The following is a 110,729-nucleotide window of genomic DNA, read 5'->3' as shown; positions in this document are numbered from 1 at the left end:
GCGCTCACCAGGGTGTAGGTCTTGGCCGTGGCTCCGGTGATCGCAACACCGGAGCGGTACCACTGGTACGCCAGCGTGGTTCCGGAAGTCCAGGTACCCGGGTTGGCCGTCAGGGTGGAGCCAACACTTAAGGTTCCGCTGATGGTGGGAGTGGGTGCCACCAGGGTTCCAGCGACCACTGTGGCCGTTTGCGCTGATTCCTTGGTGGTTGTTGCGTAACCGGTTTTGGTGCCGGTCACCCTGACGGTCAACTTGGCGCCTTGGTCGGCTGCAGCGAGCACCCTCGTGGCAGCCGTCGCTCCGGAGATCGCGGATCCATTCCTGTACCACTGATACGTCAGGGCAGTCCCGGTGGTCCACGTTCCGGGGTTGGCTGTGAGGGTTGAACCAACAGCCGCCGTACCTGTCACCGTAGGTGTTGGAGCCGTCAACGGAATCCCCGGGACAAAGGAGAAGTCACGGATGGTGACCGTTTCAGGAGCGACATGGGCTGCATCCCCGCCGCCGCCACCGGTGACCCACAGGTTGAAATGGATTTGTTCGTTGGCCGGAAGTGGAACCGTGGATCCCTGCAGGATGGTCCTTTTCAACAGCGTTCCGCCATAGCCTTCCCCAGCGAAGGTTTCAAAGGTCAACTTGCCTGGTTCCCAGACCATCCTGTGGGTGAGGATGGGAGCGTTCGTGACATCGAAGGTGACCGTGTTGTTGCCCTGGCCCGGAGGCTTCGTAGCATCGAACCAGTACCCGTGGCCCTGGGTGACCGGCCAGTCTTCACCGTAAGCAGCCCCACCGCCCCAGGCGGATGCTTCGCAGAGGTCGATCTCCGTGTATCCCGGCTCGGCTGCGGGATCGTAGGTAAAGAGGCAGCCCCACACCACTTCCTTCTGCAGCGCGCTGACGTCCTTCTCCACCGTGGTGCTGTACGTTCCGTAGCCGAAACCTTCGCGTGTGGACTGGAATTCTGCACCCTTCGGAGCGGATCCGGTGGGGTTGGTGATGGAGAGTTTCACATAACCATCGGCATCAGGATTGCTGACATTGTTGGCGTCCCAGCTTGCGTTGTACATGGGCGCTCCACCCCAAAAACGCTTTTGCCAGTTGAACCCTTTCCACGCAAAACTGCCCACCGGTCCGGGATCCTCAGCCATGGGCGTGGTGTCCGCGGCGTGTGAGGGGCTGATGCCCGTGAACAGTGATAAACCAACCGCCATGACGACGGCCAAACCCATTACTTTTCTTCCCCCGTTTGGAAGGAGCCTCATTGACGATGCCATAGCTGTGTCCTCCTGCTGATGCGCCCAGAAACGCCTCCGGCAATTGCCGAAAGCCGCAGTCACGTTCCACCCCCGAGGAACGTGCAACTCCTCGATTATCAATTAGCCGCGACGCTGCCGGAAGGGAAATAGGCATGGAATAGGACTGTTTCAACATCAATTGGATAACGGTGGCCCGGCCCCGCAGTACTCTGGACAGAGCCGTACCTCATAAGAAAGCCCGTTACTCAGCACGTCCTCCAGGAAGATACATGCCCATCCGCAGCGCCGGAATTCTCCTTCACCGAACCGTGAGCAGCGGCGAATTGCAGCTGTGGATCGCTCATATGGGCGGCCCTTTTTGGGCGCGGAAGGATCTCCACGCGTGGTCCATTCCCAAAGGCGAATTCCCTGAGGATGAGGATCCTTTGGCAGCAGCGAAACGTGAATTCACAGAGGAAATAGGCTCACCCCCGCCGGCTGCCACCTACGAACTGTTGGGCGTTTTCCGGCAGCCCTCAGGAAAGCTCATCACGGCCTTCACAGCACAGGCCCATGACTTCCAGCCGGAGCAGATCATCAGCAACACCTTTCCCATGGAGTGGCCCAAAGGTTCAGGTGTCATCAAGGATTTCCCGGAGATCGACGATGCCCGCTGGTTCGAAGAATCCGAGGCGCGGACCAAGCTCGTCAAAGGGCAACTGCCCATTGTGGACGCGCTGGTCCGGCACCTTGGCGGGAAATCCCTATAGAGCCGACCACCCGCCGTCGGACGCCAGAATGGCGCCATTGACGTTGGTGCCATCGTCACTCAGCAGGAACGTGATGGATGCAGCCAGTTGAGCTGCGGTGGCCGGGGTTGGAACCGTGGCCTGCATCAGGGGGCCGAGCCGTTCGGCTGCGAGTTGCGAGCCCCAATTGGCCACAATGTTGGTCATGGTGGGCCCGGGAGCCACTGCGTTGAAGCGCAGTCCCTTGGGTCCGTACATCACTGCCGAGTTCTTGGTGAGGCCAACCACCGCGTGCTTGGAGGCCGTGTAGGCTGCGCCGGCAGCAGACCCACGCAGGCCTGCCTCCGACGCCACGTTCACTACCGATCCCGTTCCGGCGTCCAGCATGAGCGGCACCACTGCGCGGGTCAGACGCATGAGGGAGGTGACGTTGATGCGGAAGACTCGCTCCCAGAGCTCGTCATCCACCTCATGGATGGGGGCGAAGTTGTCCATGATGCCGGCAACGTTGGCCAAGGCATGTACGCGGCCGCCGGCGGCTGCCAGGACCGCGGCCACGGTCTCCTCCGTGGAGATGTCCCCGGCTACCGGCACCAGATCAAGCCCCGCATTCTCCTCCACCAAAGCATCCAGTCGGTCCTTGCTGATATCGGCCGCAATGACCTTGCCGCCTTCTTTGGCGATGCGCAGGGCCGTGGCTTGGCCGATACCCGAGGCCGCGCCCGTGACGATGATGGTCTTGCCGGCAAAACGGCCGGAGGTGATGGTCTCCTGCCATGAAGCGTCGTTGCCCATGATGTCCTTCCGATGGTTGCTGAGTGGTTCACCCACCTTATGACACTCTGTGTCATTATGTAAGAGTGAATACTGGAGGGATGACTTTGGAAGATGCCAAACCTGCGCGCGCCAGCGGTCGCCCCGCCACCATCGATGCCGATGCCGTGGCAGGACTCGCGTTGGACCTGTTCGCCGAGCACGGGTATGAGAACACCTCCATGGAAGACATCGCCCGCGCCGCCGGCATCGGCCGCAAGAGCCTCTACCGTTACTTCGCCAGCAAGGCGGACCTGGTGTGGGGTGGCACCGAACCCGTGGTCGAAGCGTCAACGCTCGCGTTTGGCTCGTTCCACAAACACGGAAAGTCCGACGGCGATGTGCTGGGCGGGCTGCGTGAGGCAGCGGCCGCTGGAGTCGCCGTCATTCCCGATCTCTCCGTGACCCGCGGACGACTCCGGTTGATCGCCGAGCATGCCGAACTGACCAGCCGCGGCTACGAGTCCCTGGCACCACAGCGCGAAAAGACCCTCACCTTCCTTGTGGAGAACGGCCTTTCCGACTCTGCGGCGCGCTACTTGAGCGCCGCGTACCTCGCCACCACCTTCGAGGCGTGGATGCAATGGGCCGCAGGGTCAGATCCGGATCCGATCCCGTACTTGATGGCTGCGCTCGAAGTATTGAGGGTTCCTGCGCGTTAGCTGCTCTTTCGGGTGATGAATTGCCGGATCCACTCGACGGTCTCAGGGTGGTCCAGGTGCAATCCATGCCCCGCACCGGGTACGCGCACCAGCACCGAGCCACGAATGTGCTCGCGAAGGAGCAACGCGTTGGGCAAAGGAGTCAACACATCTTCGGTGCCGTGAAGGATCAGGGTGGGGGCTTGGATGGCCTTAAGTTCACTCCATGCGTCGTGCTCCCGGCTGGCCCTGAAGTGCCGTACTTTGGCCCACGCCGACGCGCTGGAGTTGAAGAACGTATGTGTCGCTTCGGGATGTGCACGGACCCACGCAACGTCGAAGAAAAGCTCTTCCAGTCGGGACATGTCACCGCTGACCAAGGCTTCCAAGGCAGCTTTATCCGGCTGGGCGCTGGCATTCGGCCACCTGCCGCCGCTCGTAGCTGCGAGGATCAGCGTGCGGACTTTCTGCGGATGATCTATGGCCAACCATTGGCCAATACGCCCGCCCATCGAGTGGCCATACACGTGTGCTAAATCCGCGCCGGCGGCTTTGAGGACCACAGCAGCGTCTTCCGCAAGCAACCTCGTGGTGTACCGCTCAGCGTCGCCCTTCCCACTTTGCCCAATCCCCCGGTGATCGAAGCGGATGACGCGGTAATAGCGGGACAGAAGCTCCGCCGTCGGGCCCCAACCATCCATGGATGTGGCCTGTCCGGCGATCAGCAGCATTGGCTCGCCTTCGCCTTCCGACGCCCAGGCGAGTTCAGTGCCGTCGGGAGCCTCAGCAAAGTTCACCGTGCCACAGTATCCGCGCGGGCGCCCAGAGCGCTGCGGCGCAGGACACAGCCACGTCAATCAACGGTGAAAATGTCCTCGATGGCGCAGTCGAAGGTTCTTGCGATCAGGAAGGCCAAGGGCAGCGATGGGTCAAACTTTTCCCGCTCGATGGAAATGACCGTCTGCCTGGACACACCCAGGGCAGCAGCGAGGTCGGCTTGTGTCCATCGTCGCCCGGCCCGGCGCTCGGCGATGTTGTTCTTCACTTCAGCGCACGGTGCCGAATGGCCAGGTATCGCAGGCCGGCATCCAAGGCACTAAGCCCCACAAGCCCCAGCAGGACCGGGAGTGCTTCGATCTGAAACCGGCCAACCGCCAGCACCACGGCAGCAACGAAGGTGGCAACCAGCACGTCGAGGAACGCTCCGGCACCAGCTTGGCGCATCCACTGGAGCTCTACGCTCTGCTCACCATGCTGATCACGGGTGACGGTGTGGCGTGAAACGAAGACCCTGATGCCGAGCGACATCGCGGGGTAGGCAGCACAGAGGGCGCCAATGCCGGCCGCGAGCCAGAAATCGCCCGGGTTTGATGCTCCCACCAACAGTGCGACCGCGAAGGTCAGGATAGCGCCGAGGATGACAGCAAGGACGTAATGATGGACTGGCGCGCGCCTCGATGTAAAGGAAACTTTACTCATGGTTGAAGTAAAGCACCCTTTACATTCAGAGGCAATGCTTGCGTTCGAGGTCTAGCGTTGAGGAATGACCACCGAGTACAGGTACGACGTCGAGCTGCTGCACCTTTTGGTGTCGCCGGCCCACGCCTACTTTGGCCGCGCCCGGGAGGGCGCCGCCGATGTCCCCACCACTGACGCGGACCAAGTGGAACTGGTCACTGGCAAAGGAATTGTTGGCGACAGGTTCTTTGGCAAGGCCGCACACATGGACGCTGCCGTGACACTCTTTGCCGAAGAGGCATTGGAAGCGATCGCCGCTGAACTCGGGGCCGGGCCCTTCGATCCGCTCCTGACCCGGCGGAACGTGGTGATCAGGGGTGCGGAGTTGGCTCCATTGCTTGGACACGAGTTCACGCTTGAGTCCGGCGGGAATGTGGTGCGGTTGAAGGCCGGACGCCCGGCCCACCCCTGCGCATGGATGGATGAAATGCTGGCTCCGGGTGCCCACAAAGCCATGCGCGGGCGAGGGGGCGTCCGATGCCAGGTGATTGCGGGCGGCCTGCTGCATCGGGGACCGGCAGTACTGGTCAGTCCGGTGCCGCTCGACCCCGCCAAGGCCGGGGATGCCAACGTGCTGCGGCCGTCCAGATTGCCGTGATGCCCGTAGCTTCCTGACCCTCTTTGCTGCATAGGGAGCGGCTATTCAACCCTTCCCGGTTGGAAACCAGCGTTTCGACCGGCAAACAAGGTCAGGAAGCCACACCCTTTGCTTTCTTCCCCTCCGCCGCGGCCTGGAACTCGGCCAAGCGCCGCCCTGCCTCGGCCACGACAGTGTCCCTGTTGGCGAACAACCAGGCCGCCGCACCTTCTTCGTCGCTGAACAAGCCATCGTCCTGAACGTCGCGGCTCTGCTCTATAACGAACTGCCACAACCGCCCACGCGGAATATCCGCCGCAGCCAAACTGGCGCCCTTGAGCAAAGTAGTGCCCACAACAGGCTCCTTGGCCAGCCGCTCAGCCTTCGCGAGCCAGGTAGGAAGATGATTGACACCCTGACGTGCGCCCGGCCCGCGCCCCTCTTTGTCGGCTTCCACGAGCCGGGCCCAGTCCTCCATGGATGGTCCGCTGTTCGCTTGATCCAGTCGCCTCATCAGCCTGCGGACCGCCGAGTCACTGATGGTTCCCTGCGGGCCTTCCGGTGTGTGGCACATGTGTTCCCGGATGAGCGGCAGGATCTTGTCTTCGTATCGCCCCGGCGCTCCGATCCGGCGCAGGAAGCTCCGCGCCGGTTCAACCCCCGTGACGTTGTGACCGTTGGAAGTGATCCTGCCGGTCACATCGATGGTGGTGGACACTGCCTTGCCGAAATCGTGGGTGATGGCGGCCAGCACCAAGGTTGCGGTTTCGCCGGCACCCAAGTGGTCGCGCCGGGCGATCCGGGCTGCTTGGTCGCCGGCCAAGCCCAGATGGATGTTCACATCGCCTTCCGGATGCCATTCGAGGTCTTGCGGAACGCCCCTTGTCGCAGCCAATTCCGGGAAGTGCTCTTCCCAACCGGACACGAACAGGGTGTCCAAAGCCGTGGAGATGAAGGTCCCTTTCGAGGCGAGTTTGTAGAACTCCCCCCAAATCCGCGCCTTGGGCAGATCCACGAAAGCAGGTGCCAGGCTGCGGCACAGTTCCGCCGTTTCAGGAACCAGCTCGAATCCGAACCGGCCACTGAACTGCATGGCCCGCAGCACCCTCAGCGGGTCGTCACCAAACGCAGCGCTCGTGTGCCGAAGGATTCCCGCCGCCAGGTCAGCCTGTCCCCCGAACGGGTCCACAATGGTCCCGCTCAGGTCGTCCCATCCCATCGCGTTGATGGTGAAGTCCCGGCGGGCGAAGGCTTCGGTCTCGGACTCCTGACGGGGCAGTGAAACATCGAAGACCTGGCCGCCCACGGTCGCGGAGACAATCCCGAAGTGCTGCCCCACTTCCATGACGTGGCCCGGGAGCGCCGCAGTTACTTGGGCCGTGGTCAATCCATGAACCTCAATGTCGATGTCCTTCGAATCCACTGCGGCACCGCTGGCACGGGAGAGCAACGCGTCCCGGACTGAGCCCCCAACAATGAGCGGACGGCCACCGGCAGCGCGCAGGCAATCGAGGACCTGCCGGGCTTCCGGGGTGAGCTGAAGGAGATCGGGAATGGTTGTGATGGGTCTCAAGTCCTAACAACTCACAGTGGCGGACACGAGATTGTGCCCACAACAAATCTAGGGCTCAAAGGCAGCCGGAGCCGCGAACTGTGCCTCGTACAGCCGCGAGTATGCCCCACCTGAGGCCAGCAGCTCCGAGTGGGTTCCCTGCTCCACGATCTGCCCGGCTTCCATCACGAGGATGAGGTCGGCGTCCCGGATGGTGGAGAGCCGGTGGGCGATCACGAAGCTGGTCCGGTCAGAGCGCAGGGCATTCATGGCCTTCTGCACCAGAACCTCGGTGCGGGTATCCACGGAGCTGGTGGCCTCGTCCAGGATCAGCACCGATGGGCGGGACAGGAAGGCCCGGGCTATGGTGAGCAGCTGTTTTTCGCCGGCCGACACGTTTCCGCCTTCGTCATCCAGCAAGGTGTCGTAGCCTTCGGGCAGGGATCGCACAAAGCGGTCCACATAGGTGGCTTGGGCAGCCTCCATGATCTCGGCCTCGGAAGCCGTTGGCCGGCCGTAAGCAATGTTGTCGCGGATGGTCCCGCCGAACAGCCACGTGTCCTGGAGGACCATGCCCATCCGCGAGCGCAACTCGTGCCGCGGGATCGAGGCGACGTCCACGCCGTCGAGCGTTATCCGTCCTGAGTCCAGCTCGTAGAAGCGCATCATCAGGTTCACCAGGGTGGTCTTGCCCGCGCCTGTAGGTCCAACAATCGCGATGCTTTGCCCAGGTTCGGCAACGAGGCTGAGGTCAGTGATCAGCGGCTTGTCCGGCGAGTAGCGGAAAGACACGTTCTCGAACACGAGCCGCCCTCGCGCCGGACCGGATCGCGGCACGGGGCTGGGTTCGGCCGACTCTTCCTCCTCATCCAGCAGATCGAAAACGCGCTCCGCAGAGGCAACACCGGATTGCAGCATGTTTGCCATGGATCCGAGCTGTGCCAGGGGCATGGTGAACTGCCGGGAATACTGGATGAAGGCTTGGACGTCGCCCAATTGCATGGAACCGGACGCGACCTGCAGGCCACCCACCACAGCAATGCCTACATAGACCAGGTTGCCGATGAACGTCATGGCCGGCATGATCAGCCCGCTCACGAACTGCGCACCGAAGCTCGCCTGGTACAGCTCGCCGTTCTTGGCCCGGAACTTCTCCTGCACCTCATTCTGCCGACCGAAGACCTTCACCAGAGCATGCCCCGTGTACGTTTCCTCGATCTGTCCGTTGAGTTCGCCGGTGTTTTTCCACTGCGCCACAAACAGTTTTTGGGACCGTTTGGCGATCAGCAGCGTGGTCCCCAGAGTCAGCGGGATGGTCACCAGCGCTATCAGCGCCAGCAGCGGCGAGAGCAGGAACATCATGATCAGCACACCCAGCACCGTCAGCAGGGAGGAGACCACCTGGCTGATGGATTGCTGCAGGCTTTGGGAGATGTTGTCCACGTCATTGGTCACCCGGCTCAATAGCTCACCGCGCTGGATGGAATCGAAATACCGGAGGGGCAGCCTGTGGATTTTCGCTTCGATCCGCTCGCGGAGGCGGTAGACGGTCCGCTGTACGACGCCGTTGAGCACGTAAGCCTGCATCCACCCGAACGCTGAGGCCAGGACATAGAGCGCCAGCGCCCACAGCAGCACCGAGGCCAGCGCACCGAAGTCGATTCCGACGCCGGGTGTGAGGGTCATGGCGCCCAGCATGTCCGCCTTGCTGTCGTCACCTGAGGCGCGCAACCCTGCGATGACATCGGCTTTGGAAACCCCTGCGGGCAGCTGTTGGGAGACGACGCCAGCGAAGATCAGGTTGGTGCCTTCGCCGAGGAGCCTGGGCCCGATCACGGACAAAGCCACACTGACCACGGCAAATACCAGCACCAGGATCAGCCATAGCCGTTCCGGCCGCAGCGTCCCCAATAAACGCCGGGCAGAGGCACTGAAATTGGATGCCTTCTCGGCAGGAATGTTCATCCCGGCAAACGGGCCACCGCGGCCTGGACCCATCGCTGGCCTTTGGGGACCGCGCGGCCCGGCTGATACAGCGCTCATGCCGCCTCCTCCGCCGCGAGTTGGGAGGACACGATTTCCCTGTACGTTTCGGACGTCTCCAATAGTTCCTCGTGCGTTCCGCGCCCAACGATTCTGCCGTCGTCGAGCACCAGTATCTGGTCCGCGTCGGCAATGCTGGAGACCCGCTGGGCGACGATCAGCAGCGTGGCGGCGTTGGTGTGGCGCTTGAGGGCCTGCCGGAGCCGGGCGTCGGTGGCGGTGTCCAGTGAGGAGAAGGAATCGTCAAAGATGTAGAGCTCTGGCTGTTTCACCAAGGCGCGGGCGATTGCGAGCCGTTGCCGCTGCCCGCCGGACACATTGGTGCCGCCCTGCGAGATGGGAGCATCCAGGCCGCCCTCCATTTCTTCAACAAAGTCCCGGGCCTGGGCGACGGAGAGCGCCTGCCACAGCTCCTCCTCGGTGGCATCGGGCTTGCCGTACTGGAGGTTGCTGCGGACTGTGCCGGAGAACAGGTAAGGCCGCTGCGGCACCAACCCGATGTGGCCCCACAGCAGGTCAGGATGGAGTTCACGGACGTCCACACCGTCCATCAGAACGGACCCGCTGGTGGCGTCGAAGAGGCGTGGCATCAAGTTCACCAGCGTGGTTTTCCCAGCACCCGTGCTGCCGATGATCGCCGTGGTCTCCCCCGCACGGGCGGTGAAAGAAAGCCCGCTCAGCACCGGCTGCTCGGCACCCGGGTAGGCGAATCCGACGTCGCGCATTTCCAGTTCGCCGCGGCGGATGCCACCCGTGACAGGGTTCGACGGCGGCTGGACACTGGAGTCGGTCTCCAGCACCTCGCCGATGCGGTCGGCGGAAACGGACGCACGCGGGATCATCACGGCCATGAACGTGGCCATCATGACGGACATGAGGATCTGCATCAGGTAGCTCAGGAACGCAATCAGCGTGCCCACCTGCATGGAACCGTCCTCGATCCTGAAGGACCCGAACCAGATCACCGCCACGGACGAAACATTCATGACCAACATGACCACCGGAAACATGAGCGCCATCAAACGGCCGGCCCGCAGCGCAACGTCGGTGACGTCGTCGTTCGCTTTGCCGAACCTGGCGGCCTCCATATCCTCGCGCACGAAGGCCCGCACCACGCGAATGCCGGTGAGCTGCTCGCGGAGGACACGGTTCACGGCGTCGATCCGGACCTGCATTTTGCGGAACAGCGGAACCATCCGGGTCACAATCAACCCAACCGCCACCAGCAGCACCGGCACGCACACCGCGATCAGCCAGGACAATTGGGCGTCCTGCCGCACGGCCATGATCACGCCGCCGATGCTCAACATGGGAGCCGCGACCATGAGCGTGCAGGACATGAGCACCAGTTGCTGCACCTGTTGGACGTCGTTGGTGGACCGCGTGATCAGCGACGGTGCACCAAATCTGGTGACCTCCTGCTCTGAGAACTCGCCCACCCGGCTGAAGATGGCGTCGCGGAGGTCGCGGCCCATCCCCATGGCAGCCTTCGCGCCGAAGTACACCGCAACCACGGCACACGCGATCTGCAGCAGGGTAATCAGCAGCATGAGCCCGCCCATGCGCAGGATGTAGTCCGTATCCCCGGTGGCCACGCCGTTGTCGATGATGTCCGCGTTCAGCGTGGGCAGGTACAGCGAGGCGATGGATTGCGCCAGCTGGAAGACGACGACGGCGATCAACAGCCGCTGATGCGGCCTCAGGAAGCGAACAAGTACCTTCCACAGCATGGGGACTCCGAACCAAAGGGTTGTGAACCGAAGGCCAGTTTACGTCTGGTTGCTGCGGGCAACTAGAGATAAGTGAGGGGTAATGTCAGGGACTCCCTCAGTCCGGTCTGGCCCCATAACGTCGAAGTAGCAATCAGTCCCAACAGCACAGGAGACCCACTATGGAAAAGCGCACACTTGGCACCGGCGGCCTGGAGGTTTCCGCGATTGGCATGGGATGCATGAGCATGACCGGCGGCTACAGCGAACGGCCGGATCGCGACGAAATGATCTCCCTCATCCGCACAGGCGTGGAGCACGGAGTGACCTTCTTCGATACCGCCGAGATCTACGGCCCCTATGCCAACGAAGAACTCGTCGGCGAAGCATTGGCACCGTTCAAGGATCAGGTGGTCATCGCCACCAAGTTCGGTTGGGACATCGACCCCGCTGAGCGGAAGCCCAGCGGCAAGGTCACCAGCCGTCCCGAGGTCATCAAGGAAGTAGTGGAAGGGTCGCTGCGCCGTCTCGGAGTAGATGCCCTGGACCTCTATTACCAGCACCGCGTTGACCCTGACGTTCCCATCGAGGACGTGGCAGGTGCCGTCAAGGAACTGGTGGCCGCCGGAAAGGTCAAGCACTTCGGCATGTCCGAAGCCGCCGCCGGCACCATCCGTCGTGCCCATGCCGTTCTTCCCGTGGCTGCCGTCCAAAGCGAGTACTCGTTGTGGTGGCGCCGCCCCGAGGAGGATGTCCTGGACGTTTGCGAAGAACTGGGCATTGGATTTGTCCCGTTCAGCCCGCTGGGCAAGGGATTCCTGACCGGCACCATCAACACCTCCACCACCTTCGAATCCGGTAACGACATCCGCAGCACCATCCCGCGGTTCACGCCGGAAGCCATGCAAAACAACCAGGCCGTGGTAGACCTGCTGGCCGGAATCGCTGATCGAAAAGGCGCGACGCCGGGCCAGATCGCCTTGGCCTGGCTGCTGGCGCAGAAGCCGTGGATCGTGCCGATTCCCGGCACGCGGAAACTGCACCGCCTGGAAGAAAACCTGGCCGCGGCCGACGTCGAGCTTTCACCTGCTGAACTGGACGAAATCGAAGCAGCCGCGGCGAAGATCACCGTGGAAGGCGGCCGGTACAACGAGGCCGGCGAGCGGATGACCAACCTGTAGCGGGCATCAGTCCCTGAGTAACTCAAGCGCGCCGAGCTTGCCCGCGAACAGGAGCGCGGCGTCGCCGAGTTCATTCTCGGCAGTACGGCGTGTGCCCTCGACGTCCGCATTGAGGACTGTCGGGGCAAAACGAATGTGCGTGGCATCCTGGATGCCAACAAAGTTCAACCAGTCGGCAAAGTAGGTGCTGCCGAAGTCGGAGCCGAAGGCCGGCGAAACTCCGGGAGAGTAAACTCCGCTGCTGTGAATGGCCAGCGCGTGCTTACCCTTCATGAGTCCGCTGTAGCCCTTCTCGGCGTCGAACCCAAAGCTCCAGCCCGGCTGGGTTACGATGTCGATCCATTGCTTCAGGGCATAAGGAACGCCGGAGTTCCACAGGGGAATGTTGAAAACGTAGGCGTCTGCGGCTGCAAACTGGTCGAAGACTGCGCGGGCTGATTCCCAGGCCGCAATCTGATCCGGAGTCTGGTCCTGTCCGGTGAAGACAGCCATCTTGGCAGCCGCAGCTGTGCGACCGAAAGCCGGCAGCGCGCCGTCGTCGAACACGTTCAAAGTTTCCAGTTCGAACGTCGCCGAAGCCGCAGCCTGAACTGAGTCAATGAAGTGCCGGGCCAACCGCAGAGAATCGCTTGTGGCATAGCGGGGTGAGGCGTTGATGTGGAGGATGGAGGGCATTGTTTCCTTTCAGGCGGGGGACGCTGTGACCCCTCATCGATCCTCACCCGGGTAGTTCACACAGCGTAAGAACGCACTTTGTTGTGCCCAGGGCACCTCGACGTTCCTGCAATGATGAGGTCATGACACTCACGGCTGAACAGAACCGTCGGAAAGCGCAGCATCACTACAACGCTTCCTTGGAACTCTGCCCGGCACGCCAATTGTTGGAAGCCATCAGCAGCAAGTGGGTGACGCTTGTACTGCTCGCCTTGGAGGATGGACCGCAGCGCCACAGTGAGCTGCGGCGACTCATCCCGGGGGCCAGCCAGAAGATGCTCACGTCCACGCTTCGCTCCTTGGAACGCGACGGCCTGATTGACCGGGAGGTCACTGCCTCAGTTCCGGTCCGGACAGACTATGAACTCACGCGCCGAGGCCGGTCGCTCCTCCCCATCATCTTCGACATGAAGGAATGGGCGGAGGACAACATGGACGCGGTGGCTGCGGCCCGTCAACACCACGACAGGGCCGGCGCCGCAGCAGGACAGTAGGCTGGAAACGTTCGTGTTGAACCGCATCGAAGGGACTTGAGTTTTGGCTTACATCACCGTCGGAAACGAAAACAGCACTGAGATTGAGCTTTACTACGAGGATCACGGAACGGGCCAGGCGGTTGTCCTGATCCACGGCTACCCGTTGGACGGTTCGTCCTGGGAGAAGCAGACCGCTGCCTTGCTCGACGCCGGTTACCGCGTCATTACCTACGATCGCCGCGGTTTCGGGAAATCCAGCCAGCCCACTGTGGGCTATGACTACGACACCTTTGCCGCAGACCTCAAGACCGTCCTGGACACGTTGGATCTGAACGACGCCGTCCTGGTGGGCTTCTCCATGGGCACCGGCGAGGTGGCGCGCTACATCAGCACGTATGGCTCCGCCCGGGTCGCCAAAGCCGTCTTCCTCGGTTCGCTGGAACCCTTCCTTTTGAAGACCGATGACAACCCCGACGGCGTGCCGCAGGACGTGTTCGACGGCCTTGCCTCCGCAGTCACAGCAGACCGCTACGCGTTCTTCACCGACTTCTTTAAGAACTTCTACAACAGCGACACCTTCCTGGGCACTGACCGCCTCAGCCAGGAAGCCGTGGACGCCAGCTGGAACCTGGCCAGCAAGTCCGGAGCCTTCGCCTCGGTTGCCGCGCAGCCAACGTGGCTCACGGATTTCCGGGCCGACATCCCCACAATCGACGTGCCGGCCTTGATCGTCCACGGCACGGCTGACAATATCCTGCCCATCGACGTCACCGGACGGCGTTTCAAAGACGCCCTGCCCAGCGCCGAGTACCTGGAAATCGAGGGCGCACCGCACGGTCTGCTCTGGACGCACGGCGCGGAGATCAACGAGGCCCTGCTGGCGTTCCTCCGGAAGTAGACTCCTATTTCTTGAGCCGGAGCTTCAGCGCCTTCTTGCTGTGGCGGAGGTATTCCTTTTCCGTGGCGTCGGCGGCGCTGCGTTCCATGGCGTGCAGCACGCCGTAGGTAAACGCAGCGCTGCTGACTCCCGGGGCTGAGCCCAGTTTGAGCAGCTCTGCACGAGACATCACACTGTCCTGATGGTCGCCCAGGATCGATTGGATTTTGTGGGCCGCGCCCTCCACCTTTGCGGCTCGTTTGCCATGGACACTCTCTACCGCCGCGGCCGCGAAACGCAGCTTCTTGGCGGACTTTCGGACCTCGTGAAACGCGGTGTCGCGTTGAGGCCCGACGGCGGCAGCCTGCGCTGCGTCATGGCGTTTGCCGAGCCGTTTGGCGGCTTTGTTGACGAGCTTCACCGTTGTTTTCCGAGCCGTTTCCTGCCCTTGCGGTGTGACCGGTGGGGCTTCGATCAAGGCCTCGAGTTCGTCCAACAGCCGGAAGTACCGGGGGCTGTTCAGCCGGTTCCTGACAGCTCCCATTGCCGTGTCCGCCCTGACAGCCATGCGCTGATCCAACTCGTCGTGCAGCGGGCCCAGGACAAGGTTCGCCGGCAGTTCATCAAGGTGCTTCCTCATCCGTGCGTGCAGGACCTCCGTGTCCCGGTACCGGCCCAAGGTCTTGGCCAACGATTTCAGCTCGCGCCCAAGTTCCTTCACCGGGGCCGGCTCAAAGAGCTTGCGGTAGGAATGCAGCACCGATCGGATACGGCGGATCACTGACCGCATTTGATGGACCGAGTCATCCCGACCCAACCTCACATGGGCGTCCTGAAGCAGGAGATCGGTTATCTGGTCCTGGAGATACGTGAGTATCGGGACAACTGCCGCACCTTCATCGAAGGAATCCGTGCGGCCGTTTCCTTTGAGATCCGGCCATAAATCACCCACGGCAGTAGCCAGTTTGGATGTTCTGTTACTGGGCTTCGCTCCAGCACCTGAGAGCTGTTCGGCGAGGTTTTCCAGGAGGGCGTCGTCCGTGCCGTCCTGCGCTGCCAATTCGACTTCCCATTCCCGCCACTCCGCCTCGCGGGGCTCACCAACGGACACGTGGGCTCGTACGTAATCGTCGACGAAGTCGGCCAGGCGTTCGCCGCCATGGCCGTACAGCGCGTAGCTGGTGCGTTCTGTGGTGAGTGTGGCCACTGCCGCCACTGCATGGCCGCGCGTATAAGCGAGCACCCGGTCCATGAGTTCCACCGGGACCGTTTCCACGGTGCCCAGCGGTGCGTGAATCTCCGTCCGCTTTCCGGGGCCAAGGGGCAATTTGAGGTGCCAGCCGGCGTCGGGTCCACCGGTCCGGCGCCGCAAGGTTATTCCGCGGGCGGCCAGGGAAAGGTGACGGGTGTCGAAGTAATTGGCCTCCAAGCGGCAACTTGTCGGTTCACCCACCGCGCCCACCCCGTCAATAGTGTGCAGCTCGGGAAGCGGAGTGGACGGGTCGGCGTCGAATTTCCGCTCGGCCTCCACGGTGCTGGACGTTGCCATGGCTGTCAGGACTCCCTTCCGGGTAAGCCGGAGGGCCGGCCCGTGATAGTGGCCGGCCCTCGTTGGAGCTATCTATTGGTGCTGTATCCAGTGTGAGCCAGTCCCAAGCTTCGCGCTAGGGAAGGCTTCCGAACGTCTGGCCCGTGTCATCAACGTCGCCGCCGGATACCGTGCCGCGCCATGCCCCGGTTTCATGCCCCTGGGCTTCAATGAACTTCTTGAACTTGTCCAAGTCGGCACCTACGCGCAGTTCATCGACGTGCAGCGCCGATCCCGCCTTTTCAGCAAGGCTTTCGGGCTCCCAATCGATCGCCACGGTCACGCGGGTGCGGGCGTCTGCAAGTGGTTCGAAGCTGACCGTGCCAGCATTGCGTGGTCCATCGACGCTTGCCCAACTGACAAGCGCGTCCGGGACTTGCTCAATGATCTGGGCGTTGTACTCGCGTTTCACGCCACCGACGTTCGTAGCGAAATGCAGTGCTGTGTCATCGATTTGTTGCACCGACTCCACACCGTTCATGAATTCCGGGAAGGTCTCGAACTGCGTCCACTGGTTGTAGGCGACAGAGACAGGGACATCTACATCGATTGATTTGTTGACCGTAGCCATAGGGTTGCTCCTTCGATCGCGTCTCGGGTGCTCGTGCTGTACTGCTTGTGGCGCGCCAGCCAGCTGGCTGCTTAACCAGTGGCGCGCCTGTCTGGAGCGCGCCAGCCAAAGCTCTTAGCCGGCGTCGAAACTTTCTTCGTCATCGTCGTTGGGCGACTCTTCCTCGGGAAGATCGTTGCCGCTGCCATCCGGCAAACTGTCATCGTTGCCGTCCGGCACGGTGGACTGCTCGGCGTGGGCTTGCTCTTCGGTTCCGCCGAAACGGCCGGCACCGGGCTCGCCCGCACTGTCCGAATCCTCCGGATCCAGGTGGCTGAGGTTCGGCGCGCCGGTGCCTTCGCCGAGGCCGGCCTCCTCGATGTCCTCTTCCACACGGGGCTGCGCCTGGCCTCCGCCGGCTTCCTGCTCTGCCGTAGGAGTGCCGTAGCCTCCCACTTCCTCTTCCGGTGTGGCATTCTGCTTGTCCATGTGACCTGTCCTTTCCCTGAGCGGTGGAACGTGTTAATGGAACACTTCGAACCTATAAGGGTACTTAGTGCCATGTCCATGCCGAGGCCAAAATAATCAGTAATCTTAGCAATTCACTGGCAAACGTTGTATCGTCCGGCCTCGCGTCATGAGCCTCGCGTCATGTCAGGACGGCTGCGGAACCTCACATCCGCCCTGCGGGTCCAGTCCCGTGTAATTCAGGGGGCCGGCAACAATATTCAAGGCTATGGTTGCAAACTGCGAGCACTGCGCAGGTGGGGCGCTGAAATAACCCCGCTGGCCGGCCGCAATTGCGCCGATGACGAGCCAAACTACAACAATCAGCCCGATGATTGAACCGATGCGCATTTTCTTCCCCATCCGTGAAACTTTCCGGAATTAGCGGGCGAACCACCGAGGGTGGCTCGATAAAAGGAAAGCGGCCACGGGCTGGATACTTCCAGCGCGTAGCCGCTCTGACCCGATCAATCCGTGGGATTGGGTTCGGTGGTCAGCCCACGGTTGTCCGTGGTTCCTTCGTCCTTTTCTTCTGCCGGTCCGGGCGGGCTGGCTGACTCGCTGGGGCCAGCGTCGACGGCGTCGTCCGGACTTTCCGACGAGGCGTCACCTACAGGTACCTGCCCGCTGGATTCAGGCATCCCAGGATCCCTGGGAATGGGATTCCCTGGGGTGGTAGTACCATCGCGAACCTGGGTAAAACCGGCAACTTCGTTTGGATCTGTTGTCATACGCGCGACCGTCCACGGCCAAGAACCCAGCCCAGAAGGGCCAGCACCAGGAGGATAATTCCCACCCACAGCAGGAAGCTGAGGGCTTGGTTGAATCCGCCCACGAGGAGCAGGATGATCGCGATTACGCCGGCGATTATTAAAAGTGTGTTCATTGAGCTACGCATCCCTTCAATAAATTGTGTCTATTCAGGAAGGCGTCCGCTGGTACCCCGGTAAGGGGCGCCACCCATGCCAACGGGCACCGATCGAAGAAATAGTTCTCCATATCGCTTTAGTACCCCCTTGGAATCGGTTCAAACGGAACCAATACTCCAAGGAAGCACGTCCACAGCATCATGATAGGCGCGCTTTGAGTTGCGGCGAAGTATTTTGACAGGAAACTTAGTAGCCCTTGGCGGAGAACGCTCCCAGAGCCCTGCTGATCTCACGGGCGGTGCCGGTGGCCGCTTCTCCATATTCCTCGTATTTGGCCGGGACTATCCTGCTGGAGGGTCCCGAGATGGAGATGGATCCGGCCGCCACACCGCCGGGTCCCAGCAGCGGCACGCCGATTGAGGTGATGCCCGTGCTGAGTCCTTGCTCGTTGATGGAGTACCCGCGGGCACGCGTGTCCACGACCATCGCGCGAAGCCGCGCCGGATCCACCACGGTTTGCGGTGTCAGCGCCTCCAGCGGGCCAGCCAGGTAATCGTCAACGAAGGCCTCGTCGGCAGCGGATAAGTAAGCCATTCCCGTGGAGGAGGCGTGCATCGGCAGGCGCGAACCCAGCGGCAGGAAGGCCCTCAGGACGTGCGGGGTGTCGAGACGCTCGATGATCAGCATGTATCCGCGGTCCGGGACTGCCAAGTGGACCGTTTCCGTCGTGTCCAGTTGCAGCGCATTCAATGGGCCCATTGCAGCGTCACGGATCACTGATCCGCTGCTGCCACGGCTCGCCACTGCAAAGGCATGGTTGGTCAGAACCCACTTGCTGGCTTGGACTTCGGACTGCGCCACCCAGCCCAGTTCGGCCAGCGTCCTGAGCATGCGGAGCACGGTGGCCTTGGGCACGTCCACTTCGCGGCTGAGCTCGGACAAACCTGCGGGCTGGTTGTCCGAGACTGCTTCCAGCACCCTGATGGCCGTGACGACGCTTTGCGTGCTCATGCAACCCTCCCGCTTGACCGACTAACTCCAGTGCCCTACATTACAGGCGACTTCCCAAAATGAACCGACGGTTCATCCAGTGAACCGATGAAGTTTGATTGGAGTTCGGGCTTATGGAATTACAAATACTGGCTCTCGCCATCTTTGTAGGCGTCTTCGTCCTGGCCACCCTGCGCAAAGTGCACATTGGAGTGCTCATGTTCGCAGCGGCAGCCGGCGTGGGGGTCTGGATGGCCGGGATGACCATCGAGAAGGTGGTGGCAGGCTTCCCCATCGGAATCCTTGTCCTGCTTGTCGGTGTGACCTACTTCTTTGCGATCGCGCAGGCCAACGGGACCATCGACCGCATCATCGAGATGGCCATTACCAAAGTGGGTGACCGTGCCTTCTTCCTTCCTTTGGCTTTCTTCGCCCTCACCATCGGCATCTCTGCCATGGGCTCACCCTTGGCCGGACTGGTCATGGCACCCATCGGGATGCCCCTGGCCAAGCGGTACGGCATCGATCGCATGCTCATGGGGCTGGCCATCGGCTCGGGCCTCAGCGCCGGAGGGTTCGCTCCCACCAGCCTGTTCGGCATCGTCACCTACGGCACCGCCAGGGCAGCGGGAATCGACCTGGATCCCTTGGTCCTTTTCAGCGTGGCCCTGGGCACCAACGTCTTGATGCTGGGGGCCGCTTATGCGCTCTTCGGCGGGTTCAAGCTGCTCAACACCCGCACGGCTGACGGTTTCGGCACCAACGTGCCGCGCTTCAGCGCAAGCCGCCCGACGCCGTCGCACCCCTTTGAGCGCGAAGGCAACATTGCGCGGGGCAAGCAAGCCGCCGAACAGGCCGTCCAGGTCCTGGACGAGCCGGCCCCTGAGCCGCAGCCTTCGCGCCTGAACCGCAACCAAATCATCACCGTGCTTTGCATGGCCGGACTGGTTGTCACCGTCATCCTCATGTCCGTCCTCGGCGCCAACCCGGACATCGGCGTCCTGTGCTTCGCGTTCGCCTCGGTCCTCACGCTCTGCGACCCACAATCGGGCAAATCTGCCGTAGCCAAAATCGACTGGTCAACCGTCCTGCTGGTGGGCGGGATCATCACGTTCGTCGGAGTGCTTCAGACTATGGGAGCCGTCGCGTTGCTCGGCGAAGCAGCCGGCGCCGTCGGGACGCCGTTGCTGGCCGCGCTGGTGATCTGCGCTATCGGCGCCCTCATTTCCGCTTTCGCCTCCACCACCGGGATGCTCGCCGCACTGGTTCCACTGGCACTTCCGTTGGTGGCCTCCGGGGACGTCGCCGGATGGGCGGTCATTGCCGCACTTGGCGTGTGCTCGTCGATTGTTGACGTCTCGCCTTTCTCCACCGTCGGCGCCACATTCGTGGCAACCGTCGACGCCGATGAGCGTCCGCGCATCACCAGGTTCCTCACCCGTTGGGGTTTGTCCATGGTGGTGGCCGGGCCGCTCTTGCTGGTGGGCGCCCTGGTGCTGCCATCCAGCCTCTAAACCACTCATAAAGTTAGGACAGCAATCATGCTCAAACCACTCCGCGGAATCACCGTGATCGACCTCAGCCGGGCCCTCGCCGGCCCCTATTGCACCGCACTTCTTGCCGACATGGGCGCCCGGATCATCAAGGTCGAAAGCGTCAATGGTGGTGACACAGCCCGCCAATGGCCGCCGTTCCAGGACGGTCACAGCCTCTACTTCGACTCCGTCAACCGCAATAAGGCCTCCGTGTGCCTGGACTTCTATTCAGCTGAGGGACGTGAAATCCTCTCCGGATTGATCGCCGACGCGGATGTCCTGGTGGAAAACTTCAAGCCCGGCACGCTCGAGAAAATGGGCTTCACAGCAGCCCGGCTTGAAGAGCTGAACCCGGGGCTCGTGGTTGGATCCGTCACCGGCTTCGGCAACGCCGGCCCGCTCAAGGACGACGCGGGCCTGGACCAGGTCATCCAGGGAATGTCCGGGCTGATGTCCGTCACGGGTCCAGGCCCCGGTTCCGGCCCCGGCGAGGCCTTCCGCGTCGGCATACCGATCGTCGACATCACCTCCGGGATGGTCTGCGCTTTCGGAATAGTGTCAGCACTCCTGGGGTCCCGGAACGGCGAGCGCCCCGGCCGCGTGTCCACCTCCTTGCTGGAGACGGCCCTGAACCTGTCCGCATTCCAAGGACAGAAGGCGCTCAGCCTCGGTGAAGCACCCACGCCGCAGGGCAACAACCACCCGGTCATCGCCCCCTATGGCATGTTCGCCACGGCCACGGAATCCATCAATATCGCCGTGGGCAGCGACAAACAATGGCGCGCGTTCTGCGGACTGATCGGGATGCCCACCGCCGTGGAGGACCCCCGTTTCATCACCGGCGCGGACCGCTCGGCCAACAGGGATCAGCTGACGGAGCTTATCGAAAATGCCCTGTCCTCGAAGCCCGCCGCCGAGTGGGTTCCGCTGATCAGCGAGGCCGGGATCCCGTGCGGCCCCATCTACAACTACACCCAAGCACTGGCCTCGGACCAGGTTGCCGCCCTGGGGCTCGTCCAGCACAGCAGGCGACGTGATGGGTCCGCACTCCCCCTGCTCCGCGGCCCGCTCAGCTTGGACGGGGAGGCCAGCGAAATCCTGGCTCCCCCGCCGCTGCTCGGCGAACACACCGCCCAAATACTGATGGAGCGTGGAATGACGCACGACGACGTCACCCGGCTGGAGCGCGAGGGTCGCCTCGTTTGCGTGCCGGCTTCCGCCCTGGTTCCGGAAACGATGGGAGCACAGCGATGACCCTGGTATCCGCAGCAGAGACTGCCCGTCCCGAGGCCTCCCGCGCAGGCCACATTTCCGTGTCCATCGCTGACGGCGTGGCAACGGTTGAAATCTGCAACCTTGCCCAGAGGAATGCGCTGACCCGGGCCATGTGCCTGGAGATCCAGGAATTGACGCCTCAGCTGGACGCCGATCCTGACGTTGCAGTAGTGGTGCTGCGCGGCGCCGGGAACACGTTCTGCGCCGGGGCCGCCATCAGCGAACTGGCGTCCGTCCTCATCGATCCCCAAGCGGACGGCTCCACCGTGGACCACCTCAGCGCCGCTGATTCTGCCATCGCGTCCCTTTCCAAACCCACGGTGGCGCTGGTAGAAGGCGCCTGCATGGGCGGCGGCTGGCAGATTGCCTCCGCTTGCGACTTCATCATCGCCAACGAACGGGCCGTCATCGGGCTGACCCCGGCCAAGATCGGCATCATCTACCCGAGGCCTGGTATCGAACGGCTTATCCGGCAGGTGGGTCAGGCTAACGCCAAGTACATCCTCCTCACCGGACAGACCTTCAGCGCCCCTGAAGCCCGCGCGCTCGGCCTGGTGGCCGACGTCGTGCCTTCCGAATCCTTTGAAGAGAAGTGCGCAGCGCTGGTGAGTACGCTCCGGAGCCGTTCGCGGTTCTCCATGCAGTCGATGAAGCGGCTGATGGACTTGACGGACGCCTCCGGTTCCGGCCCGGCGGTCATTGACCAGGAGTGGGCTAAGGCGTGGTCGGCCATGCCGGACAGCCCAGATATGGAGATCGGCATCAACGCGTTCCTGAACCGCGAGCAGCCCACCTTCACATGGCGGCCTGTGGGCTGACTCACGCCGCATCACGGCACAAGACGGCGCCTCCCTTCGTTGGTAAGGAAACGAGGGGAGGCCTCATGTTCATTGTTCTGACAGGAATTGACGGTTCAGGAAAAACGACGGCGGCCCGCGCCTTGGTTGAATCGGCCCGTGCTGAGGGGCGGAATGCGCTGCTGCTCAGCAACCATGCTGCCCGCCGGCGGTTGTCGCTGTTGTCCGAGCGGTTTGGCTGGAAACTGCCACCGCGGCTGGCCGACGTCATTGAAACGGGCATCAGGTTGTTCAACGTGCTTCTCAACCATGCCCGCGCCCAAAAGTTCGACGGCCTGGTGGTCATGGACCGCCACCTGCACTGCCAGCTTGCACTGCGCCAAGCCAACGGCTTAGGCCGCGGCCGGCTGCTTCCATGGTTGCTGGGAAAGCTCCCAGCGCCGGACCTCTCCGTCCATTTCGACGTCGACCCCCGCACCGCGCACCAACGTGTCACGGCACGCGGGACCGACAACGAGACACTGGCTGATTTGCAGGCTTTCCGCACCGCATACCGCTCGCTGCCCGAGTTCGACGACTTTGTGGTGGTGGATGCCGGAGGGAGTCCGGAGCAGGTGCTGGCCCAGCTGAACCGGGTGATCGCTGCGGGCGGGGAAGCGGCCGTCCCCCGCCCTCATCAGGCGACGGTTTGACTTGCTCCCTGCCGCACGACGGGTAGGCTCGCCCCATGCTCGCACGGGGCAAATATTCTTGGGGGGGGAATTCATGAGTGTCAAAACCAGACGCAGCCTGCTGATCTTCGTGTTCGGATTTGGGACGTACGCACTATTGGTGCGGCCACTGGGCTTTGTCTATGCGATGCTGATCGGCTTTGTTGTTGTTGCGGTGGTTCTGTCCGTAGATCAGTTGGTGCAATCGAAACGCGAAAATAGGACGGGAACCCGTGACTCGCAAGACCCTGAGCGGCGATAGGGCAACATTAGTGATTTCAGAGGCCCGGATCAGTCGCGGCTCCCAGAAGGTCATCGCAAGTGTGGTGGGCCTGCTCTGCTTCTTCATCATTGCAACGGCCATTCCCAGCGGAGTCCTGCTGATCAGCGCAGTGCTGGTTGCGGTCATCGCGCTCCTAACAGTTTCGGTACTCCGAATAAGCGTGACCATTGAAGCGACAGGCCAGAACTTGGTGGTCAGATGCCGGCCGTTCTACTCAAGGACCATCACGCTGGAGGACATCATTGATGCCTCCCCGGCGCCGTCCAGTTCCATGACAGAAGGCTTCGGCGTCCGGTACTTGGGCCAGCGAACGTGGGGACTGTTGGTCGGCGGTCCGACCATCGTCCTGGAGACACCCCAGCGCACGTGGCTGATCTCAACGCCGGACCCCGAGGCCGCAGCCACGGCGGTCCTGGCCCATGTTGGCAAAATGAGGGACAGATAACGGCGGTGGATTCCATCGCCGTCGCAAATAAGTGCTTCACCATCCTTGGGGGAAATAAATGGCACGTTTCTGGAAGCTTTGCTGCGCAATGGTCATTCTGTTTGCTTTGTCCTCCTGCGCGCGTCCAAGCATCGAGGAAATGGGGCGAAGCGCCATCCGGGAACGCGCTGCAGAGGGTATGGAATGGTTCACCCAATTCACCGCCCAAGTAGATACATCCGACCGGGATCAGGTGCGCTCACGGTTGCAGGGAGCCAGTGCTCCATACTCGTTCGGCTGGGACCCCGACGGTAACTTCTTCGCCGACCGGTACTACCGCGAACATCTCACCACCAGTGGTGGCTGGTGGGCGGAGCAGCGGACTGTCAACGCATGCGTCAGATTCACGGCGAATGCCGGGGGCCCCGTCATGGCTTCGGTCGCCTGTCCGGACGAGCCCCCATTCACAGATCGGGTCGACGAACACGTCACCATTCCTTGAACGGATGGGCCGGCATGTTCCGGTAAAGGTTCCCCCTGGGGCGCTGCGATGCCCTTTGGAACACCGGCTTACGGGCACTTGAGCGGACCCTCCACGATGAAAACGAAGCAGGTTGCGAAAAGATTTTGGGGCCGGGTGTAATTACTCGTTCTTATCTGGAAACAACATGTGTGAGCAGGCTGATCTGCTGGCTCGTCCAAGGGGGAAGGAACCCAGCCATGAAGTACCGCCGATTCTACCGTCTAACGTCATTTTCAAGTTTCTCACGCACGTTCAGGGAGCTGCCACCGGACACCGGAAGTGTGCACACCGGCAGACGGTGCCCAGGCAAAAGCCAGCCCGTCAAACCACCGGATTTCTAAGGAGCTGAGGGCCTATCAATGGTACGAAGCCTGTCAGAGTGTCCCACTGGAATAGTGGACCGGTGGGACACTCATCCACTGGCGCCAAAGCAAATCCGCGAGCGATGGGCAGCTTTGTGGCGATGAAGCCATCAAATTTTCACTTAGACGTAAATTAATACTATCGACCGCAAAGTGAGCAGAAGAAATCGCCTTACATTAAATCGGCGGATTTGTATTGGTCAACAACCGCCGATGTAATACGCAAAGTTGAGGCCACCCAAGTTCGGATTCGCATAGAGGCGAGTCTCCCCAGGGGTCACGCACAGGTCGCGTTCGGCGTAGTAATACTGGACTCTGATCTTGACGTTACCAGGACCGCAGTGGTTATAGATCGCTTGTTCCCAGGGCGCAACGCTGCCGCCGATGTTCGAAGTTACAACACCTTGAAAACCACACACGGCTGCAGATGCCGGCGCGGCGGTGACTACCAGACCGGTGAGGACCAGCACTCCCCCAGTCGTTATCGCAGCGCAAATGCGCCTCAAACCATTGAAGTTGCTCATGAAACCCGTCCTTTAGCAGAGACCGACGTAGTAGGCGCCAGTGATTCTGTCACCCTGGTTCACGAATCCCAGCCAACTATCACCTGGAGGCACGCATAGAAAGCGGTTGCCGTTGGGTGATTCGGTGACGATCTTTACGTTTGTGGGACCGCAGTGACCGTAGACAGACACGACTTTTTGGCCGCCAAAGGGATCTAGGGTTTGACCGAGCAGGCTCAGACTAAGGATGGAATTGTAGGAGCGGACTTCTTGCGAGTAACCACATACAGAGGCCTTCGCCTCTTCCGGCGCCACTAGCGAGGTCCCGGCGATACCACCGGCAACAAGAAGCCCTGCGGACAGGATTCCAGCAATTTTTCGAGCTTTCATACAATTCTCCCCATTTTGTTTACAAACCTGTCAAATTAGGTTTGATCAACACGATAGAATATATCCATGGATACTTCAACTGGATCACAGATGACCCGCCAGGGCCGCAGGCAGAAAGTACTTGGGCTGGCGTTTTGCGTGTCGATGGTGGGCCTATTGGCTTCGATCTTCCTTACCGGCCGGAACCCGCTTTTTCCTGGGCTGTCAGGTCCGCTGCTGGTGCTGTTCTTCTTCCTGGCCGCAGCAGGCAGTGTCATCGGGCTAGCCGTTATCAGATTGCGACGAACCGCGAAGGAAATCTCAAACACGGATAAGTGAGGAGTCGTCGCTCCTGCGGCAGCTGGCCTTCGGCTACGGACGCCCTCTTAAGTCTTCAGAAGCTGACTTTAGTGAATGGCAGGCGACGTCAGCACTGCGAATTTATGCACATAGAGGGTGGCCCAACGACGCAAGAAGTGTCCGATTAAGGATTCCTTTACGGGACAACCGTGGTCTTAGCTGACTCCGCTGGTGCTGGCACTCAACAAGCTCGCTGTTGCGTGAAGGTTCGTTCTCGCTGGCTCTAAAACATCCTGAATCCGCCCCCAACCAAAGGGCCACCCGCTTTAATCCCTCGGCCGCATCAGCGGCGGGTTCAGCACCGCACGGGCCGGGTGCCCCGGCGTCGGGCGTGCTTCCGGGGCGAGTCTGAAGAGCGCGGCCGGCCGGCCGGCGTCGCCCGCTGTCATTCGCCCGGTGTCCTCAAGGAAGCCGGGCGTCCCGGTCGCTTTTCGGTGGAAGTTCCGTGGGTCCAGCCGCGTTCCCCATACAGCCTCGTAAACGGCCCGGAGCTGCGCGATCGTAAATTCCTCCCCGCAGAAGGCAGCACCCAACGGCGAGTATTCGAGTTTCGACTTGGCCCGCTCCAAGGCGCCGTCGAGGATGCGCGCATGGTCGAAGGCCAGCTCGAGCGTCCCATCCAGGACCTCCCGCACCGGGTACCAGGCAGCCTGTTCGGCGTCGCTTCCCGCCGACAACACCGGAAAGTCGGGCGCGAGCAGCAGGTGCGCGACGGTGAGGACGTCGCCGCGGGGGTCGCGCCCCTTGGGGCCATAACTCCCCAGTTGCTCCAGATGCCCGGGAAGATGCTCGACGCCGGTCTCCTCCGCCAGTTCCCGTCCCGCCGCTTCGAGCAGGTCCTCGCCCGCCAGAACGAAGCCACCCGGGAGGGCCAGCTTTCCTTGATAGGGCTCGATGAGTCGGGTAATGAGCAGGACATTCAGCTCACCGTTGCGCACAGTAAGGGCGACGACGTCGACCGTCACCGGGAAGCGATCGGGGGCGAAAGGGGATGCAGGCATGTATCAAGCATAGGAAGTTATCGTCATGTTGACAATAAAGCAGAGCACGCCCTAGTGTGTAGTTATCGTCAGGTTGACGACAATAAAGCGAAAGCGAGAACATCATGGCCACCATCAAGCGCTACCCTTGGCTCAGCCACTTTCTTGGCAGCCCCACCGGCTACGTCGTCCACCTGCAAAAAGGCGCCGTCAAGCACCAAGGAGTGGGCCAAGCCTTCTTCTTCCGCCCGGCGAACTCTGTGTTGAGCGAGGTTCCCGTGGACGATCAGGAACTGCCCACCCTCTTCCACGCAATCACCCGCGACCACCAGGACGTCAGCGTTCAGGCCAACGTGACCTACCGCTTCATTGACCCTGTGGCCGTCTCCACCCGGCTCGACTTCGGACTGCAAACCGCAGGCAAGGCGCCGGCCACCGGACGCGAGCAGGTCTCCACGATCATCGGTCAGCTGTGCCAGAGTCACGCGATCGACCAGATCGCCACCACCACCCTCGCCGAGGCACTCGAACGCGGAGTCAGCCAGCTCCGCTTGGTCCTCACTGAGGCCCTGCGGGCAGATGCCAGGCTGCAATCCACCGGCATCGAAATCCTCGGCGTCCAGGTGCTGGCAGTCCGCCCCGAGGCCGACGTCGAACGCGCCCTGCAGACTCCCGTTCGTGAGCAACTCCAAGCCGAAGCGGACCGCGCTGTGTACGAGAGGCGGGCAGTCGCCGTCGAGCGTGAACGCACTATCTCTGAGAACGAGATGGCCAGCCAAATCGAACTGGCCGTACGGCGGGAAAACCTGGTGGCCCAGGAAGGCGCGAACGCCCGCCGGGCAGCAGAAGAGAAGGCCGCCGCCGGCTTGATTGAGGCTCAGGGCTCCGCTGAACGGCAAGGTATTGGCGCCGCAGCCGAGGCGAACCAGATTCGCCTTGTTGGTGAAGCAGCCGCCGCCCGCGAGGCCGCCACCATGGAGGTCTACCGCAATATGGAACAGGCCACGCTTTTGGCACTGGCCTTGAAGGACGCCGCCGGAAGCCTGCCGAACATCGGGAACCTCACCATCACTCCGGACCTGCTCAGCGGAGCACTTGCCGGACTGTTCAAGGAACCCGCCACAACTGAGCTCACCAAGTAAGGACCCATCATGGCCACCCCGCGCATCGTCATCGTCCACCGGCGGACCGAACTCCAGGAACTCCTGGACCGGCACGCCACCCGCGGCCAGGCCGAGTTCTTCCTCAGTACCCGTGGCCGCAGCATTCAGGACGTGCAGGACCGGCATGATCACCTCACCGCAGCCCTGGCAACTATCCGCGCTGCCGTGCCGTCCGATTGGCGGCAGGCCGAAGTGGAACGCGCAGACCTCAGCCGTTTCCTGCTCACGGCGGAGGACATCATCGCCGTGGTGGGGCAGGACGGGCTGGTAGCGAACATCGCCAAGTACCTGAACGGCCAGCCGGTCATCGGCATCGACCCGGAGCCCGGCGCCAATCCCGGAGTCCTGGTCCGCCACACTCCGGCAGCGGCTGCCGCACTGCTGGCCACTGCCGACGTCGGACGGCTGCGCTGTCAAGACCTCACCACCGTGACAGCAACGCTCGACGACGGGCAGCAGCTTTCGGCGCTCAATGAAGTTTTCATCGGGCACGCCTCGCACCAGTCGGCAAAGTACACCGTGACGGCGCCCAGTTTCACCCAGCCCGGCGGGCAAACCGAGCCCCAATCGTCGTCGGGCCTTATCGTTTCCACAGGCACCGGCGCCACCGGCTGGTGCGCCTCGATCGCCCTGGAACGCGGCGGGCGGGCACTCCCGGCTCCCACCGATCCGCGGCTCGCGTGGTTCGTCCGCGAAGCATGGCCCTCCCCCGTCACGGGCGCCTCACTGACCGAAGGCGTCCTGGAAGCCGGCGAGGTGCTGCGGATTACCGTGGCGTCGGATCAGCTGGTGGTCTTCGGCGATGGCATGGAAGATGACCGTGTGACAGCCTCTTGGGGGCAAGAAATCACCGTTCAGTTGGGGAAGCGGCCGCTGCGGCTGGTGGTGTGACCCTGGATTAGTACACTCGGTGTAGTATTGGCGGTTGGCCCTCCGCCAACAGGCTCGGGCACTCCATGTCAGACTCAAACGAGGAGCCTCGTGAGCCACCCCGAGAACATTGCACGCCCCTCCGTCCCGTCCGCGAAACCATCCAGTACTTCCGGCCGGGACGCTCTATGGGGGTGGCTGATCGGACTCGTCGCTGGCGTTCTTGGCCTGGCCCCTTGGTGGATCACAGGAGCCACGCTGCCGCTGCAAAATTTGTGGGCTACGCAGGTCATGCCAGCTCAGATGCCTCCCGCCTTGTTACCCCTGAGCCAGTATGAGGCGACCACTATCCTGGCCCTTCTCACAGTTGGTGGGGCTGTTGCCGGGCTGGCAGTTCGCATCTGGTCGCCCGCCCGCCGTCGACTCGCTACGTGGTGCGCCGTAGCCGGAGTCCTCGTGGTGCACTTCACCGCCACCATCCAGTCGTTCACGGTACTCAGGGAAGGGCTCTTGCCCGGAAGCCTCTCCGGGCTCTACTTCGGAGGTCTTCTGGCCGGCGTCATCGGTTGCGTGCTTGCAGCGCTGGTCGCGTTGTTGCTGATCGCTTCATCATCAACCGCAAAAGCCACCATCGGATTCGGGCTCATGGCCATACCTGTCACGTCGTGGGCCGTGGTGTGGTTGGTGAACGTTGTGGGATTCCTCAACGTTCCCACTGCTGTACCCACTGTTGCGCGATGGGTCCCTGCCGTACTGGTGGGTTGCGCGCTGGCTTGGTGCGGACTCCGACCCGCCCGCCGAGCGGTTGCCTGGGTGGTCAACCTTGTACTTCTTTGGCTCCTTCCGGCACTTTTCACTGCGGTCCAATCCGTCCTTGGCACCCGTGTACTGGCAGGAGACATCCCGGCGATGCTCTCGATGGGACGCGATGTCTTCGGGCGGGCCCTCGGTCCCGACGGAGCCGCGCTGCCCACGATTTTGCTGGCTCTGGCCCTAGGACTGACGGGTGTTGGCGCCCGATTCGTTATTGCTCGTCGGAACTCCCAGGCTGCGGGCTAGTTCGTCGGTTAGTAGCGGACCATCCGGAGGTCCTTTACGCCGTCTTCGACCTTTACCGCTCCGTCGGCAATAAATCCGTTCTTCCGGTAGAAGGCTTGGGCTCGCGGATTAGGATCGGCCACCCACAGCACAGCAGGTGCGGAAGGTCTGATCACTGCGTTGAGAAGCGCCGCGCCTACACCCGAGCCGTGGAACGAGGCATACGCGTAAAGGACGTACAACTCCTGCGGCTCTTCTGGAAGATCAGATGAGGGACCTGACATGGCAATGCCGATCAACCTGTCGTCATGCAAAGCGACGGCAACGTTGTTCTTTTCATAGCGAGGATCAGTCAGCGCTGCGGTCCAGAATTTCTCCCGCCACTCCAAAAGACCGGGATCGTCCAGCTCGGAGTCGCTCATCACGCCCCGGTATGTTTCGCGCCAGGTATCCACATGCACTCTCGCCATGCCGGGGGCATCCGCTGGCTCGGCACGACGCACGTCAAAGATGAATGCCATGGCTCCACGGTACCTACTCAGCAGTTCGGTACCACCACCACCTGAACGTCGTCCTCGTAGAGGACACGTCCTGGCGTTGATGAACGAAGTTGTTCCCATTGCACCCCGTGGCGGTCCAATAGGTCCAAATAGCCAGGGATCCTTTCCAGCAGATGCGCGGCACTTGTTTTGAACCACGCTTGGGCGTGCGGATTGATGGTGCGGTCATAAATGGCGGGATCAGCGAGGTTGGGATCGGGATAGGCGGCGTCGTACCAAGCATTCGCAGTCTGCCACCAACGATGGTCCTCTTCGCTTAGCTTTCCGTCCTTCGCCAGCCCGTTGGCCAGGCCAAATATGCCGACGCAAATCCCCCGCGTATTCACTTGAGTTGCTTGGTACCTGACGAATTCAAGGGCGGCGCCCATTAACTTACTTCCCTCGTGACGTTCCAGGAAACGTATACCCCAGACTGAATACCGAGCCTATAGGCCCTGCGAGATTGATTGCTGGTACCCGGTGTACCGTTGCGTCGACGTAGTGGTTCCAGCCAGAGAGGCTTCCATGACAGCAAAGATTGAAGAGATCATCAGGCACGTTCTGCGGGATGTGAGGTCCAGCGGGCTTGCGGAACCACGGATCGAAGATACCGCTTGGAACGAGGACCCGCAGGCACTCTCGGCGATGATTTACAGCGTCCGCGATTCATCAGGACAAGGCGTGTGGGTCAGGCGCGACCTACCACCGGCCGAGCAGCTGGTGTCAGTAGCGGACCAGGTCCAGGAATGGGTAATCGAAGAAAACGGCCCCACCTACAGCAATTGGCCCCAGTGTCCTTGGCATCCCAACAATCACCCCATGGCCGCTCATCTGGTGGGCGCCCTAGGCGTTTGGGCCTGCCCCGTTCTCCGAACCCCCGCAGCCATTATCGGTGAACTCAGTGAAAAGGGAGCCGACAGATAGGCTCCCCGGAGCCCCGCCTTACCCCCAAACCCACCCGATTTACAACCGTTGTCCCCTTGCAGAGCCCCGGGGTAGGGTGACCGGACCGTCCACCCACATCACCGTCTGGAACAACTCTGGGAGGAACCATGACACATGTGAGACGTCAGCTGGCTGCTGTAACGGCAGCCTTGGCCCTAACCGCGACGAGCGGGGCAATGGCCAGTCCGGCCTTCGCCGATCCCCGCGCCACCGATAAGAACGCAACGGCAACCGGCTACGGGGGTGCCGTGAGCACAGTGGATCCCGAGGCTTCCGCGGCCGCCATTGAAGTGCTGAAAAGGGGCGGCAACGCAGCAGACGCCGCGGTCGCAGCAGCAGCCACCCTCGGCGTCACCGAACCGTACAGCGCCGGCATTGGAGGCGGCGGCTACTTCGTGTTCTACGACGCGAAGACCAAACAGGTGGGCACCATCGACGGCCGTGAAACTGCTCCGGCCGGCATGCCCAACGACGCGTTCATTGACCCTGCCACCAAGCAGCCCTACAAGTTCACGCCCGATCTGGTCACCAGCGGCGTCTCCGTCGGCGTCCCCGGCACTCCTGCCACCTGGGAGCGCGCGCTGGAACGCTGGGGAACCCTGGACTTGGGCGAAGCCTTGAAACCAGCCATCAAGGTGGCCAACCGCGGCTTCGTGGTGGATGAGACGTTCCGCCAGCAGACCCTGGACAACAAGGTCCGCTTCGACGCGTTCACTCCCACCCGTGACCTGTTCCTTCCCGGTGGGGACGCTCCCGCCGTCGGAAGCGTTTTCAAAAACCACGACCTCGCCGCGACGTACCGGCTGCTCGCCAAGGAGGGCACCGACGCCTTCTATGGCGGCCCCCTCGCGGGGGAGATCGCCAAGACCGTGCAGGCTCCGCCGAAGACCGCGGAAACCAAGCTGCCCGTCCCGGCGGGGTTCATGACCACGCAAGATCTAGCCAACTACAAGGCGCTGGACCAGGACGCCACCAAAGTGGAGTACCGCGGCTATGACGTCTACGGCATGGCTCCCTCCAGCAGCGGCGGCACCACAGTGGGCGAGGCGCTGAACATCCTGGAGAACTACGACCTCAAAGGCATGAAACCGGCCGATGCCTTGCACCACTACTTCGAGGCCAGCTCGCTCGCCTTCGCGGACCGCGGCGCCTACGTGGGCGATCCCGCGTTCGTGAAGGTCCCCACCAGTACGTTGCTGAACGACGTCTTCGCCAAGGAACGCTCCTGCGAAATCGATCCAACGGCGGCCGCTGCCAAGCCGGTAGCCCCCGGCAACATAGAAAAGTTCGACGGCGCGTGCCCGGCCGCAGTGGCGCCCCTCGCCAATGAAACGGATACGGAGAATATCTCGACGACGAACCTGACGGTCGCCGACAAGTGGGGCAACGTGGTGGAGTACACGCTGACCATCGAGCAGACCGGTGGTTCGGGAATTGTCGTTCCGGGCCGGGGTTTCCTGCTGAACAATGAGCTGACCGACTTCAGCACGGTCTACGATCCGAAGGATCCCAACCGGATTGAACCGAACAAGAGGCCTCGTTCCTCAATGTCTCCCACCATCATTCTGAAGGACCAGAAGCCGTTCCTGGCACTCGGTTCCCCCGGCGGATCGACCATTATCACCACGGTGTTGCAGACCATCCTGAACCGCGTCGACTTGGGGATGACCGTCTCCGAGGCCCTCGCTGCGCCACGGGCTGCACCCCGAAATGGAGCGACTGTCAGTTCCGAGCCCGCCTTCATTGACGCCTATGGTCCTGCACTGGATTCGTTGGGCCACGAGTTGGTTCCGGCGGGTGATGCCTTCACGTCGGCGGCCGAGATCGGTGCTGCGACGGCCATCGAGTTCGGCAAGGACGGACAGATGACCGCGGCCGCCGAGCCCACAAGGCGTGGTGGTGGTTCAGCGATAGTGGTCAAACCGGTCAAACCTGGCAGATAACTCTTCGAACCGTCGCCTGCAAGCCCGCCTCCGAGACGTCCCATTTTGGTCGCCGACGAGGCGGGCTTTGTCCGGCTCGGTCACGATGGGCGGTTGTTCCTGAGCTCCCAGCTGTATCTCCACACCATGACTACCGATGCGGCCGCCATGATGATTCCGGTGATCATGGACCACGGCGATTGGCCCGCGTTGGAGACGAAGATCGAGACAGCATAGGCGGCGAGCACCAAGGCCAGCAGCAGCCATATCAGGGGTTTGCGATTCATTCTTGTATTCCTTAGGGAAGGGTTTGAACTGTCAGGCGAGGTCGCGCTTCAGGAAAACTCCGAACGCTGGTGCTGTGACTACTAAAAGCCAGGCCGCTGCTCCGGTGAAAGAGTCCCATGCCGGTATGTTGACAGCTGTTTGGTTTGCCCAGTCGGCGGCGAGGACCGGGAAGAAAGTGGTATCCGGTCCCATCAGCATCTCCGGGAGCAGCAGGGAAAGGGGGACGGCGAACAGGCTCACCAAGTGGTTGCGGATGACGGAACCCGCTGCGAACCCCCACACCGATCCCATGGCGGCTAGTCCTGCGAAGGCCGGGACAGCGGCCGGGCTCACGTGCCATGTTTCATCCAGCAGGTTCCCGGACAGGACAACTACCAGGCCAATAACTGCACCACTGATCAGCGCGGCCAGTGATGTAGTCGCTGCCCGGCCCAGGAACGCCGGGCACCGCTGGAACAGTAAGACCCGGCGGCTGAAGCTTCCGTTGCGGTAATCGGCGGTGAAGGAAAAGGAGCCCACCACCGCGGCCGCAGTCAGCGTGAGCGTCAGGCCCGCTTCCACCAAGAGCCCGTCGATGCCCTCCAAGGATGATTTGGTTTCAAGGTTTGCCGCAACAGCTACCAAGGCCATGAAGCCCAGCACCAGGGCGGCACCAACAGCCGATCCCTTCCACAGCCAAGGACGACGCAGGTCCGAGCGAAATGCGGGAAACACCTCAGAGCTCCTTCCGTCGGAGGGACCACACGGCGCCGAAGCCAGCGGCAAGCAGCCATCCCGCGGCCACGAAAAACGCCGCAATGGGTTCGAGTAGGCCCTCAAAGGGAACAGAAGCGATTCCAGCCAACGCGCCGGACGGAAGCCAGCGGGCCATGTCCGGAGCGTTCGCCAGCAGCGGTAATTCGACGGCGAGTGGAATCACCAACGTGAGGATCGTCGTCGCGTAGTAGTGCTGAAAGATCCACCCCAGAGAGCAACCCCAGACGGCAGCGAGAGCCGAGGCCACCAGCACCCCGGGCAACAGTCCCAGCGACTCCGGGGCCAGAAGTTGCGAGGCAACATCCGGTGGCAGTGAGAAGGCCATGGTCCCGCCCCACACCACGATTCCCGTGACGACGGAGCCGAGTCCCACCACCACCGCGGCAACGTATTTGCTCACCAGCAAGTTCGACATTCCGGCTGCCACCACGGTGCGGCGGAGCGTCGCGTAATAGGCTTCGCGGGTGACCAGATAGCTCCCGGCGAACGTGGCTACCGGCGCAATGCTTGCGGCCAGTGACCAGAAGATCTTGATGTTGTCCGCAACCGATAAAGCACCTGAGCTGTCCGGCCAGCCAAGGAAGTTGGCCACGAACCACGGCACCAAAGCACTGAACGCCACGATGCCAAGGATGGAGTATCCGCTGACGTATCTGAGGAGCTCGGATCGGATACCGCTGGTCACAACGCCACCATTCATAGGGCACCCGCCAGGATCTTGAAGTAGGCAGCTTCAAGGCTGCCGCCGCCAAGTGCCTTGGCCTCTTGCAGGGTTCCTTGGAAAAGGACCTTCTGTTTGAGGATGACAACCTGGTCCGCCACTTGCTCCAGTTCCATCAGCTGGTGGCTCGAAACCAGCGCACTGCCACCAGCGGCGGCGAATTCGCGCAAGAATCGTCGCAGCCATTGAATGCCTTCAGGGTCCAGTCCGTTGGCGGGCTCATCGAGGACAAGCAACTGGGGATTTCCAACCAGCGCGGAGGCAATCCCCAGGCGTTGCTTCATGCCCAGCGAGTAATCCCGGACCTTTTTGTTGGCTTCCCCCGCCAGATCCACGTGTTCCAGAACCCGCTCCACGTTTTCCCTGTCCACTCCGGCGGCGAGCTGGCAGATCTGCAGGTGCCGGCGCCCCGTCAGCCCGGGCTCCACGTCCATCCCGTCCAAGTTCACGCCCACCCTGCTGGCGGGCCTCCGAAGGGATCGGTAGTCAACGCCGAACACGGTTGCGCGACCGGACGTCGCCTCCACCAGCCCTGTGAGGCCGGCGAGCGCGGTACTTTTCCCAGCGCCGTTGGGGCCTATCAGTCCCACCACCTGTCCTGCGGGCACATCGAACGTCAGCCCTTCGACGGCGAAGTGCGTTCCCCTTTTCTTGCTGAACTGCTCAAAGCTGGCGTGAATGGTCACTGCTCCCCTTTCGTGGAGTCTCCAGTTGGTGCGGCTTGCCCTGGCCACAGGGGCGAAGTGGTGATGGAAGCCCAGAACCACTCCCCCAGGCTCGACTGGCGTTGGCTGGTTACTTCGGCCCGCCCCGAGGATGAAAGGTTCGTTCCTGATTCCAGGTGGCCGGAGAACGCCATCACCGGCAGGGTGTCGCCCGCGATTGCTACAGGGACCAAGGTGTCCAGCGGTGCCATGGAGTTCGACGGCGGTTGGTCGCCGATGGTTGCCCGGCCCAGGTTTTCGTGAAGGATCATTCCCTGCGATTGCAGCGTGACTGTGTCTCCGGGGGATAGTGCCCGGGACAAACCTTGCACCGGCATCACGATCTTCAACTCACCGTCCTGGTAGGTGTACCCAGCAACGGTCACCGCTCTGACAGGAATGGTCGCCAGGAGCACCCCAACAGCCAACAGCCCCAGCGTCACCACCACGAGCCGCCGCCACCGCGGACTCCCGTTGGCTGCTGCTGCCCGAAAGAATCGGATCACTCCCCTGAGTGTCATGACGAGCAATAGGCACAGGACCGCAAGGACAACAAGATGTCCCACGAAGCCCAGCTGAAGGAAGATCGGCACCAGGCGTTGGTAACCGATCACCATGAAGGCTGTTCCGGCAACAAAACTGGCGAGCCCAAACCATGGAAGCAAGCCTCCGCGGCCCAGCGAGCGTCGGGATCCGAGGACCCGGTTACTGACCACATCGGCCAAGGCATCCAAGGACTTCTTCCGGAGGTGTGGGATATCCAAGGCAGACATGAGGGCCACATAGCCATCCAGCTTGATGAAAGGGAAAAGGTTGAGCACGGCCACTGCGTAGCAAATGACGCCATAAAGGACCGCGGCATCCTTAACCGATGACTCAGGAAGCAGAGCTTGGCCAGCCAGAACCATGCTGCCCAGAGCCACGTGGACCAAGGGCCCTGCCAGGGCAACCAGCACGCGTTGCTTGCTGCTCAGCCGCCACCCGTCCGTCACATCGCAGAAGAACGCAGGTGAGAGATAGAACAGCATGATCCCAATGCGGCGCGGTGTTCCGCCGAAGAACGTCAGTGCCATGCCGTGGCCCAGTTCGTGCAGGAGCGTGGACGCGAACATCGCCGCCACTACGTAAATGTAGGCCTCCACCGGAAGCGGCGTCGCCAGGACCCGCCACATGCTGGGACCCGCAATGAATGCGCCCACCAGTCCGCCGAGAAGAAGAAGCAGGGCCACCGCGGCCATTCCGGGCCGTGCCATGGCCGCCACCATTGGCCGGAAGAACTCCAGCAAGGGCGCGGGATTGAACAGGGTGAACTGCACTGTCAGTGGCGGCCTGAACTGGACCCGTCGCATCGCAAGGGGCGCCGCACCGCCGTCGAATATTCCTGTGTGCGCCAACTGGCCGACGATCCCCATGACATCCTGGGCTGTCCACGGAGATCCGAGAAGATGCGCCACTTGGGCCGCATCCTTCTTGCCGTCCACTGCTTTGAGGACGTTTGCGACGTCGGCCGAGACCCGCGCTTTCGGCACGCCGTTAATGGCCACGATCCAGGGGCCGGCGGCCGCCAGCGGCGCATCGATGGACCCCGATGTCGAAAGCTGCACGGGCCACGCGACCGCCCGGTCAGCTGGTACTTTGAGCCTGCTCATATCAGCGGGTGCGGGGTAGAGAAATGGCCGGACAGGAACAGTCCTTTGGTTTCGTCCATGGTGAGGGGAACAGTGCCGGGGCAGATCGCTTTTCCGGCCACCCAGCCCATCTCCTGGATCGCCGCGGGCAGCCTGTGGGTGAGGCTCACCCAGTGCGTCGGGATGTCCCTCCCCGCGAGGTAGCGCACCAGAGTTTCAACGTCCGGCGAGGGGTGGACGTCGGGGAGACCCGCCGGATGGAAGGACTGGACCCACCTGAGGAGGCCGTCGATTGCTGCCGGCGTAGTCCAGAAGTCGGCACGGGAATCGTCATCCGTCACTGCCGCGGAAGACTGCGGACGGGAACGGGTTTGGAACAACTCCCGGATTTGGAGTCCTTCCTGAAGTGCTCCACGCAGCGCGGACACAGGGTGGGCCGCCGCTTTGAGCCCTACCGCACCAAAGTTGGCCTCGTTGGCAATCACGCACACCGCGGTTACCAGCGGGCTGCCCTGCTGAGGGATGAAAGCCAACAACGGTTCGACGCCGGCAGACCTCGCTGCGTCGAGGAGCAGGATGAGATTCCGGGCCTCCGGGGTGGACCGCACAGCTTCGGGCAGGGACGCCACATCGAAGCTCAGAAGAGGGCTTCGCTCATGCCAAGCCGCCAGGAACGCATCACGTTCCAGCACTTCCCCGATGCCCGCAACCTGTGCAAAGTCCTCCGAGGGACCTGACGCTGCACCGTTGGGAGACGGATCGAAGAAGCCGTCCCACGGATTCGCCTCCGTGTGGCCCGGGCAGTAGTCCACCACCGGCCCCGGAACATGCGAGGCCTTTCCGGTCAGCAGATTCGTGGCCCGGTACCAAGGCAATTCGTAGGCGAGCGCTGATGGTCGCCCAAGCCCCGCCGTGATGAAGTCGATCCGCAGGTCCACACTCCCGGCCTCAGCAACAAGGTGCTCGGAATCCGCCGGTGCCGGAGCCAGCGCAAACCGTTCCACAGCTTCTCCCGCACCCCGGGTAATGGAGTCGCGTTTCCTGACGTCAAAGGCCCCGACGGCGGAGGCGAACCCTGCTTGCAATGCCCGCCCATGTGCCAGCACACCGGCCGTCCGCCACAGCCCAACCTCGTTGGGAACGTACACCCCCGATTCGGACACCAGGCCCAGCGAAGGATCGAGAGTCCGCACAGGATCGATACTCATACGCCGCACACCCACAGCTCAATGTCGTCCAGGCCGGGGGTCCGTGTGGCGATGCGAACCGGCCTGCGTTCCAGGATGGTCAGGCCCTCAGCAGTGACTTCTTCCTCGATGAGGCTGTTGCTGACGAACGCGATGTCGCTGGCGTACGCCGAGGATCGATACGTGCCGCCTTCACCGAAATTGACGTGGATCATGGTGACGTGGCGGGCACCGTTGGCGGGATCGCGGCTTTCGGTGGTGATCAGGAACGAGTCCTTGCCCAACGGCGAAACTGTTGTGCCGCCGTCGTTGTCTTCTGACGCGTGGTGGCTGTCCGCGTTCAGGACCGTGAGGAGAAACCGACCCTCCGGGGCCAGGCAGCCGCGGACCCTGCGGAACAGCGCACGCCTGCCGGCCGGGTCAAGGAGGGTGATGGAACTGGCGCCGAGAACCACGCAACCGTATCCGCCGTCGAGCTCAAAGCCGGACATGTCAGCCTCCACCATGTCCACCGCGACACCGCGCGGGTTGAAGGCCTGCGTTTCCACCTTGGTCTTGAGCAGGGCCAGCATCTCCCGGGAAGAATCGACGGCGGTCAGCGAACGTCCCAGGGTCAGGAGGGGACGGGTAATCCGCCCGGATCCGGCAGCCAACTCAAGGATGGGCCCCGCAGTTTTGCGCGCTGCGGTGAGGATCTCGGGCAATTCCGTCAGGTCGTTGGCGGTGACAAGGTCATAGAGGCGGGAGCCTGAAACGCTGTACAGATCCTCTGGCGGATCCACGTGGCCCAGGATCCGCAGAACGGCGTCGGCGGTCTTATCTTTTGCGGTGTTCATCAGCTCGTGTTCTCCGGGAGGTTGAGAGTGGTCCGGGGATGCACGCGGGTGGGACGGAACGTGGCACCACCCGCGTGCACCGGCTATGTGGCGGCGATTCCGACGACGATGCCGGCGATGATGATGACGTCACCAACCCGGATGTACCACGGTGTATCGTCCGGGGTGTCGAGGTTCTCCAGCTCTTCGATGGACAGCTGGAGCGTCGAGTTTGCGATCATTGATTCCTCCTTCCTTGTTGTTGTGTGGATGCTGTTGACGGGAACTACGTGATGCTGACGGCGATGATGCCGATTGCGACTCCCTGGGAGACCCCGATGAACCAGTTCTGGAAGTCAGGGGTGTCCAGCGATTCGATCTCCTGGATGGAGATGTTGAGCTGTTTTTGCATGCGCGTTCACCTCCCTTCGCTGCTGCTGTGGTGGCGGCCAGACCGGAGATCAGGTGATGGCGACGGCGATTCCTACCAGTGCCAGTCCTGCTGAAATGCCTTTGATACGTTCGTCCCAGTCATCCGGAACGTCCATGGGCTCCAGCTCCTGGATGTGGAGGTCCAGGCTCTTGAGTGCGTTAGTGCTGTTCATGTGTTCACCCCCTCTCCCCTGCCGCTCGTAGATGGCCCGTAGGGCCTGGCAAGATGTGGGGTCCTCCCGCAGCAGCGTTGAGGACGTGGTGGATCTGTGCGGCGTCGATGCCTCGAAGCATCGGAAGCCCGCCACCCCAGTTGCGGATGGAGGCGTCCGTGGTGCGTACCAGGATTTCCTCGGTGATGGATGGGAGCCCCGTGATGCCCCACTGCCACATCAACTCGCCAATGCCCCGCCCAGGATCGGGATCCAGTGAAGGTTCCGTTGCCGTCACCGTGTTCCAGAGGTGGTTGAGCCGAGTGGAATCGCCCCATCCTGCGGCACCCTCGCCGATTTCCTTCCAGATGGGGCCAATGACCGACGCCGTCGCAGTCATCTTCCGCGCGCCCGTGACATAGGCGAGCTCGTTCGCGACGTACCAGTGTTTGGCGCCGTAAGGGTTGCGGCCCATCAGTGCCCAGCCGGTGTGCGTTTCCATGCTGAGCCGGGCCGCGGCCAGCCTCAGCTGCGGAGCATCATTGCGGGACAACTGCTGGCCCAACTGCACTATCCGCTGAATGAGCGCATGACCGTCGTCGTCGAAGATGCTGTGATGGCTGCCAATCATGGTCCCGGCCACCCGCAGGAATGCTTCAAGCAGCCCCTCGTAAACCAGCTGTTTGGGCAGCGTGGCGAGGTGTCCGGCGTCGAGCATCGCAGCGTCACCTGTCAGGTGCCGCGAGACAATCAAACGGCGTCCGACGGCGGTGTCCAGGCACGCTACTGCGCTGACTTCCGCGCCGGTCCCCACGGTGGACGGCATCAGAATGGTCTTGGGACGCTCCTTGGGGTTGGTCACCGGCGGGAGGACCAGAAGGCCTGAGCGCTTGGCATGGCGTTCGGCGAAGATGGCCAGGCTCGGATCCGCGGTGAACAGCGCGGCGAGCTTGACCGCGTCCAGGACTGATCCTCCGCCGAGCCCGGCAACGGTCTGAAGTCCGTTTTCGCGGATGAAGCTACCCACCGTCCGGACGGTTTCCACGGTCACCGGCTTCGCGTGCAGCTCCAGGACCGGTGCACCGTTGAGGTTGCCGGCCAACAGCTTGTCCCGGTGACTCTTCAGCTGACTGTCCACCACCAAGCCCGTCCGTCCGCGGGTCAGCCCGCCGATGTACTTGGCTGCCGTGCCGTCGTCGAGGATGACACAGCGTGTCCTCCAGATGTGGTCGGCAATCATGCGAAGACCCCATCCTTTTCGGCGGCAGCCAGGCCGGTGTGGATAGCCGTACGGAGTTCCTCGAAGTTCTCCTCCGTATAGATGAGCGCGGGCAGGAGTTGGATTCGTCCGGGTCCTGCTTGCACGATTGCACCGGCGTCGTGGATCCGCCGCACCACGGCAAGAACACCGTCTGAGGAGAGGGGCGTTCCGTTGTGTGACCGTAGTTTGATAGCCCTCATGCAGCCGCGGCCCGTGGAATTGCCTATGCCTCGCGTGTTTTGTAAGTCCTCAATGAGGTTGCTGAGGCCAGAGGCCACCTGTTTGGTCAGGGTGTTGTGGTCCAGTCTTTTCATCTCGGCGATGGTGCTGAGGATCGCCGCACACGTTGCCGGTGTGCCCGCCTGTGTTTCCCCGTGAACGAAGACGGACTCATTCCTATCGAAGGTCTCCGTGACGCGCTGGGCGATCAGCAGGGCGGCGCAGGCGCTGGTGCCGTTGGTCAGGCCTTTGGACGTGACGATGATGTCCGGTTGTTGGGGCCATTCGTCTGAGGCGAACCAGCCATTCACCCTGCCGAAGCCGGTGGCTACCTCGTCGGCTACAAGGAGGAAGCCGTGCTGGTCTCGATGCTTGATGACCGCCTCGATGAAAGCGTCCGGGACCGATTCCGCGCCTGAACCGAGGACGGGCTCCATGATGACTGCCGCAATCCTATGGCCCTCCCTGTGCATGAGCTGGGCCAGTTCCACACCGTCGTCTTCACAACTGATGTGCCGTATGTTCCGCCGGTCCACTCCGTACACGGCTTGTCCCAGTTCGTCGCCGCTCAATGCCTGGCTTCCATACGTCAGCCCGTGATAGCTGCCCTTCAGCCCGACGATGAGTTTCCGTTCGGGTTGCCCGTCCAGGACGAAGTACTGGCGTGCCAGCTTCATCACAGCATCGTTGGCAGCGCCTCCGGAGGTAGAGAAGAGGACGCGTTGGAAGCTGTAGGCCGGCAGGTTCAACAGGGCCTCGGAGGCTTCAATAGCCGCGCGGTGAGCCGTGCGGAAGAGTGGAAGGTAGGACGCAGCACGGAGTTCCTTGGCGATGGCCTCAGCGATGTTCTCGTTTCCGTAGCCGAGGTTGGTGTTCCAGAGGCCGCTCTTGGCGCAGAGGCGTTGCCGTCCGTCGTCGAAGGTGACATGGACTCCGTTGGCACTGACTGCTGTATGGCTTTTCCCTGCGAAATCATGCTGGGTGATGAGGGGTACCCAGAGTGGAAGTTGGGTCCTGGGGGTGGGAAGGATCGGCACAACAGTCATCAGCGTGCACCAACAATGTCGATACCGAGTTGCCCAAACCGGTCCAGGACAGCATGGGCGGCTTCCTCGGCGAGCGCAGCTGAAACTTTGAGGGCGGGCGCCGCTGCTATGGCAGCTACCCTGACGTCGCGAAGGTTGGAAACGGCTTCAATAATGGCTGCGGCGTCCGGACCGATCTTGAACAGCCGCCCGGTCTTGGCGTCCAGAAGGGTATGTTCACTACCCTGCTTCAGGATGAAGGGAGCGTGCGCCGACGGCAGTCCATCCCGCAGCGCTGCGCCGTAGAGGCTGGCACCGAATCCCACCAGCCTGGTGGCAGCACGGTCCTCGCGGGCTACGAACTTCCAGGCGTCCAACGCGGCCAGGTATCTGGTAATCCACGGTTTGGCGGCCAGCGATTCGTAGATGTCCCAGGGGTAGTAGGCCGCTGCAACGGCTGACTCCGGCCGCAGGGCAATGGACCTGATCCGCAGGTCAGGCAGCAGGTCACCCACTGCGCCGATCTTGGTTCCGTAGGGTCCGCTGAGAATGGACCCGTCCCAGGTGATGTGGAGCCGGGCCAACATGAGGTTGTCCTTCGGCTGCCCGTTCAGCAGTCCCCGCTCAGCCAGCACTGCGTTGACCTCGGTGAGCTGCTGCACGAAATGCCCCGTACGGCAGGCTTCGTCGGCGTCGTCGAAGAAGGCCTGCCAGTCTTCCTTGGTGGTAATCCTGATTACCGTCACACCCACCAGGTTCACGAATGGGATGGCCACATAGTCCTGTATCTCCAGGCTGAGGGTGCCGTCCACCAGGAGCTCTTCCCCGGCGACGTCGAACGATCCCGTGACTGCCACGATGTCCGTGTCCGCCGTGTCGCCGTTGAGGACCAGGATGGTGGAGTCCTCGCCGGCCAGCGTCTTCGCGTAGCCGGTGTGGTCAGGATTCTCGACAAAAATGACGTGGCCCGGGATACGCCCCGGAATGCCGGTGATCCACTGATCCACAGCGGCGGCAATGCTCTGTTGCTGACTCAGCTTCAATGACCCAACCCCCAATAGTTCTGCGCTCTTCTTCGGAGCAGCCCCGGCATAATTCCGGGTGCTCGTTCTGAGAAGGACACTATGGGCGGGTACGAGGGCCACAGGGCGGAAAGCGGAAACTAGGTGGTGAATCGGCCGAAATTAGGGGTGTTTTGGGGCCATCTAGGTGGTGGTTGGGGGTGGCCTAGGTGGTGACGGATGAGCCCATTTCAGGTGACTTCGCGCACCACGCGGGATTGGTTATGCTGGGCATTCGACGATTGGGGACGTCAGAAGATGAAGAAGATACATGGCGCGAGTGCCAATGGCTACTGGTTGATTTTGGCCGGATCCTACGGCCTGACAATCAGCATGGCGGCTATGACCCCCATGCCCTGGCTGCTGCTGGTGGGCGGGATCTTCATCGTCTTCCCCGTGGTCGTGGGCGCGTTCTACGGGCAGATCGGACGCAAGGCAGAGCGCAAGCTTGTTTCGGACAGCCCTGCGATAGTCATGGCGACTACAGCTTTTGCTGTGGCGGGCATTCTTCTGCGCGGCTCGTCAGTCGTCGTATGGGCAGGACCGATCCTGGGTTTAGTCACCTTCATCGGCATGTATTTCTGCCTACGCCGATACGGACGCTTTTATCCGCCTGTTCAGAAGAGTTCCTCGGGTGACGAAATGATTCACTCCCGCTAATCTAAGTGGGCGCCGGCGAAGTCACCGGTCGCCGAGTTTCCTTTCGATATCCGCGCCCTGGGGTGTCTCGAACCTTGCCGAGAGACCCTTGGGGTTGAATCTGAACGTGACGCGGGCACCGCCGTCGACGTTCCACCGTGCTGATGGGGTGTCCTTGAATCGGCGGTTCCCAGGACAAGCTGTGGGACGGCGGACGTAAGTCAGAAACTGCCGGCACGTTCTTTGAGGTGCCGGGGGCTGATCACTCCTTGCAGATCCCCAATGATTGGCGTGCCTCTCAACAAGTTCAAGCCGAAGTGTTCACGCGGGTAGAGGCGTTTGCCGCGGGTCTGGCCAGCTCTGAACACTGAGGATACTGACCACCTAGAGCGGCGCTCCTGACCACTCATTTTGCCGGTAATCGCCACCTAGAGGGCGCAAATCACCACCTAGTTTCCATGGATTCGACACCTAGTCACAAAATCCGGGGTTACGTTCCGAACGTCACTAACCCGAAGATGTGTGGAGGCATGGAATGAAATCATGAAGCGCCTATATAGCGCTGTTTCACGGATAACCATTGCTGGCATGCTTTGTCTGGCTGTCGCCAGTTGTGACAACATCGCCGACCCTGACATGGCGCAGCGAGACTCCGTGGCACATGCCGTGGTTGACGCAGCCAGGGAAGGCGACATCCAGGAGCTTATTGGCCTCTCAGCGAATGACATGGAGGCCAGAGAGGATGCTGCGGAGATATTGGCTTCCCAGGCAGAATCGCTCAAAGGGGACGTCACCGTAACTTGGTCGGTAAGGCAGTCGCCCGATCATCAGGAAGCTGCAGTTACCGACGATGACGGTGACACGATCTCCTTCAGGCTCTCTTGGCTTCAGGCGAAGTGGTACCTGATCTTGGGAAAGGCAGGTCCACCAAAGTCTCCTGCTGCCAGCAAAGTTCCGTCATAGCGATTGATGCCCTGGCGACCAAAATCTTTGAGTTTGGTCGCCAGAGCATCAAGCCAAACGAACTTACAAAACCGTAGTCCGAGTCAGCGACAGGTCCTTTGTCTCGCGGAAGAACAGGACCACCACCACGGCGGACACCAGTGCCATTCCCATGAGGTAGAAGGCCGGAGCCAGCGGGGTTCCGAAGCCAGCCACCAAGCCGGTAGCCACGAACGGCGCAGTTCCACCGAACAGCACATAGGCAAGCGTGTAACCAATGGCGGATCCGGAGGCCCGCACCGAGGAAGGGAACATCTCCACCAAGGCCGGCACGTTCGAGGTACCGATCACAGCCACCAAAGCACCCAGAACACTCGTTCCCAGAATCGCGAAACCGAGACCCAACGGCATGATGGAGAACGCCGGAATGGTCATCACCACGAACCCTACACAGGCCACCAGCAGCATCTTCTTGCGACCAAACCGGTCACTTCCACGTGCAGCCAGAGGACAAACAGCCGTGTACACCAGCATGGTGATCACACTGGTGATCATGGATTCGGCCGAGGAGTAGCCAAGGCTCGAGGTCATGTACGCAATCATGTAGCTGCTCATGAGGTAATAAGCGATGGCGTTGGTGATGCTGTAACCGAAGAGAGTGAAGATCTGGCGCGAACACATCCGGATGGCATCGCCCAAAGGCCGCTTTGCCACTTCGCCCGTTTTCTCAAGACCACGGAACACCGGGGTGTCGTCCACCTTTGACCGTATATACAGTCCGATCAGGCCCAGCGGCGCAGCCAGCAGGAACGGAATCCGCCAACCCCAAGCCTGGAGGTCTTCAGTACTCAACGTCGCGGTGATGGCAGCACCCAGCAGCGCGCCGGCAACCGAGGCCAGGCCAACCGTGGCCGGAATGATGCTGGCGTAGGTTGCACGCTTGCCTTCCGGGGCGTATTCGACAATAAACGCCGACGATCCCGTGTATTCGCCGCCGGTAGTGAAGCCCTGAACCGCGCGGAAAACGAACAGCAGAATCGGAGCCCAAATGCCGATCACCGCAAACGTCGGCAGGATACCGATGCAGAACGTCGCCGCGCTCATGATCAGCACGCACAGGCCCAGCATCTTGTTGCGGCCAATCCGGTCACCGTAGCGTCCAAAGAACGCCGCCCCGAGCGGCCTGGCGATGAAGCCGCCGGCAAAGATCGCCCACACGGCCAGAAGTGACGCCGTCGTGGAGTAATCCGGGAAGAAGAGCTTCGCGATGGTGACGGACATGACCGCATAAGCCGCGGAGTCGAACCATTCGACGAAATTTCCGACGGCGGCTGCCGCAGCTACGCGCTTGAGGCTGCGCCGCGGGGAAGACTCGGTGTCAGCTACTTTCTGGGTCATCGTATTCATGATTGTTGTCCTTCGAGGCGGGGAGAGGCTACAACGTGTGGGAGTTCGCGGAGCTGGGCCCGCTGGACTTTTCCGGTGGCCGATTTCGGCAGCGCGGAGACGTACTCAATGAATCGCGGGTATGCGAAGCGGGAGAAGTTCTGCTTCACGTTCGCCACGATGGTTTCGCTCAGTTCCGCTCCCCCAGCGTGACCGGGCATGAGTTCGATCCAAGCCTTGATGGACTGGCCGCGGAGCTCATCGGGCACGCCAGTCACTGACACGTCCCGCACGGGATCGAGCTCGCGGATGACTGCCTCCAGCTCATAGGGTCCAACACGGTATCCGGACGTTTTAATGACGTCGTCGGTCCTCCCCAGGAACCAGAAGTAGCCGTCATCGTCCGCGTAGGCCTGGTCCTTGGTGTGGTACCAGCCGCCTCCGAATGCGGCGGCGGACGCCTCAGGCATGTTCCAGTATCCCAAGGGAAATTGCGGGTTGGACCGCGCGCGGAGGCAGACCTCACCGGTCTCGCCCGCGGCCACTTCCTGTTCGTTCTCGTCCAACAACCGGACTTCCCATCCAGGAAGTGGACGGCCCATGGACCCGGGCTTGACCGGCACATCCGGGTAGTTGCCCAAGAGCGGGTACGACTCCGTGGAGCCGTAGTAGTCGAGCAACGTCACCCCGTACTGCGACTCGAACCACGTGATCAGGTCCGGCGTCAGCGGCTCATTGGACGAACAAACCGTCCGCAGGGACAGCGGGAAGCGAGCACCGGCGTCGGGCACGTCTTCACGCATCTTCCGCAGGAACGTCGGGTTGACCAGCGCGCTGGTGACGCGGTGGCGACTCATGCTGTCCAAAAGGGCGGCCGGGTCGAAGCCCCCGTTGCGCCGGAAGACAAGGTGCGTGGCACCAAGCCGGAGCGGCCCCATCAGCTTGGCCAGCGACCACGCCCAGTCCCCCGCGCCGTAGAACACGTCGCCGTCGCCGATCTGGTGGCAGTACTCGAACTCGTTGTGGCCAAGGAGAGTCCGGTGTGCGTGGACGATTCCCTTGGCCCGGCCGGTGGTGCCCGAGGTATAGAAGATGAGGGCGGGGTCGTCGGCTTTGGTCTCGACATCCTGGAACTCTGGGGCGGCCTCTTGGATGGCCGGGCTGTCAATGTCGATGAACGTGCCGTCGTAGTCCTCGAAGAGGTGCTTCGCGGACTCTTCGGCGATGATCACCGATGCGCCGCTGTCTTCCAGCCGGAACCGAATGGGTTCCGCGGCCCAGAGCAGGGACATGGTGACCAGGATGGCGCCGGTCCGCAGCACGCCGAGGTACGCAGCCGGGGTGTCGGAACGCTGCGGCAGCAGGACGGCGACGCGGTCGCCCTTCTTGATGCCGGCCTTTTGCAGGGTGGCCGCGATCTGGCGGGAACGGTCCTGGATTTCGCCCCAGCTCACCTCGCGTTGACCTTCGACGGCGGACTCCAGGATGAGTGCCCGCTTGTTCCTTGGGTGCCGGTCGGCGACGTCGACGGCCATGTTGTAGAGCTCCGGAACCTCCCAGCGGTGGCTGTTCCGCAGTTCGGTGTAGCGGTCTTGGGTTGCTGTTTTCATGGTGTGATCCCGTCCGTTTAGCGGCGGCCGGCGAGGAAGCGGGCCATCTCGCGCTGCGGTTCGCCGGTGCCGTAGGCCTCGCGGTGGACGCGCTTGGCTTCGGCCATCGCGTCGCTGAGGTCGTCGTCTTCCAGGCTGCGCAGGCGGTTCTTGGTCAGGCGGACTGCGCCCGGGGGAAGGAGGCTCAAGCGGGCGGCGAGGTCCTTGGCGTAAGCCAGCACGCCGCCGTCGTCCGCCAAGTAGTTAAGGAGGCCGAGACGCTGGGCCTCCGCAGCGTCCACCAGCTCGCCGGTGAGGACGAACTGGGAGGTCTTGGACTTGCCGAGGATGCTCCACATGGCCCAGATGCCGGTGATGCTGGGGATGCCGGACAGGACTTCGGGCTGGCCCATCCGGACTTTGGAATCGCCGACACGCAGGTCGGCGAGGAGCGAGTACTGGAAACCGGAGCCGGCGGCGACGCCGTTGACCGCGGCGATGGTGATCTGGTCGAGGTTGCGGACGGCGCGGTATAGGCGGTCGAAACCGTCGATCCAGGCTTCCGCGGACTTGTGATCTTCGGGATTCATGGACGCGGTCTCGGCCAGGTCCTGGCCTGCACAGAACGCGCGGCCGCTGCCGGTGAGGATGACCGTGCGGACTTCGTCGTTGCCTTTAAGGCCTTCCAGGTAGTCGATGAGTTCGCTGCGCATGGCTTCGGTCCAGGCGTTGAGCTTGTCAAGGCGGTTGAGCGTGATGATGGCGGTGGGGCCGGTCTGTTCGAAGAGGACATCCTGGGACATTGGGCTATTCCTTTGGTTCGTTGGGTCTTTCTTGAGTCCCATCTGACCATCGGGCAATGTGACCCGTCTAACATCAATATCTACTCGCCTTGATACCAAACTGATATGGTGCGCCGATGGACCTTCACCATCTCAAGTACTTTGTGGTGCTCTCCGAGGAGCTGCATTTCGGCCGCGCTGCGCAGCGTCTGCACATGGCCCAGCCGCCGCTTTCGCAGCGCATCAAGGACTTGGAGAAAGAGCTCGGGGTGCAGCTGTTTCATCGGCGGCGTACCGGTGTGGAGCTGTCCGAAGCCGGGGCTCTGCTGTTGGAGCATGCGCGTGGGGTGCTGGATCACGTGGCCATGGCGCAGGAATCGATGCGGCGGATCCGGCCAGGCGCTTCGGGCATCCTGCAGGTGGCCGTGCCGCCGGACACGAATCCTGTTGCGCTGTCCACCATGGTCTCTTCGTTTGCTGCGTCTGCCCCTGACGTTCTGCTGAATTTGCACGAGCTCACCACCGTTGAGCAGGTTGAGCGACTGCGCGACGGCGAACTGGACGTTGCGGTGGTCCGTCACCCTTTGAGCAGCGTGGGTTTTGAGTCGGGGCCGCTGTATTCGCGGGCTCTTGGCGTGGTTCTGAATGCTTCGCATCCGTTGGCTTTATTGGATGCTGTGCCGCTGGGTGACCTGGCCGGGAATCCGTTGATCATCTTCCCGCGGCATATGGCCCCCACGTTGTACGACTCGTTCCTGCACACGTGCCGGGATGCCGGGTATTTGCCGGCGGCTATCGTTCACGCGCGGAATCAGCACTTCACGCACGGACTGATCATGGCCGGCCGTGGAGTGCACTTCAGCGAGGAGCCGTGGACACCGTTGCCTTCGGGGATGGTGTGGCGGCCTCTGGTGGGCGATCCGTTGGCGTGGCGGACGTCAGCGCTGTGGCTGAAGAGTAGGCGGTCGGCGGAGACGGACGCGTTTGTTGTGGCCGTCGGGGCGGGGCTGGAGGCGGGTGGGCACGGGTAGTGGACTGCGTTTGCAGGCTGCCCCTTGAAGGTCTTCGCCCCTGAAGCGTAACCTGCACGCAAGAAGCGGAGATTGCAAGATTGTTCTAGGAGCGCGGCATGAATGTGCTGAGCCAGATACTCGCCGGATCCACCGGTCTGGCGCTGATAAGCGTTGGCATCCTGGAGATCTTCTTCCATGGCGATCAACGGTTCCACCGGATCTTCCTGATTAGGCCGGACGACGTGCGCGCAGTGCGGATGTGGGCGATGAATGTTGGCGCCTACAACATCTCTTTCGGCTTAGGCATCGCAGTGGGCCTGTGGCTGGTGAACCTCTCGGGCAATCCCGCCGGCGGGTCGGCAATCGTTATCTTCTGCTGCGCGTGCCACGTCTTCCTCGGTTTCTGGCTGTGGGTCACAGAGAAGCGCCTTCTGGTCAGCGCCATCGGCCAGGCGCTCTTCCCGGCGCTGGTAATCGTCTTCTACGTTCTCTTTCACTAGGGGTGGTGGTCGGCGGTAATGCCCGCAGACCTCCAGATCGCCCAATAAATACATGCCTCCACCGGGTCCGGCAGCGACCACGCCAGAGACCTCGTAGACCTGCAACTCCTCGGGGCACGGGAGCATCTTGACCTGACAATGGTTCGGGTCATGTGCGTTCGTCTTTTCGACTACCGAAGGGTTCATGTTCGGCCTCCGGATGTTGTCGAGGCTGGCCGGTCATGACTCGACTATCCGCCAGCCACCTGCCCCGCCGGACTTTGACGCAATGACATCAATGCGAGCGCGTACAGCAAGCCGCGGGCCACACCGAACAACCACGGGAACGGCAGGTCGAAGCCCAACCAGAAAACCGCTTCCAAAGGCAGCAGGGCCAACCCAAGAATCAGCCCGGATCTACGCCCCTTCCATGACAGCCAAGCCGCCCACGCCGCCGCGAGGACCACGACGAGGAATGCCATTAGCAGGGTCACGAAGACCGATGGCTCGACGCCGTCCCACGGCCCTGCATACATCGGGAACAGGTCCATGAACATCGGCAGGTAGCCGTTTTGGAGGAGATGGATGCTGACTGGGATGGCTGGAATCCCGAACGCCGCAGCGTAGATCCAGGTCAGCACGGCCGCCACTCGCGCTTTCTGCATAGCCTTCCTCATTCCGCCCCGCCCACGGCATTTCCGCTTGCCAATCGAACGGATAGAACCAGTGTGGAGCAGGGCGTTCATCAGTGGAAGTGGCCCACAGCCTCTCCCATTTCCCTGACGAAAGACGGAACTGTCGTCACCGTGCTCCTGTTTCGGGCCGACTCTTCGACGGCGGCCAGCACCCGCTGAATCTGCAACCCATCAGCGAACGACGGCGACGGCTGGCTTCCGTCGCGAACGGCAAGGAGGAAGTCGCGAACCTGGTGCGTGAACGTGTGCTCCCAGCCGATGATGTGCCCCTGCGGCCACCATGCTGCAGCGTAGGGATGCTCGGGCTCATTGACCAGAATCCGGCGGAATCCCTGCTCCCGCACAGGAAGCGTCGCGTCCAGAAAACCGAGCTCGTTCAGGTTCTCCAGGTCGAAAGTCAACGAGCCCAGCGACCCGTAGATTTCGATCTTGAGCGAGTTCTTCTTTCCCGTGGCCACCCGCGACGCCTCCACAGAAGCGCTCACGTTTCCGGTCATTCCCAAAGTGGCCCACGCGGCGTCGTCGACCGTTACTTTCTCCAAACCTTCAGGGCCGGGGCGCTCGGCCACAAAAGTCCGCAACGTTCCGGTCACCTCGGTGACGGTTTGCCCCGTGAGGTGCTGCACCTGATCAATGGCGTGGGAGGCAATGTCCCCCAGCGCCCCGGAGCCGGCGGTCTCCTTCCGGAGCCGCCAACTCATGGGGGCGTCGACGTCGGAAAGCCAGTCCTGCAGGTAGGCGGCCCGGACGTGCCGCACAGTTCCGAGACGTCCTTCGGCAATCAGCTCCCGGGCCAATGCCAACGCAGGAACGCGGCGGTAGTTGAAGCCGATCATGGACTGCACTCCACGGACCCGAGCCGCGGCGGCCGCTTCCGCCATCGGCTCTGCCTCACCGACACTGTTGGCGAGCGGCTTCTCAACGAGCACATGCTTGCCCGCTTCCAAGGCCGCGATAGCGATCTCGGCGTGCATCCAACCTGGCGCGCAGATATCCACAATGTCGATGTCGTCCCGTTCAATCACGGAACGCCAGTCAGTATCGGATTCGGCCCAGCCATACTTGGCGGCAGCCTCGGCCACTGCCGAGGCGTCCCGGCCAACGAGCACTTTCTGCTCGAAGGCCGGGACGTCGAAGAAACTGGCCACATTCCGCCACGCATTCGAGTGGGCCTTCCCCATGAAGGCGTATCCGATCGCGGCCACTCCTAGAGGACGGCCAGAGGGAAGAAGGGAACTGGTCATCGTCCTAAGCTTCCTCGAACCAGCCCCGGGCAGGGTTGGATACCTCGGGCGCCTCACGGAAAACGCCGGGCTGCGCTACCCAACCAACACCGTTGGCGATGACTTTCTGGATCTGCGGCTGGTGGTACACCGGGTATTCCTGGTCGCCGGGGCTGAAGTAGAAAATCCGGCCCTTGCCGCGCGAGAACGTCACGCCGGAGCGGAACACCTCTCCCCCGCTAAAGGAGCTGATGAAGATCAGGTCATCGGGCTCTGGGATGTCGAACAGTTCGCCGTACATTTCCTGCTGCGGAATCACGATGGGGCTTTCAATCCCAGCGGCGATCGGGTGAGAAGGCTTGACCGTCCACACAAGCTCGCGTTCGCCTTCGTTGCGCCACTTCAGAGAGCACGTAGTCCCCAACAATCGAGTGAAGATCTTGGCGAAGTGCCCGGAGTGCAGAACCACCAAGCCCATACCACCGAGCACATGCCGCTGCACGCGGTCCACCACCTCGTCGCTGACGTCCTCATGCGCGATGTGACCCCACCACAGCAGCACGTCAGTCTGTGCAAGGACTTCTTCGGAGAGTCCGTGCTCGGGATCAGCGAGTGTCGCCGTCGTGATTTCGGAGTCGGGGTAGAAGCCGCGAAGTCCCGCGGCGATGGCTCCGTGGATGCCTTCCGGGTACATCTCGCGGATGGTCGCAGGCTCGTTGCGAGCCTCATGGACTGCTTCGTTCCAGACGACGACCTTCAATTTTGAATCAGACATTTCAGAGCACCACTTCACGTTGTTCGAGGGCGGATTTGTAGCAGGCATCAAGGACCAGCGCGCGGCTCAGGGCAAGGGACCCGTCGTGGCTTCCCCACACGGTCTCGCCACCGCGGACGGCGGCAATGAAATCGTCGACGACGGCCTGGTGGGCTCGCCCGGGTTCAGCCACCACCTCGAAGTCGGTGTTTTCGCCGTCGTTCTCGGTGAAGACGTGGACGTCAGCTACCGGGTTCTCGGAGGCGCCGACCGAGCGCAAGTCTGCTCCGCCGTCGGTCCCGTAAACGGTGAAGTCCATCAGGTCCTTCTCGTCGCGATAGGTGGCCCAGCCCGCTTCCAGGATCAGCGTGCCGCCGCCTTCCAGCCGGATGAATGCCGATGCGAAGTCTTCCACTTCAAACTTATGGCTGGAGTTCGAGGCTGTATAGCGGGCGTTGCCGCCGAGGCCGCGCGGGCCGAGTTCGGAGTGGGTTGACGCCGAGACGGCCAGGACCTTCGGCTCCCCCAGCAGGTGCAGCGAGTAGTCCAGCACGTGGACACCGATATCAGCCAGCGGACCGCCGCCGGCGAGTTCCGGGTTGGTGAACCAGCTGCCCAGCATCGGAATGCCCTGCCTGCGCAGCCAGGACGCCTTGGCGTAGTACGGGCGTCCCAGCGTGCCGGCGTCGATCACTTCCTTGAGCGCCTGGATGTCGCCGCGGCGGCGGTGGTTGAACGCAACGTCCAGGACGCGTCCAGCCTTGCGGGCGGCGTCGACCATCTGTTGACCCTCGACGGCGTTGCGCGCCAACGGCTTTTCGCTCAGCACATGCAGTCCCCGCTCGAGCGACGCAATGGCGATGGGCGCGTGCAGGAACGTCGGCACGGCGACGCTGACGGCGTCGAGGCCTTCGAGCTCGATCATGTCTTCCCACCGGGCGAAGGTGTGGGGAATGCTGTATTCCTCCTTCAGCTGGGCAAGAAGGTCAGCTTCCATACCGGCGACGGCGACAATCTCGACGCCGGGGATGGTGCTGTATGCCTTGAGGTGCTGCTGGCCGGCCCAACCGATACCCACAACTCCCACCTTGAGGGTTGTGGACGGGGCCTGCTGCTGAATGCTCACGTTGTTCCTGTTCTTTCTGTGGTTACTAGGTTTGAAAGGCGTTAGCCCTTGACCGCACCGGCCGTCATGCCGGAAACGATGCGTTTCTGGCACACGAGCACCAGAATCACGAGCGGGACGGTGATGATCACCGACGCGGCGCTGATGGTGCCGAGGGGTTGGTCGAACTCGCTGGTTCCGCTGAAGAACGCAATAGCGACCGGCACGGGCCGGGATTCCGGCGAGGTGGTCAGCGTGACGGCCAGGAGGAATTCGTTCCAGACCGAGATGAACACCAGGATCGCTGTCGTCGCCAAGCCGGGAACCGCCAGCGGCAGGATCACCTTGCGGAAGGCGACAAACGGTGTGGCGCCATCCATGTACGCGGATTCCTCGAGTTCACGCGGGATCTCTTTGAAGAACGACGTCAGCGTGTAGATCGCCAGCGGCAACGCGAATGTCAGCTTCGGGATGATGAGGCCCAGCAAGGTGTCGTACAGACCGATTTCGCGCCAGATGGAGAACATCGGGGCCGCGATGGCGATGGCCGGGAACGTGGTGACCGAGAGGATCAGCGTCAGGATCATCGCCTTGCGGCGCATCTTCAACCTCGCCAGCGCATAGGCGGCGAAGGATGCGAAAACCAGTGCCACCGTTGTAGTCACGACGGCGATAATCACCGAATTGCGCAAGGCCAGGAGGAACTCGGGGTTCTGGAAAACCACCACATAGTTCTCGAGTGTCGGCTGGCTCGGGAAGAGCTCGCCTTGGGACAGGCTCGCGCCCTTCTTAAGGGAGGTGTTGACCAGCCAGTAAAACGGGATGAGCGAGAAAGCCATGACGGCCACCACGAACACCCATACCAAGGGGTGCAGTTTCGATTCCCCACGCAACCGACGCTTTGGCGCCTTGGGGCGCGTGGCGAGTTCCGGCGTCGGGCGTTCTGCAATCAGCGTGCTCATTGTTCCTCCTTCGCGACGTCGCGGATGTTGCCGCCGGCGAAGCGGACGTAGATGACTGAGACCACCATGACGGTGAGGAAGGTCAGGATGGACAGCGCCGATCCTTCGCCCACCAGCCGGTTTTCGCGCAGTTGCGTGTAGGCGAGCATGGACATGGATTCGGTGCCGTTGGCGCCGCGGGTGAGCACGAACGGCAGGTCGAAGACGCGGAGGGCGTCCATGGTGCGGAAGATCGCGGCGAGGACGATCGCCGGGCGCAGGAGCGGCAGGGTGATGTTCACAAAGGTCTGCCATTTGCTGGCGCCGTCGAGTTCCGCGGCCTCGTACGTTTCGGCGGAGATGACCTGCAGGCCGGCCAGGATGATGAGCGCCGCGAAGGGCGTGGTCTTCCAGACGTCGGCCATGACGATCACGGCCATCGCGTAGCCGTGCTCACCGAGCCAGACGACGTCGCCGCCCGGCAGTCCCAGCGCGGAGAGGACGTTGGTGACCAGGCCCATGTTGGGCTGGAACATCGTCTGCCAGGTGATGGCGCTGACCACGGTGATGATCGCGTACGGCAGCAGAACCACGGTGCGCAGGACGGCGCGGCCCTTGAACGCGAGGTTGAGCAGCAATGCCATGGCCGTGCCGAGGATGAGTTCCAGGCTGACCGAGAGGCCCGCGAAGAGGAAGGTCTGGCCGAACGCAGCCCACCACTCTTTGCTTGCGAGGGCGTTGATGTAGTTTTCCAGGCCGACAAAGCGGGACAACCCGGCGGTGCGGACGCTGTACTGGTTCAGCGAGAGCCAGATCGCGTAGCCGATGGGGACCGCCGCAACCAGCGCCATGATGACCAGCGACGGGGCGGTCATGCGGAACGCGAGCCTGCGCTCGGCGCGGTCGCGGCCGCTTGTCTTCGCTGGGCCGCGGCTTGCCGGGATTGTTTTGATGGCCATGACTAGAAGCTCGCCTTAGCGGTGGTGATTTCCTCGGCCATCTTCTGCACGGCTTCCTCGGTGGAGGCGGTGCCGGAGAGGACGGCGTAGACGTTCTTGTAGATCGCCTGGGAGATCTGCGGGTAGACCGGGGAGATCGGGCGCGGCTTGGCACCCTTCACGGAGGCGAGGAGTTCCGTGGCGAACGGCATCTTCTCGAGTACCGCCGGGTCAGAGTAGGCAGCTTCATTGACCGGGGCCTGTGAGTAGTCCATGGCCACGTGCTTCTGCCACTCCGGGCTGGTGGCGTAGTCGATGAACGCGACAGCCCCGGCCTGGTTGGTGGAGTGGGCCGAGATCGCCAGATTCCAGCCGCCGAGCACGCCGGAAGCCTTGCCGCCTTCCCATGCCGGCAACGGCGCGACGGCGAAGCTCGACGCCAGCGGTGTCGCGTTGAGCAGGCGGTACACGTGCGGCCAGTTGCGCTGGTACCCGAAGTCGCCGGACTCGTAGGCGAGGCGAGCCGGGTCTTCGTTGTAGGTGAGGACGGCGCGGTCGGCTGAGCCCTTCTTGAGGCCGTCGCTCATGAAATTGAGGACGTCGCGGGTTTCCTTGGAATCGATCTTGACGTTGCCTTGGTCATCGAGGACTTCGCCGCCTGCGCTGTAGAGCATTTCGAGGAAGTTCACCGTGAGGCCCTCGTACTGCTTGCCTTGGTAGACGAAGCCGTTGCCGGGAGCCTTGGCGGCTTCTGCGTAGAGCTGCTGCCAGGTCTCGGGCTTGGCTACCTTGTCCTTCTGGTAGTAGATCAATCCGGCGTTGGTGAAGAACGGCGAGCCCCAATACTTGTCCTGATACTTGGTGGTTTCCACAGTGGAGGGAATGAGCCGATCCTTGTTGGCTTCCACCAGTTTGGTTTGGTCCAGCAGCCAGCCCTGGGAGGCGAACTCGGAGGTCCAGATGACGTCCGTGACGAAGAGGTCGCACTCAGTGGACTTGCCCTCGAGCCGCTGCACGATCTGCGTGCGGGCTTCATCCGTGGTGGCACCGATCTCCGTGTACTTGGCCGTGACCTTGCCGTCCGCCTTCGTGAACGCCTCCGCCGTGCCCTTGTAGATGCCGCTCGCGTCCTTGACGCCGCAGATGTTCACGTTGCCGCTGGCATTAGCGCCCGACGCCGGATCGGCAGCTGCCGCTTGTTCGGCACCTTGGGGTGCGGCTCCCCCGCCGCACGCGCTGAGGAGGAGGGCTGCGGCTATTGCGGTAGCCGCTAGGGCTTTGCGGTTTGTGGCTTTGTTCTGGAGCGGTAGAGCAGGTCGGTTCAAGTCCACAAGTGGCTCCTTTGGTGGCTGTGGGCGGGTGGCGTTCAGCGCGCGTTTTGGCTGTCCCGCGTGCTGAGGGTGGCTTCTTTGCCGGTGGTGCTTGTGATCCGTGGAATCGATTCCAAAAGTGTCCAAAAGAATCGGCCTTGCGGCCGTGGAATCGATTCCAAAATAGTGTGACAGTGACCACTGGGAGCTGTCAACCCTCTTTATTTGGTGGAGTCCCGGATGACGAGTTCGTGTGGGAGGAAGGTTCGTCCCTTGCGATGTGAGCCCTCCACTGTCATCCGCTCCAGGAGTTCAGAGAAGGCGACTCGGCCCATTTCGTAGGCCGGCTGCCGGACCGTGGTCAGCTCCGGGACGCACATTTCTGCCTGGGCCGAGTCATCGAAACCTGCTACGGCAATGTCTTGTGGAACTCGGAGTCCGGCATCTGTGAGTTCCCGAACGCACCCAGCGGCGACGACGTCGGTCCCGCAGAAAACGGCGTCCGGGCGGTCTTTTGCTTTGAGAAGCTTCTTGGCGAGCGTACGGCCGGCGTGGAAGCCGAAGTTGCCTTCGCCGAACAGGATCTGGCCTTGTTCCAAGCCTGCTTCCTCGAGTGCCTGGCGGAAGCCTTCCTCACGCAGCCGGCCCGAGCGAGCGCCCCTGTGGGCGAGCATGGCCAGCTTCTTGGCGCCCGTGTCGATCAGGTGTTTGGTGATGTCGTAGGCGGCCTGTCGGTCATCAATGGAAACCCCGAATGCCGCCTCGGCGTCGACGATCTCACAGACTTGAATCACGCTGAGTTGCTCAGCGACGGTGTTTACGTCGTCGTCCGACATCGTTGGTGAGAAGATGACCAAGCCATCCACTGAGCCGTTGCGCAGCATGTCCACCAACTGCTGCTCGCGATCAAGGTCGCCATCGGTGGCCGCGATGAGGCTGACGTAGCCCGAGTCAGCCGCAGCGTCGCCGACACCCCGGAAGACTTCGCTGATCACCAGCGAGTCCAAGTTCTTGGCGAGGGCCAGGACACGCATGGTGCGGTCTCTTCGGAGATCCCTTGCTGAAGCAAGCGGGCGGTAGCTGAGCTCCCGGATTGCGGCGTTGACCTTCTCTTTGGCCGCCTCGCTGACAGCAGGGCTCCCGTTCAAAACGCGGGAAACCGTCCCTACAGACACACCCGCCGTCTTGGCGACGTCCTGAACTGTCGGCCGAGCCATTTGATTGTCCTTCCGCGGATGCTTTTGGTCGCGACTCCGCTGGGTACCTGTAGCTGTCCCAGCATAGCTGGCAGCCCTACGTCTGAACGTAATAGCCGGACTGAAGACCTGCGCATGCTTCGTGTACGAATGATGAAACCGGGATTCTTGCCTTTCAAACTCTTCGGACGGCTAGGATTCTAAACCACAATTCGACGAGGCAGAGGTGCGATGAGATGTAAGACGTCGCCGACTTCCCCATGAACCCGTAAGGTACGAGAGGAGTTAACAGCTTCCAACCTAAAGCCGTAGCAACCACGTCAACATCGAGACCATTCCCGGGGCTATGAGCCACAGAGCCTATGCCCGCGGCTCCACGGTCGTAAAAGACAACTCGAGACACGGTGCCAAAAGGCTTGCCTGCGCGACCAGAGACTTCAAGTAAAATCAGATCACAGTTTCGGGCGCTTGGAGCTGACAGGACTGGATGGAAGGCAAAAAGTTGGATATAGACTACGACGGCCTCGGCTTGGAAGAGGCTGTTACCTATGCTCAAAGAGATGCGGTAATTGAGATTGCCGATCAGGGGCTGCTCTCAATATCGCAACTTGTTCAGAACGGCGCCATCGATGTATCCCCGAAATTTCAACGACGCGATCGATGGCCCATGGACAAACAAGCCCTCCTGATCGAATCCTTCATTTCAAACATACCCGTGCCACCGGTGTATCTTGCAGAAGATGCGGCAGCCATTGGCTCGTATGCTGTGATTGACGGAAAGCAAAGACTTACGGCAATTAGCCTCTTCTTTTCAAATGACCTAATCCTCAAAGGGCTGCACCGGATACCTCAACTGAATGGGCGTCGTTTCTCAGATTTGCCAAGAGGGCTCCAAAACCTAATTAGCATGAAAAATCTTCGAGTAACGACGCTTCTCCGACAATCAAATGATGATCTGAAGCACGAAGTCTTCCTGCGACTAAATACCGGCGGCGAGGTCCTGAATCAGCAAGAGATCAGAAATGTCGCTTATCGCGGGCCCTTGAATGAGTTGATTTATGACTTGGCCGAGAACGAATTCCTCCGTACCCAGTTTAGAATAAATCCTCCAAATTCTCCCGCTTATAGACAAATGATGGATGCGGAGTTTGTCCTCCGCTTTCTGACGCTGCAGCGCACATGGCGTAATTCTCGAGGTGAACTTAGGTATGAGATGGACGAATTTATGAATCTCTATCGCTTTGCTGAAGTAGGTCAATTGAGAAGAATGAGAGATTCTTTTAACTTTACAATTGAGATTGTGGAGCTTATCTGGGGTGGAGATGCATTCAAACGACCCAGTCGCAATCAAGCTCTCGCTGGCATGTACGATGCGCAGATGATCGCGATTCATGAGATCGGACCCGACAGTGCCGCCATTCTTGTCAGAAATGCCCAAAGCATTCGGAAATATACTACACAACTCTTCAATGACCATGATTTTGATGAAGCCGTCCGTCAGGGGACGAATACTCCATCTAGACTCCGCCTCCGAACTGAACGCATGATTGAAATGCTCCGGTACGTAGCTGAGAGCCACACATAACAACATGACATCCAATGCACGAATAGCATTCTTAACTGGAGTGAATTCCCTCGAACAAACCCTTGAAGAGAGCTGGGCCGTTGAAAGCACCCCGCGTGGTGCATTCGTAAGAAGAGGTTTGACTGTCGCTTCTTTCAATCTTCTAGAGACGTTCATCCTCGAACGGTTGGATGAAATTGCCAAGTACTTAAACAGCGGAAACCTCATGTATACGGAGCTTCCGACTCTCATGCAACTGCCTTCGGCTCGAACTGCCATAGAAGTGGCGTCAGCGAAAGTGAGGAGGCTAGACGACGCAGCTCTGAACGCACTGTCAGTAGCCTTAGGGGAAGCACTCTCTTCATCACAGGGAACCAGGCTGGCGTTTTCAGCTCTATCTTGGGTTTGGACCGGCAGCAACATGAGTTCTGACGATTACCGGGCGGCACTGCGAAAGTTCCATGTCGCCGATGCGTTTAGCAAAGTACGCGACGTGACTAGCCGGATCGGCTTTCCAGCAGTCAACGCAACAAGCACTTCGCCGCTGGATTTGAAAAGTTTACTGGACGAACTAGCTAAGGAAAGGCACGCATCCGCTCATAACTCTTCACACAGTGTATCCACAATGTGGTTGAAGACCGTCGGGAACACTCTCATCCGTTTTGCCGCCGGTTTTGACATCCTTGTCTCTGTGGCCGCCTCGAATCTTAGAGAAGCAAACGCTGAATACATAGCAGACGACAAGTGGACGAACGCGGATAAGATGATCTTCCATCTCATCGTGGAGCGCGAAAAGGACTTCGCCTATCTCCGTGACTTCTCTGGACGCGCGCTGAAAGTGGAGAAAGATGGGGATAGTCTTTTCGGAGCCACTACCCGCAATAGAAAGCTAAACGATGTTGTGGTACGCGTAGACAAGAATAGAAGAATTGAGAACTGGATTATTCCTAGCGTTGGATAGGAGTAGCATCTAGCTCACTTGATCCTTTGATCAGGGGGGGTATCATCGAGCAACTAGCAACTGGATTCGGACCCTTGGAATAGGATGCTATTCCTAACCGGGGAGGCGTCCGTGTTGCTTGAATATCGAGGCTAGTTCATTCTGATACTTGCGAGTCACTTGCGAGACAAGTGCAGAGACAAGGCTACGTAGCCGTAGTTCGGTACCAACACTCAGGTCAGGGCTGCAGTCCTCCAGGCTGAAAAATAGTTCGTCCCCTTGGCTGCCCTGAGTGACAACGACGGCATGACCAACTCGTTCATCGCCGAAACCGACTTCGACGCGTTGTGTCGACCGGTGATTGGCTACCTCATCTATGCTGATAGTCACAACTGTGTCTCCTTCGAGGGGTGTAAATCCTCGAACGTAGTTGAATACGTATCCTTTCCCTGCAAATTCTCTGGGAAGCCCAATTTCAGTTTTTATGTTTGTCGCTGAGAATCTATTCGCACATTCTTCGCGCATAAAGGACTGCAGGGCCGCCTTAACGCGTTCAGCAGCTTCACGTGACGTCTCTAACTTTTCGGCTTGAGAGGCCAACAGCCGACCAAGGTCGGCCAGACTTTGCTGGGCTGCTGTCTCTTTTTCGGACGCCTCTATCAGTTCTACTAGCCAGGCTAGTGTTTCGCCGGCGCGGGCTGCGACGTAGTCGACCATGTCCTGGTGCTGATGGCCATCTGCCGCTTCCAGCGCTTGCAGGTACCCCCTCTTTCGCCCAGCGAACACTACAAGCGGGACCCCATAAGCCCTCAATAATGGGATTGAGCCAAGAACTCTCGCCATGCGTCCGTTTCCATCCGCAAAAGGATGTATGTGGGCAACTGCCCAGTGCATATAGGCTGCCTGGATTACTGGGTGTGCCACATGAAAGTCTGCCGAATTGACAGTTCTCACCAACGATCCCATTTCAGGAGATACCGCTTCGACGGGTGCGTAGTGGAAGACGCCGCCCCCTCGATTAATCACTTGATTGGGGTTTACCTTGTAAGCCCCGGAGATAAACCTGTGATGCTGGACGCCGTTCGGTGTTCGAACTGGGTGTGTTTGTTGGGAGCGCGTCGCTATTCTATGAAGATCGCGGACATCGACTTCGGTCAGGGGCCTTTCGGCGTTCTTGGCTAAATCGCGAACAAGAACATAGGCGCCAAGTTGATCTTCAAAGTGATGCGCGGCTCCGTCGCCGCTATTCTCTAAGTCGAGCTGCCACCCGTCGACCTCCATAGCAACGCTATAGGTTGCTCCTCCTTCATAAAGCGCTTCGACTGCTCCGGTTTCAAAGGCACTAGCTCGAAGAATACGGTCCTGAGCCCAACGCAGCCCCTCGCCTTGTGAATCTAGATCAAGAGCAGCGATCCTTTGAAGGAGGGGCTCAAACCGTTCCTCGTTTACGCTCGTGGATACCCATTCGCTGAAGCTACAAATTGGTTCGTACAAGCCGGAGGCCAACGGCACGCCCTGATCCGAAGATTTCATAGCTCAACGCTACCGTGAGCGGCAGCGTCAAACGGCAATCAGGAAGACTCCTCGTGTCCGCGCGCTGCTGCGTATTTCTCGAACGGATCTCGCCTTCTGCTCACTACGTTCGCCAAGCAGACGACGACCTACGCAGGCAAACTCGGCTCGTGAGGTCATCCAGACACCGTTACTGATCAGGCTCATTGGGCTGCCGCATGAAGGAACCGCCACCCAGGAGGGCTGGTATCCCGAACCCCGCCCCCTTGACTCACACCCCCACCTTCCCTAAACTTTTCATAAAGCAGAATCTAAATTCCATAAAGCGGAAACTGAGGCCCGGCACTAAGGCAGCAGCCAAGCTACCTAGAAGATAGATCAAAGCCCCTCCTCGGAAGGACCTACGATGACGTACACAGTGAACTGCTCCATCCTCCTGACGGAGCTGCCCTTGCTCGAGCGCCCCGCCGCCGCGAAGGCAGCCGGTTTTGACGCCGTCGAGTTCTGGTGGCCCTTCTCCACTTCGGTTCCCACCGACAAAGAGACAACAGAGTTTGAAACCGCCATCAAGGACGCCGGCGTTCAGCTCACCGGCCTGAACTTCAACGCTGGCAACATGCCCGGCGGCGACCGCGGCCTGGTTTCCTGGAAGGGACGTTGCTCCGAGTTCAAGGACAACATCGACGTCGTAGCAGGCATCGGTGAGCGCCTCGGCTGCAAGGCCTTCAACGCCCTCTACGGCAACCGCCAGGACGAGTTCACCCCTGAAGAACAGGACGAACTCGCGGCCATGAACCTCGCCGCAGCAGCGGAAGGTGTTGCCCGCATCGGCGGCACCGTTCTCCTCGAACCGGTCAGCGGCGCACCCAAGTACCCGCTCCTCACCGCCGAAGACGCACTCAAGGTCATCGCCCGCGTCAAGGCAGAATCCGGCGCACAGAACATCAAGCTCCTCGCCGACTTCTACCACCTTGCAGTCAACGGCGACGACGTCGAATCCGTCATCGAGAACCACGCCAAGGACTTCGGCCACATCCAGATCGCCGACAACCCCGGCCGCGGCGCTCCCGGAACCGGCACCCTCCCCCTCGGCGAATGGATCGCCCGCAGCCGCGAACTCGGCTACGACGGCTACATCGGCCTCGAGTACAAGGAACCGCAGGAAACGGCTTTCAGCTGGGCCATCCGCCAGCGCGCCAACGCCAACTAAGCACGGCAGCCCCAACTAGGTAACAGCAAACGCTCCACTGAGCACTCAGTACGACACTTACTGTCACCTAGTTGGGTAAGCACATCCGGGTTAACACACGGACTTCAGACACACACAGACTTCCCCAGAAAGAGAACCACAATGAGCAACGTTGCAGTCATCGGACTCGGAATCATGGGCCTCCCCATGGCCATCAACCTCGTCAAGGCCGGCCACACGGTTACCGGTTTCAACCGCAGCCAGGACAAGATCGACAAGCTCGTCTCCGAGGGCGGCCAGGGTGCCACCAGCATCGCGGACGCAGTCAAGGACGCCGACGTCGTCATCACCATGGTCCCGGACTCCCCCGATGTTGAGGGTGTTGTCAGCGGCAAGGACGGCGTCTTCGCCAACGCGAAGAAGGGCACCATCTGGATCGACGCATCCAGCATCCGCCCGGACGTCGCCAAGCGTCTCTCGGACGACGCAGTCGCAGCAGGCATCCTCCCGCTCGACGCACCGGTATCCGGTGGCGAGCAGGGGGCTATCGACGCCGTTCTGTCCATCATGGTCGGCGGCTCCGCGGAGGACTTCGAGGCAGCACAGGATGTCCTCAACGCAGTGGGCAAGACCATCGTCCACGTCGGCCCGTCCGGCTCCGGCCAGACCGTCAAGGCTGCAAACCAGCTGATCGTGGCCGTCAACATCCAGGTCCTCGGCGAGGCCATCGCCTTCCTTGAGGCCTACGGCGTAGACACCGACGCAGCACTGAAGGTCCTCGGCGGCGGCTTGGCCGGCTCCAAGGTCCTCGACCAGAAGGGTCAGAAGATGCTCGACCGCAACTTCGACCCCGGCTTCCGCCTGGCCCTCCACCACAAGGACCTCGGCATCGTCACCTCCGCAGCCCGCGAAGCCAACGTCGCTGTCCCCCTCGGTGCAGTCGTTGCCCAGCTCGTCGCCGCAACCGTCAACCAGGGCGACGGCGGCCTCGACCACTCGGGCCTCTTCAAGCAGGTCCTCCAGCTCAGCGGCCGGAAGTAACCAGCCCCCACGAACCACTGAGTTTGTGTACAGATAACGCCCGGAAAACACCTTCTAAAGGGCGTTATCTGTACACAAACTCGCTTCAGCACACCCAAAAACAGACTTCAAGGAGTACACCATGGCAAAGATGCGCACCGTTGATGCGGCCGTAGCCATCCTGGAAAAGGAAGGCGCAACCGAAGCTTTCGGTCTGCCCGGCGCAGCGATCAACCCCTTCTACTCAGCAATGCGTGCCCACGGCGGTATCCGCCACACGCTGGCCCGCCACGTTGAAGGCGCCAGCCACATGGCTGACGGCTACAGCCGCGCAGCTGATGGCAACATCGGCATCTGCATCGGCACGTCGGGCCCCGCTGGCACGGACATGATCACCGGCCTGTACGCTGCATGGGCTGACTCGATCCCCATGCTCTGCATCACCGGCCAGGCACCCGTTGCCAAGCTGCACAAGGAAGACTTCCAGGCTGTGGACATCGAGTCCATCGCCAAGCCGTTGACCAAGTTCGCCATGACCATCCTGGAGCCGGGCCAGGTTCCGGGCGCTTTCCAGAAGGCGTTCCAGCTGATGCGTTCGGGTCGTCCGGGCCCGGTCCTGCTGGACCTGCCCATCGACGTTCAGATGGCCGAGATCGAGTTCGACATCGATGCCTACGAGCCCCTGCCGGTGGAGAAGCCCAAGGCTTCCCGCAAGCAGCTGGAAAAGGCTCTGGACATGCTGACCTCGGCACAGCACCCGCTGATCGTTGCCGGTGGCGGCATCATCAACGCCGGCGCTTCGGCTCAGCTGGTTGAGCTGGCCGAGATCCTGAACGTTCCCGTTATCCCCACGCTGATGGGCTGGGGAGCCATCCCGGACGACCACCAGCTGATGGCCGGCATGGTTGGCCTGCAGACCTCGCACCGCTACGGCAACGAGACGTTCCTGCAGAGCGACTTCGTGATCGGCATCGGCAACCGTTGGGCCAACCGCCACACCGGCGGCCTGGACACCTACACGGCCGGCCGTAAGTTCGTTCACATCGACATTGAGCCGACGCAGATCGGTCGCGTTTTCTCGCCGGACTTGGGCATTGCGTCCGACGCCGGTGCGGCGCTGGACGGTCTGTTGGAGCTGGCTCGCGAACGCCAGGCTGCAAAGACCCTGCCGGACTACTCGGGTTGGGTTGCCGAGTGCCAGGAGCGTAAGGGCTCCCTGCACCGCAAGACCAACTTCGACAATGTGCCGATCAAGCCGCAGCGCGTGTACCAGGAGATGAACAAGGCCTTCGGCCGCGACACCACCTACGTGTCCACCATCGGTCTCTCGCAGATCGCCGGCGCACAGATGCTGCACGTGTTCGGTGCCCGCAAATGGATCAACGCTGGCCAGGCCGGCCCGCTGGGTTGGACCGGTCCCGCCGCACTGGGCGTGGTTCGTGGAACCCCGGACGCCACTGTTGTTGCCTTGTCCGGTGACTACGACTTCCAGTTCATGATCGAGGAACTGGCCGTTGGCGCACAGTTCAACCTGCCGTACATCCACGTTGTGGTGAACAACAGCTACCTGGGCCTGATCCGTCAGAGCCAGCGCGGCTTCAACATGGAACAGAACGTTTCCCTGGCCTTCGAGAACATCAACTCCCCGGAGACCAACGGCTACGGCGTGGACCACATCAAGGTTGCCGAGGGCTTGGGCGTCAAGGCCATCCGCGTTGAGGACCCCAACGATCTGCCTGCCGCTTTTGATAAGGCCAAGGCACTGATGGGCGAGTTCAAGGTTCCCGTGGTTGTTGAAGTGATCCTGGAAAAGATCACCAACATCTCCATGGGCGTTGAGATCAGCGGCGTGAACGAGTTCGAAGAGTTGGCAGAAACCGCGGCGGACGCACCCACCGCGATCCTGACCAAAGCGTAAGTAACAGTAAAAGAAGGGAGGCACCGGAATGCGTGTTGTCATCGCCCCGGACAAATTCAAGGGCTCGCTGTCCGCGCCCGACGTCGCCGAGCACCTGGCAACAGGCCTGCTCGCCGGCTTCGGTTCGAAGGGCATAGAAGCAACACGCATTCCGGTGGCCGACGGCGGCGAAGGAACCATCGACGCCGCCATCGGCTCCGGCTTCACCCGCCGGACCACCACCGTCACCGGCCCGCTCGGCGAGCCTGTGAAGGCCGACTTCGCAGTGCGGGACCAGGAAGCCGTCATCGAAATGGCGGCGGCTTCCGGTCTCGCCCTCCTGCCGGACGGCCCCACCTCTGAAACAGCCAAGACGGCCACCAGCATCGGCACGGGCGAACTCATCCGCGCCGCGCTGGACCTCGGCTGCCGCAAGATCATCCTGGGGGTGGGCGGAAGCGCCAACACCGACGCGGGCGCGGGAGTCCTGCAGGGCCTCGGCGCTGTGTTCCTGGATAAGGACGGCAACGAGCTCCCCGGCGGCGGTGCCGCTCTCGCCGAAATCGAGACCATCGACTTCTCCAACTTCGACGTCCGCGTCGAAGCAACAGAGTTCGTGTTGGCGTCCGACGTCGACAATCCCCTTTTGGGGGCCAGCGGAGCCCCAGCCATCTTCGGTCCGCAGAAGGGCGCGACGCCGGACGACGTCGCCGAACTGGACGCGGCAGCAAGCCACTTCGTGGACGTGCTCGCGGCAACCACCGGCCAGCACGCCAAGTACGCCGCCAAGGCAGAAGGCGCCGGAGCAGCGGGCGGCGTTGGCTACATTGCCATCGCGGCGCTGAAGGCAGAGCGGCGGCCGGGTATCGACGTCGTGCTTGAATTCACTGAACTCGAGCACAGGCTCAAGGGCGCCGATCTGGTGATCACCGGAGAAGGCAGCCTGGACGAGCAAAGCCTGCTCGGCAAGACTCCCATGGGCGTCTCGCGGGCGGCGCAACGGAACGGGGTTCCCGTGATCGCAGTGTGCGGCCGGAGTACCCTGAGCCGGGAACAACTCACGGATGCCGGCTTCCATACGGTCCATGCACTGACCGATCTGGAAAAAGATGTCCAAAAATGTATCGCTGAAGCAGGTCCGTTGCTTGAACAATTAGGTAAGCACATAGGCGTGTACCTGGCGGAACGGACCGAAAATAAGGAGTACCTCAATGTCTGAAGCAATCGGCGCCTATGACCTCGTTATCCGGGGCCAGCGCATCCTGACCACCGCCGGCCTCGCAGCACGCGAAGTTGGTATCCGCGACGGCATCATCGTCGCCATCGAACCCCTGGGCAACGGCCTGACGGGCAACGAGGTCATTGAACTCGCAGACGACGAAACCCTCATCCCCGGCCTGGTGGACACCCACGTCCACGTCAACGAGCCCGGACGCACCGAGTGGGAAGGCTTCGCCTCCGCTACCCGTGCCGCAGCCGCCGGTGGCGTCACCACCATCATCGACATGCCGCTGAACAGCATCCCGCCCACCACCAGCGTGGACGGCCTGGAGCAGAAGCGCGTGGTCGCCAAGGACCAGGCTTTTGTGGACGTCGGATTCTGGGGCGGTGCCATCCCCGGCAACAAGAGCGACCTCCGCCCGCTGCACGACGAAGGCGTTTTCGGCTTCAAGTGCTTCCTCCTGCACTCCGGCGTGGACGAATTCCCGCACCTGGACGCGGATGAGATGGAAGAGGACATGGCTGAGCTCAAGTCCTTCGACTCCCTCATGATCGTGCACGCTGAGGACTCCCACGCCATTGACCGCGCCCCTCACCCGGGCGGCGACCACTACGAAACCTTCCTCGCCTCCCGCCCCCGCGGTGCCGAGAACAAGGCCATCGCCGAGGTCATCGAACGTGCCCGCTGGACCGGCGCCCGCGCCCACATCCTGCACCTTTCCTCCTCAGACGCGCTGCCGATGATCGCTTCGGCAAAGCGCGACGGCGTCAACCTCACCGTTGAGACCTGCCCGCACTACCTGACGCTCATGGCCGAAGAAATCCCCGACGGCGCCACGGCCTACAAGTGCTGCCCGCCCATCCGTGAGGCCTCCAACCGCGAGCTCCTCTGGAAGGGCCTGCAGGACGGCACCATCGACTGCATCGTCTCGGACCACTCCCCCTCCACACTGGATCTTAAAGACCTGGAGAATGGCGACTTCGCAGTAGCTTGGGGCGGCGTTTCCTCGCTGCAGCTGGGCCTGTCCCTGATCTGGACCGAAGCCCGCCACCGCGGCATCCCGCTGGAACAGGTGGTCTCCTGGATGGCCGAGAAGCCCGCTGCCCTGGCCCGCCTGCACAACAAGGGCCAGCTCGCCCTGGGCTACGACGCCGACTTCTCCATCTTCGCCCCGGACGAAGCCTTCGTTGTGGACGTCACCAAGCTCAAGCACAAGAACCCGATCACGCCGTACGACGGCCGTCCGCTTGCCGGCGTCGTCCGCAAGACGTACCTGCGCGGCACCCCGATCGACGGCCAGAACCCCGGCGGCAAGCTGCTCCGCCGCGGCAACGTTTAGGTCAACCGTCATGGCAGTCAATGCCTACGGGCCACCACCGTCGCGGGGACCCGCAGCCCGCGGAACTTCTGCGCGACGGAACGGCATGACCGCACACGGCCTGGCGCTCTGGGTCAACCCGGCCGAGGGCGACGAGATCGATTCTGCAGTCTGGGAGCGGGCCGCACGCCTTGTGCTGGCCCGCGCCATGAAACTTGCCCCGGAGGCGGAAGTCCGCATCTGGCCCGCCACCGGGGCAGAGCACTCCGGCGTCGGCGACACTTCCTGGGGCGGCACTCCGCAGGAAGCCGCCGACGCCGGTACCAACGGCACACTCTCGCTCGCCGACGCCCTCGCGGAGGCGCGGTCGGTGACCCGTTCGGAGGCCATCTCCGACGGCGGCGACCGCACCGAAGCGGGCGACAGCACCGCCGTCGAGCCCGTAACGTTGGCCAGCCGCCGGAGCCAACTTGCGGTGGACCTCGCCGCTGAAGTAGTGCTGCTGGACGGCAGGCCGGTTTCCTTTACTGGCATGGAATACAAGCTGCTGCGCTACCTCGTGGTCAACTGCTCACGGGCCATCAGTCGTGAAGAATTGCAACGCTTCCTGGAGTCATTTGACCTTCCCGGCGCGGCATTTCGGTCGATCGACGTTTATGTTGGAAGGGTGCGGCGGAAGCTAGGCTCCGCCCGACACACCGTCGCCACCGTCCGTGGTGGCGGCTACCAGTTCGTGCCAGGGCCCTATGCCACAGTGCGCGGACCTGCGGAATACAGCATCTAGGTTCGCTGTTGTAAAAGATCAACGCCCCCGCAAAGTGCATGACCGCTGTTGTTTGAAATAAAGGCCGGCTGTTTGCCGGTGAAACGTAAAGGATCGCTATGACCCAGAAACTCCTCGTCGGAACGCAAGCACCTGATTTCGCGCTTCTCGACGCCGACGGCACCAAGGTCTCGCTGTCCGATTACCGCGGACGCAACGTCATTGTGTACTTCTATCCGAAGGCAGCCACCCCCGGCTGCACCACCGAGGCTTGCGACTTCCGCGACAACCTCGCCAGCCTCCAGGGCAAGGGCTACGACGTCATCGGGATCTCCCCGGATGCCCCGGAAGCACTGTCCAAGTTCACCGGTGAATTCGCGCTGACCTTCCCGTTGCTCTCCGACGAAAACCACGCTGTTGCCCTCTCCTACGGTGCATGGGGCGAGAAGCTGGTTGACGGCGAGATCGTTGAAGGCCTGGTCCGCTCCACCGTCGTCCTCGACGGCGAAGGCACCGTGAAGCTCACCCAGTACCAAGTTGCTGCGCAGGGCCACGTCCAGGCACTGAAGGAAGAGCTGGGCGTCTAACCCTCTCTCACATCCCAAAGGCTTGAGCGGATCGCTCTCTCACCTCCCACGGGCTTGAGCCGAACCCTCTCTCACCTCCCACGGGCTTGAGCCGGACCGTCTCTCACATCCCAAGGGTTAGAGCCGAACCGTCTCTCACATAACTGAACAAAATATGTAACGCCCGCCCACTTTTGTGCGCGGGCGTTTCATATGCCTTGACTAAACGTGACAAACGTCCGGCCACAGTAGTTAATGGAGCCATGGTCTCTTCCCCACCCGTGCGCCACGCTGTAGTCGTCGAAGATGACGCTGACATCCGCGGCCTCCTCGTCCTGGTCCTCGAGCAGCTCGACTTTGTGGTGACCGAAGCACCTGACGGCTTGTCCGGCGTCGAGGCTGTCCGCAACACCAACGCGGAACTCGTGACTCTCGATGTGAACCTCCCGGACATTGACGGCATGGAGGTATGCCGCCGGCTCCGCGCATTTTCGGACGCCTACATCCTCATGCTGACGGCACGGGCAGACGAGATCGACCGGCTCAACGGCCTGGACATCGGCGCTGACGATTACATCAACAAGCCCTTCAGCCCCAAAGAACTCCAGGCCCGCATCCGTGCACTATTCCGCCGGGCCCGCACGCCCGCGCCGGCCGAGGACACCGGCCAGACGGACGAACTTGAGCGCGCCGCAGTAGTGCAGCAGAGCCTCCTGCCGCGGGAAACCGTCCGCATTGAGGGATACGACGTCGCCGGGGCCTTCCGCCCTACCCGCAACGTTGGCGGGGACTTCTACGACTGGTACCAGACCAGGGACGGCATGCACCTGACGTTCGCGGACGCCATGGGCAAGGGCATGGGCGCCGCCTTGATCGCAGCCACCGTCCGCGCGGTGATGCGTTCGGTGGCGGACACCCCGGCCATCGACGCCGCGTTCGCCTCAGCGGGCGCCACCATGACGGCGGACCTGGACCAGTCCGGTTCCTTCGTCACCATGTTCCATGCGCGGCTGGACGCTCCGTCCGGAAGGCTCAGCTATATCGACGCCGGTCACGGCCTCGCGCTGTACATCCCGGCTGAGGGGGCAGCGCAGAGACTGGTGTCCGCCGGTCCGCCGGTGGGCATCCTCGACGGACAGCACTGGCCCGCCGCTGAGCTCCTGCTGGAACCCGGCGACACGCTGGTGATCGTTAGCGACGGCGTGTTGGACGCCCATGCTTCCCTCGAAGACTTCATTCGGAACGTGGAAAAGTCGACGCGGGGCGAGGCATCGTCGGACGGCGTCTGTGCCGCTCTTCTGGAGTTGGCACCTGCTGCCACCGCCGAAGACGATGTGACCGCCGTCGTCGTTCGCAGGAAACCTGAAGTCCAGCACTAAAGACCACAAAAAGGGGGGATTGTGACACGTTTCTGGACCAGGCTGCTGGTTGTCCTGACAGTCATTCTGGGCGTCAACTATGTGGCATGGCGCTGGATGGCGTCGCTGAACTGGGACGCCTGGTGGATCGCCGTTCCGTTGGTGATCGCTGAAACGTACAGCCTCATTGACGTGATGCTGTTCGGCCTGACGGTGTGGAACCTGAAGATCCGCAAGCCCCCACCCCCAGCGCCGTCCGACGCCACCGTGGACGTTTTCATCACCACGTACAACGAGCCGCTGGACCTTGTCATGACCACGGCCCTGGCCGCCAAGGACATCCGCTGGCCGCACAGCACCTGGATACTCGACGACGGCGATCGCCCCGAGATGCGCCAACTCGCCGAGTCGAACGGGATTGGCTACGTGACGCGCGGCGCGGACTGGACACCTGACATGCCGCGGCACGCCAAAGCCGGCAACCTGAACAACGCCCTGATGGTCACCTCGGGCGAATACCTGCTGATTCTCGACGCCGACCAGATCCCCGAACCGGACATCCTGGACAAGACGCTGGGCTACTTCAACGACGACCGCGTGGCGTTGGTCCAGACCCCGCAGTACTTCATCAACGTCCCCGCCGACGATCCCCTGGGCAGCCAGGCACCGCTGTTCTACGGGCCCATCCAGCAGGGCAAGGACGGTTGGAACGCGGCGTTCTTCTGTGGCTCCAACGCCATCCTCCGCCGCGAAGCCCTCATGCAGCTCGGTCTGGTGGGCTACGTCAAAGCCACGGAGAAGAGTGTTCGTCGCGCCCTCACTGCGTCCCGCTCGGCGATCAAAAAGGCACGCCGCTCCGAAGAGGCCCGCAACCCGCTGGTGGAGCAGATGCTCAACGAGGTGGAGGCAGCAACAAACACAGCCCAGCAGGAACTCGAAGCGCGCGTGTCCCTCAGCGAGATCACGTACCGCGTGCGCCGAAAAGTGGACGAGGCCGTGCGCACCCTCGTTGCTGCCGATTTCTCTGCACTGCAGGCCGACCTCGAAGAGATCGCCGCCATGGAACTCGCCCACGTCGGCGAGTCCGGCGTGACCACTGTGGCGAGTGACGCCGTCGACCGTATGTCCGGCCGCGACTGGTCACCGTTGGGTGCGCTCGAGTCGGTCCACGCGGTCCTGGACGCCATCTCCGTGGAACGCACCGACGAAGCGCAGCCGATCATGCCGCTGGCCACTATCTCGGTCACCGAGGACATGGCCACGGCCATGCGGATCCACTCACTGGGCTGGAAGAGCGTCTACCACCACGAGATCCTCGCCAACGGACTGGCCCCCGAAGACCTCAAAACCATGCTCACCCAACGCCTCCGCTGGGCCCAAGGCACCATGCAGGTCCTCCTTCGCGAGAACCCGTTGGTCCAGCCCCGGCTCTCGTGGGGCCAGCGGCTCATGTACTTCTCCACCATGTGGAGCTACCTCAGCGGTTTCGCGGCCGTGGTGTACTTCGCGGCGCCCATCATCTACCTGACGCTCGGCATCCTCCCTGTGAGCAGCCTCAGCTGGGACTTCTTCATCCGCTTCATCCCCTTCATGGTGGTGAACCAGCTGCTGTTTGTGGTGGCCGGGCACGGCATCCCCACGTGGCGCGGACAGCAGTACAGCCTTGCGCTGTTCCCCACCTGGATCAAGGCATGTACGACGGCGGCGCGGAACGTTTGGTTCGGACGTCCCCTCGGGTTTGCCGTCACCCCCAAGGCGCGGCAGAGCGGCGGCCCGAGCTGGAGCCTGATCCGGCCGCAGATCATCGTGGCGGTGTTGTTGGCCATTGCAATGGTTGTAGGGATCGCCCGGCTTTTGACTGGTCTTTCGGAGCCCCTCGGCACGCTGGTGAACGTCGCCTGGGTGGCGTTCGACCTTGTGGTCCTGAGCGTGCTGGTCAAGGCAGTTTTGTACAAGGGTTTTGTCCCTGAAGATGTTGGGCCGGAGAGCCCCGAGGAAAGGAATGCAGATGCAGTTCAGCTATGAGGTCAAGGACTCCTACGCGGAGGTGAAGAGCGTGGGCCGCTTGAACATGGTGGCAGCGCCCAAGCTCCGCGAAGTAGTGAACGAGGTTGTCGCCGGCGGATCCAGCCGGGTTGTAGTCAACCTGGCCGAGACTGACTTCATGGACTCATCCGGCCTCGGAGCCCTCATCGGTTGCCTCAAAGCCGCACGCCAGGCTGGTGGCGACCTCCGCATCTCCGGCGTTCAACCACAGGTCAAAATGGTCCTGGAACTGACCAACATGGACCGGGTGCTCACGGCGTACCCCTCAGCCGAGGAGGCGTTCGGAGATGACTGAGGTCATCGCCCGCCGGGGGTTCCACGGTCCGTCCAACGAGGAAGCCATCGAGGCCATTCACAACGAGTTGGATGCGTTGTGGGACGACGCCGCCTTCGTGCCGGACATGGACCGGATGACCTTTGCCACCGCAGTCATCGAGGCAGCGGCGAACATCGTGCAGCACGCGCTTCCTGTGGCCGAGAAGCCCGTGGAGATCGACGTGGACATCAGCGTCCGGCCCGCTCGACTGGTCGCGAGGGTCAGCGCGTACAACGCCCGTGAGCCCTTCGCGAGCGACATGCAAGCGTCCATGCCCGACTCGGATGCGGAGTCCGGCCGCGGGTTGGCACTCATCGAGGCCCTGGTGACCACGGTGACGTTCGAACGCCAGGACGGCACCAACACCTGGATCCTCACCCGCGACACCTGACCCTCTCTCACCTCCCACGCCCTTCCCGCCGATCCTCTCTCACCTCCCGCGCCCTTCCCGCCGATCCTCTCTCACCTCCCACGCCCTTGAGCCGAACCATCTCTCACCTCCCACGTGCTTGAACCGAACCATCTCTCACCTGCACGGGTTGTTCTGCCCATCGCGTGGCGCAACGCAACGTGAAAGCATTCGGTGAGATCCGCCGTCGAACGCTAACTGAAACTGGGGACGAAATGAACCGCCGCATGCACCGCAAGTCTTGGGCGCTGGCTGCTGCCCTTACGGTGATGGCGGCCGCCGCCGCGGGCTGCAGCGATACCCCCGACGGACCCACGCGGGAACCCAGCAGCGCGCCGCCAGTGACCGCCGAACCGGCTCCCGTGGCAGAAAGCGCGGCGAAGTACAACGCCCTGACTGCCGACCTTGTTGCGGCCTTGGAGGCAAAGATGCCGGACATCACGTGGGCCGTGGATGACCCGGCACGCCTGAGCCGCATCGACGACGGCAGGTGCATGCTCGCCCCACGGAGCATGAAGAGCAGCGCGGACATCGTGAAACCATCTAGGAGTTTCGAGGACGTCTTTGCAGCGGCGGATCCGGTCCTGAGAGAGCACGGCTTCCCGGCTTTCGACGGAACTGACCCTGTCCCGGGCGGCTGGGTGGTCACACGCAGCACTGATGCGGCGGGTGCCACGGTGACCATCCGATCCAAGTTCCCGGCTTACTTGGACGTCACTGTTCCGGTCAAGTCTGAGTCCTGTGATGCCAACGAAATTCCTGAGGGGGACCGATAAATGCCCGGATTTTACGGTGCTGATATTGAACAATTGCGGGCTCTCGCGAAGACCATGTCCCGGCACTCGGAACGGATGACCTCCCTGTCCACGGAACTGGGTCACCTCATCAGCAATGCGCGGTGGGACGGCCGGGACGCAGCGATGTTCCGGGCCTCGTGGGACTCCGAACACCGCCCCATGCTGAAGAAAATCTCCAGTGAGCTGCAGACGCAGGCCACGGAGCTGATCCGTAACGCGGACCAGCAGGACAAGTCCAGCTCAGGAGCGTCAGGGTCCTCGGGCTCTGATCATTCCGGGCGGGGCGATTCGAACCCGCCCGGCGACCCAGGGCCGCTGGACCCCGACACTCCCGACGTCGATGTGCCCGGCGACGTGCGCAATGACCCCGACGCCGGTGACCCCAGCGACATCAACCAAGGACAGATCGGCGACTGCTGGCTGTTGGCCGGAATCGGCTCCGTGGCCCAGGTGCTGGAGCGCGAAGGCAAGCTGGACGAGTTCCTTGAGGAGCACATGCGTCCCGTCGGTGATCCCCCGACGCACTGGGTGGTCACACTCTACGAAGACGGCGAGCCTGTGGAAGTCACTGTGGAGGCCAAGTCCACCGAAGGCGGAGTCCGCGGCGCTGATGGCGAACCCAACTGGCTGTCCATCTACGAGCGCGCGGCGGCTGAGCACCGCGGCGGATCCTACGACGACATCGACGGCGGCTTCAGCAACGAAGCCATGGAACTGATGACCGGGCAGTCCGCAGATAAGGACGGCGAGCTGAACTTTGATGACATCGAGGACAAGCTCTCCGACGGCCAAGCCATTTCCGTCGGCACCGAAGACGTCAAGGACGACGACTTCGACTGGGTCTGGGAGTCCGACGAAGTCAACCGCACCGACGTCGTCCCCAACCATGCCTACGTTGTGGTTGATGTGAAAACCAACGACGACGGCGAGAAAGTCATCGTCCTGGCCAACCCGTGGGGTCCATCCGGCGGCTACTTGGAGGACGACGACGACCACAAGTCCGGCACGCTGGAACTGACCGAAGATGAGTACAAGGAAAACTTCGACTCCGTGTACTCCGTGGACGTGAAGTAAGGATGGCCGTGGAACAGCTCGTAACAGTCAAGCAAGGCATGCAGCCCACCTTCGACGGCGTCAAAGTGGGCGTGGTCAAGATCGGAATCGCCGACGGCGCCCCCGCTATCCAGTTCTGGATCCGCACCGCAGAACAACAGCGCAAGCAGGCCTTCCGCGAGGGCCAGTCGATCACGCTGCCTGGCGCGGGTTTGCTGACGATCACGTCCATTCAGCCCGCCGACGGCAGCACCGCCGCCTCCGCGACGTTAACGTACGACGCCGGTCACGTCACCGATTGACCGTCGGCGCTGGAGGGTGAGTGAGCGTGCGGCTAAAGCACGCGGGACGTGAGTGAGCGTGCGGCCCAAGCACGCGGGACGTGAGCGAGCGTGCGGGGGCTAGGCTTTTGCGATCGCCTCCTTCAGTGCCCCCAGCACCAAGGTGACCGAGGCACTGTTAGCGTTCGGGCCCATCATGCCGATGCGCCACACGGTGTCCGCGAACTCCCCCACGCCCGAGCCGATCTCCATGCTGAAGTTCTCCAGAAGGTAAGCGCGGACGGCAGCCGAGTTGACGCCGTCGGGCACTTTGACCGTGGTGAGGCTCGGCAACCGGGAGCCTTCAGCAGCGAACAGTTCCAGCCCCATCTCCTGCAGCCCATTCTGAAGTGCGGTCCCGGCGGCGCGGTGCCGGGCTTGCACCACGTCCAGCCCCTCGGCGAGGATCCGGTCCAAGGCAGCTTCGAGCCCGGCGATCATGGTGACGGGCGCAGTGTGGTGATACGTCCGGGCTCCACTGGCCGCCCCGACGTACCCGCCGAGCAACCCGATATCGAGGTACCAGGACCGTGGATCCTTGACGCGGCCCTCAAAGGCGCGGTCGGACACAGTGAACGGCGACAGTCCCGGAGGAACGCCCAGGCACTTCTGCGTACCGGCATATCCGACGTCGATCCCCCAGTCGTCCGCCAACAGCTCCAGTCCGCCGATGGAGGTGACGGCGTCGGTGATCAGCAGGGCGTCGCCCTTGCCGGCACCGAGCGCGGCGATGTCGGAAATAACACCCACAGAAGTTTCAGCATGAACTGCCGCAATGACTTTCGGATGAGGATGCGCCGAGAGGACGCGGTCGGCATCGACGGGCTGGCCCCATTCGTGGTCAACCCGGACCACAGTGGCGCCGCAACGCCGGGCGACCTCGCACATCCGCGCCCCAAACAGTCCGTTAACGGCGATAACTGCCACGTCGCCGTCGGACACGGTGTTCACGAAAGCCGCTTCCATCCCGCCGGAACCTGTGGCACTCAAAGGGAGTGTCCGCGCATTGGACGTGCCCCAAACAGTCCGCAGGCCCTCGCAGGTGTGGTCGAGCCGCTCGATGAACACCGGATCAAGGTGCCCCAGCACGGGGTAGGCCAGGGCGGCCATGGCTTCGGGGTAGCAATTGCTCGGGCCGGGACCGAACAGGAACCTGGACGTCAGAATGTCGGGCATGTGCGAACTCCTTAGCTGGTTGAGGTCATTCTGCCCCAGCGTGCTGTGCGGGGCGAGCCAACCGCGCCCGCCCGCTCGATTTGTACGGAATGAGCCGGTCCATGCCCCATACCGCCAGCGCAAGCACCGCGAAAACGGCGCCGAGGACACTGGCCCCGGTCCAACCCCACGCATCGCAGACCGGAGCAACAGCTGCCGCACCCGCGGCACTTCCCAAGGAATAGAAGACCATGTAGCTGCCGATCATGCTGCTGGCCGACTCCTCAGCACCTGCCACGATCAGGGTCTGGCTGCTGACATGGACGGCCTGAACGGCAGCGTCGAGGACGATGATGCCCACTACGAACCACAACAGCGACCAACTGCCGAGGGACAGAGCCACCCAGGAGGCCAGGAGCGCAGCGAGGCTCCACGCCGTGACCCGCTGCGCCCATCCACGGTCCGCCGCGGCGCCTGCCCGGGATGCGGCCACCACACCCACGAGGCCAGCCAGCCCAAAGAGCCCGATCACGCTGGGCGGCAGATTCCACGCGGGACTGCTGAGCAGCAGGGACATGCCGCTCCACAGCACCCCGAAGGACGCGAACAGCAGCATGGTGATCAGCGCCCGCGTACGGAACACGCGATCATGCCGTGTCAGGACCACCACAGATGAGACAGCCCGCCAGTAGCGCGCCCCGCCCCTCTCGGCCTTTTCTTGGGGCAGAGCGCGATAAACCGCGACGGCGAGGACCGCACCTGCCAGCGCCGCGAGAACGTAGACCGACCGCCATCCCCATAGGTCTGTCAGGCCTCCCGCCAGCGTTCGGGCAAGGATGATGCCACTCACGACGCCGGCAGTGACGGTGCCGATGCTTCCGCCCCTTTGGTCGGGGGTGCTGGAGGTGGCGGTATACGCCACGATGGTCTGGACCACCGACGAGGCCAAGCCGAGGAGCATGAAGCCACCCAGCAGGGCCGCCTGTGAATCTGCCAGGGCCACTACGGATCCGCCAAGGGCCGTCGCCGCGATGTGAAGGGTGATGAGCACCCGGCGGTTCATGACATCCCCCAGCGGCACCAAGAGAACCAGCCCAAGAAGGTATCCGGCCTGGGATGAGGCCACAATCCAGCCCACCCCGGACGTTGGAATCCCCAGATCCGTCCCGATGCGCTCAAGAAGGGGCTGCCCGTAATAGATGTTGGACACCATGAACCCGGCGGCCACAGCGAGCAGGAACAACAGCCGACGGCCGAGTCCTCGGCTGGATTCCTTCAGGTCTGTGCTCACAGCGCCTCCATTTTTGGTTTCACAATGCAACCATGCGACCTTATGGCAGAATGGTTGCATGTTGCAACCAAGTGAAGTTGAGTGGACGGATCCTGAATGCCCCGTCGCAAGAGCCGTGGACCTGGTGGGCGACAAGTGGACCCTGCTCATCACTCGGGACGCACTGGACGGCAAGCGGCGCTTCTCCGAGTTCGAGAGATCGCTGGGCGTGGCTAAAAACATCCTTTCGGACCGCCTCCGCCTCCTGGTGGAAAGGGGCGTCCTGACCAGGATTCCCAACGAGCGGGGCACCCGAAGCGAATATGAACCGACGGACGCGGGGCGCGATCTGTTCACCCTGCTCCTCAGCCTCCGACAATGGGGCGAGCGCAACGCCTTCACCCCGGGTGAGGAACATTCGGTCCTCATCGACCCCGCCTCGGGTCAGCCCGTCCCGGAGTTGCGGCCAATCAGTGAGGGCGGCCAAGAGCTTGGCCCGGAGCAGACGTTGCTGGTCAAAGTGGGCCAGCCGCTGCCTGACAAGCAGCCACTGCCTGACAGCGGGAGATAACAGGCCTGAAGGCGCTCCCAGGAACCTCCGGGCAGCAACTGCTAAGGTTGCTCACCAATACTGAGGCCGCCACGGATAGGGGACATGAGTGACGACTGAAGGAAAAGAGGCGCCGGAGCAGGGCGTCCGCGGCGAAGTAAGCCAGGACAGGTTCGTTGCAGGGCAGGACCTGACGCGCTGGAAATCCCCTGCGGGCCGAACACTTGCCCGAGGCGCCGAGAAGGTCACCTCCCTGCTGGGGCCCTACGCCGCGCTCATCATCACCCTGATAGTGGGACTCGCCGCAGCCCTCTCACTGGCCTTGGTCTTCGGCGAGGTCTATGAGTCCGTGACGGAAGCCGACGGCGTAGCAGGCCTGGACGATCCCGTCCTGGCCGCGGCAAAGAGCGTCCGCTCCCCCGCCCTGGACGTAGCAGCTACTGCCTATACGAATATTGGCGGCACCGTGGGTATGCCCATCATTGCCGTTGGCATCATGATCTTCCTGGCCACCAAGCGGCGATCATGGACACCGGTGATCCTGATGCTTGCTGCCGGGCTGGGATCATTGGTCATCACTATTTTGGGCAAGCCGATCTTCGGCCGCGCCCGCCCGGACCTTGCGGACGCCATTCCTCCCTACGAGCATTCCGCGTCCTTCCCCAGCGGCCATTCCCTGAACTCCATCGTGATTGCCGGCATCGTGGCCTACCTGATCATCCTGCGGCTCAAGACCTTGCGGGCGCGGGTCATCACCGTACTGGTGGCCGGGATCTTTGCCTTCACCATGGGCCTGAGCCGCGTCTACCTTGGCCACCATTGGCTGACGGATGTGCTGGCGGCCTGGGCCATCGGCGTGGCATGGTTGGCCTTGGTAATCACCGCTCATCGCCTGTACCTGACAGTGCGGACGCGGCGCCACAGGGCGGTAGTCTCTTGACACCAGGCCGATCACTCGGCTTAACTGAATTACGTATGCTGAAATAACAGTTCCATGATGCGGAAGCTTGAAGCAAAGGCTTCCTCTTGCACCAGCAGGAGTTCCGCATAGCCCACACCATGGATGCCAGCATTTGCACGAGGATGTCACAAGCATGGAGCTTGCAGAATTCAACAGTGTTGACCGGGACGAGGCCATCAGGATCCTCACCCCCTGCCTGGATATCAGCCGCTGGGTGGAGACCGTCGTCGACGCACGGCCCTTCGCCACCGTCGACGAACTGCTGGGTCAGGCCCAGCGCGCCGCCGAACCGTTCACCGCCGCCGAGGTGGAATCCGCCATGGCACACCACCCCCGCATCGGCGAACGCCCCAAGGCCCAGACCACCGAGGCCGCAATGTCGCGTTCGGAGCAGGCCGGAGTGGATCCTGGAGACAGCGATACCACTACCGCCCTGGCTGAGGGCAACCGCGCCTACGAGGAAAAGTTCGGCAGGGTCTTCCTGATCCGCGCCGCCGGCCGCAGCGCCCAGGAAATCCTCAGCACCCTTCAGGAACGCATCACCCATACCCCCGAAGAAGAAGACACAATTGTGGCCGGCCAGCTGCGGGAGATCGCATTGTTGCGCCTCTCCGGCTTGGTCAGCGAAGGAGTCAACGCATGAGCGTTTCACAAGTAACCACGCACATCCTGGACACCGGTTCCGGCCGCCCGGCGGCGGGTGTCGCCGTCGTACTTTACGTCCGTGAAAGTGACGACTGGACCCTGGTGGCGAAGGGCGAAACCGACGCCGATGGCCGCATCAAGACCCTCGGTCCGGAGCGGATCCCGGGCGGCGCCTACCGGCTGAATTTTGCCACCGGCGCCTACTACGAGGGCCTCGGCACGGAGACGTTCTTCCCTGAAGTGGATTTGAACTTCACAGTTTCAGATGCCGGCGAGCACTATCACGTGCCGCTCCTGCTGAGCCCGTTCGCGTTCTCGACGTACCGCGGCAGCTAGCCCACCCCCGCCGAGTTTCCAGTTAATGCCAATGTTCTTCAAGGACATTGGCATTAACTGTCGTATCGGCGGAGAACGGTAGGCTTTAACGCATGGCTTCAGAGGACACCACCCCCAACTCCGCCCGCCGCGAGATCACGGTACGCCGGGCACCCAAGTTTGTACCCTTCATGATTTTGGGAGCAGTGGTTGGTGCAATCGTGGCCGCCATCATCGCGTACGGCCGCCAATCCGACCCCGCCTTCGACGCCGGCACAGTGTTCGGCTTCTTCCTGATCGTCTGCGCGGGCGGAGGCGTCATCCTCTTCTCGATTCTCGCCCTGATCCTGGACCGCATCAGCGTCAAGCGCTCCCAGCGCGCCGTCGTGGAAGCCGTTCCGGATTCGGTTCCGGACCAAGGACCAGAGAACGACGACGTCCGGTAAGTCGGGCGCCCGGCCCGCCTCTTTGGAGGGGAGCCGAATGTGAGACACACCGCATTTTCGAAGTAACACGCCTGTTCTGCGCCGGTTCGAGGGGTCACATAGGCTGCGGGGGAACGTACCACGCCGACATCATGAGACAATCGACCAGTGGCACGTGGCGACGGAAAACTTTCTCATGATCTTCTCCCCGGCGAAAAAGGCCCTCAGGACGCTTGTGGCGTCTTTGGGGTTTGGGCTCCCGGTGAAGAAGTAGCAAAACTCACCTATTACGGGCTGTATGCGCTGCAGCACCGCGGACAAGAATCGGCTGGTATAGCTACCAGTGACGGCAAGCGCATTAATGTCTATAAGGACATGGGGCTTGTGTCCCAGGTCTTCGATGAGACAACCCTGAACACCCTTACCGGGCACCTGGCCGTTGGCCACTGCCGGTACTCCACCACCGGTGCAAGCCACTGGGCCAACGCGCAGCCAACCCTGGGGGCGACAGCAACCGGCACGGTTGCCTTGGCCCACAACGGCAACTTGACCAACACCGCTGAGCTCCGGGAAATGATCCTTGAGCGCAACGACGGCCAGTTGACCGGTGAAATGAAGCAGGGCAACACCTCGGACACCGCACTGGTGACCGCTCTCCTGGAGGGTGAAGAGGGCAAGACCCTGGAGCAGACTGCACTGGAGCTGCTGCCCAAGATCAAGGGTGGCTTCTGCTTCGTCTTCATGGACGAAGGAACGCTCTACGCTGCCCGCGACACCTACGGCATCCGCCCGCTGTGTCTTGGCCGCCTGGATCGCGGCTGGGTTGTCGCTTCCGAGCAGGCCGGCCTGGCCACCGTTGGCGCGAGCTTCATCCGCGAGATCGAGCCCGGCGAGTTCATTGCCATCGACGAGGACGGCGTCCGTTCACAGCGCTTCGCCGAGGCAACTCCCGCCGGCTGTGTCTTCGAGTACGTGTACCTCGCCCGCCCGGACGCTGCCATCGCCGGCCGCTCCGTGTATGAGGCACGCGTTGAGATGGGCCGACAGTTGGCCCGCGAAAACACGCACGAGGCCGACCTCGTCATTCCCGTTCCCGAGTCCGGTACCCCCGCAGCTGTTGGGTACGCCGAACAATCCGGAATCCCCTTTGCCCATGGCTTCGTCAAGAACGCCTACGTGGGCCGCACGTTCATCCAGCCGTCGCAGACCCTGCGCCAGCTGGGTATCCGGCTCAAGCTCAACGCCCTGGAATCCGTGATCCGCGGCAAGCGCATTGTGGTGGTGGACGATTCAATCGTTCGCGGCAACACCCAGCGCGCCATCGTCCGGATGCTCCGGGAAGCCGGTGCCGCCGCGGTGCACGTCAAGATTTCCTCTCCCCCGGTCCAGTGGCCGTGCTTCTACGGCATCGACTTCGCGTCCCGCGCGGAACTGATTGCCAACGGCGCCACCATCGAGGAGATTTCCCAGGCGATCGGCGCGGACTCGCTGGCCTACATCTCCGAAGACGGCATGATCGGCGCTACCCAGCAGCCGCGCGAACGCCTCTGCACGGCCTGCTTCACCGGCAAGTACCCCATCGAGCTGCCGCACGCGGACAAGTTGGGCAAGAACCTGCTGGAACGCACCGACCTGGGCGGCTTGGAACCAGCTGCTCAGTCCGAGTCCGTGGACGATTCCGAGGATCCGGCCGACAAGCCGGGTGCCACGGGTTGCGATCCCGGACCCGACGCCGAATTCGAGAACCTGCTGACCGACGCTGATCGTTTGACCGACGCCGACAAGAAAGAGTCTGTATGAGCTCCGCAACACCCGCCGCTGGAAGCACCCCGAACACAACAGGCATCACCTACGCTTCTGCCGGTGTCGACGTTGAAGCGGGCGACCGCGCAGTCGAACTCATGAAGGGCGCCATCAAGGCGACGCACAACTCTTCGGTGATTGGCGGCGTCGGCGGTTTCGCTGGCCTGTACGACGTCTCCAAGCTGCTGACCTACAAGAAGCCGCTGCTGGCCACGTCCACTGACGGTGTTGGCACCAAAGTAGCCATCGCGCAGGCCATGGACATCCACGACACCATCGGTTTCGACCTGGTGGGCATGGTGGTGGACGACATCGTCGTTGTAGGTGCTGAGCCGCTCTACATGACCGATTACATCGCTTGCGGCAAGGTTGTTCCGGAGCGAATTGCAGACATCGTCCGCGGTATCGCTGCTGCCTGCTCCGTTGCCGGCACAGCCCTTGTTGGTGGCGAAACCGCTGAGCACCCGGGTCTCCTGGGTGAGCACGAATACGACGTCGCAGGTGCCGCAACCGGAATCGTCGAGGCCGACGCCCTGCTCGGTCCGGACCGTGTCCGTGCCGGCGACGTCGTGATCGGCATGGCTTCTTCCGGTCTGCACTCCAACGGCTACTCCCTGGTCCGCCGCGTCATCAACCACGCCGGATGGGCCCTGGACCGCCAGGTTTCGGAGCTCGGCCGCACGCTGGGCGAAGAGCTCCTGGAGCCGACCCGCGTTTACGCAGCCGACTGCCTGGACCTTGCCCGCACCTTCCCCGTTACGGGCGGCGCGGCAGTCCACGGCTTCAGCCATGTCACCGGTGGTGGCCTTGCCGCCAACCTGGCCCGCGTCCTTCCGCAGGGCCTGGTGGCAACAGTTGACCGCAACACCTGGGAACTCCCCGCCATCTTCAAGCTGGTTTCCGAGTTGGGCAACGTGCCGCTGGCCGACCTGGAGCGCACGCTGAACCTCGGCGTCGGCATGGTTGCCATTGTTTCCGCCGAAGCAGCAGACGCTGCAGTGGCCCGCCTCAACGACCGCGGCCTTCCGTCCTGGGTCATGGGCACCGTTTCAGCCGACAGCGACTCGATCGACAAGACCGGCCCGGATTACGTCCAGGGTGCCAAGGGCGTCGACGGCGGCGCTGTCCGCTTGGTGAACGCGTACGCCTAAGCGGTATATCGCTTCATAAAGAGAGCGGCCGGGCAGTCTTTGACTGCCGGGCCGCTCTTTTGTTGCCTGGTTCTATGTCTGGATCAGGCTCAGGACTCCGCCTTGCGGATCCTGGATGGTGGCCAGCGATCCCGTCCCGGGCTTGTCCTCCGGCTCCACGAGGAGCTCTCCCCCGGCTGCGACTGCCGCTTCCACGGCTTGACGCAGGTCCGCCACACCGAAGTAGACCTGCCAGCTGGCCTCATCCCCCTCATCGGCAGGAACGATGCCAGCCACCTCGTCGCCCTTGACCATCAGCGTGCTGTAGCTGCCGCCGTCGTCCTGCGGATACTCGGTGACCTCGTGACCGAAAAGCTGCTGAAAAAACGCGACGGCGGACTGCGGCTCGGGCGTCGACAGTTCAGCCCACGCCAATGCGCCGGGCTCGTTGTACAGGTGGCTTCCCAGGTGCGTTCCAGCCTGCCAGATACCCGTGGTTCCGCCGCCGGGAGGTTCGATGAACGCCAAGACCCCCGTGTCCGCAACTGCTTCGGGACCAAACAGGAGCTTTCCGCCGGCGTGAACGGCGTCGTCGGCAATTTCGTCAGTGTCCGTGGCAGCGATATAGATGTTCCACTGGCCATGCGTTCCGGCCGCCTCCTGCATGGGGTTCTGCGGTGCGATCACGGCCACCAGCTGATCCTTGACGAAGGCTTGCGCGTAGCTTCGGCCGTCAGGAGTGGGCAGGTCCTTGAAATTCCATCCGAACACCTGCTGATAGAAATCCTTGGCCGCGGCCACATCCCTGGTCTGGAGGTCAGCCCAGCACGGCTCCCCGCTGGCGTAGTGCTTCCGTGCCGTCATGCTGCGAGGCCCGTCATGATGCTGAACGCTGCCCCGGCAGGATCCATGAGGACAGCCATGCGACCCACTCCCGGCACGTCGAAGGCGGGGGCGATGACGTGGCTGCCCAACTCAACCGCCTGCTCCACAGTGGCATCGATATCCACCACGTTGAAGTAGGTCATCCAGAACGGCGACAAACCCTCGATGGGCAGCTTCAGGGCACCCGCAACTCGTTTCCCCTCGACCAGCAGGCTTGTGTACTCCTGCAGGTCACCTGCCGGTTCAGTTTCGCTGGTGCACCCTGTCACAGCCTCGTAGAACGCTACGGCCTTGGGGACGTCATTTGTTTGCAGCTCATTCCAAATCATGGTCCCCGGTTCATTGATCAAGCCTGATCCCGGGTGGTTGCCTGCCTCCCAGAACCCGATCTGGGCTCCGGTGGGATCTGTGGCGAAGAACATACGTCCTGAACCGTTGGGGACCGAGTCAGGAGGGGAAAGTAGGGTTCCTCCAGCAGCTTCCACGCGGTGGGCCGCTTCGCCAGCAGAGTCCACAGCCAGGTAGTTTGCCCAGTAGGACGGCATCCCTTCAGGAGCATCGGGCATCTGCTGCATCATTCCGGCAATGTAGCGGCCCTTGAGCTTGGCCATGTAGTAGGTCATGCCGTTCCCGGCGTCCATGGCATCCAGCTCCCATCCGAAGAGGTCGCTGTAAAACTTCCTGGAAACGTCAATGTCGGTGGAGGAGAGATCCACCCAACATGGTGTTCCCTGTTTGTAGCTGTCAGCCTCCGGCATGGCGTTCCTTTCGATGCGCTCGAACCTCCAGCCTACGCAAAAAAGGGCCCTCAGGGTACGCCAATGAATGACGTGCCCTGTGGGCCCTTTTCAAAAGATATACGGCATCCGAAAATGCGCGTTGACCTTGAAGTACGACGGCGGTCCACAACTCAGTGCCTACGGCACCTGTTGGTTGCGACAGCTATCCGATCCGGCGGGTGTCAACCTCGTCGTCGTCGTCTTCCGCGTACTTATCCTCATAAGCCGAATAGTCCGGCTCCGGGGGATCTTCGGGGAAGTGGCTCTTGACACGACTGGACGGACCCGTGAGCTCCCGCTCAAGTGCCGAATAGTCAGTGTTCGGGGAGTAGTACTTAATATCCCGAGCCTGCTTGGTAGCTTTTGCCTTTTGACGGCCGCGCCCCATGGCGTGACCCCCTTTTGTACTTGGACCGGAGGTGGTCACCTTGGCTATCGGTGAGGCCCCGGAATGTTTGGTCAATTTGTCGTATGTCTAGATTACATGCTTTCAGGGGTGCCTGCGTGCCACCACGGGCCCGCGTCGATGGCGGCTCCGGCCAAAACCACGGCCAAACACCTCCCCGGGGGCCAAAAATTGGGTAGAGTCTGCCTCAATGCGGCGTCACAGCAGGAAGGCACACCCCGGAAATGAGCCAGGACAACACTCCCCCACGCGATGGTTCACCACGCGAAGAGGACAAGGATGGGGTGCCGCCCGCGCCCAAAAACCCCCCGCCCGCCACTGGTGAGCAGCCGCCCAGGCCCTCTGGTGGGGATCTGCATAGGGCTCCGGGCGAGCAGCCTGCTGCAGTTGGTGAGCAGCCACCCGCAGCCCCGTTGACGCCGCCGTCTGGACTTCAGCCGGATCCCGCGCCGGAACTGGACCCCGACTTCGTAGCGGACCCAGGTTCGCAGCCGGATCCCGCGATGCCGCCCACCGGTGGGCAGGCGCCTTCCTACGCCATGCCGTATCCGGGCCAGCAGCCTTATCCCGGGCAACAGCCGGATCAGGAGCAACAGCCGTATCCAGGGCAAGAGTCACCTCCGGAACCCCACGGAGATCCCGTCAAGAGGCAACGCTTGGTCATCGGTGGGATCGTAGTGGGCGTACTCGTACTTATTGGCGTGGTCATCTGGGTACTGCTGAATCTGTTGGGAACCCGCCCCGAAGCCGCTGTCACCACTCCGAGCGCCACGGCTACCCCGGGTCCACTCCCCCGTGACGCCAACTCCAAGGACTTCCAGGTGGGCGACTGCTTCGCCGACTTTGATCCCAATGCCAGCGAGGCACGCGCCGTAGCCTGCGATACCGAACACTCGGCCCAGCTCATTGGAGTGCACGCGTACCCGGGCGACGATTCCTTCCCCGGGACCAACGCCCTGCGGGACAAGGGTCGCGAGGTGTGCAAGGCCGCGGTGGCCAAGCTCAACGAGGCCGCCGATAACTACGTACTGCTGCAGCAGAACGTCTACCCGAGCACCACCAGTTGGGATCGGGGCGACCGTCGCGTCGATTGCTTCATCGTGGTGGACTCAGGCAACACCATCAAGGAAGACCTCCTGCAGAAGTAGCCCGCGGCTGGCAGCTTCGGGCTACTTCTGCCCAGCCTTACTTCCGGCGGGGCCACTTCCGCCCGGCCCCATTTCCGGCGGGCTACTTCCTACGTACCGTGAGGCCCGTTCCTACGGGAGCGCCGCCGTCGGGCCCGGTCAGTGCCTCGAAGCCCTCAACGGTGAGCTCGTCCAGGTCGGCTGCGGTGTCCACCAGCACGGTGTCTCCGTCGCTGATTTCGCCGGCGAGGATCTCCTTGGCGAGGCGGTCGCCGATCTCCCGTTGGACGAGCCTGCGAAGGGGCCGGGCACCATAGGCGGGGTCGAACCCGGACATGGCCAACCATGCACGCGCTCCGTCCGAAACTTCCAGGCTCAGACGGCGATCCCGGAGTCGGTTGCTGAGCTCGGCCACGTGGAGCTCCACGATCCGGGCAAGTTCCTCCACGGAGAGCGGATCGAAGAGCACGATCTCGTCCAGGCGGTTCAGGAACTCCGGCTTGAACGATGCCTGCACCACAGCCATGACTGCCTCGCGCTTGGCCTTGGCGTCCATGGTGGGGTCTACCAGGAACTGGCTTCCGGAGTTGGACGTCAGCACCAGGATGGTGTTGCGGAAGTCCACGGTGCGGCCCTGACCGTCGGTGAGGCGGCCGTCGTCGAGGACCTGCAGGAGGATGTCAAAGACCTCCGGGTGTGCCTTCTCCACCTCGTCCAGCAACACCACGGAATACGGCCGGCGCCGCACAGCCTCGGTCAGCTGGCCGCCCTCCTCATAGCCGACGTATCCGGGAGGGGCACCCACCAGACGGGCTACGGAGTGCTTCTCGCTGTACTCGGACATGTCGATCCGGATCATGGCGCGTTCGTCGTCAAAGAGGAAGTCCGCGAGGGCCTTGGCCAGCTCCGTCTTACCCACACCGGTGGGGCCAAGGAACAGGAACGAACCCGTGGGCCGATTGGGGTCGCTGATGCCGGCGCGGGCGCGGCGCACAGCATCGGACACAGCCTGCACAGCCTTGCTCTGTCCGATCAGGCGTTTGCCAAGCTCCTCTTCCATGTGGAGCAGCTTCTGCGACTCGCCTTGCAGCATGCGGCCGGCCGGGATCCCCGTCCAGGCGGAGATCACCTCGGCGATATCGTCAGCGGTCACGTCTTCAGCAACCATCAGCTCGGGCTTTGACTCGCTCCGGGCCGACTCCTCCTCGGCAGCGGCGCTCAGCTCGCGTTCCAGAGCGGGCAGTTCGCCGTAGAGGATCCGCGACGCCGATTCGAGGTCGCCTTCGCGCTGGGACTTGTCCGCCGCGGAACGCAGTTCGTCGATTTTCGCCTTGAGATCACCCACGCGGTTGAGCCCGGCTTTCTCAGCTTCCCAGCGCGCATTCAAGGCGCTGAGTTCCTCATTCTTGTCGGCTTTGTCCGCGCGGAGGGCAGCCAGCCGTTCCACCGATGCGGGATCGGTCTCGCCTTGCAGGGCCAGCTCCTCCATGGTCAAACGGTCGACGGCGCGGCGGAGCTGGTCGATCTCCTCCGGCGCGGAATCGATTTCCATGCGCAGCCGGGACGCGGCCTCATCCACGAGGTCGATGGCCTTGTCCGGGAGTTGGCGTCCGGAGATATAGCGGTTGGACAGCGTCGCTGCGGCCACCAACGCCGAGTCGGCGATGGCTACTTTGTGGTGCGCCTCGTAACGCTCCTTCAGGCCGCGGAGGATACCGATGGTGTCCTCCACGCTGGGCTCGCCCACGTAGACCTGTTGGAAGCGGCGCTCCAATGCGGGGTCCTTCTCAATGTTTTCGCGGTATTCGTCCAAGGTGGTGGCGCCGATGAGGCGCAGCTCGCCCCGGGCCAGCATGGGTTTGAGCATGTTGCCTGCATCCATGGCGCTCTCGCCAGTAGCGCCGGCACCCACTACCGTGTGGATTTCGTCGATGAACGTGACGATCTGGCCGTTGGAGTTCTTGATCTCTTCAAGGACAGCCTTCAGGCGCTCCTCGAATTCGCCGCGATACTTTGCGCCGGCCACCATGGAGGCGAGGTCCAGGGCGATGAGCGTCTTGCCGCGCAGGCTTTCCGGAACGTCACCGGCCACCATGCGCTGGGCCAGGCCCTCAACGACGGCTGTCTTACCAACGCCGGGCTCACCGATGAGGACGGGGTTGTTTTTGGTGCGGCGGCTCAGGACTTGGACAACACGGCGGATCTCGCTGTCGCGCCCAATGACCGGGTCCAGCTTGCCGGAGCGCGCCACGGCAGTAAGGTCGGTACCGAATTTCTCCAGCGCCTGGAAGGTGTTCTCCGGGTCCGGCGAGTTGACGTTCCTGTCTCCCCGGACACCCGGCAAGGCGGCAAGCAGCGCCTCATGGGAGGCACCGGCGTCGCGCATTAACTTTCCGACGGCGTCGCTTCCGGCCGAGAGGCCCAACAACAGATGCTCTGTGGAGACGAAGGAGTCACCGAGTTTGTCGGCCTCATTCTGGGCAGCCTGGATGGCCTGCATGGATTGGCGCGACAACTGCGCCTGCTGGACAGAACTGCCCGAGGACGACGGCAACGCTTTGATGGCCGAGCTGGCTTGCACGCTCACGGCATCGGGGTCGGCACCGGTGGCCCGCAGCAGGGCCACCGCAACACCCTCACGCTGGTCCATCAGCGCCTTCAAAAGGTGCGCTGGCTCCAGCTGCGGATTGCCGGCGGTCGAGGCATTCATGGCGGCCGCAGAAAGGGCCTCCTGGCTTTTGGTGGTGAATTTGACGTCCAAAGAGTGCTCCCTTTCTGGAGTGGATCCGATGCTTTCAAAGTTGAGTCTACTACGCTCAACTTTGATTTCCTGCCCACTGTGTTCCATGTTTGCCCACGGCGAAACCAGTGTCCAGATAAAACCACGGCTATGTGAATAACCGGTAGCTCCCGCACCCGTAGGCTGGGGCCATGGACACCATTTCAAGCGCGGACGAACTCGAAGAACTCATAGGCCTGCCCCTTGAACGCGTGCGAAAGAAGGTGCGTACGTCACTCAGCGGGTTCGATCGCCAGTGGCTGGCCGCGAGCCCCTTCTGCGTGGTGTCCACCACCGACGCCCAGGGTCGCGTGGACGCCTCTCCCAAAGGGGACCCTGCAGGATTCATCCACGTCCTGGACCACCACACCATTGCCATCCCGGAACGGCCCGGAAACAAGCTTGTCTTCGGTTTCCACAACATTCTGGAGAACCCCAATGTCGGCATCCTGTCCGTGGTCCCGGGCCGGACGGACACCTTGCGGATCAACGGGACGGCCCAGATTGTCCGGGATGCCGATTTCTTCGATCACATGGTCGTCAAGGGACATCGGCCGCGCGCGGCCATTGTGGTCACCATTGACGAAGTCTTCACGCACTGCGGTAAAGCCTTCATGCGCAGCGGCTTGTGGCAGCCGGAAACCTGGGAACCGGATGGCCTGCCCAGTATCGCGGCCCTATCCAAGGCCTACACCCAGCCGGAAACGCCGCTCGAGGAGCTGGAGTCCTACTACGGACCGTCCTACGCCGAGCGGATGTACCGGGACTGAATGTCAGGCCGGGTACAGCGAGACCAGCGCGGACTTGACCACGAACCTCACCTCCAGGCCGGGCACCAGGCCCAGATCGGCAGAGGCGGCCGGGGTGATGTCGGCGGAAAGGACCTGCGCAGCGTGCCCCAGGCTTGCGCGCACCCTGATCTGGTCGCCGTGTGGTTCAAGGTCCGTGATGACCACGGGAAAGGAATTGCGCGGGCTGCCGTGCACCTCAACGGGGAAAACGGAAACGCTCGACGGCGGGAACGCTGCCACGCCTGCCTGGCCGGGCTGGGGTGACCAGCCGGGATCGTGCTGGCCGGCGAAAACCCGGCCATCCGGCGTCGTAATTCTGTCCTCGCTGAGGGTGCCGGCAACGAGGTTAAGCCCTGCCAGGCCGGCTGCGAAGTGGCTTCTGGGCCTTTCAAGGACTCGGCGCGTAGGGCCTTCCTCGGCGATCCTTCCGTTTTCCACCACGATGACGCGATCGGCAAGCATGTAGGCGTCCAGGACGTCGTGCGTGACGATAATGGCTTTGCGGTCCTGGAGCACCCTTTTAAGCACGCGGCGCAGCAAGGGAGCCGCGTGGATATCCAGCGCGGCCATGGGCTCGTCAAGAAGGAGGAGCTCCGGTTCGGCTGCCAAGGCGCGGGCCACCGCAACCCGTTGGGCCTGCCCGCCGGACAATTGGGCGGGCTTCCTGTCGGCCAGGGGCGAGGCATCAACCTCCGCCAGCCAGTGCCGGGCAGTTTCCCGCGCGTCCGCCTTCGAAGCCCCCGCACTGCGCGGTCCGAACGCCACGTTGTCCAACGCGTTCAGGTGGGGAAACAAGAGCGCTTCCTGGGCGAGCAGCGCAGTCCCACGAAGGTGCGGGGGGCTCCAGAAGTGAGTGCCGCCGTCGAGGTTGAACAACTGACGGTCACCGTTTTTGGCTGTGCCCATTTTTGCCGCTCCGGAGTCCGGTCGCAGCAGCCCGGCGATCACACCCAGCAACGTCGATTTTCCCGCACCGTTCGGACCCAGGATGGCAACGGTCTCGCCGTCGCCGAGCCTGAAGGACATGTCGAAATTCCTGGCACCTAGACTGGCCTGCAGTTCGAAGCTCACGATTGGACCTCCACGCGCTGAATGCTCTGCCGGCGGCCGTAGCTTAGCCCCACCACAGCAACCGCCACGGCCACCAGAACCAAGGACAGCGCGACGGCGGCATCGGCGTCGGTCTCGCGCTGCAGATAGATCTCCAACGGCAACGTCCGGGTCACCCCCTCCAGGCTTCCGGCGAACGTCAGGGTAGCTCCAAATTCTCCGAGGCTGCGAGCGAAGGACAACACGGCACCGGATGCGAGCCCCGGCAGGACAAGTGGCAGCGTGACACGACGGATGACCGTGGTGGGTCGCGCGCCGAGTGTCGCTGCGACGGCTTCGTACTTGTTTCCGGCCGATCTCAGCGCCCCCTCCAGACTGACCACCAGGAACGGTAGTGCCACAAAGGTCTGAGCCAGGACCACCGCGGTAGTGGAAAATGCAATCTGGATGCCGGCCACCTCCAGGGATTTCCCCAGCAGGCCCTGCCGCCCAAACGTGTACAGCAGCGCGATGCCCCCGACGACGGGCGGAAGCACCAGCGGCAAGAGGACAAACGCCCTCAGCAGCCGCTGGCCTGGAAAGTGGCCGCGCGCCAGCACCAACGCCAAAGGAACACCCAGCACGACACAGAGCACGGTGCTGGCAGCCGAGGTCCGCAGGCTCAGGCTCAGTGCTGCGAGCGAGGACTCCGAGGTGATGAGTGGGATGAACTGCGGCCAGTTGACCTTGGCCAGCATTGCCACCAACGGCAGGACCACCAGCAATCCTCCGACAGCGGCCACGGCATAGATCCACCGCGGGATGCCGTTGTACCCGGAGGTGTCTCGTCTCATCAGCGTTCCCGGTCCGCTACGGCGTGCCGAAGCCGGCGTCGTTCAGGATCTTCTTGCCGTCGTCGCCGGCGACCATGGCAATGAATGCCGCCGCCAACTCCTTGTTCTTGCTGGTACCCACTGTGGCTATGGGGTAGGTGTTGACGGCTTGGTCTGATTCCGGAAAGGGGATGCCCCTGACCTTGTCGCCGGCTCCCTTGACGTCGGTGACATAGACCAGGCCCGCGTCGGCTTCCTGGGAGGTCACCTTACCCAGGACATCGGTCACGGACGATTCCTCGCTGACCGGGCTCAGGGTGGTTCCGGTTGCCTTCTCGACGGCGTCCGTTGCTGCCCCGCACGGCACCTGACTCGCGCAGGTGACCACTTTGACTCCAGGTTTGACCAAGTCGGCAAAGGAAGAGATCGACGCCGGATTGCTGGGTGGGACGGCAATCTCCAGGACGTTGGTGGCGAAGTCGGTCGCCGTACCATCCACGAGTTTGGCATCGGCAAGCTTGGCCATGTTCTTGGTGTCGGCTGAGGCGAACACGTCAGCGGGGGCGCCTTGGGTGATCTGGGTGACCAGGTCGGAGGAGCCGGCGAAGCTCAGATTCACCTTGGTGCCCGGGTTCTTGGCTTCGAAGTCCTCGGCCAATTGCGTGAAGGTCGTTTTCAGGGAAGCTGCGGCGAAGACGGTGATCTCCCCTGATAGCTGCCCCGACGTGGCACTGCCGCTGGTAGCAGGTTCAGTGGTGCCGTCGGCGCAGCCTGCCAGGCTTGCGACCAAGGCTCCCGCAACCAACAACGCTGTGAACGGCATACGGGTGATGCTCATATGATGCTCTTTCCCTGAGGGGTTTCGATGATGACTGTGGTGGCCTTGACCACGGCGGTGGCCACCGAACCAAGCTCCAGGCCGAGCTCGGTTACGGCTTCACTGCTCATGAGTGACACCACCCGGAAAGGACCGCATTGGAGCTCTACTTGCGCCATGACCTTGTCCGCGGTAATCCCCGTGACCAAGCCGACGAACCGGTTCCGGGCCGAGCTTCCTGTCCGGGAGGGATCATCGGGAAGGTGGGATTGCTCGCGGGCAAGCGTTGCGAGTTCAAGCCCGTCCACTGCGAGGCGTCCGGCCGGGTCCTTCTGGGCGGTCAGCGTTCCGTTTTCCGTCCAGCGCCTCACGGTGTCGTCGCTGACACCGAGGAAGCGGGCGGCCTCGGAGATTCGTATTTGCGGCATGGAATGAGTGTAGTTCCGTATTTGCGGGTTGGGTGCCGTCTTTTCAACGCAAACGTAATATGACTGCTTAGGGCCGCGGCGCACCCCTTCCCGCCGGGCGCACCCTTTCGGCGTGACGGGCGCTACCTTTGCCGCCCGACGCAACCTTAGGCGCTGGTGCGTTAGGCGCGAAGTGGTGCGCCGCCGTCGTACGCAACCTCAGCACCTCGGACGAACTTACTCCGCCTCACGGGTGAAACCCGCCGAAACGGCGCCGACGCCATGTCCGGGCACCCTAGTGTTGAGGACATGTCCACGAGCATCCAAGCCCTCCGCCCCGCAGCCGCACCAATCGTTGCCGCTGCCATGCTCGTGTCGCTGATGATTCTCGACGAGCACGGCTTCGATTCTGCGAGCGCCGTCCTGTTTGCGCTGACGGCAGCGGTGGCCGCCGCGGAATTAATACCGGTTCCGGCCTTCATCTTCGCGTTCGCAGCCTTGGGGCTCCAGGCGTTCGGAGTCTTCCCGAGCGTGATGATGACCGGCGCGACACAGTTCGTCATGCTCCCCGTTCTCGTCTTCTTCGCAACCCTGGGCTGGAAGGAACCGCAACGGTGGCCGCTCCCCGTCGCCGCTGTCGCCGCCGCGGGGATGGTGGCAGTGAACTGGTTCGCTGACACCAGCTGGATCAATTTTGTGTTCGGCAAACAACTCGCTGAAGCAGGAACTTTCCGGATCGCGTTGTATGCCTTCCTGGTTTTTGCTTCCTTCACCGCCCTCAACCTTGCGGGGTGGGCGGCAGCAACCACTGTTCGGCAGGCTGCCGTCAACCGGCAGGCCAAAGAGCAAGCTGAATCGCGCCTCGAATCGACGGCCGGCGCGTTGGTCGTTGAGCAAGAGCGCAACAGGATCGCCCGGGAATTGCATGACGTCCTTGCACACTCGTTGGCCGTGATCACTGCGCAGGCCGAAGGTATCCGCTACGTCCACCGGACCGAGCCGGAATCAGTGGAGGAAGCGGCCGGCATCATTGCATCGTCGGCCAGGGGCGCGCTGCAGGAAACCCGGCGGCTCGTCCAGAGCTTCGGTTCTGAGCTCGACGGCCCTGCTCCCGGCACAGCGGACCTCCCAGCCCTCGCCGAACGGCTCCGCAGCAGCGGCATGCCCGTGGAACTTCACACCTGCGGCCTGAAAGGGCTCTCGCCCGTGGAGGATCTCACCGTGTACAGGATCGTGCAGGAGAGCCTCACAAATGCCTTCAAGCACGGAGACCGCAGCGCGGGCGCCACTGTGACGGCGCATCGCGACGGCACCGGCCTGCGTCTGACCATCCGCTCAAGGCTGGCCGACGGCGGAACGGAACTACCGCCGTCGGGAACGGGCCGCGGCATACCCGGCATGCGTGAACGCGCGACGGCGGCAGGCGGCCACCTCTCAACGGTCACCAACGGCCAATTCTTCGAAGTGGAGGCGATCCTGCCATGAGTAGGACAAAGATCCGTGTGGCACTGGTGGACGACCAGCCTCTCTTCAGCGCCGGCCTGAAGATGATCCTTCGCAGCCAGCCGGACCTGGACCTGGTGGGAGAGGCAACGGACGGCGAGCAGGCCGTTGCCCTCGCCGCGGAAGTCGGGCCGGACGTCATGCTGATGGATATCCGGATGCCAGTGATGGACGGGATTACCGCCACCCGCCGGATCACGGACAGCACGGGCCAGACCAAAGTCATAGTCCTCACCACCATCCAGCACGATGAGGCAGTGGTCCGGGCGATTCAAGCCGGTGCCGGCGGTTTCCTCACCAAGGATGCAACACCGGAATTCCTGCTGGCAGCCATCCGGACTGTGCACTCGGGCCACGCAGTCATGGCACCATCGGTGACGAATGAACTGCTTCGCGACTACACCACCCCTTCGGCCGCCAATTCGTCCGTACTGGAGCCGTTGTCCGCCCGCGAGCGCGATGTGTTCATGCTGGCGGCCAAGGGCCTGGCCAACGGGGAGATCGCGGCATCGCTGGTGCTCAGTGATGCCACCGTCAAGACCCACATCGGCAGCATTCTTTCCAAGCTCACTCTCAAGAACCGTATACAGCTGGTGGCATTTGCCTATCAGAACAGGCTGCTCGGCTAGTTCTACCTGACTTACCTAACGCCCCGGGACTACCGGGTCCGGCCACCGCATTGCCAAAAAGCAGACGATATTTCGTCGCGAAGGAGAACATTGAAGAAGAAGACCATTGGGGCAATGATTCTTGCCGCAGGTGCAGCCGCCACGTTGGCCGCCGCTGCCACACCTGGAGTTTCCTCCATGCTGACCAAGCCGGCCGACCATCCTGTCTCCGGCATCACCGCTGCCGCTGAGCAGTTTGCGTCCGAGGATGCGACGACACACAGAGGCGTGGCGGAAGCCATCCGGCTGTGCATGGCCAAAGCCGGCTATGACTACACTCCCGCCCCATCAGGACAGCAGCCAGTGGATTTGAAACACCACATCGGTTTCACAACGCTCACCGTTGAAACTGCCCGCGCTTCCGGCTACGCCTCGTTGAAGCCCCAGGGTCCCGGTGAGCCTGCCACGAATTCCGAACTGGGAAGGCTTTTTGCCGATCCTGCCTTCCAGACGGCATTGAACGGCGGCGGGCCCTCGGAGCAAAATGTGGTCCAGTCTTCGGAAGGGACAGGCATGCATTGGGGAGGGTGCACGGCCGAAGGCATTACAGCCATCTACGGCAATGCCAACGACTACATGCGGGCCACCGGCTTGGCGTTCAACTCGCTATTGGTTGCCACGAACGCTGCGGCTGCGGACGCCGACATCCATAGTGCGGTGGACGCTTGGAAAAAATGCATGTCCACCACAGCCTTCCCTTACAGCCTCCCCGATGAGGCCGCTTCCGCCGGATTGGACGCTGGAGGCCAGAAGGAGCTCAAGATCGCCGTCACCGATGCCACCTGCCGCGCGGACACCAACTTCGATGCCAAGCTCACCACCGTCCTGGATAAATACCTGACCACGCGGATGAAGGAGTTGCAGACCGAAGTGGCCGCAGTGAAGCAAATCCGCAGGGATGCCTCAGCGCGGGCAGCGGCCCTCTTGGGTTAGCCGGCGCGCTGGCATGGCGGTTGATACGCACCCTCACGCGCCCGGCGCGCCCTTTCGGCGTGACGGGCGCACCCGTACGCGCGCGACGCACCCGTAAGCACTGGTGCGCGCGGCGCGAAGTGGTGCGCCGCCGTCGTCGTGCGCCGTTGTGCTCTAGCCCCAAAGGACCCGCCGCCGTACCCTGTTCTAGGGAGAGAGTCTTAGGCGCGAAGGAGCGTCCCATGGAATGGATTCGACCGGACAACCCCACCTATGACGAGGCCCGGAAACTCTTCAACGCGATGATCGACCGCAGGCCGGCCGTGATCGCCAAATGTTCTGATCCCGGCGAGGTTGCTGAGGCACTCAGATACGCGCATAACCACAATCTGGACGTCGCGGTGCGATCGGGCGGACATTCGGTGGCGGGCATGTCTACCAACGACGACGGATTGGTGGTCGATGTCCGCCCGATGAAGTCCATCAGCGTCAACACGGAGGCAAAGACCGCCACAGCGGGTGCCGGACTCACGTGGGGCGAGTTCGACCGCGCAACCCAGCAGTACGGCCTGGCCGTTACCGGGGGCCGCGCGTCCACCACGGGCGTCTCCGGATTCACGTTGGGCGGAGGCTCGGGATGGCTGGAGCGGTCCTACGGCTTCGCGTGCGACAACCTTCTTTCCGTGGACCTTGTGACAGCTTCCGGAGATCGGGTGACCGCTTCTCCCGGAGAGAATCCCGAGCTGTTCTGGGCACTCCATGGTGGTGGCGGGAACTTCGGTGTGGCAACGTCCCTAACGTTCAAACTGCATGACCTCGGACCCACTGTGATGGCTGGGCTTATGTTGTTTCCCGGTGAGGATGCCACGGATCTCTCGCGGGCCTACCGTCAGCTCGCCCTGGACGCGCCCGACGCCGTAGGGACTGCACTCGTGTACCTCACCGCTCCAGCGGAAGAGTTCGTCCCGGAGGACATGGTGGGCAAACTCGCCGTCGGCATGGCCTATATCTATGCCGGCGATGTCGAGGCAGGCGAGGAACACGCCAACCCATTCAAGGAGCTCGGTCCGAGTGTGGACCTGGTGGCGCCCATGGGTTACGCAGGCTTCCAGTGCATGATCGATGATCCTCCGGATCTCTACAACTACTGGAGTGCCGACTACCACAACGAGCTCTCTGACGACGCCCTGGATGTTCTGGTGGACTCTGCCCAACGACTTCCGGGACCGAATTCACAGCAGTTGGTGGCACGTTGGGGCGGAGCAGTGGCTGGGCCCGCTGCGGCAAACACGCCGCTGCAACATCGCGGCGCAGCTTGGGTCAGCCACCCGTTCGGCCTGTCCGAAACGCGGGAGGGCGGTCAAGAGGCCAAGGCGTGGGTGAAGCAATTCAGGCAAGACATCGCTCCCCACACCACGGGCGGAGTGTGGCTGAACTTCATCGGCGACGAAGGCCAGGACCGCATCATGGCGGCCTACGGCGAACAGAATTACCGGCGGCTGTCCCGGGTGAAAGGTGAGTTCGATCCGGACAACGTATTCCGCGGCAACCAGAACATCCTGCCCGCCGAGCGCTGAGATATCCGTAGGCTCCTTCCCAGTTGCCGTGAACAGTACGGGCAGTGAAGCCCGGATTTCCGGGGCGGCAGCACGGCGGTAGACGTCCCGACGGCCGGCAACTGGGAAGGAACGCTTGGGATTACACTTTGGCAATGGCCGTCTACATTGATCCGCCCTTGTGGCCAGCGCACGGTACCGTTTTTTCGCATTTGGTATCGGATTCATCGCTGGATGAGCTTCATGCCTTCGCGGCCGCCGCCGGAGTTCCGGAAAGGGCCTTCGACGGAGACCACTACGACGTTCCCGAACGTCGGTACGACGACCTGGTCCTCGCCGGCGCGATTCCCGTTGAGGCCCGGATCCTGGTCCGTAAACTCATTGCCAGCGGGCTGCGCATCCCCGCGCGGGAACGGAGCAAAGCATTGACGGTCCCCCTGATGGAGCGATGGAACAGCATCTTCCCCGGCCACGAGGAACTGGGCCTTGAGCTTCTGGAACGGTGGGGCGAAGACGGCAGGAAGTATCACAGCCGCACCCACCTCCTGGCAGTTCTTGAGGCCCTGGACATTCTGACCGAACCGGCCTTGCCTGCACGGACCGTTTCTTTGGCGGCGTGGTTTCACGACGCTGTTTACGAAGGTGTGGCCGGCCAGGATGAGGAAGACTCGGCCCTGCTGGCCGAGGACCGGCTGACGGCCGCGGGGCTCTCCCCTACCGATGTGGCCGAGGTGGGGCGGTTGGTCCGGCTCACGTCCTCCCACTCACCCAAGCCCGGAGACCATGCCGGGGCCCTCCTCTGCGACGCCGATCTCTCCGTCCTCGGAGGCGACGAGCAAGCCTATGCACGCTATCTGGCGGCCGTCCGCGAAGACTACGCCCACGTCAGCGACGCCGACTTCGCGAAGGAGCGCGCCGCCGTCGTCCGTCACCTTTTGGGACTTGACCCGCTGTTCCACGGCGAACGCGCCAAAGAGTTGTGGCTCGACGCCGCGCGCCGCAACCTCTCGGCAGAACTCGCGTGAGGGGTTCCGTCAGCGAACCTGGCGCGCCGCAGCGGCAACTTCCGTACGCCGTCCGCTTCGAATGGGGCCTCGACGGCGCCCGCGCGGTAGTGCCCGGAGCCGACCTTGCGGTGGTGGTTGACGTCCTGTCATTCACCACGTGCGTGAGTGTTGCGGTGGACCGCGGGGCGGTGGTGTTTCCCTACCCTTGGCGGGATGCGGCGGCGAGTGAGTTCGCCGCACACCATGAGGCGTTGCTCGCAGGGCCGAGGGACGCTGAGGGCTTGAGCTTGTCGCCGTCCAGCCTTCGCAAGGCGCACATGCTGGACCGCGTGGTGCTGCCGTCCCCCAACGGTTCGTCGATAAGCCACGAACTTGCGGCATCAGCACGGCAGGTGGTGGCTGTGTCACTCAGGAACGCGGCCGCCACAGCCGACTGGGTCCATGCCACGTTGCCTGCCGAGGCCGTCATCGCCGTGATCGCGGCGGGTGAAAGGTGGACCGATGGTGCGCTGCGGCCGGCTTTGGAGGATCAGCTCGGAGGGGGCGCCTTCATTGCCGGACTTGCAGCCGCGGGACGTCGCAGCTTTTCTCCCGAAACGGAGTCGGCTGCTGCGGCGTTCGATGCCGCAGAACCCCGGCTTGCGGCTGTTCTGCGCGGCTGTTCCAGTGGGCGGGAACTGGTCGATGCCGGTTTTGCTGAGGATGTGAGCATCGCGGCGGAATTGGACGGGAGTTCAGTTGTGGCTTTGATGCGCGACGGGGCATTTCGACCGGTTTAGTGGGTCTCTGCGGTTCGGCTCTTCAGCCGTGCGCGAGGAGTTCGAGGCCGACAACCGCCAGACCCAGCAAGAACTCGGCACCCAACGCAATGAGTTTCTTCCACCAGGCCAATCTTCACCCTTCGTACGGCCAGTTAGCCGATCAGGACCAAGGCAGTGATCAGGGCGATGGTTGACGCACGCAGTGAAGCTTCAATGGTCCATCGACCTACGGCCGCTACGGCGATGAAGACCAGTGGCAAAACGATCGCCCCAAACGCACCGAAGCTGATGCGCGCCATGTGCTGGATTGAACGGTGTTGGTCACCCGCCAAGGTTATAGGGGGTTGCGGCTCCGAGCTAGCATAGAGGTGTGACCTCCTACCTCTTGGAATCCTCCCGACCTGAGCTCCCGCTGGCTTTACCCGACGTTGAGCATGTCCTGGCTGTCCGGGGCGTCGGCGGATACCGTCAGTACCGCATCCCTGCCCTCGCCGTCAGCACGCGGGGCACCGTGTTGGCCGCCTACGACGGCCGGCCCAACTTGGACGACCTCCCCAATCCCATCGATCTCCTCCTGCGCCGCAGCTACGACAACGGAGTCACCTGGGGCACGCAGCAGGTAGTCCGCACGGGCTCGGGGCTGCAGGGATACGGCGATCCCAGCCTGCTGGTGGACGCTGACACAGGAAGAATCTTCATGTTCCACGCCGCAGGAACCCACGCCGGTTTCTTCGAAGCCGTCGCCGGTTTGGAGCCGGACGACGACATCCAGCACGCGGACCTCAGCTATTCGGACGACGACGGCGGAACCTGGCAGCACCGCCGGCTCACCGCACAGCTCAAGCACGGTGCCATCACTGGACTGTTCGCCGCCGCCGGCCAAGGGATCCAGATGCACACCGGTCCTTTCAAGGGCCGTTTGGTGCAGCAATATGTGGTTCTTGTCGACGGCACGATCATGGCTGCGTCTGCGTTCAGCGACGACCACGGCGAGACCTGGACTCTGGGTGGTTTGGTTGATGCCGGCCCCTCCGGAATGGGGCCCAACGAAAACAAGGTGGTCTGCCTTGACGACGGCCGGCTCCTGCTGCATTCCCGGGCAACCCCGTGCCGTCTGTCTTCCGTTTCAGAAGACGGCGGCCTTTCGTGGAGTCCGCTTCAGCCTGTCGCGGATTTACCGGATCCCAGCGATAACGGCTCCCTGACCCGTTTCGACGGCCTGCCAGGTGATGATTCCCTTACCACGCCGGGCACGTCCCAGTGGCTGCTGGCCAGCAACAACCAGGATCCACATCTACGCCGGAACACCGTTCTCAGTCTCTCCCCCAATAACGGCGCGAGCTGGCCCGCCAAACTGATGGTGTGCCCGGGAAGTTCGGCTTACTCCACCGTCACGAGGCTGCCCGACGGGAACATTGGGGTTCTCTATGAACGGCAGGGGTATCGGGAGATCGTGTTTGCTTCCATCCCAGCGCATCAGTTGACGGACCAGCTTTCCGCTGGTCCACGCGCAGTTCCGGGTACTTTGGAACCCGGCTGCCTGGTCTTCGACATGGAACTGCGGTCCATCACCCCTGGCAGGCCGGCCGAATGGCAGAACTCCGGCGACTTCCATGTGGTTCCGTCCACCAGTGATGGCCAATGGGACGTGCAGACGTGGAAGGAAATCGGCCAAGGCTACGCCGGAAACCAGGTCCTCGGCACCCGGGAAGCCCAGGACCTCAATTACGGCCCGATCATTCCCGGTTACAAGACCGGCGACATCCTCGCTTTCACAGGGCGGGTCCGCAACAGCGGCACCGAGCCGATGACCGGCGTCGTGCTCCGCGGTCCGCACAACAACCTTGGCGACTTCCCGCCCGCGGACCTTCCGGCGGGCGAGGACGTCTTGTACTTCACGCCGACTTACACCATCACGGATGCGGACTTGGAGCAGGGCGTCTTGGAAGTCGCGTTCACCATAGAGGCCGACGGCGGGACCGTGCGTTTGGTGCGGCGGTTCAGTTTCGATCTGCACACCGGTGCCGTGGCGGCTAACTAAGGGTGCCGCTGCTCAGCGGTAGGTGCTTCCTAGCGGTAGGTGCTGACGAACGGCTGGTTGGTGGGGACAATCTGCTTGCCCAGCGGCATCAGGGACACCGGGATGAGCTTCAGGTTGGCGATGGCCAGCGGGATGCCGATGATGGTGATGGCCATGGCCACGGCGGTCACCACGTGACCGATCGCGATCCAGATGCCCGCAACGAGCAGCCAGATCACGTTACCGAGGAGCGCGAACACCCCGGCACCGCCCGGCTTCTCCACCACCATTTGGCCGAAAGGCCACAGGCAGTAAGCACCGATCCGGAACGAAGCGATGCCCCACGGGATGGTCACGATGAGTACGCAGCAAATGATGCCCGCCGCGAAGTAACCCAAGGCCAGCCAGAACCCACCGAAGACAAGCCAGATGATGTTAAGGAGCGTTTTCATAGTTCTTATTCTCCCCTGTGGGCCTGACAAAAAGCCTAGGGGTCTGCCCTGATTCTTCCCTGACCTGTGGATGTGTTTCTGCGCGGCTCAGGCCAGCAGTTCGTCCAGCTTGTCGAACGAGGTGCCCCAACCGTCGCGGGTCATGTCCACCCACTCCTGGGATTCGAACGGTCCCTGTGTGACGTTCATGCGGGTACGCCCGTTGAGGTCTTCGAATTCCAGGCGCATCTCCTCGAACTCGTGATCGGCGTCCGGGGCAGCTTTGGCTTTAGCGACCAGCAGAGCCGGGGTTTCCAGCTCCGTAATCACGGCCTCAATGGGGGCTTCCTGCTCGCCATTCTCGTCCGACCACACCATGACCACCTGCCAGATGCCGCCCACCCGCGGCTCAACGATGATTTTCTCCCGGGGAGCCTCCACCTCCACGGGTCCGAACCACTGAGCAAGCTTGTCCGGCTCCATCCAGGCGTCGAAAACCTTATCGCGAGGCGCGTCAAACTCACGGCTCATGGCCAGGGTGAAGTGTTCCGTGCTCATTGCTTGGCTCCTGGTCTCCGTATGATTCGTTCTGTTGGGAGCGAGTCTAGAGGGTGCCACCGACAACTCCGGCCCTCTCTCACCTCACCACCGGAAATGTCGCGGGAAGTGAGAGAACGATCCGTTCAAGCACGCGGGAAGTGAGAGACCGTCAGGCTTTCGCGGCTTCGACGAACGCGCGGATCTTGGCCAGGTCCTTCACGCCGCGGGATGACTCGACACCGGAGGACACGTCCACACCCCACGCGCCGGCCGCAGTTGCTGCGAAGGCTACGTTGCCGGATTCAAGTCCACCGGCGAGCAGCCACTCGCGGCCGTCGAGCCCCTTGGCACGGACCGATGCGTAGTCCCAGGCCTCCCCCGACCCCGGCACCGCGGCGTCAACCAGGAACACCTCCTCGCCCAGATCAGCGAACTCGTCCTGTGAGGCACCCATGGTGACAGCGCGGATGAGCCGCATACCGGCGTCGTGCACTGTCTTGACGTCGTCGGCAGTCCGGTGACCGTGGAGTTGGACCCATTCCAGACCCGCGGCCCGGGCCGTGGCAACGGCGTCAGCCGCAGACTCGTGCCGGAACACGCCCACTGCATCAACACCTTCCGGAACCAGCGGGAGCAAAATGCGCACCTGATCCGGGCTGACTTCGCGAGGGCTGGCGGTGAGCACGAACCCAACGGCGTCGGCACCGGCGTCTACGGCTTCACGGACGGATTCCGGCGTGCTCAAGCCGCACACTTTGACGAACATTCCCGCTCCTCCAGCCAAACTCGCAACGTTTTCCACATATGACGTTAGCAAGCCGCATTGCCATCGCAGAAGCGGGGTCCACCACTAGGCTGGTTGGATGGAGATCATCCGCTTTGCCGACATCCATCCCGAACCGTGGCGCAACGGGGGCGGGGTGACGCGTGAACTCGCCAGCCATCCGAAGGCCGCATCAGCCCAGGATGGGGCATGGGATTGGCGCGTCAGCATCGCCGACGTCTCCAAAGCCGGAGATTTCTCCGTCTTCCCGGGCATGGAGCGCGTGATCACCATCGTTGAGGGCGAATTGCTGCTGCTCACGGTAGACGGATCCGAGCACCCGCTCGAGAAGTACCGTCCGTTCCGTTTCTCGGGCGAGGCTGCGTCGGGGGCCACTCTTCCGACAGGGGACGTCCGGGATCTGAACGTCATCGCCCGTGCGGGAGCCTTCAAGGGTTACACGTCCATTGTGGAGATCTCCAAGAAACGTGCGCACCCGGTCTTCGAAGGCCAGCTTGCCATCCTGCTGGAAGGTAAGGCCACTGTTGCGCCCGGCGCTGCTGTGGAGGAAGAGTCCGACGGCGAAGCCCCGGCACCCAGCGCGGCCGAACCTATCGAGCTGTCACGGTACGACGCCGTAGTCGGCTCCGATACCCAAAGCCCGGAAATCTCGGGCCGCGGATTCATTGCTGTCATCTCGATCGACCATGTGGAGGCCCACGCCTGAGGTGGTGACGTTAACCACCAGAAGTGGCCACCCCGCACGGGAGTTGCTAGCCTGAAATGAAGGTTCCGCTCTGGAACCTCCGGACGACGGTTCAGTACCCGGAATGCGACAAGACTGGCCAAAGGAAATGTCATGTCGTGGATAATTCTCATTCTTTCCGGAGCACTCGAGGCCGTCTGGGCCGCAGCGCTCCACCGGTCCAAGGGCTTCCGTAAACCCGTTCCCACTGTCGTCTTCCTGGTGTCCGTTGTTGCCAGCATGGCCGGACTCGCCATCGCGATGCAGTCCATCCCCACAGGCACGGCTTATGCAGTGTGGGTTGGCGTCGGTGTCGTACTGACCGCAACGTACGCGATGGTCACCAAGGTTGAACGTGCGACGACGGCCCGGCTGCTCCTGCTCGCCGGCATCGGCGCGTGTGTGGTCGGCCTGAAGGTGGTGGCGTAGCCATGACTGCGAACACAGCCAACACTGACAAAACCAAGAACTCCGGCAACGGAATCTTCTGGATCATCCTCTTGGCTTCAGCACTGCTCGAAGCCGTCTGGGCCACTGCTTTGGGCCTCTCGAACGGCTTCACCCAGCTCACGCCAACCGTGGTCTTCACTATTACAGCGGTGTTGAGCATGCTCGGACTGGGCATCGCGGTCAAACGAATCCCGCTGGGCACTGCCTACGCGGTGTGGGTTGGCATCGGCGCAGCACTGACCGTTGGCTGGGCCATGATCACGGGCGTTGAGTCCGCAAGCCCGCTGAAGCTGCTCTTCATCGCGGGAATCGTGGGCTGTGCTGCCGGGCTGAAGGCCTTGCCTGCCGATAAGCCTGTGGCCAAAGCCGAGTAGCGAACACTCCGCGGTGGGCGCTGGCCCATTTCGACGGCTCGCTGCGCATTAGACGTCTCCTACCATCGAATGCGCAGCAAGCCATCGAATCGGGCAGGGCAACACCGCAGACTTTCTCCAAGTCGGGGGCCCAGCAGGAATACCCGCCGCGGCCACAGAGTTCACGCCAACAAAGGGCCTCTGGAACACCTATGCGCATTGGAGAAGTTGATGACTGCAGTTCAGCTCGGCGACGGCCTCAAGGTCAGCCCCCTCGGTTTCGGCGGAATGGCACTGACCCCGGTCTACGGCGGAATCGATCCTGAAGAAGGCCTGCAAACACTGAGGCATGCGGTGGACGCAGGCATCACGTTCATCGACACCGCAGACGTGTACGGTGCGGGCAGCAACGAGGAACTCGTGGGCAGGCTCCTAAAGGAGCGCCGCGACGAAATCCAGGTGGCCACGAAATTCGGAATTGAGGGCAACCCCGCGGACGGGTACACGGGAGTCCGCGGGGATGCGCCCTACATCAGGCAAGCGGCGGAAGCGAGCCTCCGCCGCCTGGACACTGATGTGATTGACCTCTACTACCTGCACCGCCGGGACCTCCGCGTTCCGATAGTGGAAACCGTGGAGGCTATGGCGGAGCTGGTCCGTGAGGGCAAGGTCCGGCACCTCGGGCTGTCGGAAGTGACAGCCGAGGAGCTCAGGCAAGCCAACGCTGTCCATCCCATTGCCGCGGTCCAGAGTGAATGGTCAATCTGGAGCAGGGATGTGGAGCTCAACGTTGTTCCTGCAGCCAAGGAACTTGGCGTGGGATTCGTGCCGTATTCGCCGCTGGGCCGTGGTTTCCTGACGGGAACCGTCAGCGCGGGCGATTTGGGCGAGAACGATTTCCGCCACAAGATCCCCCGTTTTGGTGACGAGGCACTGGATGCGAACCAGGCCGTGGTGGCCGCGGTTCGCGAGGTAGCCAGCGGGCTGGATGCAACTCCGGCCCAGGTAGCCCTGGCTTGGCTGTTCGCCCAAGGTCAGCGCCTTGGGATTTCCGTGGTTCCCATCCCCGGCACGCGCAAAACGCACCGGATCGACGAGAACCTGGGGGCACTGTCCCTGCAACTGGGGACAGCACAACTTGAGGTGTTCGACCAGGCCGCGGCCGCCGTCGTGGGTTCACGATCTGCCGACCCCAACTGGGTGTCGCAGGGCCGCGAAGCCAACCCGGCAACTGCATAGACTGACACGATGGATTCGCTTATTCACTCATTGCGTGACGTCACCATTCGCAGCATCTCCGTCAGCGAGATGAACAACAACGTGTACCTGTTGACTTCGAAGTCCACGGGCGCGCAGCTGTTGATCGACGCCGCCGACGACCTTCCGGCCATTGAGCAGCTTCTCGAGGACAGTGCCGCGGACACGGCCACGAAGCCGAAACTGGTCCGGATCGCCACCACCCACCAGCACTGGGACCACGTCCGGGCTCTGCCGGAACTGGTCGCCGCTACCGGCGCAAGCACTTCCGCAGGAGCGGACGACGCCGATGCGTTGCCGGTTCCGGTGGATGTCCGGCTTGGTCAGGGCGACGTTGAGCGGTTTGACGACATCGAGATCACGGCGGTTCACTTGCGTGGACATACCCCGGGCTCGATTGCTTTCGTGTATCAGGATCCAGACGGTCCGGCCCACATTTTCAGTGGGGACTCGCTGTTTCCGGGAGGCGTCGGCAACACACAGAAGGATCCTGCACGCTTCACTTCACTGTTGAACGACGTGTCGGAACGACTGTTCGACGCCTATCCGGACGAAACCCTGGTGCACCCTGGCCATGGACTGCCCACGACGCTCGGCGCCGAGCGGCCACACCTTGAAGAGTGGCGCGCCCGAGGCTGGTAACTTGCGGGGCCTGCTCTGCACGCTAAACCTCAGGAATAGCGCGCAGAGCGGGCCTCACAACGTTGAGACCTGGTCTTGCGGGGCCTGCTCTGCGCTCCATTCCTTCCGGATAGCGCGCAGAGCGGGCCTCACAACGGGAGGTTAGCGGCCGCGACGCTCGTTGGACGCGGGAGCCGATGCACGACGAGGGCCGCTCCGGGCCGGACGACCTGCGCCGGAGCCACCGCGACCGGAGTTGCCGGAGGCACCCGAACCGTAGGATCCACCGGACGTAGCGCCCGTGGCGGAAGACCATACGGCCTTGTTTCCACCGGTGCGGGTGCTCGTGGTGGACGCCGTGCGCGGAGCCGAAGCTGAGCGCTGACCGGTAGCCGGACGACCGCTGCGGCCGTTCTGGCCCTGCGAGCCGGGAACGTCGTTGCGGTGAGTGGAAGCTGCCTTGCCGCGACCGCGTGAGCTGCGGGCGACGTCGTCGTTCGCTGCTGCACGGCGATCCGCGCGGTTGGTGTCCGTACGAACCGGCTCAGCGCCAACCTTGCCGCGTCCGCCGCGACCGCCACGGCCACCCGCGGTGGGTGCAGCCTGGGTGGAACGACGTGCGCGCTTGCGCTGGGCGTTGGCGCCGGTGGACGTGCCGCCACCCTGCGGGGCTTTCGCTGCGAGGAGTGCTGCACGGGTGCGGGGGTCAACCTTGTCCGCGATGTCGCCCACGAGCTCGGCAACCAACGGGGAGTTGGCCGTGACGCGCTCGAAGTTGACGTCGACGCCGGCAGCCTTCATGAGCTTCTTGACGTCGCTCTGCTGCTCGGGGAGCGTCAGGGTGACCACGGTGCCATCGGAACCGGCGCGGGCCGTACGGCCTGAGCGGTGCAGGTACGCCTTGTGCTCTGTGGGCGGGTCCACGTGGATGACGAGTTCGACGTCGTCAACGTGTACGCCGCGGGCTGCGACGTCGGTGGCCACCAGGACGCGGACGTCACCGTTGGAGAACTCGGCAAGGTTACGGTCGCGGGCGTTCTGCGACAGGTTGCCGTGAAGGTCGACGGCGGGGATGCCTGCGTCCGTGAGGGTCTTGGCAAGCTTGCGGGCGTGGTGCTTGGTCCGCATGAAGAGGACGCGGCGGCCGGCGCCGGAGGCCAGTTCAACGATGAGCTGCTTCTTGACGGTCTGGTCGTTGACCACCAGGACGTGGTGTTCCATGGTGGTGACAGCGGCCTGGGGATCGTCCACAGAGTGCGTAAGCGGGTTGGACAGGTAACGGTTGACCAGCTTGTCAACACCGTTGTCCAGCGTCGCGGAGAAGAGCAGGCGCTGACCCTGGGTAGGGGTCATGTCCATGAGCTTCTTGACAACCGGGAGGAAGCCGAGGTCGGCCATGTGGTCTGCCTCGTCCAGCACGGTGACCTCAACGGCTTCGAGGGTCAGGATGCGCTGGCGGATCAGGTCTTCGAGGCGGCCCGGGCAGGCGATGACGATGTCGACGCCGGCGCGCAGCGCCTTTTCCTGGCGGGCCTGGGAGATGCCGCCGTAGATGACCGTGGTGTTCAGGCCCATGGCCTTGGCCAGCGGCTCGATGGTGGCGTTGATCTGGGTTGCCAGTTCACGCGTCGGTGCAAGGACGAGGCCCATGGGGCGGCCCGGCTTGCGGAAGTGCTTTGCTTCGCGCTCGGCCAAGCGGGCCACGAGCGGGATGGCGAAAGCGATGGTCTTGCCGGAACCGGTGCGGCCACGGCCCAGAACGTCGCGACCTGCGAGCGTATCCGGGAGGGTCTTCACCTGGATGGGGAATGCCTCTTCGATGCCATCTGCGGCAAGAGACTCAGCAATGGGCTTGGGCGTGCCAAGGGCAGCAAAAGTAGTCATAAACTTCATGTCTTTCGGGCGGTGTCCAGTTGCGGACATCGGCCCCCGACGCCGGTTGGGCCAGGGGTTCGCCGAGGAAAAGTCAGGTGATCTACCGGTTCGCTACAACAGCGGTGCCGGGACCAAATAGAACGCGTTCATCGACGCAGGATGTGCCTCTCACATGAAAAATGCCCCGCCGCGCAGCCTTTCAGGCCACCTGCTTTAGGGCGTCACCGCACATCAAGTGTTCCCAGCTTAGCAGTGATCGGCGCGAAGCCTTGCATCGGGGCAGGTCACGGTGCCGTTGCGGGGCCCGCTTTGCGCGGCTCAGGGCCCGCGAAACGCGCAGAGCAGGCCCCACAACCAACCCCCACGCCTTGCGGGGCCCGCTTTGCACGGCTCAGGGCCCGCGAAACGCGCAGAGCAGGCCCCACAACCAACCCCCACGCCT

At 62.6% G+C, this 110,729-nt stretch carries 121 protein-coding genes and 1 riboswitch (1 of these 122 running past the window's edge); of the genes, 60 read left to right on the top strand and 61 right to left on the bottom strand.

Features of this window, described 5'->3' with window-relative positions; genetic code table 11:
* On the bottom strand, nt 1-1,229 hold the 5' portion of the coding sequence (locus RQH14_RS12915) for a hypothetical protein (protein WP_311213616.1). 97 nt of this gene lie to the left of the window's left edge; the window shows 1,229 of its 1,326 coding nt (coding positions 1-1,229); it begins with the start codon at nt 1,227-1,229; its stop codon lies off the left edge, out of view.
* 296 nt (nt 1,230-1,525) lie between these two features.
* Here RQH14_RS12915 and RQH14_RS12910 point away from each other — a divergent pair, with 296 nt between their 5' ends.
* Complete coding sequence (locus RQH14_RS12910; protein ID WP_311213615.1) at nt 1,526-2,005, top strand: NUDIX domain-containing protein; 480 nt, start codon at nt 1,526-1,528, stop codon at nt 2,003-2,005.
* Here the strand turns inward: RQH14_RS12910 and RQH14_RS12905 are convergent.
* Nucleotides 2,000-2,779, bottom strand: coding sequence for an SDR family NAD(P)-dependent oxidoreductase (locus RQH14_RS12905; RefSeq protein ID WP_311213652.1), 780 nt, complete (start codon nt 2,777-2,779; stop codon nt 2,000-2,002). The genes RQH14_RS12910 and RQH14_RS12905 overlap by 6 nt on opposite strands.
* An 80-nt stretch (nt 2,780-2,859) precedes the next feature.
* Between RQH14_RS12905 and RQH14_RS12900 the strand changes: the two genes are divergently transcribed.
* Nucleotides 2,860-3,459, top strand: coding sequence for a TetR family transcriptional regulator (locus RQH14_RS12900; protein ID WP_311213614.1), 600 nt, complete (start codon nt 2,860-2,862; stop codon nt 3,457-3,459).
* Here RQH14_RS12900 and RQH14_RS12895 read toward each other — a convergent pair.
* From RQH14_RS12895 to RQH14_RS12885, 3 genes are read right to left on the bottom strand one after another with little or no spacing between them, the layout of a single operon-like run.
* A complete protein-coding gene (locus RQH14_RS12895) occupies nt 3,456-4,235 on the bottom strand; it encodes an alpha/beta hydrolase (RefSeq protein WP_311213613.1) in 780 nt (259 codons plus the stop codon). The genes RQH14_RS12900 and RQH14_RS12895 overlap by 4 nt on opposite strands.
* 56 nt (nt 4,236-4,291) lie before the next feature.
* Nucleotides 4,292-4,483, bottom strand: coding sequence for a helix-turn-helix transcriptional regulator (locus tag RQH14_RS12890; RefSeq protein WP_311213612.1), 192 nt, complete (start codon nt 4,481-4,483; stop codon nt 4,292-4,294).
* Entirely contained in the window at nt 4,480-4,917 is a 438-nt protein-coding gene (locus RQH14_RS12885; RefSeq protein ID WP_311213611.1) for a hypothetical protein, read from the bottom strand. Before RQH14_RS12885 ends, RQH14_RS12890 begins: the two co-directional genes overlap by 4 nt.
* A 64-nt stretch (nt 4,918-4,981) precedes the next feature.
* Here RQH14_RS12885 and RQH14_RS12880 point away from each other — a divergent pair, with 64 nt between their 5' ends.
* A complete protein-coding gene (locus RQH14_RS12880; RefSeq protein WP_311213610.1) occupies nt 4,982-5,554 on the top strand; it encodes an MOSC domain-containing protein in 573 nt (190 codons plus the stop codon).
* Nucleotides 5,555-5,645: 91 nt separating this feature from the next.
* On the opposite strand, the gene RQH14_RS12875 is transcribed toward RQH14_RS12880, so the two are convergent.
* Genes RQH14_RS12875 through RQH14_RS12865 form a run of 3 tightly spaced genes read right to left on the bottom strand, consistent with a single transcriptional unit; the run spans nt 5,646 to nt 10,858 of the window.
* Nucleotides 5,646-7,106: a metal-dependent phosphohydrolase gene (locus RQH14_RS12875; RefSeq protein ID WP_311213609.1), complete on the bottom strand. Its 1,461-nt coding sequence runs from the start codon at nt 7,104-7,106 to the stop codon at nt 5,646-5,648.
* 48 nt (nt 7,107-7,154) lie between these two features.
* A complete protein-coding gene (locus RQH14_RS12870) occupies nt 7,155-9,128 on the bottom strand; it encodes an ABC transporter ATP-binding protein (RefSeq protein WP_311213608.1) in 1,974 nt (657 codons plus the stop codon).
* Nucleotides 9,125-10,858 carry an ABC transporter ATP-binding protein gene (locus RQH14_RS12865; RefSeq protein ID WP_311213607.1) on the bottom strand — a complete coding sequence of 578 codons (1,734 nt, stop codon included), beginning with the start codon at nt 10,856-10,858 and terminating at the stop codon, nt 9,125-9,127. The genes RQH14_RS12870 and RQH14_RS12865 overlap by 4 nt, the downstream gene beginning before the upstream one ends.
* Nucleotides 10,859-11,019: 161 nt before the next feature.
* Here RQH14_RS12865 and RQH14_RS12860 point away from each other — a divergent pair, with 161 nt between their 5' ends.
* Nucleotides 11,020-12,018 (top strand): aldo/keto reductase, encoded by a 999-nt coding sequence (locus RQH14_RS12860; RefSeq protein WP_311213606.1) that lies wholly within the window; start codon nt 11,020-11,022, stop codon nt 12,016-12,018.
* Between the two features lie 6 nt (nt 12,019-12,024).
* Here RQH14_RS12860 and RQH14_RS12855 read toward each other — a convergent pair whose 3' ends face one another.
* Nucleotides 12,025-12,693, bottom strand: coding sequence for an NAD(P)H-dependent oxidoreductase (locus RQH14_RS12855; protein ID WP_311213605.1), 669 nt, complete (start codon nt 12,691-12,693; stop codon nt 12,025-12,027).
* 122 nt (nt 12,694-12,815) lie between these two features.
* Here RQH14_RS12855 and RQH14_RS12850 point away from each other — a divergent pair, with 122 nt between their 5' ends.
* Both RQH14_RS12850 and RQH14_RS12845 read left to right on the top strand, forming a co-directional pair.
* Nucleotides 12,816-13,226, top strand: coding sequence for a helix-turn-helix domain-containing protein (locus tag RQH14_RS12850; protein ID WP_311213604.1), 411 nt, complete (start codon nt 12,816-12,818; stop codon nt 13,224-13,226).
* Between the two features lie 43 nt (nt 13,227-13,269).
* Nucleotides 13,270-14,106 carry an alpha/beta hydrolase gene (locus tag RQH14_RS12845; RefSeq protein ID WP_311213603.1) on the top strand — a complete coding sequence of 279 codons (837 nt, stop codon included), beginning with the start codon at nt 13,270-13,272 and terminating at the stop codon, nt 14,104-14,106.
* A gap of 4 nt (nt 14,107-14,110) precedes the next feature.
* Here RQH14_RS12845 and RQH14_RS12840 read toward each other — a convergent pair whose 3' ends face one another.
* From RQH14_RS12840 to RQH14_RS12810, 7 genes are all read right to left on the bottom strand, one after another.
* Entirely contained in the window at nt 14,111-15,634 is a 1,524-nt protein-coding gene (locus RQH14_RS12840) for a CYTH and CHAD domain-containing protein (protein WP_311213602.1), read from the bottom strand.
* A 115-nt stretch (nt 15,635-15,749) separates the two neighbouring features.
* Complete coding sequence (locus tag RQH14_RS12835) at nt 15,750-16,244, bottom strand: SRPBCC family protein (protein ID WP_311213601.1); 495 nt, start codon at nt 16,242-16,244, stop codon at nt 15,750-15,752.
* A gap of 114 nt (nt 16,245-16,358) precedes the next feature.
* Nucleotides 16,359-16,712 (bottom strand): hypothetical protein, encoded by a 354-nt coding sequence (locus RQH14_RS12830; protein ID WP_198318271.1) that lies wholly within the window; start codon nt 16,710-16,712, stop codon nt 16,359-16,361.
* 165 nt (nt 16,713-16,877) lie between these two features.
* Complete coding sequence (locus RQH14_RS12825) at nt 16,878-17,093, bottom strand: hypothetical protein (protein ID WP_311213600.1); 216 nt, start codon at nt 17,091-17,093, stop codon at nt 16,878-16,880.
* Between the two features lie 104 nt (nt 17,094-17,197).
* A complete protein-coding gene (locus RQH14_RS12820; protein WP_311213599.1) occupies nt 17,198-17,371 on the bottom strand; it encodes a hypothetical protein in 174 nt (57 codons plus the stop codon).
* 86 nt (nt 17,372-17,457) lie between these two features.
* A complete protein-coding gene (locus RQH14_RS12815) occupies nt 17,458-17,616 on the bottom strand; it encodes a hypothetical protein (protein ID WP_198318272.1) in 159 nt (52 codons plus the stop codon).
* A gap of 229 nt (nt 17,617-17,845) precedes the next feature.
* The gene (locus tag RQH14_RS12810) at nt 17,846-18,610 is read right to left on the bottom strand and encodes an IclR family transcriptional regulator (RefSeq protein WP_311213598.1); all 765 of its coding nucleotides are present in this window, start codon (nt 18,608-18,610) and stop codon (nt 17,846-17,848) included.
* A 113-nt stretch (nt 18,611-18,723) separates the two neighbouring features.
* Between RQH14_RS12810 and RQH14_RS12805 the strand changes: the two genes are divergently transcribed.
* The 7 genes from RQH14_RS12805 to RQH14_RS12775 all read left to right on the top strand — a co-directional run bounded on the left by RQH14_RS12805 (nt 18,724) and on the right by RQH14_RS12775 (nt 24,115).
* Entirely contained in the window at nt 18,724-20,103 is a 1,380-nt protein-coding gene (locus RQH14_RS12805) for an SLC13 family permease (RefSeq protein WP_311213597.1), read from the top strand.
* Nucleotides 20,104-20,130: 27 nt separating this feature from the next.
* Nucleotides 20,131-21,378 (top strand): CoA transferase, encoded by a 1,248-nt coding sequence (locus RQH14_RS12800; protein WP_311213596.1) that lies wholly within the window; start codon nt 20,131-20,133, stop codon nt 21,376-21,378.
* Entirely contained in the window at nt 21,375-22,217 is an 843-nt protein-coding gene (locus RQH14_RS12795) for an enoyl-CoA hydratase/isomerase family protein (RefSeq protein ID WP_311213595.1), read from the top strand. Before RQH14_RS12800 ends, RQH14_RS12795 begins: the two co-directional genes overlap by 4 nt.
* Before the next feature lie 65 nt (nt 22,218-22,282).
* Entirely contained in the window at nt 22,283-22,888 is a 606-nt protein-coding gene (locus RQH14_RS12790) for a dTMP kinase (protein WP_311213594.1), read from the top strand.
* A 73-nt stretch (nt 22,889-22,961) separates the two neighbouring features.
* Nucleotides 22,962-23,168 (top strand): hypothetical protein, encoded by a 207-nt coding sequence (locus RQH14_RS12785; protein ID WP_311213593.1) that lies wholly within the window; start codon nt 22,962-22,964, stop codon nt 23,166-23,168.
* The gene (locus tag RQH14_RS12780; RefSeq protein ID WP_311213592.1) at nt 23,140-23,634 is read left to right on the top strand and encodes a hypothetical protein; all 495 of its coding nucleotides are present in this window, start codon (nt 23,140-23,142) and stop codon (nt 23,632-23,634) included. Before RQH14_RS12785 ends, RQH14_RS12780 begins: the two co-directional genes overlap by 29 nt.
* Nucleotides 23,635-23,773: 139 nt before the next feature.
* A complete protein-coding gene (locus RQH14_RS12775; protein ID WP_311213591.1) occupies nt 23,774-24,115 on the top strand; it encodes a hypothetical protein in 342 nt (113 codons plus the stop codon).
* A 583-nt stretch (nt 24,116-24,698) separates the two neighbouring features.
* On the opposite strand, the gene RQH14_RS12770 is transcribed toward RQH14_RS12775, so the two are convergent.
* The gene (locus tag RQH14_RS12770) at nt 24,699-25,022 is read right to left on the bottom strand and encodes a DUF6355 family natural product biosynthesis protein (RefSeq protein WP_311213590.1); all 324 of its coding nucleotides are present in this window, start codon (nt 25,020-25,022) and stop codon (nt 24,699-24,701) included.
* A gap of 12 nt (nt 25,023-25,034) precedes the next feature.
* Nucleotides 25,035-25,391: a DUF6355 family natural product biosynthesis protein gene (locus RQH14_RS12765; protein ID WP_311213589.1), complete on the bottom strand. Its 357-nt coding sequence runs from the start codon at nt 25,389-25,391 to the stop codon at nt 25,035-25,037.
* Nucleotides 25,392-25,457: 66 nt separating this feature from the next.
* Here RQH14_RS12765 and RQH14_RS12760 point away from each other — a divergent pair, with 66 nt between their 5' ends.
* A complete protein-coding gene (locus RQH14_RS12760) occupies nt 25,458-25,709 on the top strand; it encodes a hypothetical protein (RefSeq protein WP_311213588.1) in 252 nt (83 codons plus the stop codon).
* 287 nt (nt 25,710-25,996) lie between these two features.
* Here RQH14_RS12760 and RQH14_RS12755 read toward each other — a convergent pair whose 3' ends face one another.
* Nucleotides 25,997-26,731: an NUDIX domain-containing protein gene (locus RQH14_RS12755; RefSeq protein WP_311213587.1), complete on the bottom strand. Its 735-nt coding sequence runs from the start codon at nt 26,729-26,731 to the stop codon at nt 25,997-25,999.
* Nucleotides 26,732-26,835: 104 nt separating this feature from the next.
* Here RQH14_RS12755 and RQH14_RS12750 point away from each other — a divergent pair, with 104 nt between their 5' ends.
* From RQH14_RS12750 to RQH14_RS12740, 3 genes are all read left to right on the top strand, one after another.
* Entirely contained in the window at nt 26,836-27,852 is a 1,017-nt protein-coding gene (locus RQH14_RS12750) for an SPFH domain-containing protein (protein WP_311213586.1), read from the top strand.
* Between the two features lie 9 nt (nt 27,853-27,861).
* Nucleotides 27,862-28,764 (top strand): hypothetical protein, encoded by a 903-nt coding sequence (locus tag RQH14_RS12745; protein ID WP_311213585.1) that lies wholly within the window; start codon nt 27,862-27,864, stop codon nt 28,762-28,764.
* 90 nt (nt 28,765-28,854) lie between these two features.
* Nucleotides 28,855-29,802 (top strand): hypothetical protein, encoded by a 948-nt coding sequence (locus tag RQH14_RS12740; protein WP_311213584.1) that lies wholly within the window; start codon nt 28,855-28,857, stop codon nt 29,800-29,802.
* A gap of 8 nt (nt 29,803-29,810) precedes the next feature.
* Here the strand turns inward: RQH14_RS12740 and RQH14_RS12735 are convergent, their stop codons facing one another.
* Both RQH14_RS12735 and RQH14_RS12730 read right to left on the bottom strand, forming a co-directional pair.
* Nucleotides 29,811-30,302 (bottom strand): GNAT family N-acetyltransferase, encoded by a 492-nt coding sequence (locus RQH14_RS12735; protein ID WP_311213583.1) that lies wholly within the window; start codon nt 30,300-30,302, stop codon nt 29,811-29,813.
* A gap of 17 nt (nt 30,303-30,319) precedes the next feature.
* Entirely contained in the window at nt 30,320-30,709 is a 390-nt protein-coding gene (locus tag RQH14_RS12730) for a hypothetical protein (RefSeq protein ID WP_311213582.1), read from the bottom strand.
* A 136-nt stretch (nt 30,710-30,845) separates the two neighbouring features.
* Between RQH14_RS12730 and RQH14_RS12725 the strand changes: the two genes are divergently transcribed.
* Together RQH14_RS12725 and ggt are read left to right on the top strand one after the other, a co-directional pair.
* Complete coding sequence (locus RQH14_RS12725; RefSeq protein WP_311213581.1) at nt 30,846-31,244, top strand: hypothetical protein; 399 nt, start codon at nt 30,846-30,848, stop codon at nt 31,242-31,244.
* Nucleotides 31,245-31,372: 128 nt separating this feature from the next.
* A complete protein-coding gene (gene ggt / locus RQH14_RS12720; RefSeq protein WP_311213580.1) occupies nt 31,373-33,208 on the top strand; it encodes a gamma-glutamyltransferase in 1,836 nt (611 codons plus the stop codon).
* A gap of 80 nt (nt 33,209-33,288) precedes the next feature.
* On the opposite strand, the gene RQH14_RS12715 is transcribed toward ggt, so the two are convergent.
* The 13 genes from RQH14_RS12715 to mpaB all read right to left on the bottom strand — a co-directional run bounded on the left by RQH14_RS12715 (nt 33,289) and on the right by mpaB (nt 43,418).
* A complete protein-coding gene (locus RQH14_RS12715; RefSeq protein WP_311213579.1) occupies nt 33,289-33,474 on the bottom strand; it encodes a hypothetical protein in 186 nt (61 codons plus the stop codon).
* 31 nt (nt 33,475-33,505) lie between these two features.
* Nucleotides 33,506-34,189, bottom strand: coding sequence for a hypothetical protein (locus RQH14_RS12710; RefSeq protein ID WP_311213578.1), 684 nt, complete (start codon nt 34,187-34,189; stop codon nt 33,506-33,508).
* A 1-nt stretch (nt 34,190) separates the two neighbouring features.
* The gene (locus tag RQH14_RS12705; RefSeq protein ID WP_311213577.1) at nt 34,191-34,916 is read right to left on the bottom strand and encodes a hypothetical protein; all 726 of its coding nucleotides are present in this window, start codon (nt 34,914-34,916) and stop codon (nt 34,191-34,193) included.
* An 11-nt stretch (nt 34,917-34,927) separates the two neighbouring features.
* Nucleotides 34,928-35,638 (bottom strand): ATP-binding cassette domain-containing protein, encoded by a 711-nt coding sequence (locus RQH14_RS12700; protein WP_311213576.1) that lies wholly within the window; start codon nt 35,636-35,638, stop codon nt 34,928-34,930.
* Nucleotides 35,635-37,260 carry a daptide biosynthesis intramembrane metalloprotease gene (mpaP, locus tag RQH14_RS12695; RefSeq protein WP_311213575.1) on the bottom strand — a complete coding sequence of 542 codons (1,626 nt, stop codon included), beginning with the start codon at nt 37,258-37,260 and terminating at the stop codon, nt 35,635-35,637. The genes RQH14_RS12700 and mpaP overlap by 4 nt, the downstream gene beginning before the upstream one ends.
* A 41-nt stretch (nt 37,261-37,301) precedes the next feature.
* Nucleotides 37,302-38,492 (bottom strand): YcaO-like family protein, encoded by a 1,191-nt coding sequence (locus RQH14_RS12690; RefSeq protein WP_311213574.1) that lies wholly within the window; start codon nt 38,490-38,492, stop codon nt 37,302-37,304.
* The gene (mpaM, locus tag RQH14_RS12685; RefSeq protein WP_311213573.1) at nt 38,489-39,307 is read right to left on the bottom strand and encodes a daptide-type RiPP biosynthesis methyltransferase; all 819 of its coding nucleotides are present in this window, start codon (nt 39,305-39,307) and stop codon (nt 38,489-38,491) included. Before mpaM ends, RQH14_RS12690 begins: the two co-directional genes overlap by 4 nt.
* Nucleotides 39,308-39,390: 83 nt before the next feature.
* A complete protein-coding gene (locus RQH14_RS12680; protein WP_157731903.1) occupies nt 39,391-39,528 on the bottom strand; it encodes a daptide-type RiPP in 138 nt (45 codons plus the stop codon).
* A gap of 44 nt (nt 39,529-39,572) precedes the next feature.
* Nucleotides 39,573-39,698 (bottom strand): daptide-type RiPP, encoded by a 126-nt coding sequence (locus tag RQH14_RS12675; protein WP_256378406.1) that lies wholly within the window; start codon nt 39,696-39,698, stop codon nt 39,573-39,575.
* Between the two features lie 49 nt (nt 39,699-39,747).
* Nucleotides 39,748-39,891 carry a daptide-type RiPP gene (locus RQH14_RS12670; RefSeq protein ID WP_157731905.1) on the bottom strand — a complete coding sequence of 48 codons (144 nt, stop codon included), beginning with the start codon at nt 39,889-39,891 and terminating at the stop codon, nt 39,748-39,750.
* 4 nt (nt 39,892-39,895) lie between these two features.
* The gene (mpaC, locus tag RQH14_RS12665) at nt 39,896-41,110 is read right to left on the bottom strand and encodes a daptide-type RiPP biosynthesis dehydogenase (RefSeq protein WP_311213572.1); all 1,215 of its coding nucleotides are present in this window, start codon (nt 41,108-41,110) and stop codon (nt 39,896-39,898) included.
* Entirely contained in the window at nt 41,107-42,396 is a 1,290-nt protein-coding gene (gene mpaD / locus RQH14_RS12660) for a daptide-type RiPP biosynthesis aminotransferase (RefSeq protein WP_311213571.1), read from the bottom strand. The genes mpaC and mpaD overlap by 4 nt, the downstream gene beginning before the upstream one ends.
* On the bottom strand, nt 42,396-43,418 hold the full coding sequence (gene mpaB / locus RQH14_RS12655) for a daptide biosynthesis RiPP recognition protein (RefSeq protein ID WP_311213570.1): 1,023 nt from the start codon (nt 43,416-43,418) through the stop codon (nt 42,396-42,398). Before mpaB ends, mpaD begins: the two co-directional genes overlap by 1 nt.
* Before the next feature lie 198 nt (nt 43,419-43,616).
* Here mpaB and RQH14_RS12650 point away from each other — a divergent pair, with 198 nt between their 5' ends.
* Together RQH14_RS12650 and RQH14_RS12645 are read left to right on the top strand one after the other, a co-directional pair.
* A complete protein-coding gene (locus RQH14_RS12650) occupies nt 43,617-44,096 on the top strand; it encodes a hypothetical protein (protein WP_311213569.1) in 480 nt (159 codons plus the stop codon).
* Between the two features lie 615 nt (nt 44,097-44,711).
* The gene (locus RQH14_RS12645) at nt 44,712-45,038 is read left to right on the top strand and encodes a hypothetical protein (RefSeq protein ID WP_311213568.1); all 327 of its coding nucleotides are present in this window, start codon (nt 44,712-44,714) and stop codon (nt 45,036-45,038) included.
* 63 nt (nt 45,039-45,101) lie between these two features.
* Here the strand turns inward: RQH14_RS12645 and RQH14_RS12640 are convergent, their stop codons facing one another.
* Genes RQH14_RS12640 through RQH14_RS12630 form a run of 3 tightly spaced genes read right to left on the bottom strand, consistent with a single transcriptional unit; the run spans nt 45,102 to nt 48,795 of the window.
* The gene (locus tag RQH14_RS12640) at nt 45,102-46,424 is read right to left on the bottom strand and encodes an MFS transporter (RefSeq protein ID WP_311213567.1); all 1,323 of its coding nucleotides are present in this window, start codon (nt 46,422-46,424) and stop codon (nt 45,102-45,104) included.
* Nucleotides 46,421-48,013 carry an AMP-binding protein gene (locus RQH14_RS12635; protein ID WP_311213566.1) on the bottom strand — a complete coding sequence of 531 codons (1,593 nt, stop codon included), beginning with the start codon at nt 48,011-48,013 and terminating at the stop codon, nt 46,421-46,423. The genes RQH14_RS12640 and RQH14_RS12635 overlap by 4 nt, the downstream gene beginning before the upstream one ends.
* Before the next feature lie 17 nt (nt 48,014-48,030).
* A complete protein-coding gene (locus RQH14_RS12630) occupies nt 48,031-48,795 on the bottom strand; it encodes an enoyl-CoA hydratase/isomerase family protein (protein WP_311213565.1) in 765 nt (254 codons plus the stop codon).
* A gap of 116 nt (nt 48,796-48,911) precedes the next feature.
* On the opposite strand from RQH14_RS12630, the gene RQH14_RS12625 reads away from it, so the two are divergent.
* Together RQH14_RS12625 and RQH14_RS12620 are read left to right on the top strand one after the other, a co-directional pair.
* Nucleotides 48,912-49,805 (top strand): LysR substrate-binding domain-containing protein, encoded by an 894-nt coding sequence (locus RQH14_RS12625; RefSeq protein ID WP_311213564.1) that lies wholly within the window; start codon nt 48,912-48,914, stop codon nt 49,803-49,805.
* A 98-nt stretch (nt 49,806-49,903) separates the two neighbouring features.
* Complete coding sequence (locus RQH14_RS12620) at nt 49,904-50,287, top strand: DUF1304 family protein (RefSeq protein WP_311213563.1); 384 nt, start codon at nt 49,904-49,906, stop codon at nt 50,285-50,287.
* Nucleotides 50,288-50,517: 230 nt separating this feature from the next.
* On the opposite strand, the gene RQH14_RS12615 is transcribed toward RQH14_RS12620, so the two are convergent.
* The 8 genes from RQH14_RS12615 to RQH14_RS12580 form a co-directional block, all read right to left on the bottom strand.
* Nucleotides 50,518-50,931, bottom strand: a complete 414-nt coding sequence (locus RQH14_RS12615) for a hypothetical protein (RefSeq protein WP_311213562.1) — start codon at nt 50,929-50,931, stop codon at nt 50,518-50,520.
* Nucleotides 50,932-51,011: 80 nt separating this feature from the next.
* Nucleotides 51,012-52,205: a Gfo/Idh/MocA family oxidoreductase gene (locus tag RQH14_RS12610; protein ID WP_311213561.1), complete on the bottom strand. Its 1,194-nt coding sequence runs from the start codon at nt 52,203-52,205 to the stop codon at nt 51,012-51,014.
* A gap of 4 nt (nt 52,206-52,209) precedes the next feature.
* Nucleotides 52,210-52,959, bottom strand: coding sequence for a ThuA domain-containing protein (locus RQH14_RS12605; protein ID WP_311213560.1), 750 nt, complete (start codon nt 52,957-52,959; stop codon nt 52,210-52,212).
* A 1-nt stretch (nt 52,960) separates the two neighbouring features.
* On the bottom strand, nt 52,961-54,064 hold the full coding sequence (locus tag RQH14_RS12600; RefSeq protein WP_311213559.1) for a Gfo/Idh/MocA family oxidoreductase: 1,104 nt from the start codon (nt 54,062-54,064) through the stop codon (nt 52,961-52,963).
* A gap of 41 nt (nt 54,065-54,105) precedes the next feature.
* Entirely contained in the window at nt 54,106-55,005 is a 900-nt protein-coding gene (locus tag RQH14_RS12595) for a carbohydrate ABC transporter permease (protein WP_311213558.1), read from the bottom strand.
* Nucleotides 55,002-55,943 carry a sugar ABC transporter permease gene (locus RQH14_RS12590; protein ID WP_311213557.1) on the bottom strand — a complete coding sequence of 314 codons (942 nt, stop codon included), beginning with the start codon at nt 55,941-55,943 and terminating at the stop codon, nt 55,002-55,004. The genes RQH14_RS12595 and RQH14_RS12590 overlap by 4 nt, the downstream gene beginning before the upstream one ends.
* A gap of 2 nt (nt 55,944-55,945) precedes the next feature.
* Complete coding sequence (locus RQH14_RS12585) at nt 55,946-57,253, bottom strand: ABC transporter substrate-binding protein (protein WP_311213556.1); 1,308 nt, start codon at nt 57,251-57,253, stop codon at nt 55,946-55,948.
* Nucleotides 57,254-57,453: 200 nt separating this feature from the next.
* Nucleotides 57,454-58,449 (bottom strand): LacI family DNA-binding transcriptional regulator, encoded by a 996-nt coding sequence (locus RQH14_RS12580; protein WP_311213555.1) that lies wholly within the window; start codon nt 58,447-58,449, stop codon nt 57,454-57,456.
* A 466-nt stretch (nt 58,450-58,915) separates the two neighbouring features.
* Between RQH14_RS12580 and RQH14_RS12575 the strand changes: the two genes are divergently transcribed.
* Both RQH14_RS12575 and RQH14_RS12570 read left to right on the top strand, forming a co-directional pair.
* On the top strand, nt 58,916-60,013 hold the full coding sequence (locus RQH14_RS12575) for a DUF262 domain-containing protein (protein ID WP_311213554.1): 1,098 nt from the start codon (nt 58,916-58,918) through the stop codon (nt 60,011-60,013).
* A 4-nt stretch (nt 60,014-60,017) separates the two neighbouring features.
* Nucleotides 60,018-60,953, top strand: coding sequence for a hypothetical protein (locus RQH14_RS12570; protein WP_311213553.1), 936 nt, complete (start codon nt 60,018-60,020; stop codon nt 60,951-60,953).
* A 93-nt stretch (nt 60,954-61,046) separates the two neighbouring features.
* Here RQH14_RS12570 and RQH14_RS12565 read toward each other — a convergent pair whose 3' ends face one another.
* Nucleotides 61,047-62,465 carry a Fic family protein gene (locus tag RQH14_RS12565; protein ID WP_311213552.1) on the bottom strand — a complete coding sequence of 473 codons (1,419 nt, stop codon included), beginning with the start codon at nt 62,463-62,465 and terminating at the stop codon, nt 61,047-61,049.
* Between the two features lie 385 nt (nt 62,466-62,850).
* On the opposite strand from RQH14_RS12565, the gene RQH14_RS12560 reads away from it, so the two are divergent.
* From RQH14_RS12560 to RQH14_RS12495, 14 genes are all read left to right on the top strand, one after another.
* Nucleotides 62,851-63,654: a TIM barrel protein gene (locus RQH14_RS12560; RefSeq protein WP_311213551.1), complete on the top strand. Its 804-nt coding sequence runs from the start codon at nt 62,851-62,853 to the stop codon at nt 63,652-63,654.
* 60 nt (nt 63,655-63,714) lie between these two features.
* Nucleotides 63,715-64,674, top strand: a complete 960-nt coding sequence (locus RQH14_RS12555; RefSeq protein WP_311213651.1) for a 2-hydroxy-3-oxopropionate reductase — start codon at nt 63,715-63,717, stop codon at nt 64,672-64,674.
* 121 nt (nt 64,675-64,795) lie between these two features.
* Entirely contained in the window at nt 64,796-66,571 is a 1,776-nt protein-coding gene (gene gcl / locus RQH14_RS12550; protein WP_311213550.1) for a glyoxylate carboligase, read from the top strand.
* 28 nt (nt 66,572-66,599) lie between these two features.
* Nucleotides 66,600-67,769: a glycerate kinase gene (locus tag RQH14_RS12545; protein WP_311213549.1), complete on the top strand. Its 1,170-nt coding sequence runs from the start codon at nt 66,600-66,602 to the stop codon at nt 67,767-67,769.
* The gene (gene allB, locus RQH14_RS12540) at nt 67,762-69,111 is read left to right on the top strand and encodes an allantoinase AllB (RefSeq protein WP_026547015.1); all 1,350 of its coding nucleotides are present in this window, start codon (nt 67,762-67,764) and stop codon (nt 69,109-69,111) included. The genes RQH14_RS12545 and allB overlap by 8 nt, the downstream gene beginning before the upstream one ends.
* A 10-nt stretch (nt 69,112-69,121) precedes the next feature.
* Nucleotides 69,122-69,874, top strand: a complete 753-nt coding sequence (locus RQH14_RS12535; protein WP_311213548.1) for a winged helix-turn-helix domain-containing protein — start codon at nt 69,122-69,124, stop codon at nt 69,872-69,874.
* Between the two features lie 98 nt (nt 69,875-69,972).
* Nucleotides 69,973-70,440, top strand: coding sequence for a thioredoxin-dependent thiol peroxidase (gene bcp, locus RQH14_RS12530; protein ID WP_159706260.1), 468 nt, complete (start codon nt 69,973-69,975; stop codon nt 70,438-70,440).
* 242 nt (nt 70,441-70,682) lie between these two features.
* On the top strand, nt 70,683-71,798 hold the full coding sequence (locus tag RQH14_RS12525) for a SpoIIE family protein phosphatase (protein ID WP_311213547.1): 1,116 nt from the start codon (nt 70,683-70,685) through the stop codon (nt 71,796-71,798).
* A gap of 21 nt (nt 71,799-71,819) precedes the next feature.
* On the top strand, nt 71,820-73,802 hold the full coding sequence (locus RQH14_RS12520) for a glycosyltransferase family 2 protein (RefSeq protein ID WP_311213546.1): 1,983 nt from the start codon (nt 71,820-71,822) through the stop codon (nt 73,800-73,802).
* The gene (locus RQH14_RS12515) at nt 73,786-74,118 is read left to right on the top strand and encodes an STAS domain-containing protein (protein WP_311213545.1); all 333 of its coding nucleotides are present in this window, start codon (nt 73,786-73,788) and stop codon (nt 74,116-74,118) included. The genes RQH14_RS12520 and RQH14_RS12515 overlap by 17 nt, the downstream gene beginning before the upstream one ends.
* The gene (locus tag RQH14_RS12510) at nt 74,111-74,530 is read left to right on the top strand and encodes an ATP-binding protein (RefSeq protein WP_311213544.1); all 420 of its coding nucleotides are present in this window, start codon (nt 74,111-74,113) and stop codon (nt 74,528-74,530) included. The genes RQH14_RS12515 and RQH14_RS12510 overlap by 8 nt, the downstream gene beginning before the upstream one ends.
* A gap of 245 nt (nt 74,531-74,775) precedes the next feature.
* Entirely contained in the window at nt 74,776-75,324 is a 549-nt protein-coding gene (locus RQH14_RS12505) for a hypothetical protein (protein WP_311213543.1), read from the top strand.
* Nucleotides 75,325-76,419 (top strand): C2 family cysteine protease, encoded by a 1,095-nt coding sequence (locus RQH14_RS12500; protein ID WP_311213542.1) that lies wholly within the window; start codon nt 75,325-75,327, stop codon nt 76,417-76,419.
* 8 nt (nt 76,420-76,427) lie between these two features.
* Entirely contained in the window at nt 76,428-76,700 is a 273-nt protein-coding gene (locus RQH14_RS12495) for a hypothetical protein (protein ID WP_311213541.1), read from the top strand.
* Between the two features lie 99 nt (nt 76,701-76,799).
* Here RQH14_RS12495 and RQH14_RS12490 read toward each other — a convergent pair whose 3' ends face one another.
* Both RQH14_RS12490 and RQH14_RS12485 read right to left on the bottom strand, forming a co-directional pair.
* Nucleotides 76,800-77,894 carry an alanine--glyoxylate aminotransferase family protein gene (locus tag RQH14_RS12490; protein WP_311213540.1) on the bottom strand — a complete coding sequence of 365 codons (1,095 nt, stop codon included), beginning with the start codon at nt 77,892-77,894 and terminating at the stop codon, nt 76,800-76,802.
* A 25-nt stretch (nt 77,895-77,919) separates the two neighbouring features.
* Entirely contained in the window at nt 77,920-79,164 is a 1,245-nt protein-coding gene (locus tag RQH14_RS12485) for an MFS transporter (RefSeq protein WP_311213539.1), read from the bottom strand.
* A 58-nt stretch (nt 79,165-79,222) separates the two neighbouring features.
* On the opposite strand from RQH14_RS12485, the gene RQH14_RS12480 reads away from it, so the two are divergent.
* The 7 genes from RQH14_RS12480 to purM all read left to right on the top strand — a co-directional run bounded on the left by RQH14_RS12480 (nt 79,223) and on the right by purM (nt 84,993).
* Entirely contained in the window at nt 79,223-79,714 is a 492-nt protein-coding gene (locus RQH14_RS12480) for a helix-turn-helix domain-containing protein (protein WP_311213538.1), read from the top strand.
* Nucleotides 79,715-79,802: 88 nt separating this feature from the next.
* Complete coding sequence (locus tag RQH14_RS12475) at nt 79,803-80,633, top strand: phosphatase PAP2 family protein (protein ID WP_311213537.1); 831 nt, start codon at nt 79,803-79,805, stop codon at nt 80,631-80,633.
* A gap of 154 nt (nt 80,634-80,787) precedes the next feature.
* A complete protein-coding gene (gene uraD, locus RQH14_RS12470) occupies nt 80,788-81,297 on the top strand; it encodes a 2-oxo-4-hydroxy-4-carboxy-5-ureidoimidazoline decarboxylase (RefSeq protein WP_311213536.1) in 510 nt (169 codons plus the stop codon).
* Nucleotides 81,294-81,635, top strand: a complete 342-nt coding sequence (gene uraH / locus RQH14_RS12465) for a hydroxyisourate hydrolase (RefSeq protein WP_311213535.1) — start codon at nt 81,294-81,296, stop codon at nt 81,633-81,635. The genes uraD and uraH overlap by 4 nt, the downstream gene beginning before the upstream one ends.
* 92 nt (nt 81,636-81,727) lie before the next feature.
* Nucleotides 81,728-82,060, top strand: coding sequence for a hypothetical protein (locus RQH14_RS12460; RefSeq protein WP_311213534.1), 333 nt, complete (start codon nt 81,728-81,730; stop codon nt 82,058-82,060).
* A gap of 147 nt (nt 82,061-82,207) precedes the next feature.
* On the top strand, nt 82,208-83,839 hold the full coding sequence (gene purF / locus RQH14_RS12455) for an amidophosphoribosyltransferase (protein WP_207594986.1): 1,632 nt from the start codon (nt 82,208-82,210) through the stop codon (nt 83,837-83,839).
* Nucleotides 83,836-84,993, top strand: coding sequence for a phosphoribosylformylglycinamidine cyclo-ligase (gene purM, locus RQH14_RS12450; RefSeq protein ID WP_089596294.1), 1,158 nt, complete (start codon nt 83,836-83,838; stop codon nt 84,991-84,993). The genes purF and purM overlap by 4 nt, the downstream gene beginning before the upstream one ends.
* Nucleotides 84,994-85,065: 72 nt before the next feature.
* Here purM and RQH14_RS12445 read toward each other — a convergent pair whose 3' ends face one another.
* From RQH14_RS12445 to RQH14_RS12435, 3 genes are all read right to left on the bottom strand, one after another.
* Complete coding sequence (locus RQH14_RS12445) at nt 85,066-85,836, bottom strand: VOC family protein (protein ID WP_311213533.1); 771 nt, start codon at nt 85,834-85,836, stop codon at nt 85,066-85,068.
* Nucleotides 85,833-86,615 (bottom strand): VOC family protein, encoded by a 783-nt coding sequence (locus RQH14_RS12440; protein ID WP_311213532.1) that lies wholly within the window; start codon nt 86,613-86,615, stop codon nt 85,833-85,835. Before RQH14_RS12440 ends, RQH14_RS12445 begins: the two co-directional genes overlap by 4 nt.
* Nucleotides 86,616-86,799: 184 nt before the next feature.
* Complete coding sequence (locus RQH14_RS12435) at nt 86,800-87,024, bottom strand: DUF3073 domain-containing protein (RefSeq protein WP_024818182.1); 225 nt, start codon at nt 87,022-87,024, stop codon at nt 86,800-86,802.
* A gap of 242 nt (nt 87,025-87,266) precedes the next feature.
* Between RQH14_RS12435 and RQH14_RS12430 the strand changes: the two genes are divergently transcribed.
* Nucleotides 87,267-88,190 (top strand): septum formation family protein, encoded by a 924-nt coding sequence (locus tag RQH14_RS12430; RefSeq protein WP_311213531.1) that lies wholly within the window; start codon nt 87,267-87,269, stop codon nt 88,188-88,190.
* Nucleotides 88,191-88,272: 82 nt separating this feature from the next.
* On the opposite strand, the gene clpB is transcribed toward RQH14_RS12430, so the two are convergent.
* A complete protein-coding gene (gene clpB, locus RQH14_RS12425) occupies nt 88,273-90,930 on the bottom strand; it encodes an ATP-dependent chaperone ClpB (protein WP_311213530.1) in 2,658 nt (885 codons plus the stop codon).
* Nucleotides 90,931-91,100: 170 nt separating this feature from the next.
* On the opposite strand from clpB, the gene RQH14_RS12420 reads away from it, so the two are divergent.
* Nucleotides 91,101-91,718, top strand: coding sequence for a pyridoxamine 5'-phosphate oxidase family protein (locus tag RQH14_RS12420; RefSeq protein ID WP_311213529.1), 618 nt, complete (start codon nt 91,101-91,103; stop codon nt 91,716-91,718).
* Nucleotides 91,719-91,721: 3 nt separating this feature from the next.
* On the opposite strand, the gene RQH14_RS12415 is transcribed toward RQH14_RS12420, so the two are convergent.
* The 4 genes from RQH14_RS12415 to RQH14_RS12400 are packed head-to-tail and all read right to left on the bottom strand — an operon-like array spanning nt 91,722 to nt 94,846.
* Nucleotides 91,722-92,810 (bottom strand): ATP-binding cassette domain-containing protein, encoded by a 1,089-nt coding sequence (locus tag RQH14_RS12415; RefSeq protein ID WP_311213528.1) that lies wholly within the window; start codon nt 92,808-92,810, stop codon nt 91,722-91,724.
* Nucleotides 92,807-93,622, bottom strand: a complete 816-nt coding sequence (locus RQH14_RS12410; RefSeq protein WP_311213527.1) for an ABC transporter permease — start codon at nt 93,620-93,622, stop codon at nt 92,807-92,809. Before RQH14_RS12410 ends, RQH14_RS12415 begins: the two co-directional genes overlap by 4 nt.
* A gap of 16 nt (nt 93,623-93,638) precedes the next feature.
* Nucleotides 93,639-94,439 (bottom strand): molybdate ABC transporter substrate-binding protein, encoded by an 801-nt coding sequence (gene modA / locus RQH14_RS12405; RefSeq protein ID WP_311213526.1) that lies wholly within the window; start codon nt 94,437-94,439, stop codon nt 93,639-93,641.
* The gene (locus RQH14_RS12400) at nt 94,436-94,846 is read right to left on the bottom strand and encodes a TOBE domain-containing protein (protein WP_311213525.1); all 411 of its coding nucleotides are present in this window, start codon (nt 94,844-94,846) and stop codon (nt 94,436-94,438) included. The genes modA and RQH14_RS12400 overlap by 4 nt, the downstream gene beginning before the upstream one ends.
* Before the next feature lie 288 nt (nt 94,847-95,134).
* On the opposite strand from RQH14_RS12400, the gene RQH14_RS12395 reads away from it, so the two are divergent.
* From RQH14_RS12395 to RQH14_RS12370, 6 genes are all read left to right on the top strand, one after another.
* The gene (locus RQH14_RS12395) at nt 95,135-96,310 is read left to right on the top strand and encodes a histidine kinase (RefSeq protein WP_311213524.1); all 1,176 of its coding nucleotides are present in this window, start codon (nt 95,135-95,137) and stop codon (nt 96,308-96,310) included.
* Nucleotides 96,307-96,957 (top strand): response regulator transcription factor, encoded by a 651-nt coding sequence (locus RQH14_RS12390; RefSeq protein WP_311213523.1) that lies wholly within the window; start codon nt 96,307-96,309, stop codon nt 96,955-96,957. Before RQH14_RS12395 ends, RQH14_RS12390 begins: the two co-directional genes overlap by 4 nt.
* Before the next feature lie 90 nt (nt 96,958-97,047).
* Complete coding sequence (locus RQH14_RS12385) at nt 97,048-97,929, top strand: hypothetical protein (protein ID WP_311213522.1); 882 nt, start codon at nt 97,048-97,050, stop codon at nt 97,927-97,929.
* A 221-nt stretch (nt 97,930-98,150) separates the two neighbouring features.
* The gene (locus RQH14_RS12380) at nt 98,151-99,485 is read left to right on the top strand and encodes an FAD-binding oxidoreductase (protein ID WP_311213521.1); all 1,335 of its coding nucleotides are present in this window, start codon (nt 98,151-98,153) and stop codon (nt 99,483-99,485) included.
* Nucleotides 99,486-99,619: 134 nt separating this feature from the next.
* Complete coding sequence (locus RQH14_RS12375; RefSeq protein ID WP_311213520.1) at nt 99,620-100,489, top strand: DUF4031 domain-containing protein; 870 nt, start codon at nt 99,620-99,622, stop codon at nt 100,487-100,489.
* Nucleotides 100,486-101,250, top strand: a complete 765-nt coding sequence (locus tag RQH14_RS12370) for a 2-phosphosulfolactate phosphatase (RefSeq protein WP_311213519.1) — start codon at nt 100,486-100,488, stop codon at nt 101,248-101,250. Before RQH14_RS12375 ends, RQH14_RS12370 begins: the two co-directional genes overlap by 4 nt.
* A 134-nt stretch (nt 101,251-101,384) precedes the next feature.
* Here the strand turns inward: RQH14_RS12370 and RQH14_RS12365 are convergent, their stop codons facing one another.
* The gene (locus RQH14_RS12365) at nt 101,385-101,531 is read right to left on the bottom strand and encodes a hypothetical protein (RefSeq protein ID WP_311213518.1); all 147 of its coding nucleotides are present in this window, start codon (nt 101,529-101,531) and stop codon (nt 101,385-101,387) included.
* Between the two features lie 71 nt (nt 101,532-101,602).
* Here RQH14_RS12365 and RQH14_RS12360 point away from each other — a divergent pair, with 71 nt between their 5' ends.
* Nucleotides 101,603-103,273 (top strand): sialidase family protein, encoded by a 1,671-nt coding sequence (locus RQH14_RS12360; RefSeq protein WP_311213517.1) that lies wholly within the window; start codon nt 101,603-101,605, stop codon nt 103,271-103,273.
* Between the two features lie 29 nt (nt 103,274-103,302).
* Here RQH14_RS12360 and RQH14_RS12355 read toward each other — a convergent pair whose 3' ends face one another.
* The 3 genes from RQH14_RS12355 to RQH14_RS12345 all read right to left on the bottom strand — a co-directional run bounded on the left by RQH14_RS12355 (nt 103,303) and on the right by RQH14_RS12345 (nt 104,989).
* Nucleotides 103,303-103,704: a YccF domain-containing protein gene (locus tag RQH14_RS12355; RefSeq protein WP_091470118.1), complete on the bottom strand. Its 402-nt coding sequence runs from the start codon at nt 103,702-103,704 to the stop codon at nt 103,303-103,305.
* Between the two features lie 87 nt (nt 103,705-103,791).
* Nucleotides 103,792-104,241, bottom strand: a complete 450-nt coding sequence (locus tag RQH14_RS12350) for an SRPBCC domain-containing protein (RefSeq protein ID WP_311213516.1) — start codon at nt 104,239-104,241, stop codon at nt 103,792-103,794.
* 151 nt (nt 104,242-104,392) lie between these two features.
* A complete protein-coding gene (locus RQH14_RS12345) occupies nt 104,393-104,989 on the bottom strand; it encodes a phosphoribosylanthranilate isomerase (RefSeq protein ID WP_311213515.1) in 597 nt (198 codons plus the stop codon).
* A gap of 97 nt (nt 104,990-105,086) precedes the next feature.
* Between RQH14_RS12345 and RQH14_RS12340 the strand changes: the two genes are divergently transcribed.
* The 5 genes from RQH14_RS12340 to RQH14_RS12320 all read left to right on the top strand — a co-directional run bounded on the left by RQH14_RS12340 (nt 105,087) and on the right by RQH14_RS12320 (nt 108,433).
* Entirely contained in the window at nt 105,087-105,713 is a 627-nt protein-coding gene (locus RQH14_RS12340; protein WP_311213514.1) for a HutD family protein, read from the top strand.
* Between the two features lie 57 nt (nt 105,714-105,770).
* Nucleotides 105,771-105,836, top strand: a riboswitch (guanidine-III (ykkC-III) riboswitch).
* A 9-nt stretch (nt 105,837-105,845) separates the two neighbouring features.
* Nucleotides 105,846-106,160 carry a multidrug efflux SMR transporter gene (locus tag RQH14_RS12335; RefSeq protein WP_089596307.1) on the top strand — a complete coding sequence of 105 codons (315 nt, stop codon included), beginning with the start codon at nt 105,846-105,848 and terminating at the stop codon, nt 106,158-106,160.
* 2 nt (nt 106,161-106,162) lie between these two features.
* A complete protein-coding gene (locus tag RQH14_RS12330) occupies nt 106,163-106,555 on the top strand; it encodes a multidrug efflux SMR transporter (protein ID WP_311213513.1) in 393 nt (130 codons plus the stop codon).
* 210 nt (nt 106,556-106,765) lie between these two features.
* The gene (locus RQH14_RS12325; protein WP_311213512.1) at nt 106,766-107,773 is read left to right on the top strand and encodes an aldo/keto reductase; all 1,008 of its coding nucleotides are present in this window, start codon (nt 106,766-106,768) and stop codon (nt 107,771-107,773) included.
* Nucleotides 107,774-107,782: 9 nt separating this feature from the next.
* Nucleotides 107,783-108,433 (top strand): MBL fold metallo-hydrolase, encoded by a 651-nt coding sequence (locus tag RQH14_RS12320; protein ID WP_311213511.1) that lies wholly within the window; start codon nt 107,783-107,785, stop codon nt 108,431-108,433.
* 141 nt (nt 108,434-108,574) lie between these two features.
* Here the strand turns inward: RQH14_RS12320 and RQH14_RS12315 are convergent, their stop codons facing one another.
* Nucleotides 108,575-110,296: a DEAD/DEAH box helicase gene (locus RQH14_RS12315; protein ID WP_311213510.1), complete on the bottom strand. Its 1,722-nt coding sequence runs from the start codon at nt 110,294-110,296 to the stop codon at nt 108,575-108,577.
* Nucleotides 110,297-110,729 lie beyond the last annotated feature (433 nt).

The organism is Arthrobacter sp. WCS2018Hpa-7, assembly GCF_031843805.1.
GTDB lineage: Bacteria > Actinomycetota > Actinomycetes > Actinomycetales > Micrococcaceae > Arthrobacter.
The sequence above is the reverse complement of the archived record's forward strand: the minus strand, read 5'-3'. Positions and strand labels throughout refer to the sequence as shown.

Bases quoted from the DNA above. Each gene is read 5' to 3' on its own strand.
- RQH14_RS12910 (WP_311213615.1), top strand. From the start codon at position 1,526: ATGCCCATCCGCAGCGCCGGAATTCTCCTTCACCGAACCGTGAGCAGC.
- RQH14_RS12905 (WP_311213652.1), bottom strand. From the start codon at position 2,779: ATGGGCAACGACGCTTCATGGCAGGAGACCATCACCTCCGGCCGTTTT.
- RQH14_RS12900 (WP_311213614.1), top strand. From the start codon at position 2,860: ATGACTTTGGAAGATGCCAAACCTGCGCGCGCCAGCGGTCGCCCCGCC.
- RQH14_RS12885 (WP_311213611.1), bottom strand. From the start codon at position 4,917: ATGAGTAAAGTTTCCTTTACATCGAGGCGCGCGCCAGTCCATCATTAC.
- RQH14_RS12880 (WP_311213610.1), top strand. From the start codon at position 4,982: ATGACCACCGAGTACAGGTACGACGTCGAGCTGCTGCACCTTTTGGTG.
- RQH14_RS12870 (WP_311213608.1), bottom strand. From the start codon at position 9,128: ATGAGCGCTGTATCAGCCGGGCCGCGCGGTCCCCAAAGGCCAGCGATG.
- RQH14_RS12865 (WP_311213607.1), bottom strand. From the start codon at position 10,858: ATGCTGTGGAAGGTACTTGTTCGCTTCCTGAGGCCGCATCAGCGGCTG.
- RQH14_RS12860 (WP_311213606.1), top strand. From the start codon at position 11,020: ATGGAAAAGCGCACACTTGGCACCGGCGGCCTGGAGGTTTCCGCGATT.
- RQH14_RS12855 (WP_311213605.1), bottom strand. From the start codon at position 12,693: ATGCCCTCCATCCTCCACATCAACGCCTCACCCCGCTATGCCACAAGC.
- RQH14_RS12850 (WP_311213604.1), top strand. From the start codon at position 12,816: ATGACACTCACGGCTGAACAGAACCGTCGGAAAGCGCAGCATCACTAC.
- RQH14_RS12840 (WP_311213602.1), bottom strand. From the start codon at position 15,634: ATGGCAACGTCCAGCACCGTGGAGGCCGAGCGGAAATTCGACGCCGAC.
- RQH14_RS12835 (WP_311213601.1), bottom strand. From the start codon at position 16,244: ATGGCTACGGTCAACAAATCAATCGATGTAGATGTCCCTGTCTCTGTC.
- RQH14_RS12830 (WP_198318271.1), bottom strand. From the start codon at position 16,712: ATGGACAAGCAGAATGCCACACCGGAAGAGGAAGTGGGAGGCTACGGC.
- RQH14_RS12825 (WP_311213600.1), bottom strand. From the start codon at position 17,093: ATGGGGAAGAAAATGCGCATCGGTTCAATCATCGGGCTGATTGTTGTA.
- RQH14_RS12820 (WP_311213599.1), bottom strand. From the start codon at position 17,371: ATGCCTGAATCCAGCGGGCAGGTACCTGTAGGTGACGCCTCGTCGGAA.
- RQH14_RS12815 (WP_198318272.1), bottom strand. From the start codon at position 17,616: ATGAACACACTTTTAATAATCGCCGGCGTAATCGCGATCATCCTGCTC.
- RQH14_RS12810 (WP_311213598.1), bottom strand. From the start codon at position 18,610: ATGAGCACGCAAAGCGTCGTCACGGCCATCAGGGTGCTGGAAGCAGTC.
- RQH14_RS12805 (WP_311213597.1), top strand. From the start codon at position 18,724: ATGGAATTACAAATACTGGCTCTCGCCATCTTTGTAGGCGTCTTCGTC.
- RQH14_RS12800 (WP_311213596.1), top strand. From the start codon at position 20,131: ATGCTCAAACCACTCCGCGGAATCACCGTGATCGACCTCAGCCGGGCC.
- RQH14_RS12795 (WP_311213595.1), top strand. From the start codon at position 21,375: ATGACCCTGGTATCCGCAGCAGAGACTGCCCGTCCCGAGGCCTCCCGC.
- RQH14_RS12790 (WP_311213594.1), top strand. From the start codon at position 22,283: ATGTTCATTGTTCTGACAGGAATTGACGGTTCAGGAAAAACGACGGCG.
- RQH14_RS12785 (WP_311213593.1), top strand. From the start codon at position 22,962: ATGAGTGTCAAAACCAGACGCAGCCTGCTGATCTTCGTGTTCGGATTT.
- RQH14_RS12775 (WP_311213591.1), top strand. From the start codon at position 23,774: ATGGGGCGAAGCGCCATCCGGGAACGCGCTGCAGAGGGTATGGAATGG.
- RQH14_RS12770 (WP_311213590.1), bottom strand. From the start codon at position 25,022: ATGAGCAACTTCAATGGTTTGAGGCGCATTTGCGCTGCGATAACGACT.
- RQH14_RS12765 (WP_311213589.1), bottom strand. From the start codon at position 25,391: ATGAAAGCTCGAAAAATTGCTGGAATCCTGTCCGCAGGGCTTCTTGTT.
- RQH14_RS12760 (WP_311213588.1), top strand. From the start codon at position 25,458: ATGGATACTTCAACTGGATCACAGATGACCCGCCAGGGCCGCAGGCAG.
- RQH14_RS12755 (WP_311213587.1), bottom strand. From the start codon at position 26,731: ATGCCTGCATCCCCTTTCGCCCCCGATCGCTTCCCGGTGACGGTCGAC.
- RQH14_RS12750 (WP_311213586.1), top strand. From the start codon at position 26,836: ATGGCCACCATCAAGCGCTACCCTTGGCTCAGCCACTTTCTTGGCAGC.
- RQH14_RS12745 (WP_311213585.1), top strand. From the start codon at position 27,862: ATGGCCACCCCGCGCATCGTCATCGTCCACCGGCGGACCGAACTCCAG.
- RQH14_RS12735 (WP_311213583.1), bottom strand. From the start codon at position 30,302: ATGGCATTCATCTTTGACGTGCGTCGTGCCGAGCCAGCGGATGCCCCC.
- RQH14_RS12730 (WP_311213582.1), bottom strand. From the start codon at position 30,709: ATGGGCGCCGCCCTTGAATTCGTCAGGTACCAAGCAACTCAAGTGAAT.
- RQH14_RS12725 (WP_311213581.1), top strand. From the start codon at position 30,846: ATGACAGCAAAGATTGAAGAGATCATCAGGCACGTTCTGCGGGATGTG.
- ggt (WP_311213580.1), top strand. From the start codon at position 31,373: ATGACACATGTGAGACGTCAGCTGGCTGCTGTAACGGCAGCCTTGGCC.
- RQH14_RS12715 (WP_311213579.1), bottom strand. From the start codon at position 33,474: ATGAATCGCAAACCCCTGATATGGCTGCTGCTGGCCTTGGTGCTCGCC.
- RQH14_RS12690 (WP_311213574.1), bottom strand. From the start codon at position 38,492: ATGAGTATCGATCCTGTGCGGACTCTCGATCCTTCGCTGGGCCTGGTG.
- mpaM (WP_311213573.1), bottom strand. From the start codon at position 39,307: ATGAACACCGCAAAAGATAAGACCGCCGACGCCGTTCTGCGGATCCTG.
- RQH14_RS12680 (WP_157731903.1), bottom strand. From the start codon at position 39,528: ATGATCGCAAACTCGACGCTCCAGCTGTCCATCGAAGAGCTGGAGAAC.
- RQH14_RS12675 (WP_256378406.1), bottom strand. From the start codon at position 39,698: ATGCAAAAACAGCTCAACATCTCCATCCAGGAGATCGAATCGCTGGAC.
- RQH14_RS12670 (WP_157731905.1), bottom strand. From the start codon at position 39,891: ATGAACAGCACTAACGCACTCAAGAGCCTGGACCTCCACATCCAGGAG.
- mpaC (WP_311213572.1), bottom strand. From the start codon at position 41,110: ATGATTGCCGACCACATCTGGAGGACACGCTGTGTCATCCTCGACGAC.
- mpaD (WP_311213571.1), bottom strand. From the start codon at position 42,396: ATGACTGTTGTGCCGATCCTTCCCACCCCCAGGACCCAACTTCCACTC.
- RQH14_RS12650 (WP_311213569.1), top strand. From the start codon at position 43,617: ATGAGCCCATTTCAGGTGACTTCGCGCACCACGCGGGATTGGTTATGC.
- RQH14_RS12645 (WP_311213568.1), top strand. From the start codon at position 44,712: ATGGCGCAGCGAGACTCCGTGGCACATGCCGTGGTTGACGCAGCCAGG.
- RQH14_RS12640 (WP_311213567.1), bottom strand. From the start codon at position 46,424: ATGAATACGATGACCCAGAAAGTAGCTGACACCGAGTCTTCCCCGCGG.
- RQH14_RS12635 (WP_311213566.1), bottom strand. From the start codon at position 48,013: ATGAAAACAGCAACCCAAGACCGCTACACCGAACTGCGGAACAGCCAC.
- RQH14_RS12630 (WP_311213565.1), bottom strand. From the start codon at position 48,795: ATGTCCCAGGATGTCCTCTTCGAACAGACCGGCCCCACCGCCATCATC.
- RQH14_RS12625 (WP_311213564.1), top strand. From the start codon at position 48,912: ATGGACCTTCACCATCTCAAGTACTTTGTGGTGCTCTCCGAGGAGCTG.
- RQH14_RS12620 (WP_311213563.1), top strand. From the start codon at position 49,904: ATGAATGTGCTGAGCCAGATACTCGCCGGATCCACCGGTCTGGCGCTG.
- RQH14_RS12615 (WP_311213562.1), bottom strand. From the start codon at position 50,931: ATGCAGAAAGCGCGAGTGGCGGCCGTGCTGACCTGGATCTACGCTGCG.
- RQH14_RS12610 (WP_311213561.1), bottom strand. From the start codon at position 52,205: ATGACCAGTTCCCTTCTTCCCTCTGGCCGTCCTCTAGGAGTGGCCGCG.
- RQH14_RS12605 (WP_311213560.1), bottom strand. From the start codon at position 52,959: ATGTCTGATTCAAAATTGAAGGTCGTCGTCTGGAACGAAGCAGTCCAT.
- RQH14_RS12595 (WP_311213558.1), bottom strand. From the start codon at position 55,005: ATGAGCACGCTGATTGCAGAACGCCCGACGCCGGAACTCGCCACGCGC.
- RQH14_RS12590 (WP_311213557.1), bottom strand. From the start codon at position 55,943: ATGGCCATCAAAACAATCCCGGCAAGCCGCGGCCCAGCGAAGACAAGC.
- RQH14_RS12580 (WP_311213555.1), bottom strand. From the start codon at position 58,449: ATGGCTCGGCCGACAGTTCAGGACGTCGCCAAGACGGCGGGTGTGTCT.
- RQH14_RS12575 (WP_311213554.1), top strand. From the start codon at position 58,916: ATGGAAGGCAAAAAGTTGGATATAGACTACGACGGCCTCGGCTTGGAA.
- RQH14_RS12570 (WP_311213553.1), top strand. From the start codon at position 60,018: ATGACATCCAATGCACGAATAGCATTCTTAACTGGAGTGAATTCCCTC.
- RQH14_RS12565 (WP_311213552.1), bottom strand. From the start codon at position 62,465: ATGAAATCTTCGGATCAGGGCGTGCCGTTGGCCTCCGGCTTGTACGAA.
- RQH14_RS12560 (WP_311213551.1), top strand. From the start codon at position 62,851: ATGACGTACACAGTGAACTGCTCCATCCTCCTGACGGAGCTGCCCTTG.
- gcl (WP_311213550.1), top strand. From the start codon at position 64,796: ATGGCAAAGATGCGCACCGTTGATGCGGCCGTAGCCATCCTGGAAAAG.
- RQH14_RS12545 (WP_311213549.1), top strand. From the start codon at position 66,600: ATGCGTGTTGTCATCGCCCCGGACAAATTCAAGGGCTCGCTGTCCGCG.
- allB (WP_026547015.1), top strand. From the start codon at position 67,762: ATGTCTGAAGCAATCGGCGCCTATGACCTCGTTATCCGGGGCCAGCGC.
- RQH14_RS12535 (WP_311213548.1), top strand. From the start codon at position 69,122: ATGGCAGTCAATGCCTACGGGCCACCACCGTCGCGGGGACCCGCAGCC.
- bcp (WP_159706260.1), top strand. From the start codon at position 69,973: ATGACCCAGAAACTCCTCGTCGGAACGCAAGCACCTGATTTCGCGCTT.
- RQH14_RS12525 (WP_311213547.1), top strand. From the start codon at position 70,683: ATGGTCTCTTCCCCACCCGTGCGCCACGCTGTAGTCGTCGAAGATGAC.
- RQH14_RS12515 (WP_311213545.1), top strand. From the start codon at position 73,786: ATGCAGTTCAGCTATGAGGTCAAGGACTCCTACGCGGAGGTGAAGAGC.
- RQH14_RS12510 (WP_311213544.1), top strand. From the start codon at position 74,111: ATGACTGAGGTCATCGCCCGCCGGGGGTTCCACGGTCCGTCCAACGAG.
- RQH14_RS12505 (WP_311213543.1), top strand. From the start codon at position 74,776: ATGCACCGCAAGTCTTGGGCGCTGGCTGCTGCCCTTACGGTGATGGCG.
- RQH14_RS12500 (WP_311213542.1), top strand. From the start codon at position 75,325: ATGCCCGGATTTTACGGTGCTGATATTGAACAATTGCGGGCTCTCGCG.
- RQH14_RS12490 (WP_311213540.1), bottom strand. From the start codon at position 77,894: ATGCCCGACATTCTGACGTCCAGGTTCCTGTTCGGTCCCGGCCCGAGC.
- RQH14_RS12480 (WP_311213538.1), top strand. From the start codon at position 79,223: ATGTTGCAACCAAGTGAAGTTGAGTGGACGGATCCTGAATGCCCCGTC.
- uraD (WP_311213536.1), top strand. From the start codon at position 80,788: ATGGAGCTTGCAGAATTCAACAGTGTTGACCGGGACGAGGCCATCAGG.
- uraH (WP_311213535.1), top strand. From the start codon at position 81,294: ATGAGCGTTTCACAAGTAACCACGCACATCCTGGACACCGGTTCCGGC.
- RQH14_RS12460 (WP_311213534.1), top strand. From the start codon at position 81,728: ATGGCTTCAGAGGACACCACCCCCAACTCCGCCCGCCGCGAGATCACG.
- purM (WP_089596294.1), top strand. From the start codon at position 83,836: ATGAGCTCCGCAACACCCGCCGCTGGAAGCACCCCGAACACAACAGGC.
- RQH14_RS12445 (WP_311213533.1), bottom strand. From the start codon at position 85,836: ATGACGGCACGGAAGCACTACGCCAGCGGGGAGCCGTGCTGGGCTGAC.
- RQH14_RS12440 (WP_311213532.1), bottom strand. From the start codon at position 86,615: ATGCCGGAGGCTGACAGCTACAAACAGGGAACACCATGTTGGGTGGAT.
- RQH14_RS12435 (WP_024818182.1), bottom strand. From the start codon at position 87,024: ATGGGGCGCGGCCGTCAAAAGGCAAAAGCTACCAAGCAGGCTCGGGAT.
- RQH14_RS12430 (WP_311213531.1), top strand. From the start codon at position 87,267: ATGAGCCAGGACAACACTCCCCCACGCGATGGTTCACCACGCGAAGAG.
- RQH14_RS12420 (WP_311213529.1), top strand. From the start codon at position 91,101: ATGGACACCATTTCAAGCGCGGACGAACTCGAAGAACTCATAGGCCTG.
- RQH14_RS12410 (WP_311213527.1), bottom strand. From the start codon at position 93,622: ATGAGACGAGACACCTCCGGGTACAACGGCATCCCGCGGTGGATCTAT.
- modA (WP_311213526.1), bottom strand. From the start codon at position 94,439: ATGAGCATCACCCGTATGCCGTTCACAGCGTTGTTGGTTGCGGGAGCC.
- RQH14_RS12400 (WP_311213525.1), bottom strand. From the start codon at position 94,846: ATGCCGCAAATACGAATCTCCGAGGCCGCCCGCTTCCTCGGTGTCAGC.
- RQH14_RS12395 (WP_311213524.1), top strand. From the start codon at position 95,135: ATGTCCACGAGCATCCAAGCCCTCCGCCCCGCAGCCGCACCAATCGTT.
- RQH14_RS12390 (WP_311213523.1), top strand. From the start codon at position 96,307: ATGAGTAGGACAAAGATCCGTGTGGCACTGGTGGACGACCAGCCTCTC.
- RQH14_RS12380 (WP_311213521.1), top strand. From the start codon at position 98,151: ATGGAATGGATTCGACCGGACAACCCCACCTATGACGAGGCCCGGAAA.
- RQH14_RS12375 (WP_311213520.1), top strand. From the start codon at position 99,620: ATGGCCGTCTACATTGATCCGCCCTTGTGGCCAGCGCACGGTACCGTT.
- RQH14_RS12365 (WP_311213518.1), bottom strand. From the start codon at position 101,531: ATGGCGCGCATCAGCTTCGGTGCGTTTGGGGCGATCGTTTTGCCACTG.
- RQH14_RS12355 (WP_091470118.1), bottom strand. From the start codon at position 103,704: ATGAAAACGCTCCTTAACATCATCTGGCTTGTCTTCGGTGGGTTCTGG.
- RQH14_RS12350 (WP_311213516.1), bottom strand. From the start codon at position 104,241: ATGAGCACGGAACACTTCACCCTGGCCATGAGCCGTGAGTTTGACGCG.
- RQH14_RS12345 (WP_311213515.1), bottom strand. From the start codon at position 104,989: ATGTTCGTCAAAGTGTGCGGCTTGAGCACGCCGGAATCCGTCCGTGAA.
- RQH14_RS12340 (WP_311213514.1), top strand. From the start codon at position 105,087: ATGGAGATCATCCGCTTTGCCGACATCCATCCCGAACCGTGGCGCAAC.
- RQH14_RS12335 (WP_089596307.1), top strand. From the start codon at position 105,846: ATGTCGTGGATAATTCTCATTCTTTCCGGAGCACTCGAGGCCGTCTGG.
- RQH14_RS12330 (WP_311213513.1), top strand. From the start codon at position 106,163: ATGACTGCGAACACAGCCAACACTGACAAAACCAAGAACTCCGGCAAC.
- RQH14_RS12325 (WP_311213512.1), top strand. From the start codon at position 106,766: ATGACTGCAGTTCAGCTCGGCGACGGCCTCAAGGTCAGCCCCCTCGGT.
- RQH14_RS12320 (WP_311213511.1), top strand. From the start codon at position 107,783: ATGGATTCGCTTATTCACTCATTGCGTGACGTCACCATTCGCAGCATC.
- RQH14_RS12315 (WP_311213510.1), bottom strand. From the start codon at position 110,296: ATGACTACTTTTGCTGCCCTTGGCACGCCCAAGCCCATTGCTGAGTCT.